Origin of the sequence: Halomonas sp. PR-M31 (genome assembly GCF_001039575.1) — a bacterium.
GTDB lineage: Bacteria > Pseudomonadota > Gammaproteobacteria > Pseudomonadales > Halomonadaceae > Modicisalibacter.
The window spans coordinates 1-102,483 of sequence record NZ_JIBT01000024.1; the positions used below are offsets into that span (position 1 = coordinate 1).

The 102,483-nt window shown below is 58.2% G+C and carries 108 protein-coding genes and 4 pseudogenes; 57 read left to right on the forward strand and 55 right to left on the reverse strand.

The features are described from left to right. Positions 1-217: 217 nt before the first annotated feature. The 3 genes from thiB to CH74_RS07095 are packed head-to-tail and all read left to right on the forward strand — an operon-like array spanning position 218 to position 3,535. Positions 218-1,240 (forward strand): thiamine ABC transporter substrate binding subunit, encoded by a 1,023-nt coding sequence (thiB, locus tag CH74_RS07085; RefSeq protein ID WP_053070662.1) that lies wholly within the window; start codon positions 218-220, stop codon positions 1,238-1,240. Continuing rightward, positions 1,216-2,892, forward strand: coding sequence for a thiamine/thiamine pyrophosphate ABC transporter permease (gene thiP / locus CH74_RS07090; RefSeq protein WP_048306769.1), 1,677 nt, complete (start codon positions 1,216-1,218; stop codon positions 2,890-2,892). The genes thiB and thiP overlap by 25 nt, the downstream gene beginning before the upstream one ends. Beyond that, positions 2,879-3,535: an ATP-binding cassette domain-containing protein gene (locus tag CH74_RS07095; protein ID WP_048306770.1), complete on the forward strand. Its 657-nt coding sequence runs from the start codon at positions 2,879-2,881 to the stop codon at positions 3,533-3,535. The genes thiP and CH74_RS07095 overlap by 14 nt, the downstream gene beginning before the upstream one ends. Here CH74_RS07095 and CH74_RS07100 read toward each other — a convergent pair. Then, the gene (locus CH74_RS07100) at positions 3,516-4,049 is read right to left on the reverse strand and encodes a hypothetical protein (RefSeq protein ID WP_048306771.1); all 534 of its coding nucleotides are present in this window, start codon (positions 4,047-4,049) and stop codon (positions 3,516-3,518) included. The two genes, CH74_RS07095 and CH74_RS07100, sit on opposite strands and share 20 nt — an antisense overlap. A 300-nt stretch (positions 4,050-4,349) precedes the next feature. Here CH74_RS07100 and CH74_RS07105 point away from each other — a divergent pair. After that, positions 4,350-5,869, forward strand: a pseudogene (locus CH74_RS07105) (aldehyde dehydrogenase family protein). An 81-nt stretch (positions 5,870-5,950) separates the two neighbouring features. On the opposite strand, the gene CH74_RS07110 reads toward CH74_RS07105, so the two are convergent. Then, complete coding sequence (locus CH74_RS07110; protein ID WP_048306772.1) at positions 5,951-7,636, reverse strand: methyl-accepting chemotaxis protein; 1,686 nt, start codon at positions 7,634-7,636, stop codon at positions 5,951-5,953. A gap of 202 nt (positions 7,637-7,838) precedes the next feature. Next, entirely contained in the window at positions 7,839-9,104 is a 1,266-nt protein-coding gene (locus tag CH74_RS07115; protein ID WP_048306858.1) for an HD-GYP domain-containing protein, read from the reverse strand. 424 nt (positions 9,105-9,528) lie between these two features. Here CH74_RS07115 and CH74_RS07120 point away from each other — a divergent pair, with 424 nt between their 5' ends. Beyond that, entirely contained in the window at positions 9,529-10,860 is a 1,332-nt protein-coding gene (locus CH74_RS07120) for a D-alanyl-D-alanine carboxypeptidase (protein ID WP_048306774.1), read from the forward strand. A 90-nt stretch (positions 10,861-10,950) separates the two neighbouring features. Beyond that, complete coding sequence (locus CH74_RS07125; protein ID WP_048306775.1) at positions 10,951-11,706, forward strand: phosphatase PAP2 family protein; 756 nt, start codon at positions 10,951-10,953, stop codon at positions 11,704-11,706. 29 nt (positions 11,707-11,735) lie between these two features. Here CH74_RS07125 and CH74_RS07130 read toward each other — a convergent pair. Both CH74_RS07130 and CH74_RS07135 read right to left on the reverse strand, forming a co-directional pair. Beyond that, positions 11,736-12,433, reverse strand: a pseudogene (locus tag CH74_RS07130) (response regulator). Continuing rightward, the gene (locus CH74_RS07135; protein ID WP_082140329.1) at positions 12,430-13,911 is read right to left on the reverse strand and encodes an ATP-binding protein; all 1,482 of its coding nucleotides are present in this window, start codon (positions 13,909-13,911) and stop codon (positions 12,430-12,432) included. Before CH74_RS07135 ends, CH74_RS07130 begins: the two are co-directional and overlap by 4 nt. Positions 13,912-14,225: 314 nt before the next feature. Here CH74_RS07135 and CH74_RS07145 point away from each other — a divergent pair, with 314 nt between their 5' ends. Further along, the gene (locus CH74_RS07145; RefSeq protein ID WP_156181420.1) at positions 14,226-16,187 is read left to right on the forward strand and encodes a methyl-accepting chemotaxis protein; all 1,962 of its coding nucleotides are present in this window, start codon (positions 14,226-14,228) and stop codon (positions 16,185-16,187) included. A gap of 7 nt (positions 16,188-16,194) precedes the next feature. Here CH74_RS07145 and CH74_RS07150 read toward each other — a convergent pair whose 3' ends face one another. Together CH74_RS07150 and CH74_RS07155 are read right to left on the reverse strand one after the other, a co-directional pair. After that, entirely contained in the window at positions 16,195-17,121 is a 927-nt protein-coding gene (locus tag CH74_RS07150; RefSeq protein WP_048306778.1) for a lysine exporter LysO family protein, read from the reverse strand. 101 nt (positions 17,122-17,222) lie between these two features. Next, a complete protein-coding gene (locus CH74_RS07155) occupies positions 17,223-17,918 on the reverse strand; it encodes a hypothetical protein (RefSeq protein ID WP_048306779.1) in 696 nt (231 codons plus the stop codon). 335 nt (positions 17,919-18,253) lie between these two features. Between CH74_RS07155 and CH74_RS07160 the strand changes: the two genes are divergently transcribed. Both CH74_RS07160 and CH74_RS07165 read left to right on the forward strand, forming a co-directional pair. After that, entirely contained in the window at positions 18,254-19,201 is a 948-nt protein-coding gene (locus CH74_RS07160) for an aldo/keto reductase (protein ID WP_048306780.1), read from the forward strand. Between the two features lie 4 nt (positions 19,202-19,205). Beyond that, positions 19,206-20,417 carry an NTP/NDP exchange transporter gene (locus tag CH74_RS07165; RefSeq protein ID WP_253272988.1) on the forward strand — a complete coding sequence of 404 codons (1,212 nt, stop codon included), beginning with the start codon at positions 19,206-19,208 and terminating at the stop codon, positions 20,415-20,417. 175 nt (positions 20,418-20,592) lie between these two features. On the opposite strand, the gene CH74_RS07170 is transcribed toward CH74_RS07165, so the two are convergent. After that, complete coding sequence (locus tag CH74_RS07170; RefSeq protein ID WP_048306781.1) at positions 20,593-21,201, reverse strand: Spy/CpxP family protein refolding chaperone; 609 nt, start codon at positions 21,199-21,201, stop codon at positions 20,593-20,595. A gap of 185 nt (positions 21,202-21,386) precedes the next feature. Between CH74_RS07170 and CH74_RS07175 the strand changes: the two genes are divergently transcribed. Then, entirely contained in the window at positions 21,387-22,073 is a 687-nt protein-coding gene (locus CH74_RS07175; RefSeq protein WP_048306860.1) for a response regulator transcription factor, read from the forward strand. Then, complete coding sequence (locus CH74_RS07180; protein WP_048306782.1) at positions 22,070-23,398, forward strand: HAMP domain-containing sensor histidine kinase; 1,329 nt, start codon at positions 22,070-22,072, stop codon at positions 23,396-23,398. The genes CH74_RS07175 and CH74_RS07180 overlap by 4 nt, the downstream gene beginning before the upstream one ends. Here CH74_RS07180 and CH74_RS07185 read toward each other — a convergent pair. The 5 genes from CH74_RS07185 to CH74_RS07205 form a co-directional block, all read right to left on the reverse strand. Then, positions 23,388-24,149, reverse strand: a complete 762-nt coding sequence (locus tag CH74_RS07185) for an ABC transporter permease (RefSeq protein WP_048306783.1) — start codon at positions 24,147-24,149, stop codon at positions 23,388-23,390. The two genes, CH74_RS07180 and CH74_RS07185, sit on opposite strands and share 11 nt — an antisense overlap. Beyond that, complete coding sequence (locus CH74_RS07190) at positions 24,146-25,072, reverse strand: ABC transporter ATP-binding protein (protein WP_048306784.1); 927 nt, start codon at positions 25,070-25,072, stop codon at positions 24,146-24,148. The genes CH74_RS07185 and CH74_RS07190 overlap by 4 nt, the downstream gene beginning before the upstream one ends. A 53-nt stretch (positions 25,073-25,125) precedes the next feature. After that, positions 25,126-27,063: an ABC transporter ATP-binding protein gene (locus tag CH74_RS07195; protein ID WP_048306785.1), complete on the reverse strand. Its 1,938-nt coding sequence runs from the start codon at positions 27,061-27,063 to the stop codon at positions 25,126-25,128. Positions 27,064-27,142: 79 nt separating this feature from the next. Continuing rightward, positions 27,143-27,349 carry a DUF6494 family protein gene (locus CH74_RS07200; RefSeq protein ID WP_048306786.1) on the reverse strand — a complete coding sequence of 69 codons (207 nt, stop codon included), beginning with the start codon at positions 27,347-27,349 and terminating at the stop codon, positions 27,143-27,145. 76 nt (positions 27,350-27,425) lie between these two features. After that, the gene (locus CH74_RS07205; RefSeq protein WP_048306787.1) at positions 27,426-28,064 is read right to left on the reverse strand and encodes a LysE family translocator; all 639 of its coding nucleotides are present in this window, start codon (positions 28,062-28,064) and stop codon (positions 27,426-27,428) included. A 97-nt stretch (positions 28,065-28,161) separates the two neighbouring features. Between CH74_RS07205 and CH74_RS07210 the strand changes: the two genes are divergently transcribed. Next, complete coding sequence (locus tag CH74_RS07210; RefSeq protein WP_048306788.1) at positions 28,162-28,539, forward strand: cupin domain-containing protein; 378 nt, start codon at positions 28,162-28,164, stop codon at positions 28,537-28,539. Here CH74_RS07210 and CH74_RS07215 read toward each other — a convergent pair. From CH74_RS07215 to CH74_RS07225, 3 genes are all read right to left on the reverse strand, one after another. Continuing rightward, complete coding sequence (locus tag CH74_RS07215; protein WP_048306789.1) at positions 28,496-29,137, reverse strand: RES family NAD+ phosphorylase; 642 nt, start codon at positions 29,135-29,137, stop codon at positions 28,496-28,498. The genes CH74_RS07210 and CH74_RS07215 overlap by 44 nt on opposite strands. Further along, entirely contained in the window at positions 29,138-29,725 is a 588-nt protein-coding gene (locus CH74_RS17720; RefSeq protein WP_053070664.1) for a hypothetical protein, read from the reverse strand. 103 nt (positions 29,726-29,828) lie between these two features. Then, entirely contained in the window at positions 29,829-30,713 is an 885-nt protein-coding gene (locus tag CH74_RS07225; protein WP_048306790.1) for a LysR family transcriptional regulator, read from the reverse strand. Positions 30,714-30,807: 94 nt separating this feature from the next. On the opposite strand from CH74_RS07225, the gene CH74_RS07230 reads away from it, so the two are divergent. Further along, positions 30,808-31,572, forward strand: coding sequence for an NAD(P)H-dependent oxidoreductase (locus CH74_RS07230; RefSeq protein ID WP_048306791.1), 765 nt, complete (start codon positions 30,808-30,810; stop codon positions 31,570-31,572). Positions 31,573-31,944: 372 nt separating this feature from the next. On the opposite strand, the gene CH74_RS07235 is transcribed toward CH74_RS07230, so the two are convergent. The 4 genes from CH74_RS07235 to CH74_RS07250 all read right to left on the reverse strand — a co-directional run bounded on the left by CH74_RS07235 (position 31,945) and on the right by CH74_RS07250 (position 36,012). Then, a complete protein-coding gene (locus CH74_RS07235) occupies positions 31,945-32,151 on the reverse strand; it encodes a hypothetical protein (protein WP_048306792.1) in 207 nt (68 codons plus the stop codon). A 124-nt stretch (positions 32,152-32,275) separates the two neighbouring features. Further along, positions 32,276-33,280, reverse strand: a complete 1,005-nt coding sequence (yejK, locus tag CH74_RS07240) for a nucleoid-associated protein YejK (protein WP_048306793.1) — start codon at positions 33,278-33,280, stop codon at positions 32,276-32,278. A gap of 23 nt (positions 33,281-33,303) precedes the next feature. After that, positions 33,304-34,233, reverse strand: coding sequence for a glyoxylate/hydroxypyruvate reductase A (locus CH74_RS07245; RefSeq protein ID WP_048306794.1), 930 nt, complete (start codon positions 34,231-34,233; stop codon positions 33,304-33,306). A 144-nt stretch (positions 34,234-34,377) separates the two neighbouring features. Then, positions 34,378-36,012, reverse strand: coding sequence for a methyl-accepting chemotaxis protein (locus CH74_RS07250; RefSeq protein ID WP_048306795.1), 1,635 nt, complete (start codon positions 36,010-36,012; stop codon positions 34,378-34,380). A gap of 292 nt (positions 36,013-36,304) precedes the next feature. Here CH74_RS07250 and doeA point away from each other — a divergent pair, with 292 nt between their 5' ends. From doeA to CH74_RS07265, 3 genes are read left to right on the forward strand one after another with little or no spacing between them, the layout of a single operon-like run. Next, positions 36,305-37,504 (forward strand): ectoine hydrolase DoeA, encoded by a 1,200-nt coding sequence (doeA, locus tag CH74_RS07255; RefSeq protein ID WP_048306796.1) that lies wholly within the window; start codon positions 36,305-36,307, stop codon positions 37,502-37,504. A 33-nt stretch (positions 37,505-37,537) separates the two neighbouring features. Further along, positions 37,538-38,551, forward strand: coding sequence for a N(2)-acetyl-L-2,4-diaminobutanoate deacetylase DoeB (gene doeB, locus CH74_RS07260; protein ID WP_048306797.1), 1,014 nt, complete (start codon positions 37,538-37,540; stop codon positions 38,549-38,551). Positions 38,552-38,554: 3 nt separating this feature from the next. Then, positions 38,555-39,025, forward strand: a complete 471-nt coding sequence (locus CH74_RS07265; protein ID WP_048306798.1) for an Lrp/AsnC family transcriptional regulator — start codon at positions 38,555-38,557, stop codon at positions 39,023-39,025. 18 nt (positions 39,026-39,043) lie between these two features. Here CH74_RS07265 and CH74_RS07270 read toward each other — a convergent pair whose 3' ends face one another. Together CH74_RS07270 and CH74_RS07275 are read right to left on the reverse strand one after the other, a co-directional pair. Next, positions 39,044-39,358 carry a chaperone modulator CbpM gene (locus tag CH74_RS07270; protein ID WP_048306862.1) on the reverse strand — a complete coding sequence of 105 codons (315 nt, stop codon included), beginning with the start codon at positions 39,356-39,358 and terminating at the stop codon, positions 39,044-39,046. Positions 39,359-39,360: 2 nt separating this feature from the next. Further along, positions 39,361-40,320 carry a DnaJ C-terminal domain-containing protein gene (locus CH74_RS07275; RefSeq protein WP_253272989.1) on the reverse strand — a complete coding sequence of 320 codons (960 nt, stop codon included), beginning with the start codon at positions 40,318-40,320 and terminating at the stop codon, positions 39,361-39,363. A gap of 216 nt (positions 40,321-40,536) precedes the next feature. Between CH74_RS07275 and CH74_RS07280 the strand changes: the two genes are divergently transcribed. The 19 genes and pseudogenes from CH74_RS07280 to CH74_RS07355 all read left to right on the forward strand — a co-directional run bounded on the left by CH74_RS07280 (position 40,537) and on the right by CH74_RS07355 (position 53,852). Further along, positions 40,537-42,006: an NAD-dependent succinate-semialdehyde dehydrogenase gene (locus CH74_RS07280; RefSeq protein WP_048306800.1), complete on the forward strand. Its 1,470-nt coding sequence runs from the start codon at positions 40,537-40,539 to the stop codon at positions 42,004-42,006. Positions 42,007-42,173: 167 nt separating this feature from the next. Further along, positions 42,174-43,576, forward strand: a pseudogene (locus tag CH74_RS07285) (aspartate aminotransferase family protein). Between the two features lie 125 nt (positions 43,577-43,701). Further along, the gene (locus tag CH74_RS19455; RefSeq protein WP_253272990.1) at positions 43,702-44,241 is read left to right on the forward strand and encodes a pyridoxal-phosphate dependent enzyme; all 540 of its coding nucleotides are present in this window, start codon (positions 43,702-43,704) and stop codon (positions 44,239-44,241) included. 10 nt (positions 44,242-44,251) lie between these two features. Beyond that, positions 44,252-44,704: a pyridoxal-phosphate dependent enzyme gene (locus CH74_RS19460; protein WP_253272991.1), complete on the forward strand. Its 453-nt coding sequence runs from the start codon at positions 44,252-44,254 to the stop codon at positions 44,702-44,704. 169 nt (positions 44,705-44,873) lie between these two features. Next, positions 44,874-46,346 carry a sodium:proton antiporter NhaD gene (nhaD, locus tag CH74_RS07295; RefSeq protein WP_048306801.1) on the forward strand — a complete coding sequence of 491 codons (1,473 nt, stop codon included), beginning with the start codon at positions 44,874-44,876 and terminating at the stop codon, positions 46,344-46,346. Between the two features lie 44 nt (positions 46,347-46,390). Beyond that, positions 46,391-46,825 (forward strand): hypothetical protein, encoded by a 435-nt coding sequence (locus tag CH74_RS19465; RefSeq protein WP_253272992.1) that lies wholly within the window; start codon positions 46,391-46,393, stop codon positions 46,823-46,825. Next, positions 46,822-47,388, forward strand: a complete 567-nt coding sequence (locus CH74_RS19470) for a hypothetical protein (RefSeq protein WP_253272993.1) — start codon at positions 46,822-46,824, stop codon at positions 47,386-47,388. The genes CH74_RS19465 and CH74_RS19470 overlap by 4 nt, the downstream gene beginning before the upstream one ends. A 206-nt stretch (positions 47,389-47,594) precedes the next feature. After that, positions 47,595-47,867, forward strand: coding sequence for a hypothetical protein (locus CH74_RS07305; protein WP_048306802.1), 273 nt, complete (start codon positions 47,595-47,597; stop codon positions 47,865-47,867). 133 nt (positions 47,868-48,000) lie between these two features. After that, positions 48,001-48,684: a hypothetical protein gene (locus tag CH74_RS07310; RefSeq protein ID WP_156181422.1), complete on the forward strand. Its 684-nt coding sequence runs from the start codon at positions 48,001-48,003 to the stop codon at positions 48,682-48,684. Between the two features lie 26 nt (positions 48,685-48,710). Beyond that, positions 48,711-48,932, forward strand: coding sequence for an addiction module protein (locus CH74_RS07315; protein ID WP_048306804.1), 222 nt, complete (start codon positions 48,711-48,713; stop codon positions 48,930-48,932). Beyond that, positions 48,932-49,225, forward strand: a complete 294-nt coding sequence (locus CH74_RS07320; RefSeq protein ID WP_048306805.1) for a type II toxin-antitoxin system RelE/ParE family toxin — start codon at positions 48,932-48,934, stop codon at positions 49,223-49,225. The genes CH74_RS07315 and CH74_RS07320 overlap by 1 nt, the downstream gene beginning before the upstream one ends. 133 nt (positions 49,226-49,358) lie before the next feature. After that, positions 49,359-49,649 carry a BrnT family toxin gene (locus CH74_RS18205; protein WP_082140330.1) on the forward strand — a complete coding sequence of 97 codons (291 nt, stop codon included), beginning with the start codon at positions 49,359-49,361 and terminating at the stop codon, positions 49,647-49,649. Continuing rightward, positions 49,627-49,863, forward strand: coding sequence for a BrnA antitoxin family protein (locus tag CH74_RS07325; protein ID WP_048306806.1), 237 nt, complete (start codon positions 49,627-49,629; stop codon positions 49,861-49,863). The genes CH74_RS18205 and CH74_RS07325 overlap by 23 nt, the downstream gene beginning before the upstream one ends. A 132-nt stretch (positions 49,864-49,995) precedes the next feature. Then, positions 49,996-50,625, forward strand: coding sequence for a LysE family translocator (locus tag CH74_RS07330; protein WP_048306807.1), 630 nt, complete (start codon positions 49,996-49,998; stop codon positions 50,623-50,625). Positions 50,626-50,727: 102 nt separating this feature from the next. Next, complete coding sequence (locus CH74_RS18630) at positions 50,728-51,819, forward strand: hypothetical protein (RefSeq protein ID WP_156181424.1); 1,092 nt, start codon at positions 50,728-50,730, stop codon at positions 51,817-51,819. A 71-nt stretch (positions 51,820-51,890) separates the two neighbouring features. Next, positions 51,891-52,109, forward strand: coding sequence for a hypothetical protein (locus tag CH74_RS07340; protein WP_048306809.1), 219 nt, complete (start codon positions 51,891-51,893; stop codon positions 52,107-52,109). Between the two features lie 115 nt (positions 52,110-52,224). Next, a complete protein-coding gene (locus CH74_RS07345) occupies positions 52,225-52,497 on the forward strand; it encodes a PepSY domain-containing protein (RefSeq protein ID WP_048306810.1) in 273 nt (90 codons plus the stop codon). A 160-nt stretch (positions 52,498-52,657) separates the two neighbouring features. Beyond that, positions 52,658-53,328, forward strand: a pseudogene (locus CH74_RS07350) (haloacid dehalogenase type II). Between the two features lie 50 nt (positions 53,329-53,378). Further along, positions 53,379-53,852 (forward strand): DUF302 domain-containing protein, encoded by a 474-nt coding sequence (locus CH74_RS07355; protein ID WP_048306811.1) that lies wholly within the window; start codon positions 53,379-53,381, stop codon positions 53,850-53,852. Between the two features lie 9 nt (positions 53,853-53,861). Here the strand turns inward: CH74_RS07355 and CH74_RS07360 are convergent, their stop codons facing one another. Further along, the gene (locus tag CH74_RS07360) at positions 53,862-54,200 is read right to left on the reverse strand and encodes a 4a-hydroxytetrahydrobiopterin dehydratase (RefSeq protein ID WP_048306812.1); all 339 of its coding nucleotides are present in this window, start codon (positions 54,198-54,200) and stop codon (positions 53,862-53,864) included. 32 nt (positions 54,201-54,232) lie between these two features. Beyond that, positions 54,233-55,084, reverse strand: coding sequence for a phenylalanine 4-monooxygenase (gene phhA / locus CH74_RS07365; protein ID WP_301280849.1), 852 nt, complete (start codon positions 55,082-55,084; stop codon positions 54,233-54,235). A gap of 238 nt (positions 55,085-55,322) precedes the next feature. On the opposite strand from phhA, the gene CH74_RS07370 reads away from it, so the two are divergent. The 5 genes from CH74_RS07370 to maiA all read left to right on the forward strand — a co-directional run bounded on the left by CH74_RS07370 (position 55,323) and on the right by maiA (position 61,112). Next, positions 55,323-56,879 carry a sigma-54-dependent transcriptional regulator gene (locus CH74_RS07370; protein ID WP_048306814.1) on the forward strand — a complete coding sequence of 519 codons (1,557 nt, stop codon included), beginning with the start codon at positions 55,323-55,325 and terminating at the stop codon, positions 56,877-56,879. 222 nt (positions 56,880-57,101) lie between these two features. After that, positions 57,102-58,211: a 4-hydroxyphenylpyruvate dioxygenase gene (hppD, locus tag CH74_RS07375; protein ID WP_048306815.1), complete on the forward strand. Its 1,110-nt coding sequence runs from the start codon at positions 57,102-57,104 to the stop codon at positions 58,209-58,211. 51 nt (positions 58,212-58,262) lie between these two features. Beyond that, positions 58,263-59,402 carry a homogentisate 1,2-dioxygenase gene (locus CH74_RS07380; protein ID WP_048306816.1) on the forward strand — a complete coding sequence of 380 codons (1,140 nt, stop codon included), beginning with the start codon at positions 58,263-58,265 and terminating at the stop codon, positions 59,400-59,402. Between the two features lie 34 nt (positions 59,403-59,436). Continuing rightward, entirely contained in the window at positions 59,437-60,426 is a 990-nt protein-coding gene (locus CH74_RS07385) for a fumarylacetoacetate hydrolase family protein (protein WP_048306817.1), read from the forward strand. Positions 60,427-60,452: 26 nt separating this feature from the next. Beyond that, positions 60,453-61,112 (forward strand): maleylacetoacetate isomerase, encoded by a 660-nt coding sequence (gene maiA / locus CH74_RS07390; protein WP_048306818.1) that lies wholly within the window; start codon positions 60,453-60,455, stop codon positions 61,110-61,112. Between the two features lie 4 nt (positions 61,113-61,116). Here maiA and CH74_RS07395 read toward each other — a convergent pair whose 3' ends face one another. From CH74_RS07395 to CH74_RS07405, 3 genes are all read right to left on the reverse strand, one after another. Next, positions 61,117-61,347 (reverse strand): zf-HC2 domain-containing protein, encoded by a 231-nt coding sequence (locus CH74_RS07395; RefSeq protein WP_053070665.1) that lies wholly within the window; start codon positions 61,345-61,347, stop codon positions 61,117-61,119. Beyond that, complete coding sequence (locus CH74_RS07400) at positions 61,347-61,937, reverse strand: sigma-70 family RNA polymerase sigma factor (protein WP_048306819.1); 591 nt, start codon at positions 61,935-61,937, stop codon at positions 61,347-61,349. The genes CH74_RS07395 and CH74_RS07400 overlap by 1 nt, the downstream gene beginning before the upstream one ends. 62 nt (positions 61,938-61,999) lie before the next feature. Then, a complete protein-coding gene (locus CH74_RS07405; protein ID WP_367379104.1) occupies positions 62,000-62,539 on the reverse strand; it encodes a TIGR04283 family arsenosugar biosynthesis glycosyltransferase in 540 nt (179 codons plus the stop codon). A gap of 393 nt (positions 62,540-62,932) precedes the next feature. Here CH74_RS07405 and CH74_RS18210 point away from each other — a divergent pair, with 393 nt between their 5' ends. Then, positions 62,933-63,220: a hypothetical protein gene (locus tag CH74_RS18210; RefSeq protein WP_216594727.1), complete on the forward strand. Its 288-nt coding sequence runs from the start codon at positions 62,933-62,935 to the stop codon at positions 63,218-63,220. Between the two features lie 103 nt (positions 63,221-63,323). Here CH74_RS18210 and CH74_RS07415 read toward each other — a convergent pair whose 3' ends face one another. The 5 genes from CH74_RS07415 to CH74_RS07435 all read right to left on the reverse strand — a co-directional run bounded on the left by CH74_RS07415 (position 63,324) and on the right by CH74_RS07435 (position 68,560). Continuing rightward, complete coding sequence (locus CH74_RS07415) at positions 63,324-63,956, reverse strand: ATP-binding cassette domain-containing protein (RefSeq protein ID WP_048306821.1); 633 nt, start codon at positions 63,954-63,956, stop codon at positions 63,324-63,326. A 34-nt stretch (positions 63,957-63,990) separates the two neighbouring features. Then, positions 63,991-65,694, reverse strand: a complete 1,704-nt coding sequence (locus tag CH74_RS07420; protein WP_048306822.1) for an ABC transporter permease — start codon at positions 65,692-65,694, stop codon at positions 63,991-63,993. After that, the gene (locus CH74_RS07425; protein ID WP_053070666.1) at positions 65,694-66,923 is read right to left on the reverse strand and encodes an ABC transporter substrate-binding protein; all 1,230 of its coding nucleotides are present in this window, start codon (positions 66,921-66,923) and stop codon (positions 65,694-65,696) included. Before CH74_RS07425 ends, CH74_RS07420 begins: the two co-directional genes overlap by 1 nt. Positions 66,924-66,967: 44 nt before the next feature. Then, positions 66,968-68,059 carry a phosphotransferase gene (locus CH74_RS07430; RefSeq protein ID WP_048306823.1) on the reverse strand — a complete coding sequence of 364 codons (1,092 nt, stop codon included), beginning with the start codon at positions 68,057-68,059 and terminating at the stop codon, positions 66,968-66,970. A gap of 96 nt (positions 68,060-68,155) precedes the next feature. After that, on the reverse strand, positions 68,156-68,560 hold the full coding sequence (locus CH74_RS07435; RefSeq protein WP_048306824.1) for a VOC family protein: 405 nt from the start codon (positions 68,558-68,560) through the stop codon (positions 68,156-68,158). Between the two features lie 97 nt (positions 68,561-68,657). Here CH74_RS07435 and CH74_RS07440 point away from each other — a divergent pair, with 97 nt between their 5' ends. From CH74_RS07440 to CH74_RS07450, 3 genes are all read left to right on the forward strand, one after another. Beyond that, positions 68,658-68,960, forward strand: coding sequence for a putative quinol monooxygenase (locus CH74_RS07440; RefSeq protein WP_048306825.1), 303 nt, complete (start codon positions 68,658-68,660; stop codon positions 68,958-68,960). 68 nt (positions 68,961-69,028) lie between these two features. After that, positions 69,029-69,388, forward strand: a complete 360-nt coding sequence (locus CH74_RS07445; protein WP_053070667.1) for a hypothetical protein — start codon at positions 69,029-69,031, stop codon at positions 69,386-69,388. 35 nt (positions 69,389-69,423) lie between these two features. After that, positions 69,424-70,122 (forward strand): hypothetical protein, encoded by a 699-nt coding sequence (locus tag CH74_RS07450; protein ID WP_053070668.1) that lies wholly within the window; start codon positions 69,424-69,426, stop codon positions 70,120-70,122. 54 nt (positions 70,123-70,176) lie between these two features. Here CH74_RS07450 and CH74_RS07455 read toward each other — a convergent pair whose 3' ends face one another. Beyond that, a complete protein-coding gene (locus CH74_RS07455; protein WP_048306867.1) occupies positions 70,177-70,836 on the reverse strand; it encodes a TIGR04282 family arsenosugar biosynthesis glycosyltransferase in 660 nt (219 codons plus the stop codon). A 21-nt stretch (positions 70,837-70,857) separates the two neighbouring features. After that, the gene (locus tag CH74_RS07460; protein ID WP_048306826.1) at positions 70,858-71,373 is read right to left on the reverse strand and encodes an AmiS/UreI family transporter; all 516 of its coding nucleotides are present in this window, start codon (positions 71,371-71,373) and stop codon (positions 70,858-70,860) included. A 151-nt stretch (positions 71,374-71,524) separates the two neighbouring features. On the opposite strand from CH74_RS07460, the gene CH74_RS07465 reads away from it, so the two are divergent. From CH74_RS07465 to CH74_RS07495, 7 genes are all read left to right on the forward strand, one after another. Continuing rightward, entirely contained in the window at positions 71,525-73,450 is a 1,926-nt protein-coding gene (locus CH74_RS07465; RefSeq protein ID WP_048306827.1) for a DUF748 domain-containing protein, read from the forward strand. Positions 73,451-73,505: 55 nt separating this feature from the next. Further along, a complete protein-coding gene (locus CH74_RS07470; RefSeq protein WP_048306828.1) occupies positions 73,506-75,041 on the forward strand; it encodes a nodulation protein NfeD in 1,536 nt (511 codons plus the stop codon). A 47-nt stretch (positions 75,042-75,088) separates the two neighbouring features. Then, positions 75,089-75,937 carry a slipin family protein gene (locus tag CH74_RS07475; protein WP_048306829.1) on the forward strand — a complete coding sequence of 283 codons (849 nt, stop codon included), beginning with the start codon at positions 75,089-75,091 and terminating at the stop codon, positions 75,935-75,937. Between the two features lie 70 nt (positions 75,938-76,007). Next, on the forward strand, positions 76,008-76,916 hold the full coding sequence (locus CH74_RS07480; protein WP_156181426.1) for a DMT family transporter: 909 nt from the start codon (positions 76,008-76,010) through the stop codon (positions 76,914-76,916). Positions 76,917-77,063: 147 nt separating this feature from the next. Beyond that, complete coding sequence (locus CH74_RS07485; protein WP_048306831.1) at positions 77,064-78,554, forward strand: SulP family inorganic anion transporter; 1,491 nt, start codon at positions 77,064-77,066, stop codon at positions 78,552-78,554. 76 nt (positions 78,555-78,630) lie between these two features. Beyond that, positions 78,631-79,485, forward strand: a complete 855-nt coding sequence (locus CH74_RS07490) for a universal stress protein (protein WP_048306832.1) — start codon at positions 78,631-78,633, stop codon at positions 79,483-79,485. Positions 79,486-79,541: 56 nt separating this feature from the next. Beyond that, on the forward strand, positions 79,542-79,904 hold the full coding sequence (locus CH74_RS07495) for a RidA family protein (RefSeq protein WP_048306833.1): 363 nt from the start codon (positions 79,542-79,544) through the stop codon (positions 79,902-79,904). Here the strand turns inward: CH74_RS07495 and CH74_RS07500 are convergent. From CH74_RS07500 to CH74_RS07585, 20 genes are all read right to left on the reverse strand, one after another. Then, the gene (locus CH74_RS07500; RefSeq protein ID WP_048306834.1) at positions 79,901-80,506 is read right to left on the reverse strand and encodes a hypothetical protein; all 606 of its coding nucleotides are present in this window, start codon (positions 80,504-80,506) and stop codon (positions 79,901-79,903) included. The genes CH74_RS07495 and CH74_RS07500 overlap by 4 nt on opposite strands. Positions 80,507-80,626: 120 nt before the next feature. Continuing rightward, positions 80,627-81,316, reverse strand: coding sequence for a hypothetical protein (locus CH74_RS07505; protein WP_048306835.1), 690 nt, complete (start codon positions 81,314-81,316; stop codon positions 80,627-80,629). A 136-nt stretch (positions 81,317-81,452) separates the two neighbouring features. Next, positions 81,453-82,175, reverse strand: a complete 723-nt coding sequence (fabG, locus tag CH74_RS07510; protein ID WP_048306836.1) for a 3-oxoacyl-ACP reductase FabG — start codon at positions 82,173-82,175, stop codon at positions 81,453-81,455. Then, positions 82,172-82,669 carry a hypothetical protein gene (locus tag CH74_RS07515; RefSeq protein ID WP_048306837.1) on the reverse strand — a complete coding sequence of 166 codons (498 nt, stop codon included), beginning with the start codon at positions 82,667-82,669 and terminating at the stop codon, positions 82,172-82,174. The genes fabG and CH74_RS07515 overlap by 4 nt, the downstream gene beginning before the upstream one ends. 1 nt (position 82,670) lies before the next feature. Continuing rightward, the gene (locus CH74_RS07520) at positions 82,671-83,855 is read right to left on the reverse strand and encodes a beta-ketoacyl-ACP synthase (RefSeq protein WP_367379105.1); all 1,185 of its coding nucleotides are present in this window, start codon (positions 83,853-83,855) and stop codon (positions 82,671-82,673) included. Then, entirely contained in the window at positions 83,852-84,301 is a 450-nt protein-coding gene (locus CH74_RS18755; protein ID WP_048306839.1) for a DUF3261 domain-containing protein, read from the reverse strand. The genes CH74_RS07520 and CH74_RS18755 overlap by 4 nt, the downstream gene beginning before the upstream one ends. Positions 84,302-84,306: 5 nt before the next feature. Beyond that, complete coding sequence (locus CH74_RS18760; protein WP_048306840.1) at positions 84,307-84,498, reverse strand: hypothetical protein; 192 nt, start codon at positions 84,496-84,498, stop codon at positions 84,307-84,309. Between the two features lie 26 nt (positions 84,499-84,524). Further along, a complete protein-coding gene (locus tag CH74_RS07535) occupies positions 84,525-85,799 on the reverse strand; it encodes an NAD(P)/FAD-dependent oxidoreductase (RefSeq protein WP_048306841.1) in 1,275 nt (424 codons plus the stop codon). A gap of 21 nt (positions 85,800-85,820) precedes the next feature. Then, positions 85,821-88,190 (reverse strand): MMPL family transporter, encoded by a 2,370-nt coding sequence (locus CH74_RS07540; RefSeq protein ID WP_253272994.1) that lies wholly within the window; start codon positions 88,188-88,190, stop codon positions 85,821-85,823. After that, entirely contained in the window at positions 88,174-88,758 is a 585-nt protein-coding gene (locus CH74_RS07545) for an outer membrane lipoprotein carrier protein LolA (protein WP_048306843.1), read from the reverse strand. Before CH74_RS07545 ends, CH74_RS07540 begins: the two co-directional genes overlap by 17 nt. A 10-nt stretch (positions 88,759-88,768) precedes the next feature. Continuing rightward, positions 88,769-90,349: a histidine ammonia-lyase gene (hutH, locus tag CH74_RS07550; protein WP_253272995.1), complete on the reverse strand. Its 1,581-nt coding sequence runs from the start codon at positions 90,347-90,349 to the stop codon at positions 88,769-88,771. Beyond that, positions 90,339-91,292 (reverse strand): glycosyl transferase, encoded by a 954-nt coding sequence (locus tag CH74_RS07555; protein ID WP_048306845.1) that lies wholly within the window; start codon positions 91,290-91,292, stop codon positions 90,339-90,341. The genes hutH and CH74_RS07555 overlap by 11 nt, the downstream gene beginning before the upstream one ends. Then, positions 91,289-91,513, reverse strand: a complete 225-nt coding sequence (locus CH74_RS19475; RefSeq protein WP_253272996.1) for a hypothetical protein — start codon at positions 91,511-91,513, stop codon at positions 91,289-91,291. Before CH74_RS19475 ends, CH74_RS07555 begins: the two co-directional genes overlap by 4 nt. Next, positions 91,456-92,052 carry a glycosyltransferase family 2 protein gene (locus CH74_RS07560; protein WP_253272997.1) on the reverse strand — a complete coding sequence of 199 codons (597 nt, stop codon included), beginning with the start codon at positions 92,050-92,052 and terminating at the stop codon, positions 91,456-91,458. The genes CH74_RS19475 and CH74_RS07560 overlap by 58 nt, the downstream gene beginning before the upstream one ends. Further along, positions 92,042-93,853: an AMP-binding protein gene (locus tag CH74_RS07565; RefSeq protein WP_048306846.1), complete on the reverse strand. Its 1,812-nt coding sequence runs from the start codon at positions 93,851-93,853 to the stop codon at positions 92,042-92,044. The genes CH74_RS07560 and CH74_RS07565 overlap by 11 nt, the downstream gene beginning before the upstream one ends. Further along, positions 93,846-94,421, reverse strand: coding sequence for a hypothetical protein (locus CH74_RS07570; RefSeq protein ID WP_253272998.1), 576 nt, complete (start codon positions 94,419-94,421; stop codon positions 93,846-93,848). Before CH74_RS07570 ends, CH74_RS07565 begins: the two co-directional genes overlap by 8 nt. 20 nt (positions 94,422-94,441) lie before the next feature. Then, positions 94,442-94,705: a phosphopantetheine-binding protein gene (locus CH74_RS07575; RefSeq protein ID WP_048306848.1), complete on the reverse strand. Its 264-nt coding sequence runs from the start codon at positions 94,703-94,705 to the stop codon at positions 94,442-94,444. Positions 94,706-94,919: 214 nt separating this feature from the next. Beyond that, the gene (locus tag CH74_RS18765; protein WP_172656312.1) at positions 94,920-95,183 is read right to left on the reverse strand and encodes a hypothetical protein; all 264 of its coding nucleotides are present in this window, start codon (positions 95,181-95,183) and stop codon (positions 94,920-94,922) included. A gap of 26 nt (positions 95,184-95,209) precedes the next feature. Continuing rightward, positions 95,210-95,503, reverse strand: coding sequence for a beta-ketoacyl synthase chain length factor (locus tag CH74_RS18770; protein ID WP_172656313.1), 294 nt, complete (start codon positions 95,501-95,503; stop codon positions 95,210-95,212). Between the two features lie 240 nt (positions 95,504-95,743). Further along, positions 95,744-96,601: a MurR/RpiR family transcriptional regulator gene (locus tag CH74_RS07585; protein WP_048306849.1), complete on the reverse strand. Its 858-nt coding sequence runs from the start codon at positions 96,599-96,601 to the stop codon at positions 95,744-95,746. 210 nt (positions 96,602-96,811) lie between these two features. Between CH74_RS07585 and zwf the strand changes: the two genes are divergently transcribed. The 6 genes from zwf (at position 96,812) to CH74_RS07615 (ending at position 101,972) form a co-directional block, all read left to right on the forward strand. Further along, positions 96,812-98,302, forward strand: a complete 1,491-nt coding sequence (gene zwf / locus CH74_RS07590; protein WP_048306850.1) for a glucose-6-phosphate dehydrogenase — start codon at positions 96,812-96,814, stop codon at positions 98,300-98,302. Further along, entirely contained in the window at positions 98,302-98,991 is a 690-nt protein-coding gene (gene pgl, locus CH74_RS07595; RefSeq protein ID WP_048306851.1) for a 6-phosphogluconolactonase, read from the forward strand. The genes zwf and pgl overlap by 1 nt, the downstream gene beginning before the upstream one ends. 24 nt (positions 98,992-99,015) lie before the next feature. Next, on the forward strand, positions 99,016-99,678 hold the full coding sequence (locus tag CH74_RS07600) for a bifunctional 4-hydroxy-2-oxoglutarate aldolase/2-dehydro-3-deoxy-phosphogluconate aldolase (RefSeq protein WP_048306852.1): 663 nt from the start codon (positions 99,016-99,018) through the stop codon (positions 99,676-99,678). 27 nt (positions 99,679-99,705) lie between these two features. Continuing rightward, entirely contained in the window at positions 99,706-100,317 is a 612-nt protein-coding gene (locus tag CH74_RS07605) for a DUF938 domain-containing protein (protein WP_048306853.1), read from the forward strand. Positions 100,318-100,423: 106 nt separating this feature from the next. Next, complete coding sequence (locus CH74_RS07610) at positions 100,424-100,693, forward strand: hypothetical protein (protein WP_048306854.1); 270 nt, start codon at positions 100,424-100,426, stop codon at positions 100,691-100,693. A gap of 226 nt (positions 100,694-100,919) precedes the next feature. Then, complete coding sequence (locus CH74_RS07615; protein WP_048306855.1) at positions 100,920-101,972, forward strand: patatin-like phospholipase family protein; 1,053 nt, start codon at positions 100,920-100,922, stop codon at positions 101,970-101,972. Positions 101,973-102,013: 41 nt separating this feature from the next. On the opposite strand, the gene CH74_RS07620 is transcribed toward CH74_RS07615, so the two are convergent. After that, positions 102,014-102,483, reverse strand: a 470-nt coding sequence (locus tag CH74_RS07620; RefSeq protein WP_172656314.1) for a PhoH family protein, incomplete at its 5' end; no start/stop codon positions are given.

The following is a 102,483-nucleotide window of genomic DNA, read 5'->3' on the forward strand; positions in this document are numbered from 1 at the left end:
GCGCTTCGCGCCTTGACTGACACTTTTTGATGCAGCAACGCGGTTCGCGATGAAACGTCGACAGGCCCTAGCCCAGGTTTATCTTCGATGATTGGGCATGACTTACCGGCGCTTGAAGCTGGCTGAGCCATATACGTAATCAAGCAAGATTTAAGTGGTTGGGTGAGTATGGCTAGTTGGGTAAGCTTGAGCCAACCCTTAGCTGCCGAGTTCTGCCATGCATAAGACGCTTCGTTTCACCAATCCTCTCGCCCTGGGCATCGGCCTGGGGCTTTTTGTGGCCAACGGTGTCTGGGCCGAGGATCGCTCCCTGACCGTCTACACCTACGATTCCTTTATCGCGGACTGGGGGCCGGGGCCCAAGGTCAAGGAGGCCTTCGAGAAACAGTGCGGCAACTGCACCGTCAATTTCTTGGCTCTGGACGGCGGCGTGGATATTCTCCAGCGTCTGCGTCTGGAAGGGCAGAGTACCGAGGCGGATATTGTCCTGGGCCTGGACATGAACCTGATGGCCGAGGCGCGGGAGCTCGATCTGCTGGTGCCCCATGGCGTCGATCTTACGCCCCTGGCGCTGCCCATCGACTGGAACGACGAAATCTTTTTGCCCTACGACTGGGGCCAGTTTGCCTTCGTTTACGACAGCGAAGCGCTGCCGAACCCGCCGAAAAGCTTCGCGGAACTGCTCGAGGCGCCGGAAGACCTCAAGGTGATCATCTCCGACCCACGCACCAGCGTGCCAGGACAGGGGCTTCTGCTGTGGATCAAACACCTCTATGGAGATGAAGCAGGGGAAGCCTGGCAGCAGCTCAATAAGCATGTACTGACCGTGGCCAGCGGCTGGAGCCAGGCGTATTTTTCCCTGTTCATGAACGGTGAAGCGCCTATGGTGCTTTCCTACAGCACCTCGCCGGCCTATCACATGGCCATGGAAGACACGGATCGCTATCAGGCGGCGGAGTTCGAGGAAGGCCACTACCTGCAGGTGGAAACTGCCGCTATTACCAAAGCTGCAGAGGATCCACAGCTTGCGCGGGAATTCATGGACTTTATTCTCACCGAGGATTTCCAGCGCCATATTCCCCTGGGCAATGTCATGTATCCTGCCATCGATCTGGGCGACGAGCTGCCGGAGGTCTTTGATCGGTTGATCGAACCGGAAGGCTTTACTTTCAGCCCGGAGCAAGTACGGGAAAATCGTCGCGCCTGGATTCGTGAATGGCTCAACGCCAGCAGTCGTTGAATCGGCATTCCTTAAGCCGGCTGCCGCTCTGGGCAGGCCTGGCCGCCTTTGTTGCGGTCGTTGGCCTGGGCCTCGGCAGCTTTATCGCCCTGCTGTGGCAGGCGCCGGCTCTGCAGGTGGCGATGCTCTGGCAGGAACCCTATCTGTTTGGGGTGCTGCGTTTCACCTTCTGGCAGGCGAGCCTTTCCACGCTGCTGGCCCTGGGACTGGGCATTCCGGTAGCGCTGGCCCTGGCGCGACGGCCACGCTTTCCCGGCCGGGGGCTTTTACTGCGGGCCATGGAGCTTTCCTTGGTGATTCCCAGCCTGATCGCCCTGTTCGGCCTGGTGGCGGTGCACGGGCGCCAGGGCTGGGCGGCGCCGCTGTGGGAATGGCTGACCGGCTCGCCCTCCGGCTATCTCTACGGCCTGTCCGGCATCGTGCTGGCCCATGTGTTCTACAATCTGCCCTTGGCGGCGCGGCTGATGCTGCAGGAACTGGAGCGCTCGCCGGCGGTGCACTGGCGGCTGGTGGCCCAGCTGGGACTTTCGCGACTGGCCATCTGGCGCACCCTGGAATGGCCGGCGATTCGGCGTTTGCTGCCGCGGCTGGCGGCGCTGGTCTTCACGCTATGTTTTACCAGCTTCGCCATCGTCATGACCCTGGGCGGCGGGCCGGGTAGCAGTACCCTGGAAGTGGCGCTCTATCAGGCGCTCAAATTCGACAACGATCTGGCACTCGCCGCGCTGCTGGCGCTGACCCAGCTGGTGATCTGTCTGGGGCTGTGGAGCCTGGCCATCGCTCAGGGCGGCGCGCCCTCATTGATCGCCGGGGATAGTCAGGCGGCGCTTTTCACCAAGTGGCGTCGCCGGGATGCTCAGGGCCTATCCTGGCTGACGGATGGCCTGAGTATCGGTGGGCTGGCGCTGCTGCTCTTGCCGCCTTTGATTGCGGTGGTGCTGGCGGGACTAGGTGGGTTGCCGGATATTCTCACCCAGCAGCGTCTGTGGCCGGCGACCCTGCGAAGCCTGGTGATGGCGCTGGCCGCCGGGATTGGCGCGGTACTTCTGGCGCTGGCGCTACTCGGCGGCAGCGATTGGCTGCGTGCCCGGGGAAGGGGCTTTATCGGCGGGGTGGTCGAGGGCAGCGGTCAGCTGATCCTGGTACTGCCGGCCCTGGTGATGGGCACCGGGCTTTTTCTCTTGTTACGTCCGCGTCTCGGCGGTGGCCTCGAAGGCTACGCTCTGGTGGTACTGGTGAACGCCTTCATGGCGCTTCCCTTCGCCATGCAGGTATTGCGGGGGGCGCTACTGGAATTGCCCATGGCCCAGCGTCGCGTGGCGCAGCAGCTCGATATTCACGGCTGGCCACGTTTTCGCTGGCTGCTGTGGCCGCGTTTGCGCCGGCCGCTAGGCCTGGCCCTGGCCTACGCCATGACCCTGTCGCTTGGGGATTTCAGCGTCATCGCCCTGTTCGGCAGCCCCGCTGCGCCGACCCTACCCATGCTGCTGTATCAGGAGCTCGGCGGCTATCGCTGGCAGAGCGCCGCCGCTACCGCCCTGGTGCTGTTGATCAGCGTGGTGGCGGTATTCGGCCTTGTCTCGATGCTGACCCGCCGTGCGCCGCGCTATCCCTGGAAAAACCGACCGGAATCCGCCCATGCTGTACTGTGATGATTTGAGTTTCCACTACGATCGCAATGATCCGGGGGAGACGCCGGATTTCAGCTTCACCTTCGAGCTGGCCCCCGGGCAGTGTCTTTCCATCCAAGGGCCGTCCGGCTCTGGCAAGAGTACGCTGCTCAATCTGCTGGCAGGCTTTCTCGAGCCCAGCGGCGGCACGCTTGCCTGGAACGAGGAAAGCCTGCTGACCGAGCCGCCCTGGGAGCGGGGCATGACCACGGTGTTTCAGGAGCACAATCTCTTCGAGCACCTGCCGGTCTGGGCGAATATCGGCTTTGGGCTGGCCGCCAATCTGCGCTTGAACGAGGCTCAACGCGAGTGGATTTATCAAGGACTCATCGATGTCGGCCTCGGCGGCCTGCAGGACCGGCTACCCGGAGAGCTTTCCGGCGGGCAGCGCCAGCGGGTGGCGCTGCTCCGGGCGCTGCTACGTCAGCCAAGAATGCTGCTGCTGGACGAACCCTTCAGCGGTCTGGACTATGTCAACCGGGAAGTATTGTGGGGTCTGGTCAAGCGCCAGCAGCAGGAAGGCGTGGCGGTACTGCTGGTCAGCCACGATCCGGAGGACATCCAGGCTCTGGCGGATCGCTGCTATCAGCTCGAGGAAGGACGACTTAGCGTGCCAGCCAGGTAGCCAACAGCCGTGTGATGTGGGGCATGATCACATAAGTCAGCAGTAATAGTTGTACGACGACTTGGGCCAACGCCCACAGCCAGCCAGGAACAATGGGCAATGCCGCATTCAGCAGTGAAAAAAGCGGAGTCAGAACAGACGACAGTGAAAAAACGACGACCGTCAGCACAAATACCATCTTGTGGGCCTTCGGATGGAGCTGATCCCGAAACAGGAACTCGATTCCGGTCAGGCGGTCCACACGCGATTCACCTTTGACGATGCCCTCCAGTTTCCCGAGCCAATGTTTGCGCTCCTCCGATTCTTCCCAGTCTTGTAAATGTTCGACCGTATCGAAGCGAAAAATCACATGACATTCGTTGCCTTCCCCTGGAATCTTGTAGGTAATTCCTCGATGCCCGGGGAACTGTTTGACGACTTGCCCCACATCGTGCACCCAGGTTCGATAGTCTTGTTCGCGGCCCGGAATAACACAGCGCGTAATCACCGCGGTTACGGAGTGGTTTTCGTTCATAGGCTGGGTTGATCTCCAGATTTCGCACCAGGCGTTCTAGCGCTGATCATCAGTGGCAACCTGCACCAGTCGCGCCACTACTCCCACTACTTGATCATGAAGCTCAAGGCACGAATGGAAGGAATTCCCACGCCGGACTACGATCTACAGGAAGTGCATCACTTATCCTGATCGACTCTGCTTCCTTGCAACTCCTACCAAAGGAGGCATGTTCCTGCCAAGGAAGTATGTCGTGTTTCGCTGGCGTGTCCAACACTGTCAGTGGACCAGTACAACCATAACACTCTCAGGAGTCTCGTCATGATCTATGCCAATCCCGGCACCAGCGATTCGCTGGTGAGCTTCGACAAACGCTACGGTAATTACATCGGCGGCGAATTCGTCGATCCGGTCAAGGGCCAGTACTTCGACAACGTTACGCCGGTCACCGGCGAGGTGTTCTGTGAGGTGGCGCGCTCCACCGCAGAAGATATCGACAAGGCGGTGGACGCTGCGCGCAAGGCCGCGCCAGCCTGGGGCAAGACCTCGGCCGCGGAGCGCAGCAACATCCTGCTCAAGATTGCCGATCGCATCGAACAGAACCTGGAGGTGCTGGCGGTTGCCGAGACCTGGGACAACGGCAAGGCGGTGCGGGAGACGCTGAACGCGGACCTGCCCCTGGCGGTGGATCACTTTCGCTACTTCGCCGGCTGTATTCGCGCCCAAGAAGGCACCGCAGCAGATATCGATGAAAACACCGTGGCCTATCACTTCCACGAACCGCTGGGCGTGGTGGGCCAGATCATTCCTTGGAATTTCCCAATCCTGATGGCCACCTGGAAGCTGGCCCCGGCGTTAGCGGCGGGTAACTGCGTAGTGTTGAAGCCTGCAGAGCAGACCCCGGTGTCGATCTTGAAAGTGGTAGAGCTGATCGGCGATCTGCTGCCGCCCGGGGTACTCAACATCGTCAACGGCTACGGCGAGGAGGCCGGTCAGGCGCTTGCCACTCACAAGGGCATCGCCAAGATCGCCTTTACAGGCTCCACGCCAATCGGCTCGCATATCTTGAAGTGCGCCGCGGAGAACATCATTCCCTCCACCGTGGAACTGGGCGGCAAATCGCCCAACGTCTATTTTACCGACATCATGAACGCCGAGCCGGAGTTCATCGACAAGGCGGTGGAGGGGCTGGTGCTGGCTTTCTTGAATCAAGGCGAGGTCTGTACCTGCCCGTCTCGGGCATTGGTGCAAGAGAGCATGTACGACGACTTCATGGCCAAGGTCATGGAGCGCACTCAGGCCATCAAGCGTGGCAATCCCCTGGATACCGAGGTGCAGGTGGGGGCTCAGGTGTCCGAGGAGCAGTTCGACAAGATCATGTCCTACATGGACATTGCTAGGGAGGAGGGAGCTGAGATACTGACCGGCGGCGGCAAGGAGAGTCTCGATTCGGAACTCTCCAGCGGCTATTACATTCAGCCGACCCTGTTCAAGGGCAACAACAAGATGCGCGTGTTCCAGGAGGAGATCTTTGGCCCGGTAGTCTCCGTGACCACCTTCAAGGACGAGGCGGAAGCCTGGCGATCGCCAACGATACCGAGTTCGGCCTTGGCGCCGGCGTCTGGACCCGGGACATGAACGTCGCCTTTCGCATGGGTCGCGGCATTCAGGCCGGGCGCGTCTGGACCAACTGCTATCACCAGTATCCAGCCCATGCGGCCTTTGGCGGCTACAAGAAATCCGGCATCGGCCGCGAGACTCACAAGATGGCCCTCGAACACTACCAGCAAACCAAGAATCTGCTGGTCAGCTATGACATCAATCCGATGGGCTTCTTTTGATGATTGTCTAACGGGTAGAGGGTTGCAAAAGCCAAGGGCGCGACATTGTCGCGCCCTTGATTGATGATTGGCTGGAAAAATTTAAAAGCTTTGCCAATCGTCTTCCTGGGTAACGGGCCTGGCGCGTGGGCTGGCCTTTGCAACCGGCTTGGGACTGATCGGCTTGGCATTCGTCCCAGACGCTACATGTGTATTCAGCTTGCGTGAGACGCCTTCTTCCAGCTTGAAGATCGCCATTGCCTGGATGAGTTGCTGAGCACGACTGCTCAAATGATTGGCGGCGCTGGCGCTGTCTGCTACCAGAGAAGCGTTTTGCTGGGTGGTTTGATCCATCTGCGTGACTGCTTCACTGACCTGTTGTACGCCATCGCTCTGTTCGGCACTGGCACTGCTGATCTCCTCCATGATCTGGGTGACCCGTTTGATGGATGCCACGATCTCATCGGTAGTTCGACCGGCTTCGGCGACCAGCTCCGAGCCTTCCTCGACACGTTTGAGATTGCCGGTGATCAGCGTATTGATCTGTTTGGAGGCATCTGCGCTGCGCTGGGCAAGTAGACGTACCTCGCTCGCCACCACGGCAAAACCGCGCCCATGTTCGCCGGCACGGGCGGCTTCCACCGAGGCGTTGAGCGCCAGAATGTTGGTCTGGAAGGCGATCGAATCGATCATGCCGATGATTTCGACGATTTCCTTTGAACGCTCGTTGAGATCATTCATGGTGTCGACGACCTGACCCACGACTTCACCACCGCGCACAGCGACCTGTGAGGCATTGTTGGCCTGCTCGCTGGCCTGGCGGGCGTTATCGGCATTTTGATGTACGGTACTGCCGAGCTCTTCCATGGAAGATGCTGTCTCTGCCAGTGAGCTGGCCTGCTGTTCGGTACGTGAAGCCAGTTCGTTGTTGCTTTTGGCGATCTGCTCGCTGCTGGCGGCCACTGACTGGGCCGAATCGCGTACGTTCGAGACCGTGGACTGTAGCTGCTTTGCCATCATCAAGAGGCTGGCCATGATGCTGTGATGGTCGCCGTTGCGAAGCTGAACTTTTGTCGCAAGCTCACCCCGTCCAATCGCTTCGGCAAAACCCTTGACCTGTTGCGGTTCGGCACCCAGAGAACGGAGCAGCCAGCGTGTCAGCAGGAACGCGACCGCAAGGCCGATCGCAACAGCCGCGCCGCACAGTGCCAGCATCAGCATCTGGAATCCGCTGGCCATATCCCGAGCAGACGCAGTTTCAACCTGATTCATCGATTCCTGGAGGTCGATGAACACGTTGATGGTTTTCAGCCAGTTGGCGAACAGTGGCCCCACGTCACTCAATAGCAGCTCTCTTGCGCCCTCGATATCACCCCTCAGACGCTGGTCAATGATCTGTTTGACCAGCGGCTGAGCGCGACTTTCGATCTGATTGATGTTATCGAGTGCTTGATGCTCTGCAGGGGTAATGTCGCTGCGCTCAGCGAACATCGCCTGCATGCTTGTAGCTGCTGCTTGGTAATCGCCTTCGAGCTTGGTGATAAGTGCAAGCTGGGCGTCTAGAGAGGCACGATCCTCGACCAGGGTAATATCCCGCAAAGCGATGGCGCGATCATGCACACTGCCGCGAAAATCAATGGCATGACGCTGCTTCACGCTGTTGACATCGTTGATGGTGGTGAGGCCTTGATCGATGGCGCTGACCTGAAAGATGCCGATACCGGTCAGTACTACCGTAAGGGCAATGACGACCGAGAACCCTGCGATCAAGCGGGTCTTGAGTTTCATGCTTCCTGCGATGGAAAAAAATCTGTTCACTGCCGTCTCTCCGCATCCGCTGAGTAAAGAATACCGGCAGGAGGTGCCGGTATCCGCTGTTACTCTTATCGGCGACAGCAGTAATTTGCGTAACGATTATTTATATTTTTTGTATATATATGTAATAGAAAGACTCTATGACACACGCTGAATCGAGAACTTTAGTCCCACACTAAGACGCCGTCTGCAGCAGTCGCTCCATCAATCCTTCCATACGAATATTGTATGAGCCCGGTGGCAGTACTCTCTTGATACGCAGCTGCTTGTTGTCGAGTACCTTGGGATCGGCCAAGTCGAGAGATGTCTCCTGTATAGGCCTTTTTTGCTCATCGAGCATAAGCAGAATTTTCGGCTTCAGACGTTTATCAGGATCGACCGAAAGCACCACCGCAACCATGCCGTTATGCAACTCGACAATGGAGCCTGGCGGGTAGATGCCAATACACTCGATGAAGCGTATGACGAGTTCTTCGTCATAGTGGGTGCCTCGCAATTTATAGAGAATGTCGAGCGCTTCTGCAGTAGGGCGCGCCGGCCCGTAGACCCGGTCGCTGGTGATGGCGTCGTAGGTGTCGACGATGGCGATGATTCTGGCGGCCCAATCGATCTCATCCTTTCCTTTGCCGAAAGGATAGCCGGTTCCATTCAAGCGTTCATGGTGATCACGGCAAGCATCCTTGATAGCGGTCGACAGCTGTTTATCGTCCTTGAGCATATCGTAGCCTTCGAGCACGTGGGTCTTGATATGGGCGAACTCTTCCCGGGTCAACTTGCCGGGCTTATTCAAGATATCCTGATCGAGCTTCATCTTGCCTACGTCGTGCAGCATGCCGGCCAAGCCCAGCTCTTCTATTCGTGCGCGCTCAAAGCCTAGATGGCGACCAAAAATCATGGCGACGACGCCAACGTTGAGACAGTGTTCGGCAGTGTATTCACTCTTGTGCTTGATGCGCGCCAGCCAGCTCAAGGCGCTGGGGTTCGAGAGGATCGAGTCGGTAAAACGACTGACGGTACGTCTGACTTCCGGCAGGTTGCGATGCCAGTTCTGCTCGTCTCGCAGCAGACGATGCACCATCTGTTTGGCGTCTTTATAGTCGCCTCGGGTATGCCTGAACTCCTGTTCCACCGTGCGCTTGATGGGATACACCCGGCGTTGCGGCTTGAGACTTGAGTCAACTTTTGGCGTCGTGGCAACGTTTTTGGCCAGGTGCGAGAGCGCACCAGGGCGCGAACGGGAAGGATCGACATATACCTTCTGGCAAAAATGCCTCAGCGTCTGAATGTCCTTTGACTCCTGAAGCAGTAACCCTTCGAGTAGAAAGGGGGTCTCCAGCCAAGGGCGATCGAGAGCAGCGACATACATGCCGGGCCGAAGTCCTGCAACCGGGACTTCAATCAAATGTTCAAGAGAGCCATTGTGCTCACGGACCTGCTGCATGGTCATTGCCCTATATCGATCGATTGTAAGTATTGAGACAGTCAAAACCGGAATAGGCCCTACTAAGCAGCGCTGTTCGCTTGATCTGAACGGACCCTCGTGTGATGAAATGAGGGCTATCCGCCGCCCCAAGGGTGCTTGCTCAAGTCAGGGTTTGTGTCTCTTTAGCTTCAATAACGACCATTCATTTAAAAAGTTGAATGCTCTCATGCGGAAGTGGCAGTAGACTCTTAAGAGTACTTGAGTAGTTGGCTACATATCAGGACAATGCGTTTCACAAAAGACGTTGAAGCGCTACTAATTCGGGCATTGACAAAATGCCAATAATGTTGTCTTGTGTAACAAAATAGTTACAAATTATAACTTAATGCGATGCCTTCACGGCAGTACTCACTATCACCATAAAGAGCGCAAGGGAAAATTTATGGCATCCAACTCCTTTTCTGTCTTCTCCCGCGGTCTCAGCACCGTCATGACACTTGTTGTTGTCAGTGCGGTACTGTTTTTGCCGTTGCGAGCAGAAGCTGCCAATCCTCGTTATGCATCTATCGTGCTGGATGTAGAGAGCGGTGAGGTATTGTCCGCCTCAAACGCGGACGCCCCGCGCTATCCAGCCTCTCTTACCAAGATGATGACGCTTTATCTCTTGTTCGAAGCGATGGAAGATAACACTCTGACCTTGGAAGACACCTTTACGGTCTCTTCTCATGCTGCGGCACAACCGCCTTCCAAACTGTGGGTGCGCCCAGGCGACAAAGTGAGTATCAAAGATGCCATTCTGGCGCTGGTAGTACGCTCCGCCAATGATGTGGCCGTGGTAGTGGCGGAAGGGCTGGCGGGGAGTGAACGCGCCTTCGCCGGTCAGATGACCGACAAGGCTCATGCACTTGGCATGACCAATACTATTTTTCGTAATGCCTCGGGTTTGCCAGACGATCTGCAGGTCACCACCGCAAAGGATATGGCCAAGCTCTCCTTGAGCCTGATGCAGGATTTTCCGCAGTACTACGACTACTTTTCTCAGACCCGTTTTGTCTACAACGGCAAGACCCATACCGGCCATAACAATTTACTGGATAGCTACGCCGGCGCAGACGGTCTGAAGACTGGCTATATTCGCGCATCGGGATTCAATGTTGCCACTTCGGCGGTACGCGATGATCGACGCATTCTGACGGTGGTGATGGGGGGCTTCACCGCCAAGTCACGGGACATACATACGGCGGATTTGCTCGATCGTGGTTTCGTACGCGCCGGCCTTTTGAATCGTCATGACTGGGTTGCCAGCGCGGACGTTTTCGATAGCGCGAATGCAGTATCACGATTGAACACCCGTACTAGCACTGCCAGAGCGCCGGCGGTAGCAAAAAGCGAGCGCGATATCAGTACCACGGCCAAGACGACCGCTGCCACAAGGATAAACGCGGGGAACACCGAGCAGGCTGTGGACGATCCCATTCAGCGCATGATCGCCAAGACCGACGGCAGCTCTCTACGTCCCATGGATGCCTGGGCAGTACAGGTTGGTGCGTTCCGCGATCCGAATGGAGCCAAGACCCTGGCAAACCAGGCCGTCAGGCAGCTTGATGCCTCCTTGAGCGATTCTCGCGTGGCGGTCACACCCTCGACTCGGGAGCAAGGTGTATTTCGTGCCCAGCTCGTTGACATGGAAGAAGGTCAGGCGCGGCGCTCCTGTGCACAACTCATCCAGCAGGGGATGGAGTGCATGGTCGTGCGGGCGGACGTCGGAGGCTGAAACAGACCTCAAGACAATGTATGAACATGATACGTCCTTGTCGGTAACGACAAGGACGTTTTTCAATGGTCAATCAAAAAGGGACGGTGCATGAACAGCTTGAAGAAGAAAGCCTACCGGGTGAGCTACCGAATCTTTGCCTTGTTCACCTGGCTGGGCCGTCATGAATTTTCGATTCTCTTGAGTGCCGTGGTGCTGTCTGCAGGTGTATGGGGGTTCGTCGAACTGGCGGACACGGTCATGGAAGGAGAAACGCGTACGCTTGATGAACGAATCCTGCTGGCCTTTCGTACTCCGGGTGATCTTTCCGATCCTCTTGGCCCCGGCTGGCTCGAGGAGCTTGGGCGTGACTTCACCGCCCTTGGCGGCGTCGGAGTGCTGGTTTTTATTACACTGATCACTTTCGGCTTCTTGCTGTTGTCGCGCTACTACCGCGCTTCACTGTTTCTGCTGGCATCGATTGGCGGTGGTTTGCTGGCAAGTACGCTGCTCAAGATGCTTTTCGATCGGCCTCGGCCGGACCTGGTTTCTCATGGTTCGATCGTCTATACCGCAAGCTTTCCCAGCGGTCATTCCATGATGGCGGCAGTGACTTATCTGACCCTGACGGCCTTGCTCATTCGTATTCAACCGCGCTTTCGCCTGAAAGCGTATCTGTTGGTAGCCGCACTGCTGGTGACCTTGCTGGTGGGTATCAGTCGTATTTACCTGGGGGTGCACTGGCCCACGGATGTGCTTGCGGGCTGGACCGCCGGAGCTGCATGGGCATCCCTGTGCTGGCTGACCGCGCGCTGGCTGCAGCGCCGAGGCAGCGTCGAATCGAGCGCCCAGGGTGATTTTGAATGATCTTGAAAATGTCTGTGAAGTAGTGCAAGTCACTCCTCTGGTTGATATTTATAGCCGACGCCATAAACCGAGCGAATGATCTCTCGTTCCGGCCAGGCGTCGGCGATCTTGCGGCGCAGCTTCTTGATGTGGCTGTCGACGGTGCGCTCAGAGACGATGCGATGATCTCGATACATATGATCCATCAGCTGTTCCCGGGAAAAAATACGACCCGGTGCGCTCATCATCACCTTGAGTAGCTGAAATTCGACGGCGGTCAGCTCGATGTCCTTTCCATCTGCCAGGGCGCGCCAACCCTCTTCATCCAGTACCAGCTGATTAGGGGCATCATCGCTGGCTGAATCCTTGCTATTAACCCGACGCAGTACCGCCTTGACCCGGGCTACCACTTCCCGAGGCTGAAGGGTTTGCAGATATAGTCGTCAGCGCCCAGTTCCAGACCCAGCAGACGATCGACCTCTTCGACCCGGGCAGTAAGCATGATGACGGGCAGCTGGGGCCATTGATCGTGAATTTGACGGCATAGCGTCAGTCCATCCGTGCCGGGCAGCATGAGATCAAGCAGAACCAGTGAGGGTAGAGCACTGGCTGGACGATCCTGAAGCCAGGGGATGACATCGTCGCCATGCTCTAGATGATAGGTGCTGTAATCACTGGCGGTCAGATAATCGGCGATCAGCTGGGCGATTTTGATTTCGTCCTCGATGATCAGAATGGACTCGTTCATATCTTCTTCCCGTATTTAGTCGACGATAGTGCCATTGGCTTTTGTTTGATCGGCATGGGTCCGACTATCGCGCGCTCGGCCAAGGGTAGCGATAGAGTCCAGCGCACCCCACCCAGAGATGAGTGAGAGGCCTCCCATCGACCATTGTGCGCCTGCACTAGGGCTGACGCGATGGAAAGGCCTAATCCAGTTCCACCCCGGCGCCGGCTTCGTGATACATCCACGCGGTAAAGACGCTCGGTCAAGCGGGGCAATTCTGCACTGTCAACGCCTGGCGCGCTATCTTCCCAGAATACCTTGGCTTGATTGTTCACCAGCGACAGAGTGACCTTCAAGCGCCCTGGCGCATCGGTATAGGCACGGGTATTGGTCAACAAGTTGTTCCATAGCTGACGCAGCCGTTGCGGGTCACCAGATACGAATACCGAGTCGGGTATGTCGATTTCCAGCGCGATGCCGGCGCTTTCGAGCCAGCCCCGCGCCTCTTCCAGTCGCTCCCTGAGAACGCTGGCAAGATCGATGATGGCGAGCTGGACGTCCAATGCACCGGCATCGCTTTGTGCCAGCAACCGAAGATCGCGAATCAACCACTCGAGCTGATTCACCTCTTGAGACAGCGAATGCAAGCTGTCTTCGTTCAGGGGGCGAATGCCATCCTGCAAGGCTTCGATCTCGCCTCTAAGTACCGCTAGAGGCGTGCGTAGTTCATGGGCGATATCCGCCACCCAGCGCTGTCGCGCGGCGCGATTGGCTTCCAATGTCGCCGCCAGGCCGTTGAAGTCCCGAGCCAGACGCGATAGCTCATCATGACCACGCTCGCTCAAACGCATGCTGTAGTCACCGCCGCTCAGACGACGGGTCGCCAGGGTCATGCCACGCATGCGTCGTCCCAGCCACCAGCCAAGACCGCCTGCCAGCAGCAATGAGGCCAGCACGAGAGACGCTATGATGGCGGCCAGATTGCGCTGCTGACGAGACAGGAACAAACGATCCATGTCCGCCATCAACTGATTGGGCGCACGATAGCCTAAGGTGCCGACTCGTTCACCTTCATATTCGACGGGCAGCCAGTTGAGTACGACCGGATCGTCCTTGTCACTTCGGGGGGCTAGGCCGATTACCGGTAGATTGCCCGCGTCGTGCAAGACAAAATCCCGGGCATCGCCCAAGGCGCCTTCAACGCTTTGAGGCGGTTCGCTGTGTCCGGGCCAGAGTAGCTGTTGCACCAGATATTCCCAGGCCTGGGCATCGTCACGCAGCCACTGCCAGCTTCCGTGCCGGGACCATTGCTCGCCAAGGGTATTTGCAAGCATCTTGGCCCGGTTGGTCTGGGTATTTTCCAGGTAGTCGATAAAGCCCTTATCAAGGCTTCGAGAGACCCCTAGGAACGCGAATCCAGAAATCGCCACGTTGACCAGCAGGATGACGGCAAAAAGTTTGACGCCCAAACGAGTAATGACCGGGCGATGAAACCCCATCAGGCTACCTCCGAAATAGAATGGCTCAGCGTATCACTGCCAGCCGCTGGGCAGGGCGGCCAATTGTGCAAGCAAGACGCAAGCCGTTCTTGTCAAGACAAAATGCTGAAAGTGAGATGTCGGCTGGCAGTCCAAAGACCACAAGTTGATTTTGATCAAAATAACCTGATAGCAGGCTCAAGAGCTGGGTTAGAGCGTCGATATAGAAAGGCAGAGCATATTGATTGTGTACATGACACAACAAAAATTGCCTTTCTCGACGATCCCTCCCAACCTTGAGGCTACTAATGAACAATCTGCTGCATCGAATTCCCATGAGCAGGAAATTTCTGCTCGTACTGGCATTGCCGTTATTGGCCATGGCGTATTTTGCTATCACAGGCATCGTCGAACGTCAGCACACGACCAGCGCGATGTCCGAATTGCAATCTCTTACGGCACTTGCTCAGAAGGCCAGTAATCTGGTGCATGAACTCCAGCAAGAGCGCGGCATGACCGCAGGCTTTCTAGGCAGCAAAGGGCAAAACTTCCGCCAGGAACTTGGCCCGAAGCGCCAGGATGCCAACGCTCAAGAACAGGCCTTTCAAGTATTTTTGCAAGGCCTTGATGACGGAATGTTTGATGAGGCCTTGAATGCTAAGATCAAGACAGCCCAGACGCTATTGAAGAAAACCCCCTCAATACGTCAACAGGTCGATTCGTTATCCATTCCTGCAGCCAATGCGATTGGCCACTATACGGCAATTAATAGCGAGCTAATTGGTCTTGTGAGTGGCTTGAGCCATGCGACCCAGCAGGCTTCTGTGGCCCGTCGTCTCATTGCCTACAACAGCTTTCTGGAAGTCAAAGAGCGGGCCGGAATAGAGCGGGCCGTGCTGACCAATGCATTTAGCAGTGATGCATTCAGCCCTGCTCTTTATCAAAAATTCCTTACCATTCTAGGAGAGGAAAGCGCCTTTCTGAAGAGCTTTCACGCGCTGGCTCTCGACAGCATTCAGGCACGCTATAACGAGTTGATGTCTGGCCCCGACATCGAGCGGGTTGCTGATTTGCGTCAACTGGCAGTCGAGCGTGGCGCTGAGGGTGGTTTTGGCGTCGATGCGCAGCAGTGGTTTGCATGGCAAACGGACAAGATCAATCTTCTCAAGAAAGTCGAAGACGTCATGGCCGAAGACGTGCTGACGACGACTGCTACCCTTTACCAGCAGGCGCGCAATGCGCTGGTGCAGTACCTGGTGATTGCAGCGCTGGCCGCAGGCCTGGCGATTTTCCTGGCGTTCACCATTGTGCGCAGCATCGTGACACCTCTTAAGCGGGCACTCGGCAATATTTCTACTCGCGGCGGCGATTTGACCCAGCGTCTCGACGTGCCGGGCAGCGATGAGCTTTCCCAACTTTACCGGGCGTTCAATGAATCCACCGCCTCGACCGAGCAACTGGTCGCCAACGTCAAGCAGGGGGCGACGTCAGTCAAGGTGGCAAGCGGTGAGATCGCCATGGGCAATCAGGATCTGGCTCAACGCACCGAGGAGCAATCCGCCTCTTTGGTAGAAACCGCCGCCAGCATGGAGCAGATTACCGCCACGGTGCATCAGACCGCTGACAATGCTCGTCAGGCTCAGACCATGTCTCATGAAGTGACCGGGCAAGCCCATGAGGCCAGCGAAGTTGCCGGCAAGGCACGCAAGGCAATGACCCAGATTCACGAATCCAATCAGCAGGTCACGTCAATCATCAAAGCGATCGACGCTATCGCATTCCAGACCAATCTGCTGGCCTTGAATGCCTCCGTGGAAGCGGCTCGAGCAGGGGAGCATGGACGCGGCTTTGCGGTGGTGGCCTCCGAGGTGCGTAATCTGGCCAGCCGCAGTGCGGAAGAAGCCAATCAGATTCGTCAGTTGATTGAGAACAACGTCAACAAGATCAATGAAGGCGAGGCGCTGGTCAGCAACAGCAGCGACATTCTCGAGACCATTTCCGAGCAGATGAAAAAGATGGCGTTGTTGGTCAGTGAAATCACCACTGCCAGCACCGAACAATCCTCGGGCATCGAGCAGATCAACCAGGCCATGTCGCAGCTTGAAGAAGTCACTCAGCAAAACGCGGCGCTGGTGGAAGAGATGGCGGCGGCGAGTAAATCCCTGGACGAGCAGTCCGAAGAGATGGCCGGTGTCATCGATCAGTTCAAGGTCAGTTCCGATGCGGCCCAGGCAGTGACGCAGCACGCCCGAGTATTGCCTGCACCGACGGATCGTGAAACCAGCGCAGCGTATTGATCCATAGCTATAGCGAAAGCAAAAACAGGATCAGCGGCGGCGACAACAGCGACAGAATGAAACCGCTGACCACCGCAATGGGCACACAGGCAATCCCGCCATGCTGCTGGATGACCGGAAGGGTGAAGTCCATCGAGGTGGCGCCGCCGTAACCGATCGCAAGCGGCGTGGCGCGGTGAATGACCAGCGGTATCAACAAAAAGGCCAGCAGCTCCCGGGCCAGATCGTTGAAGAATGCGGCTCCTCCGAGCACTGGCCCTAGCTGATCGCCGATCAGAATGCCAGACAGGGAGTACCAACCGAAGCCGGCGGCCATCGCCAGGCCTTCGTTCCAACGCAAATCAAGAAGCGGCGCGGCCAGCAACCCGGCAACCAGGGAGCTGGCCGCCACCGTTATGGCAATCGCCAGGCCGTGACGATTGAGCAGAATCTGCTTCAAGCTCATGCCGGAATTGCGTAGCTGACAGCCGATCAGCGCCAACAATACATAAAGCACCCATTCCGCCAGCTGTTCCGCCAAGGCGGCTACCGTTGCCCAGCCTAGGCTGCCCAACACCACGCCGGCCACTACACCCAACGCCACTACGCCAGCCAATGCAAGCGAACCTGCCATGGCCGCCAGCTTGCTGGTTGGGGCATCCTTGACCACCGGTGAAGTGCCGGCATGCAGGCGGCTACGTCGGGATAGCCACCAAAGCGCGGCCAGGTTGATGGGCGTGATGATGGCAAACAGCAGAAGCGCCTGACCGCCCATGCGGGCCAATTGGCCGCCGAGATTTTCAAGCCCGGTCAGGCTGATGCCCATCAGCGCTAAGATGACGTAAACGGAAAGATTGACGCCGCGATTGATGAGCGCAAGAACGCGCTCGTCTTTCACGGGCACCAGATAACCTAGAATCAGAGGCAGTAAAATCAGCAACAGACCGGCCAGCATCGAAATTTTCCAGCAGCGAACGGGGCGGTCTACTTTAGCGGTTAGTGCAACGACTCGTAAGTGAGTTTCGCTGATATCCCATCAGGGTTGCTGATTGCAGGCTATTGAGAGGCAGAATTTCCGAGCGCGAGACGGCTCAGGGTGAGATGGCTCTTGCGCTCGCCCTCACGCTGATACTCGAAGCTCAACAAAAGCCCAGGCATGTCGGAATGAAAGCCAATAAACATATGGCGATCGCGTTCTTCAGGGTCCCAGACATCGACGACGACGCGAGGAAAAGTACCCGCAGGCACGGTTACTTGATCATGCTTGACGACCCGGTACTTCAGCAGCTTTTCTTCACCTTTATGGTTTAAAAAGCTAAAGCGACAGGGAGCGACCTGACTGTGGGTACAGCGCGCATTCTTGGCGGCACGGGAAAGGATGAACAGCGCCGTCTGCCTGTCCGGTAGATGGCTCAATTCGTTGGCATCGAGCTCATAGCGTTCGCCAAAGCCCAGAAAGCGATAGCCACTGGAATAGAACTGGGCATTTACATCGTTTCCCGCCAAGCGAAAGCGACTGAGCTCATCCCCCTTTGCCGTGGCAATGGAAGCGCTCATCTCGCTCTGCCATAAGGCTCCTTGATGGGATAGCCGGTGATGAATTCGCGCATCCGGCCAGCCCTTGATGACAAGTGAATAGGTAGCCTTGAAGGGTGCCGGCGTCGCCTGAACCTGATTCTGAGCCAACCCTGGCTGAATGGCCGCTACAGATAGAATAAAGAATACGAGTACATTGTATGCTGCCGCTTTCATCAACCTCTCCTTGACTGATTGTTCTTTGCCGTTGCTATCACGCTAGCATTTTTCACGCGAGTCTAACGCTCTCGTGCAGGACTTGCGCTTGCCCACTACGCTGCAGTGACACGCTGTGCTGTTCGTCATCCTGAAAACTGGAGACCTTAATGACTCAGGCAGTTCAATGAGCTGCTGAGCCAGGTATAGGGAAGACGAAGAATAAAGAAGGATGCAAGACAGTATTACTGTCGTCTGTTCGTGGTCGATGCGAGCTTGAGATGGTGGTGCAAACAATAAAATGCAGGAGCTGGAACCAGTACTGTCCTTTCACCGGAGCAGGAAAGTAGAACATCATGCAATCACGTCGCGATTTTCTCACTACTACGCTCTGGTTGGGCGCCGGCCTGACATTCGGCACGTCTTTTACGACGCTCGCTGCCGATGGCCAGAACAATGCTGATGCGTTGCCGCCTTCGGAAACGTTGCGTACCCGCACGATTCCCGGCACCGACGAACAGCTCCCGGTTATCGGCGCAGGCACTTCCGGCAGTTTCGTGACAGACATTGGCTCGGACAAGTATCAACGTCTCAAAGAAGTCATGACCATCTTCTTCGCAAACGGTGCCAGGGTGTTCGATACGTCACCGAACTACGCCGGTGCGGACCGGATACTTGGCGCCTTGCTGGAGGAGGGCGGTTGGCGCGATCAATGCTTCCTGGCGACCAAGATCGCCGCAGACAGCCGCGAGGTGGCACAGCGACAATGGGCAGGCTCCCTGGAAGCCTTGCGCACTGATCACGTTGAACTGTTGCAGGTCCATAACCTGCGGGACTGGCAAACCCAGCTTGCCTACGCACGAGAGCTCAAGGAGCAGGGCAAGACACGCTACGTGGGCATAACCCATTACACGCCCTATGGCTTGGATGAAATGGCGCGCATCCTGCGCCAGGAACCGCTGGACTTCATTCAGATCAACTATTCCATCACTACACCCCAGGCCGCTCAGGAAGTGCTTCCCCTGGCTCGGGGCAAGGGAGTAGCGGTCCTGATTAACCGCGCTTTCGATGACGGTGATCTCTTCTCCAAGGTGGAGGATAAGCCCCTGCCCGGTTGGGCCGGGGAGGTCGGCGCGCAAAGCTGGGCACAGCTGTTTCTCAAATTTGCCATCAGCCATCCGGCGGTGACTGCGGTGATTCCGGCTACCAGCAAGCCCGACCATCAGCGGGACAATCTCCGGGCCGGTTATGGCCTTTTGTTGAGCGAGGCACAGCAACGCGAACTGATCGCCATGGAACTCTAGGTGAATGGGTTTCTTGACGCGCCTGTTCAATCTCCGCCCAGGAGAAGCCCCGCCGGTAGTGGCCGGCCTGATCCTGTTCTTTCTATTGTTCACCGGCTATTTCATGCTGCGGCCGGTACGGGAAACCATGGGCGTGGCCGGTGGCGTGGACAATCTGCAGTGGCTGTTCACCGGCACCTTCGTGTCCACGCTATTGGTACTGCCGCTTTTTGGCTGGCTGGCATCCCGGGTGGCCCAGCGACGTATCCTGCCCTACGCCTACGGCTTCTTTATCCTCAACCTGCTGCTGTTCGCGGCGTTGTTCCTGAATCAGCCGGACAATCCCTGGCTGGCGCGCACCTTCTATATCTGGCTATCCGTGTTCAATCTGGTGGCGATTTCCCTGGCCTGGAGCGTGCTCGCGGATGTCTTTTCCACGGCCCAGGCCAAGCGCCTGTTCGGCATGATGGCAGGGGGCGCAAGTCTGGGCGGTCTGGTAGGGCCCAGCGCGGGGATCTTGCTGGTCGCGCCCCTACGGCACAGTGGTCTGCTGGCGTTGGCGGCCCTGTTGCTGGTGGGCAGTGTCGGCGCCGCCATGTGGCTCTACCGCTGGCGTGACAGACACCCGCTGGCCCAGGACGAACAGCCTGCAGAGGAGAAGCGCCATGTCAGCCTGGGGGGCAACCCCTTCGATGGCGCCGTGGAAGTGGCGCGCACCCCTTTCTTGATGGGTATTGCCCTGTTCGTGGTCCTGTTGGCCAGCGTCAGCACCTTTCTCTATTTCGAGCAGGCCGAACTGGTGGCGCAGCGCTTCCCGGACCCTGTCCAGCAGACCCAGGTATTCGGCCTGATCGATATGACGGTGCAGGCCCTGGCGATCTTCACCCAAGTCTTTCTTACCGGACGTATCGCCCAGCGCCTGGGCATCGGCGTGCTGCTGGTAGCGGTGCCGCTGGTGATTGCCGGCGGTTTCCTATGGCTGGCCCTGGCGCCCACCTTCGCCGTATTCGTGGTGATCATGGTGGCGCGCCGGTTCGGCGAGTACGCCTGGTGCGTCCGGGGCGGGAAATGCTCTACACGGTGGTGTCGCCGCAGCAGAAATTCAAAGCCAAGAACTTCATCGACACCGTCATCTATCGTGGCGGTGACGCCATCAGCGGTTGGCTCAAGCGAGGGCTGGATCTGCTTGCGGAACTGCCGGGGCTTGCCATGTTCATCGGCGCCGGCATCGCCCTGACCTGGGCCGGTACCGGCTTTGTGCTGGGTCGCGCCCAGCGGCGACGGGAAGCGCAGAGCATCGCGGTGTACTAGACGAATATCCGCTTGAGACGTTTCATGACCCTCTGTCTCGTTGCGATGAGTCGAGAGGTTGGCCGGGGACCAACACGAATTCGCCCCCGGCCGGTTCAGGATCAGTTACGGCGATCCCCATCCCCGCGCTGCTCCATGCGCTCGGCCTTCATCTCCCGGCGCTCGGCCTTCATCTCCCGGCGCTCGGCTTTCATTTCCTGACGCTCGGATTGCATCTTGGCCCAGATGTCACGCTGTTCTTCATCTAGCACCTCATAGAGGGCGCTGTATGTATCCGCACGGGACTGAACCCGCTGGCGGGCCATTTCGGCAGCCTTGTCCGCCGCCTCTTCAACCCTGGCCTGGTAGTCACTGCTGGTCGGGTCGCCGCTGAACAGCTGTGGACGATCCTGGTCTTGTTTCTGCTGGCGCTGGTCACGGCGCTCCTCGCGCTTTTCGTCAAAGATATCGCGCATTGCATCGCGCTGGTCTTCGCTTAGGCCAAGGCGCATGGCCATGTGCTCGAAGCGGTGCTGGCTCATCTTGCCCTGGGAGCCATGCATCATGCCGGACTGCTTGCCGCGCTGGCAGTCGCGCTGGGAGTGCTTGCTGTAACCGTCGCCACCGCCGTTGTAGCCGCCACCGGACCAGGCCAGGGCTAGCGGGCTGACGCTCAATGTGGCGGCAATGGCCAGGGGCAGGATCAGCTTGCGTGAAGTTGGAAATTTCATGATGTTCTCCTCGTGGTTCGCTGTGGGCCAGGGCGATCGCTCTGGATTGATGACAGCGTACCGCTTGGGGTGTCAGGTGCCGTCAGGGCGATGTAAAGATTGAGTAAAGGCGGAGAATGGCACTGATGCAGCAGGATACAATCCAGGCAGAACAATCGAGACGAGCCTCAAGCGGAGAACAACGAGTGCAGAGCCGCATCTTACTCATCGAGGATGACGACGAACTACGTAGTCTGCTGGCGCGCTATCTGAGCGGCCAAGGACTGGACGTGCGAGAGGCAGCCAATGGTCTCGACGGACTGGCGCTTGCCCAGGATGAGCTTGTCGATCTGGTGGTACTGGACATCATGCTGCCGGATATCAACGGTCTGGAAGTATTGCGCCGCCTGCGTGGCAGAACGCGCCTGCCGGTGATCCTGCTCACGGCGCGTGGCGAGGAAACCGATCGCATCGTCGGTTTCGAGGTCGGTGCCGACGACTATATTCCCAAGCCCTGCAATCCGCGAGAGCTGGTCGCGCGCATTCAGGCCATCTTGCGACGCGTTGCCTGGGATCGGGAAACCGATATCGATGACGCCCAGACCATAGGCGATCTGCGTGTCGAACCGGATCAGCGCCGGGTCTTCCAGAACGGGCAGCCGCTGGACCTGACCGCCACGGAATACGAGATCCTTCAGGTGCTGCTGAGCCGGGTGGGGTCGGTGGTGCGCAAGACCGATCTGATGCAGTGGGCCCTGGGCCGGCGATTGACGCCGCATGATCGCACCCTGGACATGCACGTCAGCAATCTGCGGCGCAAGCTGGACGGTGGGGAAGAATCCCGTATCGAGACGGTACGGGGCCTGGGCTACAGCTATCGGAGCCCGGCATGAGACGCCGTCTGGGTTGGCCGCTGTTCTGGCGTATCTTCCTGCTGATCTGGATCGCCATGATCGCCGCCGTGTTTGCCAGCAACATGGCGCTGCACGAGTTGGCTCGAAGGGAACGTGTCCAGCTCGAACAGCGCGAGGATCTCATGAGTCTCGCTCGGCAAGCAGTCGAATTGGAAACCTCGAACCAGCGCCGTGCGGCCCGGCGGTTTCTCCACCGGGCAGGTCAGCGCTTGCAACTGCAGCTGATTCTGCTGGAAGGAGACGAAACTGAAGGCATCGGTCCGAGGAGTCATCCGCGCAGTCGTCGAGAGGGCTATCCTCAGCGCCCGGCGGTGATCGCTGCGCCGCAAGGGTATCAGTTACTGGCCTGGCCGCGCGGTGGGCGTGGCCAGGGCTGGCTCGATCCTCGCTGGTTTCGATCGGTTGAACTTGGCCTGACGTTTGGCTTGATTACCTTTGCCTGCTGGTGGATTGCTCGTCACATCAGCCGGCCGCTGCGCCAGGTGGAAACCACTGCGCGCGCCATTGCCGAGGGCGATACCTCGCTGCGGGTGAGCGCAACCGTCGTCGATCGGCGTGACGAGATCGGCGCCCTGGCAAGCGCTTTCAACGCCATGACGGCGCGCCTGGACACGTTGCTGACCCGCCAGCATCAGCTTTTGCGTGATGTTTCCCACGATTTGCGCACGCCCCTGGCGCGCCAGCGCGTGGCCATCGAGCTGGCCGCGGACGGCGGACAGGAACCGGAGCTGATGACGACGATCTTGCGCCAGAACGAACGATTGGAGGCGATGACGGCACAGCTTCTCACGCTGTACCGGGTGAGCGAGAAGGGTGAGACGATCGCGCGGCAATCGCTGCGTTTTGTCGAGGTATTGAAAGAGGTATTGGACGGAGTGGCGGATTATGCAGCCCAGCGTGGCGTAGATTGCCAGTTGAACGTAAAGGAGCATGCAGACGAGGCGACAATTCTCGGTGACGCTGATCTGATCCATCGCGCCTTGGATAACGTGTTGCAAAACGCGCTGGATCACTCACCCTCAGGCTCCGAGATCGATATCAAGGTGACACTGGAAGAACAACGGCTGGTCTGCGAGATTCGCGACGAAGGCCCCGGTGTCCCGGATGAGGACCTGAACAAGCTGTTCGAGCCCTTCTTCCGCTCGGATCAGGCCCGGGGGGGCAAAGGCTGGGGGCTAGGGCTCGCCATCGCCAAGGATATCCTCGCGGCCCATGGCGGGAGCGTCGAGGCAGCCAATAGCGCCTCGGGTGGGCTAGTGATCAGGCTGATCATGCCATTATCTATTCCAGTTTCTAAGGCTTGATTCGATAGCCGGTCTTGAATATCCAGGCCACCACGCCGAGGCACAGCCCCAGAAACAGCAGGATCATGGCCAGGCTTGCGGTCACGCTGACGTCGCTGATGCCGTAGAAACTCCAGCGAAAGCCGCTGACCAGATAGACCACCGGGTTGAACAGGGTGATGGTCTGCCAGATTGGTGGCAGCATGTTGATCGAGTAGAAGCTGCCGCCGAGAAAGGTCAGCGGTGTGATTACCAGCAGCGGCACCAGCTGCAGCTTCTCGAAGGTATCCGCCCAGATGCCGATGATGAACCCCAGCAGGCTGAAGGTTAGCGCCGTGAGCACGAGAAACAGCAGCATCCAGAAGGGGTGCTCGATGCGCAGTGGCACGAACAGATTCGCCGTGACCAGAATGATCAACCCGAGCACGATGGTCTTGGTGGCGGCGGCTCCCACGTAGCCCAGCACGATCTCGAAGTAGGAGACCGGGGCGGACAGCAGCTCGTAGATCGTGCCGGAGAATCGAGGAAAGAAGATCGAAAACGAGGCGTTGGATACGCTCTGGGTCAGCAGCATCAGCATGATCAGTCCGGGCACGATGAAAGCGCCATAGCTCACCCCTTCGACCTCGGTAATGCGTGAACCGATGGCGGCGCCAAATACCACGAAGTAAAGCGATGTGGAAATGACCGGCGATACCACGCTCTGCAGCAGGGTGCGCTTGGCTCGGGCCATCTCAAAACGATAGATGGCGGCAACGGCTTGAAGGTTCATGGGCGCTCCCTTACCAGGCTGACGAAAATTTCTTCCAGGGTGCTCTGATGGGTACGTAGATCCTTGAAATTGATACCCGCTGCGTTGAGTTCGCCGAGCAGACCCGGAATGCCGGTACGATCCTGTTGAGAATCGTAGGTGTAGACCAGTTCATGGCCGTCTGAGGCGAGTTCCAGATCGTGGCCGTTCAGATTGCCCGGAATGGTCTCCAAGGGTTCCTGTAATTGCAGCGTCAGCTGCTTGCGTCCCAGCTGCTGCATCAGGGTGGCCTTCTCTTCTACCAGGATGATCTCGCCGTTGCTGATCACGCCGATGCGGTCCGCCATTTCCTCGGCTTCCTCGATGTAGTGAGTGGTGAGGATGATGGTCACGCCGCTTTCGCGCAGCTTGCGCACCACCTCCCACATGTCCCGGCGCAGCTCCACGTCCACGCCGGCGGTGGGTTCGTCGAGAAAGAGGATCTGCGGTTCATGAGAGAGCGCCTTGGCGATCAATACCCGGCGCTTCATGCCACCGGAAAGGGTGATCAGCTTGTTGTTGCGCTTGCCCCACAGGGCCAGGTCCTTGAGCACTTTTTCGATATGCTCCGGACTCGCCGCCTTGCCGAACAGGCCACGGCTGAAGCTCACCGTGTTCCAGACGGTTTCAAAGGCATCCGTGGTCAGTTCCTGGGGCACCAGGCCGATCTGGGAGCGGGCCTTGCGATACTCCTTGACGATATCAAAACCATTCGCCAGCACCGTGCCTTCGCTCGGGTTGACCAGGCCGCAAATGATGCTGATCAGGGTCGTCTTGCCGGCGCCGTTGGGGCCGAGCAGGGCGAAAATCTCGCCGCGCTGGATATCGAGATCAATCTGCTTGAGGGCATTGAAGCCCGAGGCATACGTCTTGGACAGGTGCGAGACGCTAATGACCGATGACATGCAGTGTCCTTGTCGAAAAGAGATAGGAGCGTCCGGGGTATGATCGCACAGGTTCAACTGGATGAACGAAGGGAGGCTTCTTTCGTCGCAACCGGCTCTGGTGCGTCGTTCAGGAAACCACCGGATTGACGGCGCCATAGCCGCGCATAGAGACCATTCTGGCGCAACAGCTCATCATGGGTGCCGGCCTCGACGACACGGCCGTGTTCCATCACCACCAGACGATCGAGCATGGCAATGGTGGACAGCCGGTGGGCGATGGCGATGACGGTCTTGCCCTGCATCAGGGTGTAGAGCTGTTCCTGAATCGCCGCCTCGACCTCGGAATCCAATGCCGAGGTGGCCTCATCGAGAATCAAAATCGGCGCGTCCTTTAGCAGCGTACGGGCAATGGCGATGCGCTGGCGCTGACCGCCAGAGAGCTTGACGCCGCGCTCGCCCACATGGGCATCATAGCCGGTGCGTCCTTGAGGGTCGGAGAGCGCACCTATGAATTCGTGAGCGTGGGCACGACGCGCGGCATCGATGATCTCGGCTTCCGAGGCCTCCGGGCGACCATAGCTGATATTGTCTCGCACCGAGCGGTGCAGCAACGAGGTGTCCTGGGTCACCATGCCGATATGACGACGCAGCGATTCCTGAGTTACCTGGCTGATGTTCTGGCCATCGATCAGAATACGCCCGCTTTCAAGCTCGTAAAAACGCAGCAGCAGATTGACCAGGGTCGATTTGCCCGCTCCGGAATGCCCAATGAGCCCGATCTTTTCCCCGGGTTTGATGGTCAGCGAGAGGTTCTCGATGACCCGCTGGGACTGTCGATCCGTCAGCGCCTCGCCATAATGAAAATCAATCTGCTCAAAGCGTATCTCGCTCTGGATAGTCGCAAGCGGTGCGGCATCCGGAGCATCCGCAATGGCGACGGGTTGGGAAAGGGTGTTGATGCCATCCTGTACGGTGCCGATGTTTTCGAACAAATTGGCAATTTCCCACAGAATCCAGTCCGACATGCCGCGCAGGCGCATCACGAGGCCAATGGCCAGGGCAATCGCACCCAGGGAAATCAGCTCCTGATGCCAAGTGATGATCGCAATCGCGCCGACGGCGACCAGCAGCAACGAGTTGAGGGTCTGCAGCACCACGGTGAGCTGGGTGACCAGGCGCATCTGCCGGTGCACCGTGCCCATGAACCCTTGCATGGCGCCCTGGGCATAAGCCTGCTCCCGGCGGGTATGGGCGAACAGCTTGATGGTCTGGATATTGGTATAGCTGTCCACGACGCGACCCGTCATCTCCGCCCGGGCGTCCGCCTGGGCCATTGACACCTTGCGCAGGCGCGGCACGAAATAGACCATGATGGCGATGTAGCCTGCCAACCAAAGCACCAAAGGGAGGGTCAGCCAGAGATCGCTGCTGCCCATCAGCCATAGGGCGCCGAGAAAATAGACGATGATGTAGACGAATACATCCATCAGCTTCATCACCGTCTCGCGTACCGCCAGCGCCGTCTGCATGATCTTCTGCGACACCCGGCCGGCAAATTCATCCTGAAAGAAAGGCAGGCTTTGATCCAGCACGTAGCGATGGGCAAGCCAGCGCACCAGCATGGGGTAGTTGCCGAAGATCCCTTGATGGGACACCAGCGAGCTTGCGAGCACCAGCAGCGGAAAGACCAACAGAATCAGCGCCGCCATGCCGGCGAGCTGCCAGCCGTAGTCCGCATAGAAGTTTTCTCGGGAGGCGTTGCTCAGCCAATCCACTAGATCGCCCATGTAGGCAAAGAACATCACCTCCACGCTCGAGACCGCTGCCGTCAGCAGCGACATCAGGATCAACAGCGGCAGTACCGGCCGGGAATAGTGATAAAGAAACGCAAGCAATCCCTTGGGCGGTGTCCGAGGCTGAGCTTGAGGGTAGGGATCGACCAGCTTTTCAAAAAAGCGAAACATGGCAACCTGTAGCGGCGTGATGAAGCGAAAAGAGCGCCATGGCATAAGTTGCCATGGCGTGGGGATGATACTACGTAAGCACTGAATGGTTTTTTGCGCGACTCAATGACTGACCGCGAATGGGCTACTCGAGTTCGACGCTTCCATCGAAATCGATCTTGAGATTGAGATCACCGATCTCCAGCGTCATGTGAGCAGGCAGGGTTTCATCGCCTTTCAAGCGACCTTCCTCGATAGCCTTGTTGACCGCCTGCTCGATCTCCCACTGAGAGCCGACGCCGACTTTCTTCAGAAACTTGCGAATACTCAGGTTGAAGGTTTCCTCATTCATGATGACATCCTTGACGATATTGGCGTGAGTGATCGTAATAGCCTAACGCTGGACGCAGCACTTGTCTCGCAAACACTCAAAGTGCGCGTTCCGATGTTGCCAGTCGCACCCCCAACGCCACCAGCACGGTCCCCAGCACTCGATCAAGCCACTTGCCCAGTCGCGGGCTAGTACGAAAGAAGTGAGTCGTGCGTGCCGCCAGCAATACGATCGAACACTCGATGATCACGGCGACAATATTGACCGCAAGCCCCAACAGAATGAGTTGAAGCGCCACGGGCCCTGCATCGACACGGACGAACTGCGGCAGAAACGCCATGAAGAAGATGGCGACCTTGGGATTGAGTACATCGATCATGACGCCTTGCTTGTAGGCGCCCCAGGCGCTGACGTGCTTTTTGTCCGCCGCTGCGGCATCGAAGCCTGCTCCGCTAGAACGCAGTGCCTGAATGCCGAGATAGATCAAGTAGGCGGCGCCGATATATTTCACGATCGTAAAGGCCACGGCAGAGGTCATCAGGATTGCCGAGATACCTGCGGCGGCGGCCACCACATGCACGAAGGCCCCAGAGCATACGCCCAAGGATGAAGCAATGCCGATCCGGCGGCCATTGGCGATGGTGCGCGACAGGATGTAGATCAGATCCGGCCCTGGCGAGATGTTGAGCACGATCGCCGCGCCAAGAAATAAAGACCAGTAGGTCAAGTCGATCATGGCAATACCTTCATGCGCTTGTTTGTTTCATCATGGCGAATAAAGTCCACTAAAGAACTCTACTCTCGACCGTCAACAATAACGAGGCGTGCAGGCTATGGCACAAACAAAGAACGTCAACTTTATCGATGAAAGCGAGGCGGCTGCATTGCTTCCCAGCCTGCCCGATCCCTTTGCGGTTCTATTCGAGCGGGGCGACGTTTCCGTCGAGCTGTTTTCTCCGCGAGGCGTTGATACGCAAACACCTCACGCTCAGGACGAGATCTATATCATTTCCTCGGGTCGTGGCACTTTTCGTCTTGAAAATGAGCTGTTCGATTTCGAGCAAGGCGACTTCTTCTTCGTGCCCGCGGGAGCAGAGCACCGCTTCACCGAGTTTTCAGACGATTTCAGAACCTGGGTGATTTTCTTTGGGGCCCACGTGACTGATTTTACACCACCAGATAACCGATCTTCTGCGCGGTTCGCTCGATGACGCTGGTGAGTGCTACGTCCTGCAGTTGACGATGGAAAAGGGGACGTGTGGCGATGGCTGATGTTCCCCGTTCGAACAGGGCGATGGCGGGTCGACCAGGATACATCGAGGAGGTATAGAGAATTCCGTCCGTGTCAGGGTAGGCGTCGTAGAGCCGTTGTGCCCAGCGTCGAGCCAAGGCGCGATCGCAACCTCCGATGGTAGAGGCACGAAGCTTGGTGGCGAAAGCGCCGGTCAGGTCTAGAAGGGTCACGTCGGCTTCCAGGGCGAAACAGCACAGCACCGGAGTTCGGGATCGAGTATTGATGACTCGCGCTGTCTGAAAGACTTCCGCAAGACAGGTAGGAATGGCCTCTGCTCCGGTCGCCAGGTACATGATGCCCCGGGACTGTTCATAGGCCCCACCGTCGCCATCGGGTAAGTGGTGATCGAAGCGCGAGGCGGTAGGACCAAAATAGCGAAAGCTGTCCCAGTTGGTGGGATATTCGCCCCCGGCGAAGAAGAGTCGATATACCTGCTCGCCCTTTTCCAGAGTGACGTTTACCGGAAGTAGGGTGCGCAATGCTTCCAACGACAACGGTTCGTCGGTCTTGATCATCTACAGCTCGCGGGCCATTCGTATCACCGGATCCGGGGAATGCCCGGCCAGCAACCAGTCGCGTGGGCTGAGTATGGCGTCCAGCAGATCCGATTCGAGATCCGCGTGTGGCGTGAGAAAGAAGCGCTCCACGGCGAGAGGATGAGCGCTGACACTGAGGGCGTTCAATACCGGCTCAAGATTGGGCAGGGTGGCCGATTCGCCGAACTGCCAGCGAGGATAAACGCGCCGATTGGCGGAGGTCAGCGCATAGAGCGAGCCTTCGTCGGTACGTTGCCGAATGCGACTGGTCGTGACCTCCAGTAATGTAGCGACCTCGCTCTGGCGATAAGCACGCTTGACCAGTTGGGCATACTGCGCGACCGCCGAGCGCAGATTGTACTGCGATGCCATGCGGTTCGGCTCACCAACTCCCTCGGCGCCTCCTGCCATGAGAAGGCGCTCCTCATCTACAGACAAGGCATTGGTCGGGTTGGCCTGTTCGTATATCGGATGCTCACGAAGGAACTCGACCGCACTCGCCGCAAGGCTCTCGATATCGGGAATACCTGCCTTTTCCAGCACGTGCATATCGTCCCGGGAGATCATGGCATTCACCTCACAACTTACTTTGGCTTAAAAAGATAGAAACCGTTAATGATGTCACTATAACGCTGTTCGTGGCATCTCACCATTCAGTTTTTTTGAGTCGCTATGGCGAAGAGCTATCTCCCAAGAGTCGCGCGCTCCTGGCGCTGACGGACTGCGCCACGAACTCCATCAGTGCGCGTATTCGTGCGACCCGGCGCAGGTCCGAGTGAGTCAGCAACCATAGGTCGGTGGCCAGCTCCGGAATCGGCTCGCCGACTCGGACCAGTCGTTCATCGTCATCGCAGAGATAACAGGGCAGCACCGCTCGACCGATACCGTCGCGAACGGCCGCCAGCATTCCTAGTAACGTATCAACGCGATAGTGACAATGTTTATCGTGCCCTTGCTGAGTCATCCAGATTTCCAGTGCCCGATACGCCATGCGCTCATCCGGACCGACCCAATTCACGGCGTCTGAGTCTTGAATGCTTGCCCTGTAGACTGCTTGGGCAATGGTTCCGATCCTACGTCCAACCAGGCTCTCAGGGGGAGCAAGTGAGGGTCGGATAGCGATATCTGCCTCACGCTTTGTCAAGCTGAAAAGCTGATTGGAAACCGCGACTTCCAACTCTATCTCGGGATGAGACCGTCGAAACTCCGCGAATATCGGCGATAGCAGTCCTAGCAGAAGTGTATCCGTTGTCGTGACACGCACATTCCCCGAGGGACGCAGGTCTTGGCCTGCAATTCGGCGTTCGACGGCCAGTACCTCGGCCTCGACGCGCTGTGCCGCCGCCGCGATGTCGTCGCCAGCGGGTGTCGGGATGTACCCGCTGCGCGCCCGTTCGAATAGCTGGGCGCCCAGTCGGCGTTCGATATCCGCAAGGCGGCGGAAGACCGTGGCATGACTCACCGCCAGGCGGCGTGCCGCACCCGAGAGAGTGCCTTCCTGGGCGATCGCCAGAACGATCCTTAGATCGTCCCATAGAAGGTTGTTTTCATTCATGCAAAGTCGGTTTTCATAAATAGGGAATGTTCGTTCTTTTTTGCAAGCTCCATAGTGTCGTGACTCTTAATCGAACTCACAAGAGGAACCGGTCATGCACGCACTGATCGTTCACTGTCATCCCGAACCCCAATCCTTTAACGCCGCGCTCAAGAATGTGGCAACAGAAACCTTGCAGCGGCTTGGGTATACCGTAGAAGTATCCGATCTTTACGCCGAGGGCTTCGATCCCGCGGAGGGCCCGACCCATTATCGGGAGCCTGCGAATACGGAGATTTTTACGGCTCTGACCGAGCAGCGCCATGCCAGCGAATTTAGGAGCTTGCCTACCGATGTGTGCCGCGAAATCGAACGGCTGGAGCGAGCGGATCTGGTCGTCTTCCAATTCCCGCTGTGGTGGCACGCCCAACCGGCCATGCTCAAGGGGTGGATGGATCGCGTATTCGTTTACGGCGGGTTATATACCGGAACGTACCGCTATGATCGCGGGCATTTTCGTGGCCGGCGCGCGATCTGTTGCGTGACCACTGGAGGGCCAGCGGCGACGTTTGCCCATAATGGGCGCGGTGGCGATATCAACCTGCTCCTGTGGCCCATGCACTATTCGCTCTATTACATGGGCTATGACGTACTGCCGCCGTTCCTGGCCCATGGCATCCAGGGCGGTGGCCCGGTCTACCAGGCCCGGGACACCTTCAAAGCGCAGCTCGAGACTTACAAAGCGGGTTGGGCCCGGCGATTGGAAACACTCGCAGAGAACACCCCGATCCCATTCACCGGTTGGAACGACTGGGATGAGCGCGGTGTCCTCAAGCCAGGCGTAGAGGGATATGACTATTTCATTCGCGCGCATCCCTGACGCCACTGATCACTCACTGCGCCGCTTGATCTGATCCTGTAGCGAGGTCGGGACTATCTATTGCCACTCAAAAGAGCAATGACACTGGAAACGACTTCACCGAGGTTTTGCTCTGTTAGCTGTCCGGCGATTGCTTTGAATAGCGATTCATTGGCAGTAAACAACTTGCCTGGCCGTGCGTAACTTACTCTCTGCAATGATCCTGAATAGAAATCCGGTTCATTGATCTCAATGGATAGTGGGTCCGAGTACGGATTGCTTGTGATCTGTATACAGACCCAATCGCCACGACCCGCAGCAGCGACAACCAAGGGGAGCGCAGTTTTGAGTCAGAAAGGTCGGAAAAGGGAAAAGGTACGAGAACGATGCTGCCTACTGCAGGTGTGACCATGCCTCGTCTTCCTCAGTTCTAGACCAATCCATCAAGCTCTGTTCTGAGAGCAGCGGCGTCTCCAGGACGTCTACTGGCGGTTCATCCAGGATCATGACGAGTGCGCGATGAGCGCCTTTCAACTCGACCTGCTCGGTGAGTCGAATGTCACCGGTTTCGTCCACTATGGCTTCAACGGTACGTATCATCGAAAACCTCTGGCATGCATTGATCATGTGAGTATGCACATGTTTGATGATTATGTCGGTTCAAATCATGAATGTCTTTACTCGGCATGTGTCAGGAAGACAGCCGCGACGATGGGCTACTCAGTCATTCCCGGCGCCGCTTGATCTGATCACGCAGCGAGGTCGGCACCTGGTGGATGATCAATTGATCCCGGGCCTCGTCGTATTCCACCTGAGAGCCGAGGAGATGGCTTTCGAAGCTCACCGAGAGGCCGTTGGCGCGGCCGGTCAGGCGGCGAAACTGGTGCAGGGTGCGCTTGTCCGGCGGAATCTCGGCGGCGAGACCGTAGTCCTGGTTGCGGATGTAGTCGTAGAAGGCCTTGGGCTTCTGGTCGTCGACCAGCTCGGAAAGCTCATCAAGGGTGATCGGTTGACCCGTGCGTGCCTGATTGTTGGCATAGTCGATCAGGGTGTCGGTCTTCTCCCGGGCCTGTTCCTCGGCGAAGTCCTCGCTTTCGACATAATCGCTGAAGGCCTTGAGCAGGGTACGGGTCTCGCTGGGGGCATCCACGCCTTCCTCGCAGCCGATGAAGTCGCGGAAGTAGTCGGCGATGCGCTTGCCGCCCCTGCCCTTGATAAAAGAGATGTACTGACGCGACGTTTCGGTGCCGCGCCAGTCGGTCAGGTCGATGCGAGCCGCCAGGTGCAACTGGCCGAGATCGAGCTGGCGAACGGATGTTAGCTCCAGCGAGTCAGTCACGCTCACACCCTCGCTGTGATGCAGCAGGGCGATGGCTAGATAGTCGCTGTCACCATGAGAATAGTGCGCGAATAGCACGTGCCCGCCCACCGAGAGATTGTTGCCCTCCATCAGCGTCTTCAGATGCTCCGCGGCCTGGCGGGTGAAGGCGACAAAATCTTCCTCGCCTTCCAGGTACTGGCCCAACCAGTTGCTGAACGGATAGGTGACGCGATCCGCATTGAAGAAGCCCCAGGCCTTTTGTTTGGCGTTGTAGCTGTCGTTCAACTCGTCCAGCAGGGTTTCCATGGCCGAAGAGTTGGGAAAGGCGCTGTCCCTGGCGTGCAGAGTGGCGGGCTGGCCATCGGGCTGTTTGTCGATGAGATGAACGATGCTTTTCTGAATGGGCATAAATAGTCGCTAAAAATGATGAGTCAGTAACCGGCCTGAGGGTCGACGGTATCAAGAGGATCGCCATTCTCCATGGCCTTGATCAATTCGGCTACCTGATCCGCAGCATCTCGTACCGGCGTGGGCCCGGCCATATGCGGGGTAATGCGTACCCTTGGGTGGGACCAGAGTGGGTTGTCGGCGGGAAGCGGCTCTGCATCGAAGGCATCGAGCAGAGCGCCGCGTAAACGACCGGGCTGTGATCCCCCACCCAAGGCGTCAAGCAGTGCGGATTCGTCGATCAGCGCACCACGACCGGGATTGATCAGGCTGGCGCCCTCGGGCAACTGTGAAAGCGTGTCCGCACTTATGATGCCGCGAGTGCTTGGGGTATTGGGCAACAGGGTAACCAGGGTGTGCACCTTGCCCAGCAGCTGCGAAAGGCCGTCATCTCCATGATGACAGGTCACGCCTTCAAGTGATTTGGGCGAACGGCTCCAGCCGTGAACCGGAAAGCCGTCCGCGGCCAGGGCCTGGGCCACATGAGCGCCAATTGCACCGAGCCCCAGCACGCCCACCGGCCAGTCCGCCTTGTCGATCAGTGGGTATTCCTGCCAGTGAGCGTCGATCTGCTGGGCGAAATAGCGATCAAAATCTCGCTGAAAATAGAGCACGCCAAAGCGCACATAATCCGCAATCAACGGCCCCATGCCTGCGTCGCGCAGTTTGACGATGGGCACATCTTTCGGCAGGGCGGGGCTGTTCAGTAGCGCATCGACACCGGCACCCAGATTGATAATGCCCTTCAACTGCGTTTGTTTTTCGAGTAGTTCAGCGGGGGGCTTCCACGCAGCCAGATAGTCCGCCGGTGTATCACGGTCGGAATCACTGGTGACGATTTCGGCGTTCGGCAAGCGCTTGGACAGCGCCTCGCGCCAGATATCAGCGTCATCAATATGCACCAGTACGCGCATGTGTTTTCCCCGTTCCATGAAATTGGTTTGAGGATACGCTAGGCGGGAAGCGTCACTGGATGCAAGGACGAAGAGATGTTAAGTCTGGCCCAACGAAAATGGCTGCCAATCCGGCAGCCATTTTGGACCTTCAAGAAGCGGCAATCATGCTGCCACAGGCGCGCTCATCTCGCTCATCTCGTCGGTTGTTGCTGATTCTTCTTGCGCCGGCTCATGGTCATTGCTTGTTTCATCGATCTGGAAGGTGGCGACCAGTTTCTTGAGATGCCCAGCCTGGTCTTCCAGGGACGCAGCGGCGGCGCTGGACTCCTGCACCAGGGTGGCATTCTGCTGAGTCACGGAGTCCATTTGAGACACCGCCGTATTGATCTGCTCGATGCCACCGATTTGTTCATTGGTGGCGACGGCGACGTCGTTCATCAGTCTGGCCAGCTGTTGAATGGAGGTCTCGGTATCGCCGATGGTACGACCACTGCGCTCGGCCTGTTCGGCGGAGGCGGTGATCTTGTCGCGCATCTCGTCGAGCAGGGCGCGAATCTCGCTGGCGGACGAGGCGCTGCGCCCGGCAAGATTGCGCACTTCAGAGGCGACCACGGCAAAACCCCGCCCCTGTTCCCCAGCCCGAGCTGCTTCCACGGAGGCGTTGAGGGCCAGGATGTTGGTCTGAAAAGCGATGGAGTCGATCGTTTCGATGATCGTGTTCATCTTGCTGGAACCGGCAGCGACTTCCTGCATCAAGGCAATGCTGCGCTGAACGTCGGCGTTGCCGCTTTGGGCGCTCTGAGAGGCGGCGGAGGCAAGCTTGTCGGCTTCCTTGGTGGCATCGGTATTCTGACGGACCGTGGCGGTCATTTCTTCCATGCTGGAAGCGGTTTGCTGTAGTGCAGCCGCCTGTTGCTCGGTACGGGCGGATAACTCCTGGCTGCCCAGAGATATCTCATTGGCGCCCAGATAGACGCTTTCGCTGGAACCGCGCAGGGACGCGACCAAAGTGGCCAGCGAATGGCTCATTTCTTTCATGGCGACGAGCAGCTTGGCGGCTTCGTCCTTGCCGGTAACGGTGATCTCCTGGCGCAAGTCGCCTTTTGCAACTTGCTGCGCAACGTCAAGGGCGCGACGAAGCGGCACGGTGATGCTGCGGGTGATGGTGAATGCCAGGGTTACGGCGAGAGCCAGAGCAATGGCGGCAAACACGACCAGAATGATGATGTCGGTACGATAGTGATCATTCATGGTGTGTGCTGCTTCAATCGTGCGCGCTTCGGCGACACTGCTGATGGAATCGGCCAATTCCGCCAGGCGATAGACTTCCTGCTTGTACTGACCGAACGCTTGATTGGCCTGGATCGTTTCGGTGATTTCGCCGCTGCGTATTCGCTCGTAAATAGCGATAAAGCCTGTCGCATAATCATCCAGCGCGCCACCTGTCTGGGCATACAGGCCGCGCAGTTCCGCACTCGAGGTCAGCGCTTCCCCGGCGCTGAATGTCTCGACTAGCTGGGTGCGTGTTTCATCCCATTTCTCTCGATAAGAGAGCACCTTGTCGGCATTGTCGATATTGATGAAAGCGTCTTTTTCGTAGCGACGAGCCTGAAGAGCCAGACGCTGTATCATCGAAGCGTTCAAGGCAATGGCTGCATCCCGGCTCAGCGCCTCGTCAGCGGAGTCTTTCATGTCCTTGAGGCCATATAGCCCCATACCAAGAACGGCCAGAAGTAGAAGAGACAGGGCAGCGAAAGCCACTCCCAGACGGGTACCGATTCGATAGTTATTTAGCATTGATTTATCTTCGTGGCTAATTTGGGGTTGTTGTTTACTAATTTTACATCGGCGGGGTGGCTGAACCCTTGAGCATTAATTTTCGGCTTCAAGAATCGCTTTTGACGACATGCGCTTGGCGAATGCTAGTATCGATCCATGAACACTGATAAATAGTGGAACCTATTCAGACGATGGGTGCGCGTGACGACAGTTACGCTAGACGATATAGCAAATGATCCTGATGACGCCCGGGCATTATCTGTCGGTAAACGGATAACCGGTTTTGTGATTTTCTGATGGAACGAGATCGATGAGTCAGGTTGTCCTGCCATTTACACGTGAAGAATATGCTCAGCGCTTATTGAAGGTGCGTACAGCGATGGCCACTCGTGGCATCGACGTGCTGATCGTCAGCGATCCTTCCAACATGGCATGGCTGACCGGCTACGATGGCTGGTCTTTCTATGTGCACCAATGCGTGCTGTTGGGCCTGTCAGGAGAGCCGGTCTGGTACGGCCGCCGTCAGGACAGCAACGGCGCTCTGCGCACCTGCTGGATCGATCCCGAAAACATTACCTACTATCCGGATTACTACGTGCAGAATCCGGACATGCATCCCATGGAGTACCTGGCCCAGTCGATCATGCCGGATCGTGGCTGGCATCTTGGCGTGGTCGGGGTTGAGATGGACAACTACTACTTCTCCGCCAAGGCCTATCAGAGCCTGGTGCGGGAGCTGCCCCATGCCCGGTTTCAGGATGCCAATGCCTTGGTCAACTGGTGTCGCGCCATCAAGTCGCCTCAGGAAATCGAGTACATGCGGGTGGCGGCCAGGATCGTGGAAGGCATGCACTCGCGCATCCTGGAAATGATCGAGCCCGGTCTTGCCAAGAGCAAACTGGTCTCAGAAATTTATCGGGTGGGCATCGAAGGCTGGACGGCGTCGGACGGCGTGGTACACGGTGGCGATTACCCAGCTATCGTGCCGCTACTTCCCACCGGTGCCGATGCTGCCGCGCCCCATCTGACCTGGGACGATACGCCGTTCCGCGAAGGCGAGGGCACCTTCTTCGAGATCGCCGGCTGTTACAAGCGCTATCATGCGCCCTTGTCACGGACCATCTTTCTCGGCAAACCGCCCCTGGAGTTCGTGCGGGGTGAATCGGCGCTGCTGGAAGGGATCGAGAACGGCCTGGCGGTGGCCAAGCCCGGCAATCGCTGTGCGGATATCGCCATGGCGCTGGGCATGGCCATGGACAAGTACGGCTTCGACCGTGGCGGGGCGCGCTGCGGTTATCCCATCGGCATCAGCTACCCGCCGGACTGGGGCGAGCGCACCATGAGCCTGCGTCCCTCTGATGAGACGATACTCGAACCCGGTATGACCTTTCACTTCATGCCCGGGATGTGGATGGACGACTGGGGGCTCGAGATTACCGAGAGCATTCTGATCACCGAGCGAGGCGCCGAGCCCCTGGCAAACTTTCCCCGCCAGCTGTTCGTCAAGTAACGTAAGCAAAGAACAATGAAACAAGGAGATGTCATGAGCAAGCGGCCCAGCCCGATTTCCGCCACCGTCGATTTCGATGCGGATGGCGTTCAGCACGGCTTTTTCAAGCTGCCGATCTCCAACGATGAATCTGCCTGGGGAGCAGTGATGATCCCCGTCACCGTGGTCAAGAACGGCGAAGGTCCCAGCGCCTTGCTCACCGGCGGCAATCACGGCGACGAGTACGAAGGCATCACGGCGCTGCTGAAGCTGGCCAACACCCTAAAGGCGGAGGACGTAAAGGGTCGGGTGATCATCGTGCCGATGATGAACATGCCGGCGGCGCAGGTGGGGCGGCGCACCTCGCCCATGGATGGCGGCAATCTCAACCGCAGCTTTCCCGGCGATCCGGATGGCAACGTCACCGAGAAGATTGCCGACTACTTCACTCGTACCCTGGTACCGCTGGTGGATGTGGTGCTGGATCTGCATTCCGGCGGTCGCACTCTGGATATCATACCGTTTGCCGCCTCGCACCTGCTTGACGACAAGGAGAAGCAGCGCCTTGCGGTGGAAGGCGCCAAGGCCTTCGGTGCGCCCACGGCCATGCTGATGTTCGAACTCGATGCGGCAAAGCTGTTCGACACCGCCGTGGAAAGCCAGGGCAAGATCTTCGTTGCCACGGAGCTTGGCGGCGGCGGCACGAGCACTCCCGAAAGCCTGGCGATCACCGAGCGAGGTGTGCGCAACTTCTTGATTCACTACGGCTTGACCAAAGGAGAACTAACGCCTCCGGAAACCTCTCAGATCTACATGGATATGCCGGATGCCGCCTGCTATGTGCAAAGCGAACATACCGGGCTGCTGGAATTGACCCTGGCCCTTGGCGACGCGGTGAAGGAAGGCGAGGTGATCGCCCGAGTTTATGACATGACTCGCACCGGCGCGGACCCGGTGGAGTATCGCGCCGCTCGGGATGGCGTGTTGATCGCGCGGCGCTTCCCATCCCTGGTCAACATGGGGGATACCATTGCGGTGATTGGCGTGGTGGTCGATTCGCTGGATTGATCGATGAAACTCGACCGCTATGACATCAAGATTCTCGAGATTCTGGCCAAGGACGGCCGGATCACCAAGTCGCGCCTGGCAGAGGCGATCAATCTCTCGGTCAGCCCCTGCTGGGAGCGGGTCAAACGGTTGGAAAAGGCTGGCATCATCGAAGGCTATAGTGCCCGCATCAATGCTCGAGTGCTGCACAAGCGTGCGCCGGTCTGGATGCAGATCGAACTCAAGCAGCACAATGCGGAAAGCTTTCTACGCTTCGAGAACGCCATTCATGCAACGCCGGAAGTCACCGAGTGTGTGGCGGTCGGGGGCGGCGTGGACTATCTGGTCAAGGTCGAGGCATCCTCCATCGACGCCTATCAGCGCTTGATCGACGACTGGCTGATGTCCGACCTAGGCATCGAGCGCTACTTTACCTACATCGTCACCAAGACGGTCAAGGCGACGACGCCGTCAATCCAAATCGAACAGGAATGATTACTCCATTCATGAACACTACTGATCGAGTCGCTGCACCCGAGCCCGCAGCTGTTCCAGCTCCTCGAGCAGATCAAGGGCCAGCGCGGCGCCCGCCATATTGACCCCAAGGTCTTGTCTGAGCCGCTGCACACAGCGAATTCGGCGCACGCTGATGCCATAAAAACGCCAGCCGGACGGATCGCGGCCCACGGGTTCGATGACGCCTTCATCAACCAGATCGACGACTTGATCCGCGGGCAGTTGACAGGTGCGGCATAGCTGGGCCAGGGTCAATTCGATGTCCTCTTCCAGCACCTCGGAGGTCAATGTCGGTAGGTCTCGTTTCGTCATGATCACACCCCCATATTCGTGCGTGGGTTGAATGTGAAGGCCTTCTCGAATTCTCGGTAGGCTTGCCTGGCGGCGTCATCGTCCGCTGGCGGCAAGGCGATCTTCACTATCACGTAAAGATCCCCCGGCGATTTGGCGGGCAGGCCGCGGCCCTTCAAACGCAGCTTGCGTCCTGCGGTGGAGCCGGCGGGGATCTTCAAATCCACGGACCCGGTGGGCAAGGGCGCCTTGACCGTTGCCCCAAGCGCTGCCTCCCAAGGCGCCACGGGTAAATCCAGAAACACATCCTTGCCTTCCACATGATAGAAAGGGTGCGGGCGAAATTCGACCTCGAGATACAGATCGCCCGCTTCGCCCTGGCCCAGGCCCGCCTCGCCTTGGCCGGCAAGACGAATATGCTGTCCTGGATGCACGCCCTTGGGAATCTTGACGTTGAGGGTGCGCTCCCGCGGATGTAGCCGACCGTCGCTACCAGGCTGTGACTGGGTCAGAGTCAAAGCGCGAGTTGCGCCGGTGTAGGCATCTTGCAAATCGATGACCACCCTGGCATGGCTATCCTGACCGCGCATATGGAACTCACGTTGCGAGTGAGGCCGATAGCCACCCCCGACATTGCCTCGACCGAACAGGCTCTCAAAAAAGTCGCTGAACTGATCCGTGTTCGTATCGGTGAAGCCGCCGCCATGAAAAGCGAAATCCTCGTTCCAGTCCGGCGGTGGCCGGAAATCCTGACCGCCTTGCCAATCCGCTCCGAGCTGATCATAGGCGGCGCGTTTCTCCGGGTCCTTGAGGACTTCGTAGGCCTCACCCATCTCCTTGAACTTCTCTTCGGCGTCCGGCTCCTTGTTGATGTCCGGGTGATACTTACGTGCCAGTTTGCGATAGGCGCGCTTGATCTCGTCCTGAGACGCGTCCCGCTCGACGCCCATGAGCTGGTAGTAATCCTTGAACTCCATTTCCATTCGATCCTTTCATGCTGCCCTGAAGGCATCCAAGCGTGTTTTGTGACGACTGTCCAGTGCCAACTGCTACAGAAAATTCTGCAACTCCCATGCTTAACTGCAAAAGAACTTCGTGCCCGCAGGCCTTGGGACAAAAATTATCCAGTCGAGACACGTAGTAACCTGAGGCTGTATTCAGGCAGAGCGCTGCCTGCTTTTTGTTTCAAGGAGGCACCCATGAAGCTCAACGATCCACGTCTATTGCGCCAGTATGCCTATGTCGATGGCAAATGGACCCACGGCGATGGTGGCCGTGAGATGGCAGTGATCGATCCGGCCACCGGGGAGACACTAGGGCACATACCCCTGCTCGAGCCGGAGCAGATTCGCGGCACCGTGGAAGCTGCCGACGCGGCATTCGTTCAGTGGCGGGCACTGCGCGCCGACGAGCGCTGCGAGCGTCTGCTGGCCTGGTACGACCTGCTGCAGGCCAATCGCGAGGATCTGGCCATCATCATGACCCATGAGCAGGGCAAGCCCTTGCCGGATGCCCGAGGCGAGGTGGAATACGGTGCCAGCTTCATTCGCTGGTTCGCGGAAGAGGGCAAGCGCACCTTTGGCCAGACCATTCCCAGTCATATTCCCAACGCCGCCCTTGGCACCCTCAAGGAGCCGGTGGGCGTGGCGGCGCTGATCACGCCTTGGAACTTCCCGTTGGCGATGATCACCCGCAAGGCCGCCGCCGCCATGGCGGCAGGCTGTCCGGTCATCGTCAAGCCGGCCGGCGAGACGCCGTTCAGTGCCCTGGCGCTTGCGGAACTGGCGGAACGCGCCGGCATTCCAGCGGGTGTATTCAACGTGGTGCTCGGTGAAGCGGCTGAGGTGTCCGAGGTACTGTGCAAGGAACCTCGGGTCAAGGCTCTCTCGTTCACCGGGTCCACGCCGGTCGGACGATTGTTGCTGGAGCAGTGCGCCAGCACCGTCAAGCGGGTGTCGCTTGAGCTGGGGGGCAACGCGCCGTTTATTGTTGGCCCGGACGTCGACCCCAAGGAGGCCGCCCTTGCCGCGGTGGCGGCCAAGTTCCAGACCGCGGGGCAAGACTGCCTGGCGGCCAATCGCATCCTGGTGCATGAAGACGTGCACGACGCATTCGTCGAGTACTTCGCCGAGCGCATGAAGGCTCTCAAGGTCGGCAATGGCCTGATCAGCGAAATCGATCTCGGGCCGCTGATTCATCAACGGGCCGTGGAGAAGGCGTCCAGCATCGTCGACGATGCCCTGTCCAAGGGAGCGACCCTGATTCATGGCGATCAGTCCATGGCGCCGGGGGAGAACTTCTTCATGCCGACGCTGCTGACCGATGTGACCGCGGACATGCAGATCTGGCGGGAGGAGAACTTCGCCCCGGTGGCCGGCGTTACAAAATTCTCGAGCGACGATGACGCCATCGCCATGGCCAACGACACCGAGTACGGACTGGCGGCTTATGTCTATACCCACGACATTCGCCGTATCTGGAAGATGCTGCGCGCCCTGGGCAACGGCATGGTCTCGGTCAATAGCGTGAAGATGACCGGCCCCCCGATTCCCTTTGGCGGGGTGAAACAGTCTGGGCTGGGTCGTGAGGGGGGTACTGCCGGGATCGAGGAGTATCTTGACACGAAATATTATTGCCTCGGCGGCCTCGGCTCTTTATCGGGGAGCTAGCTGCGCTCGGCTATACGGCGTTAAAAATCGGCTTAAAATGCTCATTTACAACAGTAAACTCCGCTTTTTCGCCGATTTTTGCCTTGTCTAGCCATCGCTCGCAGAGCTCTCTAGGTTGGTAGATATCACGTTTAAACTTATGTAATAAAAGCTTTCAGGAGAAGTTGATGAGTACCCATCAGGAGCTGATTGATCGTGACCGCAAGGTGACGTTTCATGCGTCCACCCATCTGCGCGACTTTGCCCAGGGCGATGCGCCGGGCCGGGTAATTACCGGCGGCAAGGGCATCAATATCGTCGACAAGGATGGCCGCGAGATGATCGACGGCTTCGCCGGCCTGTACTGCGTGAACATCGGCTACGGGCGTACCGAAGTGGCCGAGGCGATCTACAAGCAGGCGCTTGAACTGTCCTACTACCACACCTATGTGGGCCACTCGAACGAGCCGCTAATCGAGCTCTCCGAGAAGATCATCAAGCTCGCCGGCATGAACATGTCCAAGGTCTATTACGGCATGTCAGGCTCAGATGCCAACGAGACCCAGCTCAAGATCGTGCGTTATTACAACAACGTATTGGGCCGCTCCCAGAAGAAGAAGATCATCTCGCGCAGCCGCGGCTATCATGGCTCCGGTATCGCTTCCGGATCGCTGACCGGCCTGCCGACCTTCCACAACCATTTCGATCTGCCCATCGACAGCATTCGTCATACCGAGGCGCCGTACTATTACCGGCGCAGCGATGCCCAGGCCAACATGAGTGAGCGTGAGTTCGCCAAGGACTGCGCCGCCAAGCTCGAGGAGATGATCCTCGCCGAAGGCCCGGATACCGTGGCCGCCTTCATCGGCGAGCCGGTGCTGGGCACCGGCGGTATCGTGCCGCCGCCGGAGGGTTACTGGAACGAGATTCAGCAGGTGCTCGATAAGTACGACGTGCTGCTGATCGCAGACGAGGTGGTGACCGGGTTCGGGCGTATCGGTACCGACTTCGGCTCGCATTTCTACGGCATGAAGCCGGATCTCATTACTGTAGCCAAAGGCCTGACCAGCGCCTATCAGCCACTGTCCGGCGTGATCGTTGGTGACAAGGTGTGGCAGGTGCTGGAGCAGGGCACCGGCGAGTACGGACCGATCGGTCATGGCTGGACCTATTCCGGTCACCCGTTGGGCGTCGCTGCCGGCTTGGCCAATCTGGCCATCATCGAGCGGGAAGGTCTGGCCCAGAATGCCGCCGAGACCGGCGCCTATCTACAGCAGCAGATGCAGAAAACCTTTGCCGATCACCCCTTGGTGGGCAACGTGCGCGGCGTCGGATTACTCGCGGCGCTGGAGTTTTCGCCGAACCCGGTCCATCGTGAGCATTTCGCGCCGGCCCTCAAGGTCGCCCGCGCATCAGTGCTGCTGCCATGGAGGAAAATCTGATTGCCCGGGCCATGCCCCATGGAGACATACTGGGTTTCGCACCGCCGCTGGTGGTCAACCGTGATGAAGTCGATGAAATCATCGCCCGTGCCAAGTGTGCGGTAGACAAGGTAGCTGATGAGCTGACCCGTTCCGGCGATCTGAAATAAGCGACGTTTTCAGCGATTAAAGACCAGGTTGTCGAAAGCCAAGCTCTCAAGAGGGCTTGGCTTTTTTACCGTTTCCGACGCTACTATGGCAATAATATAGCGTCTAATAAGAAAAGGAGTTGCTCATGCCAGATCCCGGTCACCATTCAGTCACCCTAGAGTCGATTTACCAGGCCCGCGCACGGATTGCGGGTCAGGTGGTCCGCACGCCGCTGATTCGCTCCATGGAACTGTCTCGTCGCTTTGATGCGGAGATCTTTCTCAAGCTGGAAAACTGCCAACCCACCGGTGCTTTTAAGCTGCGCGGGGCGACCAATATGATCGCTACCCTGATCGAAAAACACGGTAGGGATTCACTTGACCAAGGTGTGACCACGGCCTCTACCGGTAATCACGGCCGGGCGGTGGCATTTGCCGCGGCCCGTTTTGGCGTGCCGTCGGTGATCTGTCTTTCGGAGCGAGTGCCGGACAACAAGGTGCGTGCCATTGAATCATTGGGGGCCGAGGTGAAGCGTGTGGGCCAGAGCCAGGACGAGGCTTTCGAAGCGGTCACGCGACTGGTCGAGGAGCAGGGCATGACATTGATTCCGCCCTTCGATGATCCGTTGATTGCCAGCGGTCAAGGCACCATTGGTCTGGAACTGCTGGAAGATCAGCTATCTTGATCGGGTAATCGTGGGACTTTCCGGAGGTGGTTTACTGGGAGGTATCGGCGCCGCCATCAAAGCAATTCGCCCGGATACCTGGGTGACCGGAGTGAGCTTGTCAAAGGGTGCGGCGATGTGGGAAAGCCTGGAGGCAGGGCACCCGGTCGACGTCGAGGAAAGCGACAGTCTGGCGGATTCTCTTAATGGCGGAATCGGTGTAAGCAATCGCTATACTTTCGATTTAGTGTCCGAGGTGATGGACAATCACTATCAGGTCTCCGAGCCCGCCATCGCTCGAGCCATGATTGACATGCTGGAGCACGAGAAAATGTTAGTGGAAGGCGCCGCCGCCATCGGTTTGGCCGCCATCGAGGAGCACGGAGTGAACGTGCAGGGCCAGAAGGTGGCGCTGATCGTATCAGGCAATGGCGTCTCTCTGGCAACCTTCGATCGTGCTCGCACTTTGGCGGGAACCGTCTGATTCAAGTTCCTGCGGCAACAGCAGGTACTGCTACAAGATGTTAAATTTTTTGCACAATGATGAATGAATGTAGGAAAAGAATGATCATCATCAACCTTCATGGTATTTCAGCTTGCTAGTATCTTGGGCAAGATAGCGTCTTCCTTCTCCTTGGCGTAAGAATGTATCCATGACTCGTTGTGTGTTTTTGCCTGTCTACCCTCGTGCTTTTCTCTGGTTGTTGTCCTTACTCACCCTGTGGCTCGTCTCTCCCGCTGCGCTGGCCATCAGCGGGGAGCTGGATATGACCAGCTCAACGGTCGGCGCTATAGCCCTGGTTGTCTTCGTCATTGCTTACGCCTTGGTGATGCTTGAAGAGAAGCTTCATATGCGCAAGTCAAAGCCGGTGCTGGTGGCGGCAGGGATCATCTGGGCACTGATCGGCTGGGTTTACGTTCAAGCAGGCATGCCCCATGCCGCCGAAGAGGCGTTCGGTGAGACCTTTCTGGAATTCGCCGAGCTGATGCTATTCCTGCTGGTGGCGATGACCTACATCAATGCCATGGACGAGCGGCGGACATTCGATGCCTTGCGCGCCTGGATGGTAGACCGGGGGTTCAGCTATCGTAGCCTGTTCTGGTTGACCGGTGGTCTGGCTTTTGTCATCTCACCGGTAGCCGATAACCTGACCACGGCGCTTTTGATGTGCACCGTTGTGATCAAGGTCGCCGAGGGAGATCGGGCTTTCATCAATCTGTGCTGTGTCAACATCGTGGTTGCCGCCAATGCGGGAGGCGCGTTCAGCCCCTTCGGTGATATCACTACCCTGATGGTCTGGCAGGACGGCATGGTCAAGTTTTACGAGTTTTTCGAGCTGCTGATACCTTCGCTGGTCAACTTCCTGGTGCCGGCCATCATCATGAGCTTCTTCGTCAAAAAACGCCGCCCACAGGCGCAGGATGACGTCGTTGATCTCAAGCGTGGCTGGAAGCGCATCATTGCCTTGTTCCTGCTGACCATCGCCTCCGCCGTAGCCTGCCATACATTTCTGGGACTGCCGCCGGTATTGGGCATGATGACCGGACTCGGCTATCTACAGTTCTTCGGTTACTACCTGCGCCAGAGTCTGCCGCGCTCCCTGGAGCGTAAGCGGAAGCGCTATTCGCGGCGAGGCGATCAGCGCAAACTCGAGCGTCTAGGTAGCGTCGTGCCCTTTGACGTCTTCAATCGTATCGCCCATGCGGAGTGGGATACGCTGCTTTTCTTCTATGGGGTGGTCATGTGCGTGGGGGGGCTGGGCTTTCTCGGCTATCTATCGATGCTCTCGGAGCTGCTCTACGTTCAATGGGATGCCACTTGGGCCAATGTCATCCTTGGCGTGGTCTCGGCGGTAGTCGATAACATTCCTGTGATGTTTGCCGTACTCACCATGCAGCCGGACATGTCTCATGGCCACTGGCTGCTGATCACCCTGACCGCCGGGGTCGGCGGCAGTCTGCTTTCCATCGGGTCCGCCGCGGGCGTGGCGTTGATGGGGCATGCGCGTGGCTCCTACACCTTCATGGGGCATTTGAAATGGGCGCCAGCCATCTTCCTGGGCTATGTCGCAAGCATCTTGACGCATCTATGGATCAATGCGGGAAGTTTTGCGATCAGCGGTTGATTGGTGACAATAAGAAGACATCGATATGACCGGGAGTCTTCTTCATGCAGCTTTTCAATCGGGACGTTATCAGTGACGCGGTCCACCTGGACCGCGCTGCGCTCGAGGCAATAGAGGAGGGGTTCAAGGCGCTAGGCCGCGGCGACGTGGTCCAGCCGCCCATCCTCTCGATGGCCATCGAGGAGTCCAATGGCGAGGTGGATGTGAAGACCGCCCATATTCGCGGCTTCGAACGCTTTGCCATCAAGGTCAGCCCCGGCTTCTTCGACAATCCCAAGCTCGGCTTGCCGAGTCTGAATGGCCTGATGATGGTGTTCTCTGCCAAGACCGGGCTGGTGGATGCGGTGCTCTTCGACGAAGGCTATCTCACTGCGATACGCACCGCCCTGGCCGGCGCCATTGCCGCCAAGCACCTCTCGCGAGAAAACAGTCGCCGCGTGGCCGTGCTTGCGCTGGCGAACAGGCTGAATTGCAGGTGAGGGCGCTGCAACTGGTGCGCGATATCGACAGCGTCGATGTCTGGGCGCGCAAGCGCGACTCCGCCGAGGCCTACGCCGAGCGTATGCGCACGCTAGGGCTCACGGTCAACGTACATGACAGCGTCAAGGCAGCCTGCGCCCAGGCGGATATCATCGTTACCACAACTCCCGCACGAACTCCCATTCTTACCGCTCAAGACGTACCGGAAGGGGCGCATGTCACCGCCATGGGCTCGGATAGCCCCGAGAAGCGCGAGCTTGATGAATCGCTGATGACCCGCGCCGACGCCTTCGTCTGCGATACCCGCGCCCAAAGCGAAACGAACGGCGAACTCAAGGCCTTTACCCGGCAAGCTCGTTCAAGATCAAACGACTCAAGTAGATCAAACAGTTTCGACGCTGATGGCAAGCCGCCATTCAAGGTCTATGAATTGGGAAGGGTTATCGCTGAAGGGCAGCGCCTGCGCCTCTCGGATGCCAGCATCACGGTCTGTGACCTGACCGGCACCGGCGTGCAGGACACGGCGATCGCCAACTTCGCGCTGGGGCGTTTGATGGGGTGAATAGAGCGCGGATTTGCAAGAAGGATGGTAGTGGCTTGCTGAAGCCTGCCGAGCTGTTCTTGGTGTTTTTTGATATCAATGAATTATATGAAAATGACGCACTCGATAATATTGAATGAACGCGTCAGCATTTTTATTTAATATTAGAGCGTTCCGTCTAATACTTGTTAGGTGGTTGGTCAGTTTGTGATTCAGGAGGTTATCTTATGGCAGAAGGGGAGAATTTGAGTGCCGATGCACAGGATGCGTATGTCAATCTTGGGACTCGCAACCACAAAACCATTAAAAAGATCAAAACCCGTCGGCTGATCAACGCAATCAGAGAATCCCAGTTTGTCGGCTACGACAAAACCCCACCATACAACTGGCTGATGTTTGAGTATGATAGAAGAAAGACGCAACGGAACTGGATATTGGGAGTTGTCGCAGCAATTCTTGCAGGCGCTGGCGTTCTGATAACAGCTTTCGCCTCCACGTAAAAAATCGCTTATGTTCGTTTCCGGCCCGGCGTCCGTCCACTGGACGCCCCTGACGGGCCACCGCATAGCTTTGCGTTAGGGGTTAAATCGATGCAGTTTGATGTTCGTGATGTTCGGCAGGATAGGGAAGTCCATGGCTAAACAAAAGAATTTATCTCACATCTCCTACGGTTTGGAAACACCGAGGGATTTGCTAGGGAAGTTACTGCATGATGCCGAGAAGATCAATTGCTCTTCTCACCGTTACGACTTGTTTAATTTCTTTGTGACGGCCGCTGTTCTTTACGAATGGTGTCAGCAATGCTTTCGGCAGTATCCAATATCTAAGCAGTTAACTAAAGCTGTCGGGCAATCGCTTTATGAGTCATTGCCACATAAAGCGTCTGAATGGATCAAGGACTATTCATGCCTGCCAAACAGCGGGCAAGATGCGAGAAGACACATAGTACATGCTCTTCGCATCTGTATTGAAACGGCTAATGCGAGCAAGCATTATCATTGGTTGCGTTCCAGCCAAGTTTCATCAATCGAAGATCAGCCCGTGGTCAAAGATTGGTATCAGTACTTCTTCACGGCAGTAGATGAAGGAATCTATATTGAGTACGCCAACCAGTACTACACGGTCGAGCAAGTTCGGGACATAGTGGTGCAATTCTTCGAGGGGTTGCTGGAATACGTCTCTTGCCCCCTAACAATCACAGTCAAGGCGACGGCTGCTCCATTGCGGCTTCGCTTCCATTTCGCAGCCGCGCGTGCTGTTGGCAGTATAACGGCTCTTTCAGACCAACGTCGCGAACGTGCTAAACTTATCCAATAAGCTGAACTGAAGACGAGGCTCCAAAGATGAAGCTTAAGCAAGTTATTGAAGAGGCAAAGTTTCTCTCGGCTAACGATCGGGCTCTGCTTGCTCACTGCCTGATATCCAGTCTTGAAACTCAGCACGAAGAGGATGTTGATGCCGCATGGTCATCTCTTGCGGAGCAGCGAATTGATGAGCTTGAGGCTGGCGAGGTCCAAGCGGTGTCGTGGGATGAAATAAAGAGCCAGCTCAAGCGACCCTCTTAATGGCTGAATTGAATTTTCATCCTTCGATTTATCAAGAAATTCAAGAAGCCTACTCATGGTATGAGCAGCAGGCTGCAGGTCTTGGAGGAGATTTCATCCGAGAGTTGGAGGCTGCCTATGAATCGATACGGTCGCTGCCAGAAACCTGGCCCAAATTCGGTAAGCGAACTCGCAGATTTCTACTGACCAAGTTTCCCTATGCTGTTGTTTACAAGCCTTCCACTTCAGCTTGCCTCGTCGTTGCTGTCATGCATCAGAGCCGCCGGCCAGGTTATTGGCTGCACCGGTCATAAAAAAGGCTATCAGATTCGTTCCGGTCCTTCTTGGCCTTCACCGAACGCGCTTGCGCGCACCGCTTAGCTAAATCGTCGAGCGTCAGAAGTTCGACGTATGGTGAAATAGCCATATCTGGCGTATTCTCATTACATGAGCGAATCGAACTTCGAGTGGGATGAGGCGAAGAACACTTCCAATCAGCGTAAACACGGGGTTTCGTTCTACGAAGCCCAGTACGCCTTTCTCGATCCAAAGCGTGTGATTGCCGAAGATTTGAGCCACAGTCAAAAAGAGAAACGGTACTACTGCTTTGGTAGCAATTGGGAAGCCACCGGCATTATCACGGTTCGATTCACATATCGATCTGGCTGCATCCGAATAATTGGTGCGGGTTACTGGCGCAAAGGTAAAAAGGTCTATGAAAAATCGAATTCGGTATAGCGAAGAACCGATTGGTGAGATCAAGCTAGTACCAGATTTTCTTCCATCCCCTGAAGAGCTGGCACTGAAAAACGAGCAAACAAAGGTCACTATTTCGTTGAGTTCCGAAAGCGTTGCTTTTTTCAAGGAAGAAGCAAAAAACCATCATATGCAATATCAAAAAATGATTAGGCAGCTGCTCGATGAATACGTTGCACAGCAGAAGAAGCGTTAAAAAGACGCTATAACGGATCGCTCGCAGCCTCCGCTGGATACAGTTTTAAAGCGATAAAATGGGCTGTGGCATCCGGTATCCCTCCAACTAATATGTCGCAAATACAGACGTTAACTTTCAGAAGGGAGGCTCATGGCAATTGAATCCTGGTTCGCGTTTGTTATTGCATCGGCGGTTCTGCTTGTTATTCCCGGCCCTACGATTCTGGCGGTAATAAGCTATTCAATCGCCCACGGCCGTCAGGCCAATATACCGCTAGTGGTTGCGGTTGCGCTGGGTGATTCAACTGCGCTGTTCGCATCTATTTTAGGGCTGGGTGCCTTGCTGGCGATATCGGCTTTTTGGTTCACGGTTGTCAAAGTAGCAGGCGGTCTATATTTACTGTACCTCGGCATCAAGCTGTTTCGCGCTGGTTTATTATCCGCCGAAACTGCTGCACCAGATTTTTCTTCCTCGCGCCTGAAGTTGTTTGCCAATACTTACCTCGTTACCGCCTTGAATCCAAAGGGTATTATTTTTTTCGTGGCATTCTTACCCCAATTTATTACACCAGGGGCAAACAGCTCATCTCAACTGTGGCTGCTTGCTGTAACCTTCGTTTTTTTGGCGACTATCAACGCTACGTTGTACACCGTTTTCGCATCATCCGCTCGTCGGTTGCTAGCATCAGCCAAAGCGCAGCGTAGATTCAATTTTATTGGTGGTGCGTTACTTTCAGCAGCAGGCATGTGGGCATTGTTTGCTAAACGTCCGACGATATAGGAGCGAACAAGTGCAGATACGGCGAGCCTATTACATTACGCCTTCGGCTGCATTTCATAGGCAAGAATTATCCAATATTTTAATTTTTAAAGGGCTTTATGAATGATCGATGTTATTGAACGTCCGGAAAGCCAGAGGTATTGGGTTGTAAGAGCTCAAGATGGAAATTACATCGACCATTTTCAGCAGGCAGGCACGGTAGCGATTGGCCATCTAGACGACTTAGACCTTCCGCATTCTAATCATCAACCGTTCTTTCCTGAAGTGAGTTCACTGCTATCACAAATTAGCAGCTTGGAAAGAAGAAAAAGAGAAGAAGGTTATATAGCTAGATCGCAAAGACGATGCGCGCAAGTCAAAACTTTCGTCGATGATTTATCTGTGGGTGACCTCGTAGTAAGCATTGATTCGGAATCTTTAATGGTTGGACGAATCGTTGGACATCCTCGGATAAACAATATCCCGGTTAGGGTGATTCTAGATAAAAAAACTGGCGTTTACACTGAAATGCCATTCTCGCTACGGAGATCCGTAAGATGGGGGCCAAAAATTAGAAAAAAACATGTGCCGACAGCAATGAAAAGGAGTATCTCCGCTAGACAGACAGTGTTTAATATTGATTCGTATTGGACCACGATTTACTATATGTTGTACCCAATATTCGTTTCAGAAGGAAAGCTTTTCTTTTCTACAAGTATAAATCAAAGCGATGCTATAAATAACTATAGCGTTTCCCAGCTATTTTCAATTCTTACTGATCTTGAAGTTTTAACAAGATCAATAGATGTTACGGAAAATCCTAGAGAAATTAGTTTTCAAAGATTGTTCGACCAGTTTCTCAAAGAGGATAGTTTTAAACTGGCAACTACCGCTGAATTTATGTCGCCGGGTTCGGTATGGAGTTATCTTGGCGTTGATGATAATACCGGACAAAAGATAATTTTAGGGTCTTTACTGTTTGGTGCTCTTTTCGGCGTAAAAATTGGTCCTTTAGAAGTTGATGGAATAGTTCATAAGGAGCTTAGGGAGAAAATAGTAGAAGAATTTACAGAAAGGCTTGAACATCACAATGCTAAGTCTATGAAAAAGAAGCTTGAGCTTTCATTTCCAGAATTCGACACTGAACCTCTTGAGAACAATGAATATGATGAAGCGGAGGATTTCCGGCAGCTGACACTATTTCAAGAAACCTAACTAAGCCCTGCTCGGTCACCGCGGCCAGACCCGGTTCGATGGGATGAGAATTTCACGAGGAGAATGTAGTCATGATGAAGCGATTCAAGACGAAGTATGTGCACGAGGGCAAGTATGTTGCCGAGGTTGATGTATCGCTGATTGAGGACAGCACGCAGTGGTCTCCCTACCTAAGCGTCGACGATGCTTACAAGCTGGACGACGTGCGTGATGCCCTTCAACAAGGTGATCTCGATGCGGCTGCACGGTACGGCCGAATCTACGAGATGCGGCCAGTAGCACACCAGTAACTGCATGCCATAACGAACGAACATGTTGACTTCCCTCACCTGACCATCCGCTGAATTGACACCTCCCTAGCACTATCCAATACTGAAATTTCAATCCACGGAAGGGTGAAAGAAAATGCGTAAACTACAGATTGCAGTTGGAATTGCGGCGCTGGGTCTGGTCTCGATCAGCGGATTGTCCTTTGCCGATCAGCCCGGTGAGGACTGGATTTCCATGGATAAGGTCAAATCCATCCTTGAAGACGACGGTTACTCTCAGGTTTCCGAAATCCAGGCAGACGACGGCCACTGGGAAGGAGAGGGCATGAAGAACGGCGAAAAGTACGAGTTTCATGTAGATCCCAAGAGCGGTGAGATTACCAAGAACGAACGCGATTCGGACGACTGAGCGAAGCGCGCTGAAAAGCGTTCTGACGGGCCCGATAATTCGGGCCCGTTTTATTTGTCCGGTGCCTTGCGTGCCAACAGAAACAGCCATTCGCATATCCTATCCGACTCTGAACCACTATCCTCGTGGTAGACGATTTCCCGTTTCAAAGGAGTGAGCGATGTCCACGGTTCTGGCGTTCGATGTCTATGGCACCCTGATCGATACCCAGGGGATCAACGAGCAGCTGCAAGAGCTGGTCGGCGATCAAACCTCAAATTTTTCCCAGCGCTGCGCGACAAGCAGCTCGAGTATGCCTTTCGCCGCGGTTTGATGGGCGCCTATGCGGATTTTTCGCAATGCACCCGGGATGCGTTGGAGTTCGTCGATCGCGCCTTGAGAACGCAGCTTTCCGACAATGACAAGGACGCGCTGATGGCAACCTACGGGCGCCTGCCGGCGTTTCCCGATGCAGCGGATGCCTTGGCGCGACTGGCGGATTCATCGAAGCTTCGCTGCGTGGCGTTTTCCAACGGCAGCCGCGAGGCGGTGAGCGGGTTGCTCGAACAGGCGGGCATTCTCGAACACTTCGAGGACATCGTCAGTGTGGAGGAGGTCAAGCGTTTCAAGCCCGATCCGGCGGTGTATGCGCATCTTCATACACGCCTGGAAGTGGCCGCCCAGGATGTCTGGCTGATCTCATCCAATCCCTTCGATCTGATCGGCGCCAAGCATGCCGGTCTTCACGCGGCCTGGATACGCCGCAGCGCCGAGGCGCCTTTCGATACTTGGGGCGGTGATCCGGATATGACCGTTTCGGATCTCAACGAACTGGTGGATCGCATCGGCTAACGGCCGCCTGGCGGCAGCGCGTGCATATTACAAAACAGGAGTTTGACAATATGAAAGCAAAGTTCTTGATGACATTGGCCTCGTTTGCGCTTGCGGCTCAGGTCGGTGTTGCTGGGGCGGCATCGGAAAATGCATTCCCGGGTATCGAACATGTAACGACCCAACTCCCTGTAGCCGAGGTGGAATCGCGGCTGAAAGATGCATTGGAATCCAAGGGGCTGACGCTGTTCACCGTGATCGATCATACCCAGAATGCCGAGAAAGTGGATTTACAGCTACCGCCCACCCGCACGGTGATCTTCGGCAATCCCAAGGCGGGTACGCCGCTAATGCAGTGCCAGGGCAGCACCGCGCTGGATCTGCCCCAGAAGATGGTGCTGCGCGAAACCGAAGAGGGCACCCGCATCGAGTGGAACGATCCCGCCTATCTGGCGGAGCGCCATGGGTTGCAGGAGTGCGATCTGCCGCTAGACAAGATCACTCAGATTCTTCAAGACGTGGCCGAGACCGCGGCGGGTTCCTGAAGCGTTTTCTTATGACGCCAGCTCATCGGTCCGAGCCGCCAGGATAAAGTCGTTCTTGTGCAGGCCCTTGATGGCATGGGACCACCAGGTCACCGTGACCTTGCCCCACTCGGTCAGCAGCGCCGGGTGGTGGCCGGCTTCTTCGGCAATCTCGCCTACCTGATTGGTGAACTCTAGCGCCTGCTTGAAGTTGCGAAACGTGAACACGCGTTCCAGCTGTGCAATGCCGTCCCGCTCGACGGTGTCCCAGTCGGGTATGGCAGTCTTGAATTCATCAATCTGCTCCTGGGTGACGTGGGGGGCATCGATGCTGCAGGCTTCGCAGGACTGCTGAGAAAGTTGACTCATGTAAAGGCTCCTGTCAGGGCGTTTATAGGTAGTCAGGCGCTGGCCGTCTGCTTGGGTTCGAAGGTCGGTGCGAACAGTCCATGCTGCATGGCCTCGTGCATCATGGCCATGATGTCCTGTTCTGCGAGTTCTTGCAGCGCGCTCAGCTCGTCGATCACATAGTAAAGCGGCTGCAGAATGTCGATGCGATAGGGGGTGCGCAAGGCATCAATCGGATCGAATGGATGATGCGCTGGCACGTTTGATAACGCATGTAGCGTCTCCTTGGGCGAGGAGATGATGCCACCTCCATAGATACGACGGCCTTGGGCAGTATCCACCAGCCCAAACTCGACGGTCATCCAGTAAAGGCGTGCCAGATAGACGCGCTCCTCCTTGCTCGCCGCCAGCCCCAGCTTGCCATAGGTGGCGGTGAATTCGGCAAACGCCGGGTTGGTCAGCATCGGGCAGTGGCCGAAGATCTCGTGAAAGATATCCGGCTCCTGCAGGTAATCCATTTCTTCAGGCGTGCGGATGAAGGTCGCCACTGGGAAGCGGCGCTCGGCCAGCAGCTCGAAGAAGGTGTTGAAAGGAATGAGTGCCGGCACCTGGGCGGTCCGCCAGCCGGTGGCCTGGCTCAACACGCGGTCGATATCGCCAAGCTGGGGAATACGATCCTCGGGCAGCGCCAGGCGTTCGAGACCCTTGAGGTACTCCTGACAGACGCGACCTTCGATGAGGTTCTTCTGGCGACGCATCAGCGCCTGCCAGGTCGCGTTTTCAGTGTCACTATAGTGAATGATGCCGTTCGCGTCCGGCTGGTGAGCCTGATACTGGGTCGGCTTTTTCGTCTGTGGCTTATTCATCTTGTGCTCCCGCCCATTGTGTTTGTAGCCGGGTTCAATTCTCAGAATAGCGTTTTTTCACTGACACGAAGCGCCGTGCTACTGAGCGCTCTGTCCGAAACACGAAATCTTGCGTCAATCTTTCATGACGCGAGCAAAGTCGTCGATTCAGTCGGCGTGGAAGACGCTGGCTGTCACGCCTAGGCAGCAGGCGGGTGTAACACAATGTTGACAGCAAGTCAGGATAGCGTGACGCTGAATCGTCATCAGCGTTTTCGCCCATCGGATCGAGTCGACCATGCGCCTCAAGTTTCATTGTCAGAATCGCGTCGGCATCCTGCGGGATATCGTGGCCCACTTCGCCGATTATGGTCTCAATGTGGCGCGCGGGGAGGTTGGCGGCGATCAGGGCAATAGCGTCTATCTGCACGTACCGCATCTGCTCAATGCCCAGTTGGCTACGCTCCGGCCCAGGCTCGAAGCGGTGGAGGGCGTCTTTGGCGTCAAGCGTGTCGAGCTGATGCCCAGCGAGCGGCGTCATCTGGAGCTCGATGCCTTGTTGTCATCGCTTCCTTATCCCGTCATGTCCATCGACATGCAGGGTCGTATCGTGGCCGCCAACCGGGCCGCCGGTCAGATGCTCGGCGTGCGGGTGGACGAAGTGCCCGGCATGTCGCTGGATCGGTATCTCCAGGATATCGATCTGCCCGAGCTGGTGCGGCGTAACAACGCTCGCGTCAACGGACTGCGGCTGACGCTCAAGGAAACCAGCTATCTGGCCGACATTGCGCCGTTGCATACCGGCGAGGACGATGTCGCTTCTCTGGCCGGGGCGGTAGTGACGCTGCACCGCGCCGATCGGGTCGGCGAGCGTATTTATCAGGTCCAGCGTCAGGAGATGCACGGCTTCGAGGCGATCTTCCAGGCCAGCCCGGGACTTGCGGAGGTGGTGCAACAAGCGCGACGCATGGCGCCGCTGGACGCGCCCTTGTTGATCGAGGGGGAAACCGGTACCGGCAAGGAACTGCTGGCACGCGCCTGTCATCTGGCGAGCCCCTGCGGCCAGGCGCCGTTCATGGTTCTCAGCTGTGCGGGTCTACCGGAATCGATGGCCGAGACTGAGCTGTTCGGCTATGCACCGGGTGCTTTTGAGCGCGCGCGGCCCGAAGGCAAGCTGGGGCTTCTGGAGCTGACCGCTGGCGGTACCATCTTTCTCGACGAAGTGGGCGAGATGAGTCCGCGCCTTCAGGTCAAGCTGCTGCGGTTTCTTCAGGACGGCGGTTTTCGGCGGGTGGGCAGCGACGAGGAAACCTATCTGAACGTGCGGGTAATGTGTGCCACTCAACAGGACCTGCCACGGCTGTGTGCCGAGGGCCTTTTCCGCCAGGATCTCTATCATCGTCTCAACGTCCTCTCGATACATATTCCACCATTGCGCGACTGCCTGGACGGCATCGAGGAGCTTGCCCGACGCTTCATCGATCGTGCCGCCCGCCACATCGGCTGTCGACCCCCAGGGCTTTCCGGGGCGGTGGTCAAGAAGTTGTCGACGTATCACTGGCCGGGCAATGTGCGTCAACTCGAGAACGTACTGTTCCAGGCAGTATCGCTATGCGAAGGCGACGAGCTTCAGGCGCGCGATCTGCGCCTGCCCGCCATCGCTCAAGCGCCGGGGTTTTCCGGTGTCGATCTCGACGGTTCGCTCAGCGATATTCTCGGCAAGGTGGAAAAGCGCGTGCTTGCCTCTCTCTATCCCGAATACGCTTCGAGTCGCCTGCTGGCGCGACGACTGGGCGTGTCACATACCACCATCGCCAACAAGCTCAAGCGCTACGGCATCGGCCATGATGATTGACGAAAGAAGATCGCTGTAAATCCAGTTTTACAGATCGTCAGCCTTTTGCGCCGCGAGAGGCCGCTATCAGGCGCTGTGTGCGGGCTTGTCAGTATTTCTTGACAAAGGGGATGCCGAAAATGCGCCGGTTAGGTGAACCGGAGGAATGAAAACGCGTCATGACGCGTCGCCGGGGCTTAGGCTGAATTCAGCGACCCAATAACAATCCCCTGGAGAAAGACCATGAACGTTTCCGCTTCCCCGACGCCACAGGTTTCCCAGCACAATCCCATCGGCACCGATGGCTTCGAGTTCGTCGAATACACGGCGCCTACCGCCGAGGGACTGCAGGCGCTGCGCGAGCTTTTCCTGCGGATGGGGTTCACCGAGACGCGCAAGCACCGCTCCAAGGCGGTCAGCCTGTTTCAGCAGGAAGGCATCAACTTCGTGCTCAACGCCGAGCCGAAGAGCCAAGCCGCCGAATTTGCCCAGATGCATGGGCCCAGCGCCTGCGCCATGGCCTGGAAAGTGGCCGACGCTCGGCAGGCCTTCGACTACGCCGTGGCTCAGGGCGCGGAACCCGCAGAAACGTCGGTAGGGCCAGGGGAGGTAGGTATCCCGGCGGTCAAAGGCATCGGCGGCTCGCTGCTCTATTTCGTCGATCAAAAGGTCGATAGCAAGGGGCGCACTATCTACGACATCGACTTCGAACCCTTGGCTGGATCGAGTGCCGGCATCGACAAGAACGCCAATAGCGTAGGGCTAAAGGTGCTCGATCATCTGACTCACAACGTCGATCGCGGCCAGATGGACGTCTGGGCGAATTTTTATACCGATATCGCCAATTTCCGCGAGATTCGCTACTTCGACATCGCCGGCAAGAAGACCGGGCTATTCTCTCGGGCCATGACCGCCCCCTGCGGCAAGATGCACATCCCCATCAACGAATCCGCCGACGACAACTCCCAGATCGCCGAATTCCTGCGGGAATACAACGGCGAGGGCATCCAGCACCTGGCCATGGCCACGGACGACATCTACGCCACGGTGCGCGGCTTGAAGAACAACGGCATCACCTTCCTGACCACCCCGGACACCTACTACGAGAAGCTCGACAAGCGAGTGCCCAACCATGAAGAGAAGATTGAGGACCTGCGCGAATTGAACCTGCTGGTGGACGGCGCCCCGCGTGAGGGGATCCTGCTGCAGATATTCACCGAAACGGTCATCGGCCCGATCTTCTTCGAGATCATCCAGCGCAAGGGCAATGAGGGGTTCGGCGAAGGCAATTTCAAGGCCCTGTTCGAGTCCATCGAGGAAGATCAGATTCGCCGGGGCGTGCTCAAGGAGTAATGAGCGACAGCGTTTTGATATCACCCTGTCAGCCATCGCGAGGAGTCCATCATGAGCCACCGCTGGATCAACTTTCCCATCCGGGAGGGCACGCATTCCCGCCAGGCCCACTGCGATCTGCCCGACGGCACCTTCGAGCGTGAACTGGGGCGCGAGGGCTTTTTCGGCCCGGTCAGCCACATGCATCATAAACATCCCCCCACCGGCTGGGTCGATTGGGAAGGGCCGCTGCGTCCGCATGCCTTCGATCTCAATGCCATCGAGGCGGCGCCGACCTGCCCCTGGCAGGCGCCGGTGGTACTCGACAACGCGGATATCGAGCTGCGCTTCTGGCGCCTGAATGAACCGATGCGCCATCTGGTGCGCAACAGCGACGGCGACCAGTTGCTGTTCATCCACCACGGCGAGGGGTCGCTCTATTGTGATTACGGCCACCTCGAATTCTGCGACGGCGATTATCTGGTGATCCCCCGGGGCACCGCTTGGCGGCTTGCGTCTCAAGCAAAATGCGAAATCCTGATGATCGAGAATGTCGATGGCGCCTACCAGTTGCCGGACAAGGGCATGCTCGGTCCCAACGCCATCTTCGATCCGGCGGTGCTCGAGCACCCGCACCTCGATCAGGCGTTCCGCGATCAGCAGGACGAGAGCACCTGGCAGGTTCGGGTCAAACGCCTGGGGGAAATTTCCACCGTGACTTTTCCCTTCAACCCGTTGGATGCGGTGGGCTGGCACGGTGACAACACCGTGGTGAGCCTCAACTGGCGCGACATCCGCCCGGTGATGAGCCATCGCTATCATCTGCCGCCGTCAGCCCATACCACCTTCGTGGCGCGTGGTTTCGTCGTCTGCACCTTCTGCCCTCGGCCCATCGAATCCGACCCGGGAGCGCTCAAGGTGCCGTTCTATCACAACAACGACGATTACGACGAAGTGCTGTTCTATCACCGCGGCAACTTCTTTTCCCGGGACAACATCGAGCAGGGCATGATCACCTTTCATCCCTGCGGCTTCGCCCACGGCCCTCACCCCAAGGCCCTCAAGAAGAGCCAGGACGATCCCGCGACCTTCACGGATGAAGTCGCGGTGATGATCGATACTCGACGCAGCCTGCGTATTACCGAGACGGCACAAGACGTCGAGAACCCGGCCTATGTGAATTCCTGGCGGGCCCCGGGCAAGGCCGAATGATGGTTTCAATTTCTGTGTTGGCAAGGAGTTTTCAATGAAACTGGCATCCCTGAACCGGGGGCGTGACGGCGAGCTGGTGCTGGTCTCCCGCAATCTCGAGCGCGCCGTGGCGGCAAACGATATCGCCCCAACCCTGCAGGCGGCTCTTGATGACTGGGCGCAGGTGGCCCCGCGCTTGCAAGAACGCTATCAAGCCCTGAATGACGGCCAGTGCAGTGAGGCCTTCGATTTTCAACCGGAAGACTGCGCCAGCCCGCTGCCCCGGGCCTATCACTGGGCAGATGGCAGCGCCTACGTCAACCACGTCGAGCTGGTGCGCAAGGCCCGCGGCGCCGAAATGCCCGAGAGCTTCTGGCACGATCCGCTGATGTACCAGGGCGGCTCCGATACCTTCCTGGCGCCGACTGCGCCGATTCGCCTGGCGGACGAGGCCTGGGGCATCGATCTCGAAGCCGAACTGGCGATCATCACCGACGATGTGGCGATGGGCATTGCTGTCGAAGCGGCGGAGGCGCACATCCAGCTGCTGATGCTGGTCAACGACGTGTCCCTGCGCAACCTGATTCCCGGCGAGCTGGCCAAGGGCTTCGGCTTCTACCAGGCCAAGCCGTCCTCATCCTTCTCGCCGGTGGCGATCACCCCGGATGAGCTGGGTGACGATTGGCAGGGCGGCAAGGTGCATCTCGACATGGTCAGTCATATTAACGGGGAGCTGTTTGGTCGTCCCAATGCCGGCATCGACATGACCTTCGATTTTCCTACCCTGGTAGCCCATGCAGCCAAGACGCGGGCGCTAGGGGCCGGCACCATCATCGGCTCCGGCACGGTCTCCAACTACGATCGCAGCAGGGGCTCCGCCTGTTTGGCGGAAAAGCGTATGCTCGAGGTGCTCGAGCACGGCGAGGCCCGCACGCCGTTTCTCAAGTTCGGCGATCGAGTGCGCATCGAAATGTTCGATCGTGACGGTGGATCGCTGTTCGGCGCCATCGATCAGATCGTGGAGTGCTACGCACCAAGCGAATGACACAGTCAATCAACCCGGGAGAGAGTATGCGCAACCAGCAACCTATTCTGTATGGCTACTGGCGCTCCAGTGCTGCCTATCGAGCGCGCATCGCCGTGAATCTCAAGGGGGTCGAGGTCGAGCATCGCAGCGTCCATCTGGTGCATGACGGCGGGGATCAGCACCGCGCCGAGTACCGGCAGATGAACCCCCAGGGCCTGGTGCCGCTGTTCGTCGATGACGATGGAACGCAAGTGTCCCAGTCCCTGGCGATCGTCGAGTATCTCGACGAAACCCGTCCCGAACCCGCCTTGCTGCCCCGGGAGCCGGCGGACCGCGCCCAGGCAAGGAGCTTTGCCCAGCACATCGCCAGCGAGATTCATCCGCTCAACAACCTGCGGGTACTGCAGTATCTGGGCGGCGAACTCGGGCTCGACGACGCGACCAAACGGGCCTGGTATCAACACTGGGTGACGTTGGGCCTGGCAGCGCTGGAACCTCAGGCGGCCGCCTTGCAAGGCGCTTTCTCCCTGGGCGAGCGGCCCGGACTCCTGGAGCTGTGTCTGGTGCCGCAGCTTTATAACGCCCGGCGCTACGAGTGCGATCTCTCGGCGTATCCCTTTCTGGTCGCACTTGACGCCCGCGCTCGGGAACACGAGGCATTTCGACGGGCGGCACCGGAGGTTCAACCCGATACGACGCCGTGATTCCTTAGCGATTTGATCGAGTGGGATCTTCGTCAGTGGCGTCTTGCTCGCCAGCGAGCGGCTTATAGGCATTACCAGCCTGATGCAATAGCTCGAACTGCTTGTTGCATTCGTGGCAGGCGCCGCACATGCCAACGTGCATGCGCAACAATAGGCGATTCTTGAAACCGAGAGGGGCGTCCAGGCGCCGGGACATCAGCTTGGTGATTTCTCGACACACCATCAGTTTGAACATTACGCTTTCTCCGCAAGCCAGCCGTTTTCGATACAAGCGCGCAGGCGCAATCGGGCGCGGTGCAGGATGACCCAGCAGTTGTTTTCCTTGATGCCGGTTTCCTTGCAGATGTCTTCGGTGGAAAGACCCATCAGCTCCCGCAAGGAAAAAATACGCGCAATATTGTCCGGCGGGGCAATCATGCAGGCATCGAAGACTTGCCAGAAACGCTCGCTGACGAAAGCGGCTTCCGGATCGCCCCAGTTCGAAGGACGCGCGGCTTCTTCCCAGCGCCCGTTACGTTTGAACTGACGCTCGATGGCACCGTCATTCAGCTCATCCTCCCAAGGACGCCAGTTGCCTTGTCGACGCTGGCTGCGCAAACCGTCGAGAATCTTGAACTTGAGAATGCCGAACACCCAGGTCTCGTAGCCCGAATGCCCCAGAAAGCTTGCATCTTTTTCCATGGCGGCAACCAGGGCTTCCTGTACTACATCTTCGGCCTGAGCGAGATCGCGAAGCTGCAGACGAGCAAAGGAGACCAATCGCGGTCGAATGGCTGCCAGGCGCTGCATTCTTTCGTTCTTGTTGTCGTTCGCAGATGTCGTCATGATCACATCTCGTTCGCAGAGTGCTTGCCATCATGTACGCCTGAATGGGCAGGTCAAGGCGTTCAACGCACTTGGCGATAGTGGTTGGTCAACGCACGGCTGTCGACGCCTCGCCAATAGCGATAACGCAATCGCCACATCAACAGGATAGTGCGCCAGAGGCCGTCATGCTCCCAGCGGCGCCCGGAACTCATTACGCGCTGACCCAGGCAGGCAGGTGATGAAAGCCTCTTGAGACGCGCCGACATCTCGATATCTTCCATCAAGGGCTGTTCAGGAAAACCGCCAACCGCATTGAACGCCTGGCGGGTCATGAATATCGCCTGATCGCCGGTGGCAATGCCGGTGAGTCGCGAACGCAGATTCATGGCGCCGGCCACCATCTTGAGCAGCGGATGGCGACCGCTAAGCGCTATGTCGAAACGCCCCCAGACGCGCTGGGTGAGCGCTTGGATGATCAACTGATCCGCACGCCTGGGCAAGCGCGTATCCGCATGCAGAAAGAGCAGAGTGTCACCCCGGCTGGCCCTGGCGCCTGCATTCATCTGTCGAGCACGTCCGGGTTCGCACACCAGCACCCGTGATACCAGCGGTGAAGCCAAGGCAACGGTCTGATCCTGCTACCGCCATCGGCGACGATGATTTCACAACCGCAGACCCATAGTCCCAGTAGCGAAACGAGCTGATCCTCGATCCCATGAGCTTCGTTCAAAGTAGGAATGATGATGCTGAGTCGGGGTCGTTGCATCGCGCGGCCCTCATGTACACGGGAAAGTGTTTTTATCGTTCGCCTTGGAGCGAGAACGCCCAGTCGTCAGTCCAGGGAATATTGGCCTGGTCCAGTATGCAGTGGTGCGTCTTGCCATGCATGAACACACCGAAAACAAAAATGACCTTGAATCTGTAAGTGATTCCTTCCTCGACCTACCAAATATCAGACGCCAGCGAAACACGGTGTCTTTCAGGTGGCGAACAACAACCGATGGAGTGATCCCATGATACTCAAGAAGCGTTTTTCCCTTTCTCCTGCAGGCAGGATTGCCTCTCGGATAGCCGGTACCGTACTGGCCGTATCGCTGAGCGGCGCAGCCATGCAGGCCATGGCGGCTTGTGGTGCCGCCAATCCCTGTGCCAGCAAGAACCCCTGTGCGGCAAAGCAGACCTGTGGAGCCAACCCTTGCGCGACGAAAAACCCTTGCGCCATGAAAAACCCCTGTGCAGCCAATCCCTGCGCCGCCAATCCCTGCGCGGCCAAGAAGAATCCTTGCGCGGCAGAGTCCTGACGGGTTGAAGCAGACTCAATCACTGAAGGCTGAAACAGGGAATTGCCATGACATCGGGCGGGAGGGCAGGCATCGCGCCCGGGTCATCGGAACAAAGCAAGTCTCAACCGTTAAGCTCAATCACACGTCCACCCGCCGCTTCGGCGTCCGCCACGTCATGGGTAACCATCAACGTCGGCAGGCCTTCCTGACGCACCCGTTCAAACACCAGCTGGCGCATTTCGTCTCGCAGGGTAGCGTCGAGCTTTGAGAAGGGTTCATCGAGCAGCATGGCCTTTGGCTTGGATAGCAGTACGCGCATGAGCGCTACCCGGGAGCGCTGGCCGCCGGAGAGGGTGGCGGGGTCGCGGTGGGCAAATCCTTCTAGGCCTATTTCCTCGAGTGCCGTCTCGACACGCTGCTGACGCTCGCGGCGTGAGCCGTCGGCGATCATGCCAAAGGCCAGATTACCGCCCACGCCAAGATGAGGAAACAGCAGCGGGTCCTGAAACAGCAATCCCACCCGGCGTGCCTCCGCGGGTAGCCGAGTGAGGTCGCGCTCCCCTAGCCGAACCCTGCCGCTGGCGGAGAAGGCAGGTGATAGAAAGCCAGCGATATAGGCCAGCAGCGTCGATTTGCCCACTCCGGAAGGGCCCATTACCGTCAATACTTCCCCGGGTGCAATGGCGGTATCGATGCCAAGCAGGGAACTGCCTTCGAGGGCGATATGTACATTTTCCAAGATCAACGAATGCATGGAGCTCCTGAAAATGAAAGATGGCGCGACGGCGTCATACTGATGTCAAAAGCCCGCTGCGTCGACGAAACAGCAGCCGTGGAAGCCCAAGGGCAAGAGCGAAACCCAGCGCAGGCATGGCCAATTGCAGCAGGGCGTAGACCGCGGTCAGACGACGATCACCACCGCTGGCAAGGCTTACTGCCTCGGTTGTGATGGTACTGACGCGGCCGGCGCCCAGTAGCAAGGTAGGAAGGTACTGGCCGATGCTCACCGCAAAACCCACTGCGGCGGCGGTCATCAGCGGCACGCTGAGCATCGGCAGGCGTACCCGCCAGAATACCCGAGCAGGGCTGGCGCCGAGACTGCGGGCAAGATGCGCCCAACGCGGGTCCAGCCGACGATAACTCTCCGCCAGGGATAGGAACACGTAGGGCAGCACGAATATCGCGTGGCCGAAAATGACGGCGGTGATTCCCGGCGGCACCCCTGCCTGAATCTGCATCAATACCAGCCCGAATAGAAAGGCCACGGATGGCACCAGTAGCGGCAGGTAGAGAATCAGCTGTGCCCAGGGTCGGGTCGGGCGTTGGTGCAGTGTTTCCGCTTCCAGGGCGCCGACTACCAGCGCAAGCGACAAAAGCGTGGCGACGATGCCGATCACCGCCGCCTGGGTCAATGGATCACCCATACTGGCGGCCGCCCTCGTCCAGTTGCGCAGCGTCAGGGGCTGGGGTAGCGCTTCGGGGAAAGGCCAGTAGGCGGCCAATGACCACAGCATCAGGCCTACCAGACTGCCCAGAATAAGCAGCAGCGAGAGCGAAACCGCACCAAATGCGATGCCGCCAAGCACGGCATCGCCATTGTGGCGACGTCCATTCGAAAGCCAGCGGCGGGTAAGCCGACGCACCAGGACTTCGATCAGCCACCAAGTGGCCAATGCGGCCAGGGTAACCCCCAACTGCAACAAGGCCCCGGCGGAGGCCATGAAACGCATCGACAGGTCCGGGTCGTTGAGCCAGCGTAATACCGCGACTGCCAGGGGTGGAGGCGTCGTGGGCCCCAGGATCAAGGCCACTTCGACGGTGGACGAGGCAAAGGCAATCACTGCATAGACCGGCAGTCGCAGCAATGGATAGAGCCCCGGCACCACCACCTTGAGAAAGGCCGAGAGCGGTCCGTAGCCTAGGGCGCGGGCCATGCGCAGGCGCTCACTGGCGCGACATTGGGGCAGTGCCGCCAGACTCATCAGCAGCAGAAAGGGCACTTCCTTGAGCACGAGACCGGCAATCATCGCAAGGCCGAAAGGATCACCCGGGAACAGGATATCCGGTGGGTGCTGCCAGCCGGTCAGCCCGGGTGACAGGGCGCGGCTCAGCAGCCCCGAAGGGGCTAGCAGGAATGCTAGGCCTATGGCCGCTGCGGCGTGCGGCACCGCCAGAAGCGGCGACAATAGTCGACGCACCGACGTGAACACTCGCGTGTGCATGAAGGCACCGAGAAACAGCATCACGATGGCAAGCGATACGCCGGCACTGACCAATCCCGTGACGTAGCTCAACTGCACCATGCGGCCCAAGCCCGGCCTGTCCAGCAACGCCTGCCAATGAGTCAGCGTCAGACTGTCGCCACCCAAGGCGGGTAGAAAGCCGAAGGCCGGCGCGATGACACCGGCTAGACCGCTTGCCACGGGAAGGCTCAACAGCGTAATCGTAAGCCAGGGCGCAAGACGTACACCCAGGGCATAACCTGAGGGCATCAACGGGTTCCGTAACGGGTAAGCCACTCTTGTTCCAGGCGCTCCATCCAGCTTGGATGCGGCTCTGCCAAGGTGCGCTGGAGGGCCTCTATGGGCAGTGTCGCAGGGTTGTCCGGCAGTGTCGCAAAGGCCTGGCGCTGTTTTTCGCTCAGCGTATCCAGAGCCAACACGGTGGCGTCGCCCCATACTTCAATATCCTGCTTGTGCGCCTGGGCCTCGGGAGAGAGCAGGAAATTGGCCAGCATCAATGCGCCGGTCTTGTGGCTGGCATTGAAGGGAATGGCAACGAAATGCACGTTGCCCAGAGTGCCATCATCGAGCACATAGCTGCGTGTGCTTGGCGGCAACTGATAATCCGCCATGGCGGCAGCGGGCTCCAAGGGGTTGAAGGTGAAGGCTAGGCTGAGCTCGCCATCCCCCATCAGCTGGCGCAGGGCGCTTCCGCTATTGGGAAAGCTCTGGCCGCTGCGCCACAGGTTGGGGTGCAGCGCATCGAGATAGTCCCATAGCGGGGCTGTGACGTTCTCGAAATTCGCCTCATTGACCGGCGCATACAGCGGCGCAGGATCGTCGATCAGCCCCAGCAGGGCCTGCTTGAGAAAGGTACTGCCGAGAAAATCCGGCACCAGCGGATAGGTGAAACGACCGGGATTGTTTCTGGCCCACTCGAGCAGTTCCCGCATGGTCTTGGGGGGCGATTCGACCCGGTCGCTATCGTAGTAGAAGGTAATCTGCGCCTTGCCCCAGGGAGCTTCCAGGCCTTCCACCGGCAGGGTGAAATCGCTTCGCATCTCCGGGTTGTCATCCGGTGCGGTCAGGGCGAAGTTGGGCAACTGCTCTGCCCAGGGGCCGTACAGCAAGCCGTTCTTCTTCATGGCCGCGAAGTTCTCGCCGTTGATCCAGATCAGATCGATGGCGCCGTCTTCATCGTTACCGGCGGCTTTTTCTGCGAGCACCCGAGATACCGCCTCGGCGGTGTCGCCTAGCTTCACGTGCACCACGTCGATATCAAAGCGAGACTGCATCTGCTGGCTTACCCAGTCGATGTAGTCATTGGTATTGGCATCCCCGCCCCAGGCGTTCCAGTAGACCGTCTGGCCCTTTGCCCTGGTTTCGATGCTCGCCCAGTCATTGAGATCCTGGGTCTCAAGTGACTGGGCCTGCAAAGAGCTGACCGAGAGCAAGGCAAACAGCGGTGCAAGAAGCCGGGAAACGAGTGATCGAGGCATGCAGGCAATTCCTTTTTGGTCTGTTGTGTAGTCAGTCGTGATGATCAGCCGAACAGGTTGAGTCGCTCAAGGAACGCAAGTTCCGTGCAGACTCTTGTCACGATCGGTAAAGACAGATAGTGATCGACCCGGTCGCGCACATGGGCAATCAGCGCTGGATCGCTCAGCGTATTCGACCAATCCTCGCCTGCATCCGTTGCGTCCCTAGCGCGTTGGTGTTCTACCCGCCACTTGGCGCACCAGGTGAGCGACCATAGCCACATGGCACGACGACACTGCAGCACTGCCTCCTGATCGCAGTATCTGTCGTCGTGATTCATGGCGCTTGCCCAGTGACGATAGAACCCGTGGACGTCGTCCAGGCCGAGTTCCGCGTAGCTGGCAACGTCCCAGGTGGTGGAGGTGTATAGCGTGGCATGGGCCAGATCGAGGCCGGGTAGGCCGTAGCGGCATTTTTCCAGATCCACCAGCATGGCGCGACCGTCATCACGAATTAGAAAGTTGCCCGGGTGGGCATCGAAGCTGATCAGCGCAACCGCCTCCGAATGATCCTGAGTCAACCAGGTTTGCAGGATCTGCAGCTCTTCGCCCAGCTGTTGGCAGGTAGCCGCACTCACTTGAGCGGCTTCAAGATAGCGCGCCTGTTCGAGAATCTCTTCGAGCATTGCTTGCCAAGGCGAAGCGGGGGCCAGCAAGGGCGGTCGCGCATTAAAAGAGGGAAGGGGTAATCGATGCAGGCTGGCCAGGGTCTCGGCGATGGCCGGTAGATCCTGAGGCAATCGGGCCACGCGACCCTTGATGGCAGAAACGATCAAGCTTCCCCGGGGCAAGGCATTGCTCGGAGGTAGCACCGCCTGCAGAGCCGGGGTGTGCCCACCCTGGCTGGCTCGTGCAAAGCAAGCAGCCTGATAGTCGAGATTGGCCCTGGGGGTGAGCTTCATCTGGCTCTGCTTGGGCAGACGCGCGACCCAATCCTCCCCATTCTGACGACACAGCCACACATGCTCATGCGCCAGGCCGGTATCCGCCATGGGGTGCAGTTCGCTGACATCGAGCCCCGCTTCCTGCAGGGACTGACGTAGGTTTAAGAGTCGTAAGTCAGTATTACCGACGATAGGCGAGTCTGATCGGGTCATAGCGGTCATCAACACGAGAGATGTCGGGTATTTGTCGCGTTCAAAACCATGACCTTACAGGCGAACCGGCAATTTCGCAGCGACTGTTTTCGGCTCTTAACTCAGTCGCTGCCCGGATACGCTTGGATGATAAAGCGGCTGCACGCTGTTGCCGTCCGGATCGAGGCAATAAAAACTGCGGCCGCCGTCGCCGTGATCATGAGGCGCGGATGTCACTTCCACACCCTGGGCCTTGAGATAGTCATGCCAGGCGTCCACGTCATCGCGTTCATCCACCACGAAGCCGAAATGATCCAGTCGCTGAGGATCACCGCCGGTCGGTTCCTTGGCCCGGCTCAAGGAAAAATTGTCGTTGCCAAGAGTGAGATAGACGAGATCCTTGTGAGCGCGACGCAGCAGCTGCATGCCCAGCAGTTCGGTGTAGAAGCGTTCGCAGGCGTCGAGATCCTGTACTTGCAGGGCGATATGGCGCATGCCATTGAGGGGGGCAGGACGGTTCATGTTGCTGACTCTCCGTGGTTTGGGTAGGCTGAAATTGGAAATTATTTCCACAAGATTAGAGTCGATGTTTCATCGGCGCAACCCGACAGGAGATCCCATGTACTGCATCATCGTCAGAACCCAGCTCAAGTCCGGCACCCGGGAGCGCTTTCTAGAGGCCATGCTGCCAAACGCCGAGGCGTCGGTACGCGAGGAACCGGGCTGTCATGTCTTCGATGTGATCGAGGATCGGGACACCCCGGAGCTGTTTCATCTCTACGAGGTCTATCGCGACGAACAGGCCCTGGCAGATCACAAGCAAACCGGGCACTACAAGGCCAGTCGCGAAGTGGTGAACGAATTGATCGCCGAGCAAAGCGTGACCCGCGCAGATGTGCTTGCACTCACTCCCACTCGATAAACCACCACTCAACCTCCTGCACTCCCGTATGGCTGCAGAGCCAGCCGCATTCGTGGATCACGAAAGAAATGGCGACGAGATGTAATGCCCCGGCACATTGCCCGACCAATCCATATGCGCAAGGCGAATCGAGAATCGCCGCCACTTTCAACGATACGCAGCTAAGCAGCAACGGTCTTGCCTGCGCCAGCTGCCACAGCGGCGATCAGCGCTATCAAACCACTTTAGAGCAGACCTATCCGCATCAGGTGGCCATGGGCATGAATCTCTATGGTATGAATGAAGTGCACGCAGACGAGATGGTCCAGATCTGCATGGTCAATCCTATGGCCGGCGATACGCTGGATTGGGCGTCGATGGATCTGGCGGCGTTGGCGGCCTATGTAGTAGACGTTCAGCAGGACTACGGCGGGCCGCAACAAAAGTAACGCCATTGTGGACAAGCACAAAGCGGAGGTTCTTCATGAATATGGCGCTATCGTCTTACTACATTGCCGAAGCCATTTGCGAGCCCGATCTCGCAGATTATAAAAGGGATGACGTGCAGCTCATGCATGCGGCTGCCATGGACGCCCTGGATTGCCAGCGGGTATTGAAGAAAGTCGGGCTCAATCTGGTAGGGGAACTGCTCAAGGGCCAGGGCGAATTCCTTGAGTTCAATCATTTCCCCGAGGGCGATGTTTACGACAAGGACACCGGCAGCCAGTATTACTACCATGCCCATCGTGGTAACGAAGAACACGGTCATTTCCATGTCTTCCAGCGTCCACCGGAGGACAATCGCCCCCGCCACCTGGCCGAGCCGACACACTTGATCGCCATCTCCATAGATGCCTGGGGCGAGCCCATTGGGCTCTTCACCACCAATCGCTGGGTGACCGGCGAAACCTGGCGCAATGCCACCGAGACCCTGGCGCTGGCCAGAACTTTCGAGCTCGACCATGCCTGGCCTTCCTGGCCCGTCAATCGTTGGGTGAGTGCCATGATCATCGCCTTCTATCCCTATCTGGAAGCGCTGATAAGACATCGCGATCGGGAAATAGATAGCCTTGAAACGTCCGGCCTGAGCGACATCTTCGAGAATCGCGATATCGAGATCATCGGGCAGCTGCCGATTTCCCTGCAGGAGTGGGCGACGTGTCTAGCGTCCAAGTTGGACTAAAACGATAAGCAAAGTGGAGTAGGCAAGCACAAACACAAACACGTTTGTGCTTGCCTACTGTGTATCGATCCTGCCAACGATGACATTATGCCGATGATCGTCATTGGGCAGGCCTAGCAGGCGCTCGAGATCGGCGGGTCTGTCGATATCCCATACGGTGGCAGGGCAGGCGTGACGCCAGCCTAACGCATCTAGTCGTTCCAATGTCTGCGTGAAGACGCGCTCGGTTCCCCAGTCAATGTCCTGAAATAGCCGAGGGTCAATCAGGCGTGCGCCGACGAGCGCATAACCGCCATCCTCTGCGGGCAGCAGCACGCACTCCGATGATGCCAAGGCAGTCTGGCATTGGCGTAACAAGGCTGCATCGAGCATTGGACAGTCGCAGCCGATTACCAGACCCGGCCCAGGCATGGCAGCTAGCGCGGCATACATGCGCAGACCAAGATCGCTCTCCGGCTGAGGCTGCAGCTGAATACCGAAATGCGCGCTGCAGATATCAAAAAAAGCGTGCTCAGGCTCACCTGGAAAAGCAAGACTCGTCCATAGCGTGATCGACTCTGCCGCCGTAGCGGCGACGGCGGTTTCCAGTGTCCGCCAGACTAGATGGCGGTGCAGTCTGGCAGCACCCTCGGCGCCAAGTCGTGGAATCAGCCGCGTCTTGACCTGGCCCGGCAAAGGGGCCTTGGCCAGGATGGCCAGTGGAAACTTCCTCATGGCGGCCACTGCATCACCTCTTTATTTCAGCACCTCATTGAGCAACAAAAATCCCGGCAGCCAGCCGGTCAGCACACCTTGAACCATGGACATGTAGCCCGTGGCCCGAGCAATGGGCTTTTGCATCGCCAGCAGCAAGAAGAACATGAACCACAACACCGCCCAGGCCGCCCAGCATAGGCTAAACCACACACTCCATACCGAATTTCCTGCCAGAAAGGTTTGCACGGCTACCGGCACCGCCGTGATGGCGACGAACAGACTGAACCAGCCCAGGCCACGGCCATCGGCGCCGTTGTAGCGATTGAGTGCCACCCATAGATAGGTGAAGCTGAACAACAGCGTCAGCGCGGCGGATTTGATGGTGGCCGCACTCGTGTCGGGGCCGAAGGCGGTGTACAGCGCAATTATCAAAGACAGCCCGCCGACGAACATATTGATGACGCTGATTTCCTTGTCGCCAATATGACCCAGCATCCACAGTCCATTAAGCACCAGTACGGCACCGACATAAAACAAGGAGAGTCCAAGTAGCATAACGAGTGATCTCTAATCACGAATAAGGGCGACGAGATAGTACTTCCATCGAATGTGCCTGGCGAGAAGCATTGTCGAAGTTGGGCAAGAGGGGATTCTCCTGCCATTCTTAAAGCCTATTCGTGATCTGCTGCTTTTTTAAGGAAGTTCAATGACATCGACACGGCAGGGTTCGTCCAAGCGCTGGTGGCTCATTCCATTGATTTTAATCGTCGTGGTGGGGCTGCTGCTGATCGCCTGGCTATGGGCGCTGCCGTATTACATCGAGCAGCGCCTGGAGACGACGTTCTCATCCATCACTGGGCGCGAGACTACCATCGAGAGCGTTGCGATCGATAATCCATTCACCTTGGAGTTGACGCTTGAGAATGTACGAGTTGCCGGTCAAGAACAGACGCCGGTGCTGTCCAGCGAACGTATTACCGCAGACGTGGCATGGCGCTCGCTTTGGTCGCCGGGCTGGCGCCTCGAAAAGCTGGGCATCCAGTCGCCTCGTTTACAGCTCATCTGGCAGGAAGACGGCAATTGGAACCTGGTCGAAATGTTTGCCGGCGGCGGTTCGAACAAGGACAACAATCAAGAGCCCACCCCGATTCTAATCGAGCACATCACCGCCATTGACGGGCGGCTAGACTGGATCAATCGACGCATCGATGAGCCGATCACGCTCTCCTTCAAGCAAGTGAGTCTGGATGCCAAGGGGTACGACAACACCTCCGACGCACCCTTTTCCCTACAGAGTGAGTCCCGACTCAATGGTGCTGATCTGAGCGCCAAGGGAAAGATGGGATTCTCACCCTGGCGGGTGGACGTGGACATGACCGCTGAAAAGCTGCCACTGACCACGCTTTCCGGCTATCTAGATAAGCTGGTGAGTGCCCAAACCCAAGGCGGGACATTAGCCACCCAGGCACGAATGCAGGCAGGGGAGGCAACGGATGCCGGAGTGCGCATCAGCGGCGATACGGATCTGCGAGATGTGGTAATGCTCGAACCCAACGGTGAACAGCAGATCGCCCGGGTAACCCATGTCGATATCGATGGCTTCCTGTTCGAGCTCGATCGGCCTCGCCTCGAAGCCGATCGCATCACCCTCAAAGAGCCCTGGTCCAAGGTGGTCATCAACGAGCAGATGGGAACCAATCTTTCCGCCTGGACGCCTCCCGGTGCTCCAAATCAGAAGAAGCCCGAGCAGAAAGACAACGGGCAGAAGAACAAAGAACAAAAAGACGCAAAGCCAAAGTCCTCTTCGTCCAGGCGCTATGCACTGGACGAGCTTGTCATCGAAAAAGGAGCCATGGCCTTCGCCGATCGACACCTGTCACAGCCCTTCGAGATCGATTTTTCAGCGCTGGAAGGCAAGTGGAAAGGGCTCTCCTCGTCGCAGCAGGATGGAGGTAAGCTCGCGTTGAAGGGCCAGGTTTCAGATGGTTCTCCACTGAATATTCAAGGTGCTTATGACCCTTTGAGCGATCCCTGGCAAGGTCGCTTCAACATGCATTTCGAACGTATGGCATTGGCCACCTTCGCGCCTTATCTGCGCCGGTTTGCAGGCTATGAAATCGAACAGGGCGAGGTAACGCTGGATCTCGACTACCGGCTGGAAGACGGCCGACTCGATACCGACAACCAGCTCATGCTGCGCCGGATCAGGCTGGGCGAGCAGGTCGATGATTCCGCCACGGACTTGCCGGTGAAAACCCTGATCGGCGTATTGCGTAATGATGACGGCACCATCGAACTCGAGATACCCATCACCATACCGCTGGATAAATCCGGCTCCATCGAATTTGGCGACATCGCCGGTCAGGCCATTCGCAAGGCGTTGCAGAATCTGATTTCCTCACCGATCGAAACCCTAGGGGAAGTAATAGAGGGTGGTAGTGGCGATGGTAGCAACGGTGAAAGCGACGCTAGCGAAAGCGATAACAGCCGCAATGAAAACTCGCATAACGGCAATGAAAGCAACGAGGGCCAAGAAAGAGAAGACGGCAGCAATACTGGAAACCGCAGCGCAGAGGATGAAACCCAACGAGATTCCCAGGGTCTGTATAGAAAGCTCCAGACGCCAAGTTGACCTTGCAACAATGATCGGCCCTTAAAAGGGCGGATAGATTTCAAGCGGGGATGCAATGCCAGGCACTCGTCACATCCTGTCCAATCGCTTTCGTATCTTATGGCTGCTGTGTTTGCTAAGTGGCCTGCTGCTGGCTTTCTTGGCCGCCGCCCAGGAAGAGCAAACCGGGCAAAAAAGCGCCTTGGTGATGACTATCGAGGGCAGCATCAATCCTGCGACCAGCGACTATTTTCAGCGCGGCCTGGAAATGGCGGAAGAGCAGAATGCGGCCCTCGCGATCCTGCAGCTCGACACCCCGGGCGGCCTGGCTTCCTCGATGCGAAGCATGATCAGCACCATGCTGGCATCAAAAGTGCCGGTGGCGGTGTATGTCGCGCCCTCCGGGGCCCGGGCCGCCAGTGCCGGGACCTATCTGTTGCTTGCCAGTCACGTTGCTGCCATGGCGCCTTCCACGCACCTGGGATCGGCCACGCCGGTACAGCTCGGCGGCGGTGGCATGCCCGGCTCGGAAGAGGACGAATCTGATTCGTCAGAGCAGTCTGATCAAAGCGATCAGACTGAAAATCAAGCTTCCGACGATGGGCAGCAGGCTGAAGAACAGAGCCAGGCTCAAGATCAAAACCAAGACCAAGACCAAGACCAAGACCAAGACCAGGAAGCCGGCGACGATAAACGCCGTGGTGAGACCGCCATGGAGCGCAAGGTGCTCGAGGACGCGGTGGCCTATATCCGCACGTTGGCAGAGCGCCATGGACGTAACGCGGACTGGGCCGAACAGGCGGTGCGGGAGGCGGTGAATCTTACCGCCCGGGAGGCGCTAGAGCAGAACGTCACGGATGTGGTGGCGATGGACGTGCAGGACCTGCTTACCCAGATCGATGGCCGCGAGGTCGTCATGAGTGATGGCACCGCGACCCTTGAAACCGCGGATCTGAGCATCGAGCGCTTCGATCCGGATTGGCGCACCGAGCTCTTGTCGATCATCGCCGACCCCAATATCGCCTATTTCCTGATGCTCATTGGTATCTATGGCCTGATTTTCGAATTGATCAATCCCGGTGCCCTGGTGCCGGGTACCATCGGTGCCATCTGTCTGCTGCTGGCGCTGTTCGCCTTTCAGGTGCTGCCGATCAACTATGCCGGACTTGCCTTGATTCTACTGGGGCTGGGGCTGATCGTTGGCGAGGCGCTGATGCCGAGCTTCGGTATTCTTGGCATCGGCGGCATCATAGCCTTTGTCACAGGCTCGATAATCTTGATGGATGACGAAAACATGGCCGTATCGATTCCTCTGATAGCGGGAGTGGCCCTGGTGGCTGCCGGTTTGTTGCTGTGGGTCGCGATGCGCTTTGTCGGGCTGCGCAAGAAACCCCCGCTCAGTGGCGAAGAAGAGATGATCGGCATGACCGCGATTGCGCTGGAGGATTTCGACCATAAAGGGCATGTGCGGCTGCGCGGCGAGCGTTGGAATGCCCGTAGCGGCGAGGCGGTGCGCAAGGATCAGCGCGTCCAGGTCATGTCCTTGGACGGCTTGACCGTGGAAGTGGCGCCTTACCGTGCCGATTCAAGTTCCGATGTATCAAAACCGTGAATGCGTTCATTCAGCCTCTGCTAGAGGCGATCCGAGGAGATGTTTCCATGTGGGTATCCTATCTCGTTCCCGTAGTGCTGGTGTTGCTGCTGTTGGCGGCATCGGTGCGCATTCTGCCGGAATACAAGCGCGGTGTGGTGTTCTTCCTGGGCCGCTTTCAGGGGGTCAAGGGGCCAGGTCTGTTTATCATCGTTCCCATCATTCAGAAAATGGAAGTGGTCGATCTTCGAGTGGTCACCATGGACGTGCCGGAGCAGGACGTGATCTCCCGGGACAACGTCACCGTGCGGGTCAATGCGGTGCTGTATTTTCGCGTGGTGGACCCGGAAAAGGCGATCATTCAGGTAGAGAACTTCACCGTCGCGACCAGTCAGCTGGCTCAGACCACACTGCGTTCGGTGCTGGGCAAGCACGATCTGGATGAAATGCTCTCCGAGCGGGACAAGCTCAACAACGACATCCAGGAGATCATCGACACTCAGACCGAGGAGTGGGGCATCAAGGTGGCCAACGTGGAGATCAAGCACGTGGATCTCGATGAAAGCATGATTCGCGCCATCGCTCGGCAGGCGGAAGCGGAGCGGGAACGCCGAGCCAAAGTCATTCACGCGGAAGGGGAGCTGCAGGCCTCGAAAAAACTGGTCGAGGCCGCCAACGTCATGTCCGGCAATACCGCGTCCCTGCAGCTGCGCTATCTGCAGACTATGAGCGACATGAGCAACAAGAACGCCTCCACCATCTTCTTCCCACTGCCCTTGGATATCATGGATGTGTTCAAGTCGATGGTTAAGGGCGGTGGTAGCCCGCAGCCAGCGTCTAGCTCTGCGCCTGAGCCAACCGACGGTGAGCCAAAGCCAACCCAGAACGATATCGGCTCATCTCCTCGAGATATCTGATTCAATGGCTTGTCTTCGTCGCGCAATTTGAGCAGGCTTGAACGCTGTCTGAATTGCCCTCGAGGACGCCTTGTTTTCCACTCTTTCCTTCCGACAAAAGGGGCTGCTGCTGACGGCGGCAGGCCCTTTGATCATTTCCCCGGATGCCTTGCTGATCAAGCTGATCGATCTGCCGGATAGCCAGATGCTGTTCTGGCGAGGGCTGCTGACAGCACTGGGTTTCTTAATCATCGTGATGCTGCGCAGTAGACGTTATACCGTTATCTCATTTTTGCGCTGCGGCTGGGTGGGTATTGGCGTGGCAGCGCTTTTCACGTGTTCAAATTACGGCTTCGTGTTGGGCAACCAGTACACCAAGGGTGGCAACGTGCTGATGATCCTGGCTGGCGCACCCTTGATCGCAGCGCTACTGTCGCGATTTTTCCTGCAGGAACACCTGCCCCTTCGAACCTGGATTGCCATTGCCCTGTGCCTGCTGGGCACGTCATTGATCGTGTTCGACGATGCCGGCGCCGGTTCCTGGATCGGCAACGGCTTCGCCTTACTGGCGGCGTTTTCCCTGGCGGCCAACTTCACCCTGTGTCGCACCCGCCCGGGTGTGGATATGAGCCCGATGCTGACCCTGGCGGGGTTGATGGTGGCGGCAACGGCGCCCTTGCTTGCCAGCGGAGGAGTGGCGCTGCCCAATGCGGATCAAGCCAGCTTGCTGGTACTGCTGTGCCTGATCTTGATCCCCATGGGTTTTACTCTGATTCAGCGAGGCCCGCTTTATCTTCCCTCAGCGGAGGTCAGCCTGCTGTTTCTGCTGGAAACCGTCGCCGGCACCCTGTGGGTGTGGTGGATTCTGCATGAACAGCCTTCCCGTTTGGCCTTTGTTGGCGGCAGCTTGATCATCGGTACCTTGTTGATCAAGGGCATGATTGATCGGCGTCTTGAAAAGCGCAGGCGCGAGACCTTAGGGATTCACTCTTCAAGATGAAGTGATAGGGGCTAGCTGATAGAATGCGCGCTCCCATTTCCTGATGTGTATTCACCGCCTTGTTCGTTGCGGCGCGGCGCTTATTGCGTTTGCTGCAGGCTGCGTTCGATGCTGGCTGCGCGCTAGAACAACCCAACGGAACCGAGAATGATCCGATCCATCCGCCACGCCTGGTTTTCCAATATCAAGAACGATCTGCTGGCCGGCATCGTCGTCGCCCTGGCATTGATTCCCGAAGCTATCGCCTTTTCCATCATCGCCGGCGTTGATCCCAAGGTCGGGCTGTACGCTTCGTTTTGTATCGCGGTGATCATCGCTTTTGTCGGCGGTCGGCCCGGCATGATCTCCGCCGCCACCGGGGCCATGGCGCTACTGATGGTGACCCTGGTCAGGGAGCACGGTCTTGAGTACCTGCTGGCGGCCACGCTGCTCACCGGCGTGCTGCAGATCGTCGCCGGCTATCTGCGCCTGGCGGATTTGATGCGCTTCGTGTCGCGCTCCGTGGTCACGGGGTTCGTCAATGCCCTGGCGATCCTGATCTTCATGGCGCAACTGCCGGAGCTTACGGATGTCACCTGGCATGTCTATGCCATGACCGCTGCCGGCCTTGGCATCATCTATCTGTTCCCGCTGCTGCCGAAGATCGGTCGCATGGTGCCATCGCCGCTGGTATGCATCCTGGTGCTCACCGCTGTCTACATGGCAAGCGGCATGGACATTCGCACCGTGGGGGACATGGGGGAGCTGCCGGATACTCTGCCGGTCTTTTTGTGGCCGGACGTGCCGCTGACCTTCGAGACGTTGAAGATCATTTTCCCTTACTCGGTCATGCTGACCGTGGTCGGTCTGCTGGAATCCATGATGACCGCCACCATCGTCGATGAACTCACGGATACGCCGAGCGACAAGAACCGGGAGTGCAAGGGCCAGGGCATCGCCAACATCGGCGCCGGCCTGCTTGGCGGCATGGCGGGTTGCGCCATGATCGGTCAGTCGGTGATCAACGTGAAGTCCGGCGGCCGTACTCGGCTGTCTACCCTGGTAGCCGGCGTCGTGCTGCTGCTGATGGTGGTATTTCTGAGTGACTGGGTGTCCCAGATTCCCATGGCAGCGCTGGTGGCGGTGATGATCATGGTGTCCATCGGTACCTTTAGCTGGGAATCGTTGCGGGATCTCAAAAAGCATCCCATGAGCACCAATATCGTCATGGTGGCCACCGTGGTGGTGGTAGTCGCGACTCATAACTTGGCCATCGGTGTGTTCGTTGGTGTGCTACTGGCCTCGCTGTTCTTTGCCAACAAGGTGGGCCAGGTGCTCTATATTGGTAGTGAAATGAGCGCCGATGGGCGTACCCGGGAATACACCGTGATCGGTCAGGTATTCTTCACCTCGTCGGTTCGCTTCATCGAGGCCTTTGATTTCAAAGAAAGCGTCGAGCGGGTGAAGATCGATCTTTCCCGGGCGCATTTTTGGGATATCACCGCCGTCGGTGCGCTGGACAAGGCGGTGATCAAGTTTCGCCGGGAAGGCACCGAGGTCGAGGTGGTGGGACTCAACGAGGCGAGCGCAACCATCGTCGATCGCTTTGCGGTGCACGACAAGCCTGCCTCCGTGGAAGGGCTGATGAGCGAGCATTAGGCCTGTTCATTGACGGCAAGATACGATAGAAACGCTACAGGAACGCTGCTGAAAACGACAAAGGAAGGAGCCCCGCATGAGCGAACACGTAATGGCCTGTATCGATGGCTCCGGCTACTCCACGGCAGTGAGCGACTACGCCGTCTGGGCCAGTCAACGTCTTGCGGCGCCACTGACGTTCCTGCATGTGCTGGATAATCATCTGCCCCCGGAAGAGGGCAATTTCTCCGGTAATATTGGCTTGGGAAGCCGGGAACATCTGCTCGAAGAGCTTGCCTCCCTGGATGAGCGACGCGCACGCATTGCCCGAGAGCAGGGGCGTTCGATGCTGGATGCGGCCCTAGAGCGGGCAAGGGATCAGGGCGTGGAGGAACCATTGGCCCGCCAGCGCAACGGTGAACTTGTCGAGACCTTGAGCGAGCTTGAAAGCGAGACGCGCTTGCTGGTACTGGGCAAGCGAGGCGAGTCCGCCCACTTGGCCAGTGAGCACGTAGGCTCCAACCTGGAGCGGGTGGTGCGCGCGATGCATCGGCCGATTCTGATGGTGCCGGAAACCTACCGTGACCCCCAGCGCGTCATGATCGCCTTCGATGGCGGCAAGAGCACTCGCAAGGGTATCGAGATGATCGCCGCCAGTCCGCTGTTCAAGGGAATAAGTTTTCATATCGTGATGGTCGGCGCCGGGGTGGCGGATTATCGTGCCCAGCTGGACTGGGCCCTGGATACGTTAAGGCGCGCCGGCCTTGGCGTGCAGGGCGCCATTCGCGCCGGGGAAGTCGAGGCCACGCTGCGCGCCTATCAGCAGGAAAACGATATCGACATGCTGGTGATGGGTGCCTATGGGCATTCGCGCATTCGCCATCTGCTGGTAGGCAGCACGACCACCGCCATGCTGCGCAAGGCGGATATCCCTTTGTTGCTGTTACGCTAGTCCTGTTTTCAACCGTCCGTTGATAAAAGACATACACCGTCAAAAAAGGAACCCGCATGACCCTTCAGCGTCACGATACCCAGACTCGCATGAGCCGCGCCGTCATCTACAACGGCGTGGCTTATCTATGTGGCCAGGTGGCCGGCCCGGAGGTGCGCCAGGGCAGTATCAATGAGCAGACCAACAGCATGCTGTCGCGTCTGGATGCACTGCTCGAAGAAATCGGCTCCGACCGCGAGCATTTGCTTTCCGCCACGATTTATCTGAAAAATGGCAGCGATATTGCCGCCATGAATGAAATCTGGGATGCCTGGGTGCCGGAAGGCCATGCACCGGCGCGCACCTGCGTAGTGGCGCAGATGCCCGCGGAAGAGCTGAAGGTGGAGATTACCGTGACCGCTGCGATCAAGAATTCCTAAGCTGTTTCTTCGTCACTTTCCTTGACCTGGGGCTGGTAGCGTAAGAATGCTTCCAGCCGTTTTTCGTCGGACTCGTTGATACGGCAAAGCTGATCGGCGATTTCCGCGTAGTGGCGCAGCACGGGTTCGAATAGACGCCGGCCGGATTCATCATCCTGGGCGGCATCGGCTTCCTCTGCCAGCCATTCGAACAGTCTGCCGAGGCGTTGATAATTGGGATCACTGCGGCCACTGTTGCCGCGTAGCGCGTCTACCGCCAGGCAGCGTTGTACGCTGCGCTTGTTGGGGTCCAGGCTTTCCTTTTCAAGCAGGGTTTCTGCCTGCTGCACGAAACGCTCCGTGAGCTGAGCGATGATCAGGCTACGCTGCTGATCCATTTGCGCACCAAGACTCTGCTGCAGCGCACGCTGCTGGGAGCTAAGCGTGAGCACGAGTACGGTCAGAAGCATCAGCAATCCCATACCCACGACCAGAACCAGCCCATATAGGCTGACCGTGATCAATGCTGTCTCGGACAAGGGCCAATGCAGATCGCTGGCCTTGATACCCACCGCTCCTAAAGCCAGGGCAGCCAGCAGAATGAGGATAATCGCTATTCGCACGCCGTTCTCCTGATTCGAGCTCATGGTTCAAGAGGACCCGTCATCGATATCAGGCAATATCAGGCAATCAATATCAAATAAGAGGCCGCTTATTGTCCTATCGGCCTTTTGGGTTACAACTTAATTCTCTTCTCCATTACCTTCTTTATTTTCCGCGTCGTTCTCGCTATTTTGCTGCGCTGCCGCCTTTTCTTGCAGGGCTTCAAAGAGAAGCTGCGCCCCCTCGGCATCCACCAAGCGGTGATGATCGGAGAGTTCCAGCGTCAGCTTGTTATCCTCCGAAGAGGTTGCGCTCAGCTCGTTGATGAAGCGCCCTCCCTCGAGGGTAAGCTTCTTGGGGGCGGTCTCGCTTCTATTTCGAGGCAGTAGAATAAGCTCCCAAGAGTCGCGGTCACCTTTCAGCAACAGATGATAGTTTTTCTCCAGGGCGACAAGATCGCCGCTCAAGGCATGCATCAATAGCGTCGCGATCTGCTGTTCACCGGGAAGGTTGTCGTCGCTCTTTTCCAGAGGAGGGGCGGCGGTAGCGCCATCTTCCGTTGGACTTAGATCGAGCAGCTGTCCTGCCTTGTCGAGTTCGATCAGACGTGGCACCGGAGAGAGCCACTGCCATACCAGCGCCTCGTAGGGTGTGAACAGCATTTGACCGCTCGCATGAACTCGAATTTGTGCTTCTTCAAGCCAGCGGCTTTGCTCGATCTGACTTTGAAACGCCGGGGTGGCGGCCTGCCATTCCTGCCACTCATCAAGTTCGAAGGCCTGGGCGTGAAGCGAACACAACAACACTAGTCCCGCAGCGAAATATTTCATGAACGAATTCCTGCACGGAGGTATATGAAAGGCGATAGGGTAGTCGGTGTGATTAAAATCAATGCTGCGAAAAGCTCTTATATTAACGTGGATCAAGATCGCTTAGCTGCCAAATCACTCAGACGTTGCTCATGGACTAGCACATCCCGCCGTTGACGGCGATCACCTGCCGTGTGACATAGGAGGCATCAGCAGAGCAGAGAAAGCTCACCGCGCCAGCCACTTCGGCGCCGGTTCCCACGCGCTGCATGGGAATGATCTTGAGGGCTTCTTCACTTATTTCACTCGTCATGTCCGTATCGATCAGCCCTGGCGCAACGCAGTTGACCGTGATGCGACGCTTGGCAAGCTCCGTCGCGAGGGCCTTGACCGCACCGATCAACCCCGCCTTGGCGGCGCTGTAATTGACCTGGCCTCGATTGCCCATGATGCCGGACACCGAGGACATCACCACGATGCGCCCCGGCGCCCGACGCCTGATCATCGGCATGATCAGCGGCTTGACGACATTGTAGAAACCGTCAAGGTTGGTATGAATGACGCTATCCCAGGCCTCATCGGTCAGGGCGGGAAAGGCGCCATCCGCGGCAATGCCCGCGTTGCAGATGACCCCATGATAGGCGCCGTGGGCGTCCATATCCGCCTCGAGTACTAAACGTGCCGTCTCCCGATCTACAACGTCAAAGCACAGTACCCGCGCCTTGCGACCCAGGGCACGAATCTCTGTGACCACCGCCTCGGCGGCTTCACGCTCACGGCGACAATGCACCACGATGTCGAAGCCGTCCTGGGCCAGGCGCAGGGCAATGGCACGGCCAATGCCGCGACTCGAACCGGTCACTAGAATCGTATCGTTCATGGAGACGTCTCCTGTTGGGCGGCTTGTTCAGGCCGTTCCTCTGCGGGCGGCTGAAAGACGGTAAGCGTGCCATGTGCGAGACGAACACCCTCATCATCCAGGATCTCGCCGTCGAAATGCCCCAGACCGTTCTCTGCCTGGAAATCGAGACGGACGCTCACCTGATAGCTGCGGCCGAGTGCCAGATGTTCTCGGTGTGATTCGAAACGCTTGCTGCCAATTAGAAAGCCGATGGCGGGAGGCTTGCGATGGATGCGAGCATGCCAGCCGGCCCAGGCAGCCACGGCCTGGGCCATCCACTCGAGACCCACCCAGCCGGGAATACCCGCATCGGTGGCAAAGACGTCGTCGGCGCTTGGTATCACATCGGCTACCAGGCTGTCACTGTCTACGGCAACGATACGATCGAGCAGGCACATGCCTTGGCTCTGGGGAACGAAGGGCGCGATAGAGCAGGGCAGCTGAAGCTCTGCGGGATGAACTGATGAACTCATATCAATCCGCTCTGCTCAGCAACAAAGAGGCATTGCTTCCGCCAAAGGCGAAGGAGTTGCTCATCACCTGCCGGGGCACCCTGGCATCGGCATCATCGACCAGCGGTAAGTAGGGAAGTGTCGGATCGTAATGCCTGTCGTAGACATGCAGCGGCAGTTTCCCATGGTGCAGAGAAAGCCAGCAGAAGGCGGCCTCCAGGGCGCCGGCGGCCCCCAGTGTGTGGCCGGTAAGCGCCTTGGTGGAGCTGCATGGCGGCGGCGTGGCAAATAGCTCGGCCACTGCCTGGGACTCCATGAGGTCATTCTGGGAGGTACCGGTGCCATGCAAATTGAGATAGTCGATCTCATCGATGTCGCGACGGGCCTGGGTCAGTGAAGCTTTCATGGCGGCCAGCGCACCACTGCCGTCCGGGCGAGGGGCCGAAATGTGGTAGGCGTCGGCGCTTTCCCCGACGCCTTCGAGCTGGATGCCGCCGGGCTCACGAGTAACGATGAACAGCGCCGCCGCTTCACCAAGATTGATGCCGCTGCGATTGGCTGAGAAGGGCAGGCAAGGGGCATCGCTGATCGCTTCCAGGCTGGCGAAACCGTTGACCGTCAGACGGCACAGGGTATCAGCCCCCCCGGCGATCACCGCATCGCATTCACCGGCGCGCAGAAGACGCCGGGCGCTGGCCAGGGCTCGGGCGCTGGAACTGCAGGCGGTGGACAGCACATAGGCGGGGCCTTCGAGCCCCAGCTGTTGGGCTACGAACTGTGCCGGTGCACCGAGTTCCTGCTGTGCATAGCGAAAGCTGTCGGGAAGCGGTCCTTGGCGCCCGGAGATTGCCAGAGCCTGTTCGGTTTCACCGATGCCGGAGGTGCTGGTGCCGATGACGACACCGATGCGCGAAGGCGAATAGCTGGCGAGCAGCGACGAGATATCGAGACGCTGCAGGGCGGTGGCTAACAGGCGATTGTTGGCGCTGCGATGCTCTGCCGGCCAGGCGGTATCATCCACAAGCGCGCTGGTGACTTCTCCCAAGGGCAACATACGCCCAGGGGTATAGGTATCGCTTTGCACCAGACCGCGACGACCGTTGAACAGGGCGGAGGCGATAACGTCCAGGCTATCTCCCAGGCTGCACACGATGCCTGGGGTCGAGAGCCGACAGGGCATACTCATCTGATCCTTCTGTCCACTCACGGCGATGGCTCTTCAGCTGCTTCGTCGTCGGAGGGCTTCTGGTTTGACTCAGTGGCAGACTCCTCGAGCGGCTCGATCCGTAGACGAAACTGCCCCTGACGATCCTCCAGTATCACCGTTTCCTCCCGGGAGGCATCCGTCATCGCCGGGGTGATGCGAGCGATTAGGGTGTCATAGCGACGGATCTCTCGGGCATCGCCTGCAATGCTCATCGACCAGGGGCTATCGATGAAGGCCTCTTCAAGGGCCACCGCCGGCCAGAGGCTCCATTCAAGTCGCGACGCCAGCCACTCGGGGGAGGCAGGGAAGGCCTCCTTCACCATTTTCTCGGGCACGTCGCCTTCCTCGAAACGGCTGCCTTCCTCGTCGTGGACCAGGGTCGTCAAGCGCTGGCCGTAAGGCGTCAGGAATACGACCCGCAGCTTTCCCTCCTCAAGGCGAATCAACCCGATCAGGTTCGCGCCTGCTCGGGTTCTTCCTCCGGCGTAAAGGTCAGGCGGCGCTTGAGGGTATCGGACAAGGGCAGGTTGGCGAAGCGCGGCGAGGGCGCCGTCGAAGGCAGCAGGGAGCAGCCGCTCAGCAGCGTCAATAGCGCCGTCAGCAGCACCAGTGAGCGCAGCGGAGTAACAAGGTGATTCGTCATGCACGCCTCTCTTGATACAGATCTCTTTATGCAGGGCTGGATTGGGTTTGGCGCGGAAGATAACCGCAGAGCTGTGCCAGGGTCGACAGACGTCTGTTCGCATTACTGACGAAGGGATTGTCCTGGTCCCAGGCATAGCCTGCCAGAACCGCGCTGATCATGCGCTTGAGTCCGTCGGGCTGGGATTCGCTGAAGACGATGCTCTGTAGCCGACCGTCGTACCAGGCATCGACGAAGGCGCGGAAGGTAGCAATCCCATGGCGCAGTGGCGCTTCGAACTCTGTCTGCCAATCCACGCTCTCGCCGTGTAAATGTCGATTGACCAGCGGAGCGGCCATGATGGCGGAGTGCAGCGCGATGGTCACTCCGGAGGAAAAGACCGGATCGAGGAACTCCCCTGCGTTACCGAGCAGGGCATAGCCCGGCCCGTGCAGATTCGAAACATCCGCGGAGTAGCCCTTGAGTTCGCCGAAGGGGCGAAGCGGTCGGGCGTTGCGCAACAGCTGGCGATAGCGGGGTTCCGCGTCGATCAAGGCATGCCAACGCGCTTCGGCGCTGTCGCCATACTGCTCCAGGGTTTCGATGGCGCCGACCACGCCTACTGAGGCGTGGCCGTTGGCAAAGGGAATCAGCCAGTACCAGATACTGGCATCCTCGGGATGCACCCCGATCAGGATCTTCTCACGATCATAATCCGGATCGTCAATGTGATCCTCCACATGAGTAAATACCGCCATACGCGGCTCGAGCCGCGGGTCCCGCTCGAGATCGAGCTTGCGTGCCAGTACTCGGCCATAGCCGCTGGCATCCAGCAAAAAGCGCGCGGTCAGGGTCGTCGTCTTGCCATCTTCATCAACGTAGCTCACCCGAGGGCGTGTAGCGTCGGGGCAAACATCCGTCACGGTGACACCGAAGTCCACCTTGGCGCCACGATCGGCGGCGGCTTGGATCAAACGGTGATCGAAGTCTGCCCGCTCGATCTGGTAGGTGGTGCCCCAGCCCGGGGTAAACTTTTCGCGAAAGTCGATGGCAGTCGTTTTGGTACCGCAAGTGAAGGCAGCGCCATTCTTGAACTGATAATTGGCGGCCTGCACGGTCTCGAGCAGGCCGGCGGTCTCGAGATAACTCATGCACTGAGGCAGCAGACTTTCACCGATTGAGAAGCGGGGAAAGTGGCTGCGCTCCAGTACCCGCACATCATGACCCAGGCCCGTCAGCTGCGAGGCGGCGGCAGCGCCGGCAGGGCCCGCGCCGATGATGACGACATCGGTATCGACATCAGAAGAGTGTTCATGGGTCATGGGATTCTCCACCGAATATTGTCAGGCGTGCTCTCGGCTGGGCCGCACCCAGGGTACCAGACACCATACCATTGCCAGCCCAATCAGACAGGATAGCCCCAGGTAGTGCAACGCCGGGGTCGCGCTGAAAGTGAGCAGGCCAAAGGCCAGCAGGCTGGTCAGGGTCGAGAGGCTGATGGCCAGCCAGGTCGAGGCGCGGCTACCGTGCTCGACGCTGAAGATGCCCGCATCCAGGCCGATGCCCAGTACCAGCAGCAGCCCCAGCTGGCTGAAGACGTTCAAGGGAATGCCGATCAAGGCAAACAGCGTCAAGGTGCCTAGCAGGGCGCCCAGGGGCGGCGTCAATACCCGCCAGGTATTCTGGCCATAGCGCCAGATCAGCAATAGACTCAGCGCCATCACCGCCGCGGCCACCCACCAGACAATGTTTTTTCGCAGCTGACCGAGCAGTTCGCCGATGCGCGCCACACGATTGACATAGATGACGTCGTCATCGTTACCGGCCAGCGCCGTCAGCCGTTGTTCCAGCGCTGACGCCTGGCCATCTTCGCCGGTGAACTGAACCAGCAAAGCGGCGGCGATACGAACGCTTTCCTGGGTTTCCGGCTCGCTTTCAGGCTCGCCCAGCCACAGCCGCCGTTGAGAATTTCCCAAGGGCGAATCCAGCCAGGTGGCGACATCAAGCACGGGAGCGTCCTCGAGGCGCGTCCGGGCACGCTCGACGACCTTGTCATCAAGACCCGCCTGCTGCACCAAGGCTTTAAGGGGCTGGCCGTACAAGCGCTTCACGCGAGCCAGACTCTCTTGCTGCACGCCTAGCGGCGGCACGCTGTCGGCCAGATTGGTGATTCTCAAAGGCAGGCCTTCGTCGATCCAGTCACCCAGGGTGTCGCCCAGTGTCGCAAGACGGCTGAGCAGTGCTGCCTCATCGGTGGCGGTGACCAGCAGATAGCGGTTGCCGGTATCGCTGCCAAGCGCCTGCTGTACCTGACGCTCCTGATCGAGCAGCGTTTCCGGGGAGGGATTAAGCAAGCGCAGGCTGTCATCGCTGGTCAACTGCCAGCCGATCAGGGCACTACAAATCAGCAGCCCGACCAGCGCAATGCTGGGGGTAAGGCCGCGGCGGGGCGTCGTCCAGCGCCACAATCCTTCCGCAAGTCGCCGGGTCGCCGCCGGACTGGGCAGGCGCATGCGCGGCAGCCAAAGCACCACGCTGAGCCAGGCGCCGAGCAGCCCAAGAGCGGCGAAGGTGGCCATCTGACGCAGCCCTGGCATGGGGGTGAGGGTCTGGGCGAGATAGGCCAGCAGGCTCGAGACCAGTCCCAGGGTCAAGCCCGGCAACAGTCGGCCCAGTCGAAAATCGCGCCCGTGTACGGCGCGGTCGCACTGCAGATGCAGGGCGTAGTCGATGGCAATGCCGATCAGGCTGGCGCCGAAGGCCAGGGTCATCAGATGCAGCCGGCCAAACAGCATAAGCGTCACTGGCAGGGCGAGCAGCAGGCCGCAGGCCAGGGGCAGCATCATCTGAGCCAGCACCCAAGGCGAGCGGAACACCAGCAGTAGAATCGCGACCAAGCCGATAAAGGCGCCGAGCCCGATGGTAGTGATTTCCCGTTGGGCCTGGCGCGCACCGGCGGCAGCATGAAAGATCAATCCGGAGCGCAGCAGAGTGGCCTGAGGATGATCTTGCTCAAAGTCTTTGAGGGTTCGCGTCATGGCCTGCTGCGCGCCGATATCATAGGGGCTGCCAGCCAGATCGCCGATCAGCATCGCATGAGGGTTGCCCTGCAAAGTGACGGTGAGCAGGCCGTTTCGGGCCTGAACCGGGCTCTCGTCCCGAGCGTCGAGCCAGCGTTCCAAAAGACCGAAAGGGTCGGCAACCGGGTCGGGCTGCCCTGTGGGTGAGAATAGATTGCGCAGGGCCGGCTCGATTAGCGACTCACCGCCATCCTGATCGATGATGTGCTGCAGTTCCGGCGTCAGGAGACGATAGCGGTAGCGACCCAATGCCTGGCGCGGGTCGCTGTCAATCAGATCGGTATCTCGCCAGTCGATCTTGGCAAGCAGCGGTGTATCCTGGCCTTCGTGCTTGCCGGCATCACCCAGCGCTCTGGCCAGCGCCTGGGTGTCGGCTTTCAGGTTCGGGGACGACAGCAGCAATACGAAGCGATCCTCGAAGCCGCGCCCCAGTTGAACGTTGGCCTGCTCGATCAAGGGAGATTGATGATCCTCCGGCAGCATGGCGGTCAGGCGCGTATCCACCGGCAGCCCGTCCCGCACAAGCCAGGCCAAGCCGAGAACGCAGCCAAGCAGCACCAGGGCCCACAGCCAGGCGAACAGGCGCAAAAGCGTCGCCATCCTCTTCGACTGCGGTTCAGCGCTCAGGGTCATTGCCTGCCTCGGCGGCCGATGGATCAAAAGGCCGCTGATCGAAGAAGCGCACCCTGAGCACGTCCTCGTTGGCCGCGTAGAGCGCAATATTGTCGAGATAATCGGCGCCCTTGAGCTCAATGCGAGTGAAGCGCTGGCGCAGGGCTTTGGCCTTGGGTTCGAGAGTGACCTGCCAGGCCTCGTTCGTACCGGACACGTCGAGGGTGAAGCGCTCCTGCAGGGCATGCCAGTCCCCTTGCAGCAGCTGCAGAAGCAGCGTGCCGACCTGCTGGCGCTGGCGGTCGCTGCCGGCGCCAGCCTTCTCATCCAAGCTGTCCGCTGCGTTCTCGGCGGTGAACACGAGGCGATCCTCGATCGGGGTTTCCAGCACCCAGACCATCCGGGCGTCCCGCTCATAGAGAAAGTGACCAGTACTTTTCAGTCGGGTATCGAGATCCGCGAGATAGCGCTGCTGCTCGAAGCGACCCTCGAGAGTCTCGGTCTGATTCAATCGATCCTGCAGGTCGTCAAGCTCGAAGGCCAGCGTCGGACCGGACAAGAGCAGCAGCACGACAAGTGCATGACGCAACGATTTTCCTTTAATCCGCATACATTCCCTCCGCCAGATCGGCCAGGTGGACGCATAAATAGCGCAGATCGTTTTCCAGGGCTCGGTCTTCTTCAACGAAGGCAATACGTTCCCGGCACAGACGATGAAAGTCCCCAAGCGTCGGTGGAAGAAGAACGTCCTGGACGTGAGAGCCAGTCGCCTGGCGCAGATCCACCGCCTGGCAGGCACCGTGCAACAAGGCGGCAACCACCTGCTCGCTCAGAGTGAGTACCCGCAGCGCATCCCGGGCGGCAATGGTGCCCATGCTTACCTTGTCTTGATTGTGACACTCCGTGGAGCGAGAGAAGACACTCGCCGGCATGGTCAGCTTGAGGGCTTCGGCGGTCCAGGCGGAAACACCGATCTGCACCGCCTTATAGCCATGATTGAGCGGCGCTCGCTCCAGCGTGGCGCCGCTCAGATTGGCGGGCAGGCCGTGGTTGTAGCGGGTGTCGACCAGCAGGGCGAACTGCCGATCGAGCAGGTCGGCAATATTGGCCACCAGGGTCTTGAGGGAATCCATGGCGAAGGCGATATGACCGCCATAAAAATGTCCGCCATGCATCACCTTGCCGGCGACCGGATCGATCAGCGGGTTGTCGTTGGCGCTATTGAGCTCGTTTTCGATGAAGCTGCGAAGCCAAGGCAGGCTGTCTTCCAGCACGCCAATGACATGAGGCGCGCAGCGGGTTGAGTAGCGATCCTGCAGCCGCGAGGAGTTGCGCGGTGTCTCATCGTCATTGACTCGTCCAGGATCGTGGGCGAGGTCTCGATGTAAACGCGCAGCCACTCGCTGCTGCCCGATATGGGGCTTGGCGGCAAATAGATCCGCATCGAAATGATAGGGGTTGCCCTCCAGCGCCCAGCTGGTCATGGCGGTGATGCGGGTAGCCAGGCGCGACAGCCGTTCGGCGCGACCAAACGCCAGACAGGCCAGAGCCGTCATCACGGCGGTGCCGTTCATCAGCGCCAGGCCTTCCTTGGGACGCAGGCGGTAGGGGGTCAGACCGCGCTCCGCGAACACCTCCGCGGTGGAACGCCGCTGGCCGCCATCGAACACCTCACGCTCGCCGCATAGCACCGCAGCCAGATAGGAAAGCGGCGTCAGATCGCCGCTGGCGCCTACGGAGCCTTCGCTGGGAATCACCGGAATCACGTCTTCTTCGAGCAGCCACACCAAGCGCTCTAGAAGCTCGACGCTGACCCCGGAAACACCCCGGCAAAGCGATACCAGGCGCACCAGTACCACCGCCCGAGCGGACTCGATATCAAGAATCTCGCCTAGACCGCAGCCATGAAAGGTATAAAGGTGGCGCGGCAATTCCGCGTGCTGTGCCATGGGCACCGCTCGGGTACAGGCATCGCCGTAGCCGGTAGTGACCCCATAGACCACGCCGTCCTCCTCGAGCAGACGATCGAGAAAGGCCGGCCCGGCGGCGATACGTTCGCGAAACTCTGAAGAATCCGAAAGCTGGACGCGAGTAAGGCCAGCGGCCACGTCCAGCACGGTTTCGAGTGCGACGGCGCTGCCATCGAGTATCAGCGGGGTCGGGTGTCGGTCAGCGAGCATGTCGATCATCTATTTGCCAAAAGGGAAAGAAGTTGAACCACTGCAACGGGTAGCGGCGACATTGGTCCGTGAGCCAGGTGACGTAGCGCTGCATAGCGTCCTCGCGCCAGGCCTCGCGGTCGGCCCGGCGCAGGCGAGTGGTGTCGTCGAAGGGTTGGAACTCGATACGATGCGCCCGGCCCTCTCGTAGACAGCTCATCGTATAGATGGGGCAGCGCAACAGGGCCGCCAGCCAGAAGGGGCCCTCCGGAAATGGCGCCGGGGCACCAAGAAAATCGATATGGCGTACCCGGCCGCCGTCGTTGATCGGCACTCGATCCGCGGCGATCACCACGAATCCGCCGGCGTTGATGCGCGCTGCCAGGGCCATGGCAGTCGCCGGGGTAATCTCGGTTACCTCAATGATCTCAGGGCCGCGCCTTGCAGTGGAGCGGTCGAGCAGCTGGTTGAACTTGCGAGAATTGCGGGTGTGCATGAGCTGGGTGACATGGAAATCATCCCGGGTATCGCTCATGGCGCTACAGATTTCCAGATTGCCGATATGAGAGACCAGCATTAGGCCGCCTCGGCCGCTGCGAATGGCTTGGTCCAGACAGCGGCGATCCTCTTGGGTGACACGCACCTCGAGGGGCATGCCGCTCCAGGCATCCACCTTGTCCATCAGGGACTGGCCAAAGGCCATGAAGTGCTTTAACCCAAGCCAAAGTCTCCAGCGCGGCGGCGATCCGGCATGTAACGGCCAAATGCGTTCGAGATAGCGGCGCGACGCGCGCCGAGGCAATGCCCGGCCAAGATAGTAATAAAGAATGACTGGCGCGAGCATTACCCGGAAGGGCAGACGCCCGAGATGGCGACGAATCCAGACCATGATGCGCATGCCGGCCACGGAGCCGGATTCCTGGATGCGTGCCCAATGCTGGGGGGCGCCGGAAGAGTGACTCATGAGGCGTGATTCAATGTTCCCGGTCGCTTGAAAAGCAGTCGTGGCAGGCGTCGCAGCATGCCACAGAATAGTCGCCCATGCATGACGACCAGCAGGGCATTGTCCCGCCACATATCAAAATGCGACACGCCGTCCAACGGATAGTGAACCCGCACCGGTAGATTCACGACCGGCAGGCCGGCCCATAGCCAGCGCACCGGCAGCTCCGTATCGAACTGCATGCGATCGCCGCAGCCATGGCGGGCCACCAGCGATTGACCGCGGCAACCGGATACAGCTTGACGCCGCACATGGTATCGCGAAGCGTGAAGGAAAGCGTGTTGAGCCATACCAGGGCATGGGTGGCGTAGCGGGCGTAGAAGCGATGCCGGGGCACGCTCCGATCGTAGTGAGGATAGGCAATCCGCAGCTCCTGGCGATCGGCGGTCAACCCCTCCAGAAAAGTCGGGAAATCCCTGGCATCATGCTGGCTGTCCGCATCGATCTGAAGAGCATGGGTGAAACCCTGGCGCTGCGCCTCGCGCAGGCCTGCCTTGATTGCTGCCCCCTTGCCACTGTTCTTCGCTAGACGTACCAACGTTACATCTTCTGCCTGGGCGAGGGTGTCGAGTACGCCGGCGCACTCCAGGTCGCTGCCATCATCCACCAGCAATAGCGGCACACCCAGACGGCGCGCCCCGGCACAGGTCGCGGCAATCGCCCCGGCATGGTTGTAAACGGGAACCAGCACGCAGGCGCGAGCCGATTGCTTACTCGACATCACTTGTCTCCCTATCTGAAAAAATGGCCTTGCCGCTGGCATGGGTGGCTTGCCGGCCCTTCAGGGTGAAGGTCAGCTTGGGGTTCTGTTCGCCCTGGGGCGGGACGGAAGATAGAAGGAGAGAAAGCTCGGCGCGATCTCCAGGACGCAGCAGTTGGGGAAATTTGACTCGCTCAAAGCGCTTGAACGTGCTTTGAAGACCTAGATGCTCCCGGGCAAGTTCGATGATCCACTGCAGAATGACGACGCCAGGCAACACCGGCTGTGCATCGAAATGCCCCTGCAGATAGATCAGTCGTTCCGGGACTTCCAGGGTAACGCGGCAGCGCTCATCGTCCTCAAATGTCACCCCCAGCCAGCGAGGCAGGCGACGGTTGTGCAGGTCTTTAATTTGCAGGTCTCTAAAAAGACGCGCCATGACGGTGCCGGAAAATTTGCCTTGGGCATTGGCCGGCCAGGTATCCACGAAACGCCAATAGCGCGGTATTACCGTAGACTCAAAGGTTTCGAGCAGGTGCCGTCGCAGCCCTTCGGTCAGCGCGCGCCGCGCTGCGTGATCGTAAGGGATCAGCTGCGGCTCCAGTTGAACGATGGCGCCCAGTCGAGTGTTGCGTTCTGGCAGATTGATGGTGCGTGCCTGAAGCACGCCGGGGTAGGTGGCGAGGGTGCGATCCATGCTCGTCAAGGACAAACGCTTGCCCCCCACCTTGAGAATACGATCGACCCGGCCCAGCAGGCGAAAGCCTGACTCTTCAATAGCAATACGATCCGCCTGACGCTGCCAGCCGGTGGTGTCCAGAAAGGGGGAGCGCAACCATAGGGTGCCCTGGGTGTCGTCACGGATATCGATTCCGGGAAGCGGCGTCCAGCATTCGCTGCGCTGCTGAATGCGCCAGGCGATGCCGCCGGTCTCGGAGCTGCCATAGATCTCGCTGACCGGTACTCCCAGAATCCTCAGGGCGCGTTCACTAGCGGCCTGGGACAGCGGCGCGCCGGAGGAGTGTATGCGCGACAGCACCTGGGGCGCGGTTTGCCAGTCAAGCTCCTCGGGCAAGCGTTCAAGAGGCGGCGGCGCGGTGATGAGTACCGCATCGCAAGGCGCGGTTACTGCATCAGGCACCATGTCGGCAGAGCTTGAAGGATGCGTCTTGGCCAGACGGGCCAGCCAGGCGCTCAGGGTTTCCGGGTAGCGGCACAGGCTCGTGGCCATGGTCGCCCCTTCGCAAAGCGGACGCAGAATGGCAAACAGCAGGCCGTAGATATGCTGATGGCTTACCTGGCTGATCACCAGTCGCCCCTCTAGAGGCCATAGACGCGCATGCATGCAAAGCTCCGCGTCCAGTTGGGCAAAGCATTTGTCGAGACGCTGCGGATCGCCGCTGGAACCGGACGTGTACAAGGAGAGTGCGAGAGCACCGGCATCAAGGGTTCCCCAGCGCGGTATCCCGGCATCAGGACCGGCACGATGCCCGCTCATCACATCGCCGAGGCGCCCCGCGGTCAAGCGATCTACTCCCGCCAGGGTTTCCGGCCGATCGTCTGCGGGCAATACGACGCTATCGCCGCGCTCCCAGCAGGCGATCAGGGCGGCGGCAAACTCAAGCGGCTCACGCAGATGCAAAAGCCAACGCCGGCCTGAAGGCGCCAGGGAATCCAGCAGGTCCTGCCAGGCACCGATACGGCCATGGAGCATCGACCAGGGTACAGCAGCCTCGGCGATCGGCTCGGCGCAGCGCCAGCCAATCGGCTGATTCAGCGAAGCATGACGCCAAGGGGCGCTAAGAAGCGAAGTGTCAGTCATGGCTCGCCTTGCGCCGCACCCGTTGGCGAACGCACCACTCTCCGGCAAACAGGGCGCCGCTCAACCCATAGGCGATGCCACCGTTGTACAACGTCCAAAGCCCTAGATCCGCGTAAAGCGCGGTCCACAGAGCAATACTGCCATTGATCAAAAAGAAGCCGCACCACAGCTGGGTGACGCGCCGGGTATAGCGCACACCGCTGGGGGGAAGATCGGGTTCCTGCCGCCGGGCCAAACGCTCGATCAGGCTTGGCGGATGGCGCAGGCTCCAGGCGAATAAAATGAAAAGCGCAGCATTGATCAGTACCGGCCAGGCGCGTACCCCGATATCCACATGGCCCGCCAACGCCAAAACCACTACGCCGAGCGCCAGTAAAAGACCCCAGCGTTTATATCCTTGTGGAAGCCGCCAGCTGATCAGCGCCACTCCCAGTGCCAGCAATAGCACACCACCATCTCTGGGCAGCAGAAAGAACACCAGCAGCGGCCAGGCCAGTACCATCAACCCGAGCAACAGTGAGACGGGGGCTGGGTGAGCGCGATGGCGAGCGTTCATGGGGACGATCATGGGCTACGTCTTCTTTTGCATTAGTGAATGCGTCTTTCTTCCACTAACGCGGCGAGGCTTTTCAGACTGGCAAAGTGCCGGCGGGACTCCTCGCTATCCGCTTCGAGCTTGATGCCGTAGGTCTTTTGCAGCGCTAGACCCAGTTCCAGGGCGTCGATGGAATCAAGTCCCAGCCCTTCGACGAACAAGGGTTCGTCACGGTCGATGTCTTCCGGAGTGACGTCCTCGAGTTCCAGGGTGTCGATGATCAAGTGTTTGAGTTCAAGTTCCAGCGCGTTCGCCATGGGCGGTGTCCTTGTCCATCAAAATTGAAATAGAGGCCGAATGACCGTTCATTTTCCGAGCCTTCGTAGGCATGTGCAATTATCCGGGCATGCTCCTGGAAAGCTTCGAAGGAAGCCCTGAACAAGCACCTGAATAAAGCCCTGAACAAGGCTTTGAACAAAGTCAGGGTCAAGCATGTTCCGATGAGGCAAAGCATGGCAAAGCAGTCATATATTATGATGACATTGTCCATGCTCGGCGGCGAATGGGGCAGACTAACGGTGTTTCACCGAGTAGCCAAGCGATCACGTCATCGGGCTGGGGTGGACGGTACTCATGGGACGTCGATTCGCTGACGCTATGGGCAGTAATAGTCTGCTTTCCGCATGCCGTAGCGTTCATTGTCAGGCGCATGGCTACCGCCATCATGGTCGAAGGCCCCGGCGTGTGATCGGCAAACCGTGGCGGAATGGGGGCGTCGCTGAATGCCACGATCACTTGTTTCTCTCCTTCCAGGAGATAGCCTAGGCGTCGCTGAACAGCGCAGAGACTTCGGCACCGGAAGCGGCAATGGCCTGCAGGGAGCGACGATTGCCACTGGCAATGGAGTGAACGCCGATCGTTGCATTGTGTACCGACATGCCAAACCGCGCCGGCGAGAGAGATTCTCCTTCGTTGAGCGCGTACAGCATTTCCAGGGTGCGCTCCGAGTCGCCGTGCCGAGACGCATGCAGAAGCACGCATTCGGCGTCCGGATCGAGCTCTGCCAGCATGTCGCAGAGGGCGCGCCCCAGGCTATTGAGACGGCGACGCAACATGGGCGCACCCGGGTGGCGGCGGGGCGTTCTTCAACGGATAGACGTGGATCATGAGCGGGTTTGCGCCCAGGGTGCCAGGCGCGCCAATCTTCGAGGATAAGCGATGCGTCATTCATCGAGCATTGAGTTCCAGGCTTCAAGCGTAGTCAGCGCAACGCGCATACCCTACGCCACTCTATAGCGATAGGCTACCGGGAGTCGTGTTGAGCAAGAAGCAGGACCAATCCGGCTAATCGCCGTTCATTTTTCATGGGGGTAGCGGGTCGCCTGGAGGCTGTCCTTGATCTTCTTGAGATGGGGCAAGAAGCCTTCTCCCCGGCGTAAGGTGACACCGGTTGCCAGCACATCGATCAGAGCCAGATGAATCATGCGGGAGGTCATGGGCATGTAGACATCGGTATCTTCCGGAGTGACGACTTCCAGGGTTTCGGTGCATTGAGCGGCCAGAGGCGATGACGGCGCGGTGATGCCAAGTACTACCGCGCCGCTGCTGCGTCCTAGCTCGGCGATATCCACCAGTTCCCGGGTGCGCCCGGTATAGGAAATAATCACAATGACATCGCCGGTATGACTGGCGGCGGCCACCATGCGCTGCATCAGCACGTCTTCGTAGACCATTACCGGCAGATTGAAGCGAAAGAACTTGTGCTGGGCATCCTGGGCCACCGGGCCGGAGGCGCCGAGCCCGAAAAAGCTGATCTGCTTGGCCTGAATGAGATAGTCCACGGCCCGCTCGATGCTGCGAGAATCCAGTGCGCGGCGAGCGTCGTCCAGGGCCGCGACGCTGGCGCCGAATATCTTGTCCGCATAGCTGGCCGCGTCGTCTTCGGGTTCCACGTTGCGACTGATATAGGGGGTGCCCCCGGCCAGGCTCTGGGCCAGCTTGATCTTGAAATCAGGGTAACCCTTGGTTTCAAAGCTGCGGCAAAAACGATTCACCGTGGGTTCACTGACCGACGCGCGTTGAGCCAGGGTGGCGATGCTAAGCCCGGTGGCGGTCAGCGGATCCGCAAGAATGACCTCCGCCACCTTGCGTTCGGAACGATTGAGCGACTCCAGACGCTGACGAATGCGCTCAAAAAGATCGTGGCTGGCCATCAGACGGCGTTCTTTACCATGGGATGATTCCTACCATACTGTGATGTAGCGGTCTAACGGGAAAGACGTCATTTTGGATCGACCCCCTCCCGGCAAAAAGATCAAAACGTTCAATACAATATATTTGTCAAAGTTACCAAACTATTTGCGGGGCGTAGCATTAATAACGTACTTTATTAGTAATTTAACCAGAATTTTAAGGGGTGGTTCATGGTTCAAAGCACCACATCCGACGTCGATCTCGCCCTGTTCGGTGGCTTGGGTGATCTGTCGCTACGCAAGCTGTATCCGGCGCTTTATCACCTGGATCGAGACAACCTGCTGGCCAAGGGCACGCGAATTCTGGGTTTAGCACGCCAGGACACGGATACACAGGCCTTTCGCAAACGGGTACACAAGACCCTGAATACCTACGTCAAACCAGATGCTTTGGAGCAGGAGTGTCTGCAGCGTTTTCTTGAACGTCTTGATTATCTACGGCTCGACTTCAACGATGCGGAAGGCTTCCAAGCCATTCGACAATGGCGAGAAAGCGCGCCAAAAGAGAAAGACAGCCGTCCCATGACGGTTTATATGGCAGTGCCGGCGAGTATCTTCGGCGACATCTGTCATAACCTGCATAACAGCGGCAGCCTTGACGACGAGACTCGAGTGGTGGTGGAAAAACCCATCGGCTACGATCTCGAGTCCTCCCAGGAAATCAATGATGCCATCGGCGCGGTATTTCCCGAATCGCGGATCTATCGCATCGATCACTACCTGGGCAAGGAAACCGTCCAGAATCTGATCGCGATGCGTTTTGCCAATCCGCTGTTCGGCACTCAGTGGAACCAGAATCATATCTCTCACGTCGAGATCACCGTCGCCGAACAGGTTGGCATCGAAGGGCGCTGGGGCTATTTCGACAAGGCTGGCCAGTTACGGGACATGGTGCAGAATCATTTGCTGCAGCTTTTATGCCTGATTGCCATGGACCCGCCTTCCAATCTCGATGCGGATGCCATTCGCGACGAAAAGGTCAAGGTGCTCAAGGCGCTCAAGCCTTTCAGCCGGGAGTCGATTCAACGAGACGTGGTGCGAGGCCAGTATATTGCGGGCTCGATCGAAGGCGATAGCGTTCCGGGGTATCTTGACGAGGACGGCGCCAATGCGGATAGCCATACCGAAACCTTCGTCGCCATGCGCACCGAAGTGGCCAACTGGCGCTGGGCCGGCGTGCCGTTCTATCTGCGTACCGGCAAGCGCATGCCGGAGAAGCTGTCCCAGATCGTCATTCATTTTCGTCAGCAGGCGCACTACATCTTCGACCCGGATCAGCGCAGCCTGGCCTCCAACAAGCTGATCATCCGTCTGCAGCCGGAAGAGGGCATCGCGCTGCAGGTGCTGACCAAGGATGGCGGGCTCGACAAGGGCATGCGCCTGCGTCCCGGGCCCTTGCATCTGGACTTCAACAGCGCCTTTCCCAAGACGCGTATTCCCGATGCCTACGAGCGTCTCTTGCTGGAAGTCATGAAAGGTCAGCAGTATCTGTTCGTGCGCCGGGACGAGGTCGAATACGCCTGGCGCTGGGCAGATCGTCTGGTCGCTGCCTGGGATGAAATCGAGATGCCGCCGCGCCGATATCCCGCGGGTTCCTGGGGGCCGGTGGCCTCAATCGCCATGATCACCCAGGATGGACGTTCCTGGTACGAGGATTACTGATGAGTGCATCTGCGTCTGAAAAAGTCTCGCCGTCGCGCAAACATCTGGCGAACCAACTGGCGGAATCCGTTGCCGGCGCGCTGGCAGTGGATCTAAGCAATCAGGAGCGGGTGTTGCTGCTGGTTTCCGGCGGTTCGACGCCGGTGCCGTTCTTCAGGCGGCTTGCATCGGTGGATCTATCCTGGGAGCGGGTCGACGTGGCCCTTGTCGATGAACGCTGGGTAGACGACGCGCATCAGGACAGCAATGCCCGACTGGTGAAAGAGCATCTGCTTCAAGGGCCTGCGGCCAAGGCACGCTTTCATTCGCTGACCACGGCCCACGGTACCCCGGAGGAAGGCGCGATAGAGGTTGCCGAGCGTCTTGCCGAGCTTTCCTGGCCCGCGAGTGCCGTGGTGTTGGGCATGGGCGGCGACGGCCACACGGCCTCACTGTTTCCTGACAGCGGCGAACTGGGCCTGGCGTTGAGTACCGATGACGCGACGGTAGCGGTGCGTTCCCCCAGTGTGCCGCAGCCCCGTATTACCTTGAGCGCGAGCTGGTTGCATCAGGCAAGGCGCCATATGCTGCACATCGTCGGCGACGACAAGCGAGCGGTATTGGCCCGGGCCATGGGAGGCGATGACGTGCGGGAACTGCCCATTCGTGTGTTCTTGAGCTGTCCCCTTGCCATTTATTGGGCGCCCTAAGCTGAAATTTTGATGGAGTACAACATGAGTATCGAAAAGCAACTGCCTTCGACCCGTACCACGGAGCTCGATAGTATCTGTCAAAGAGCCGAGGTCATCCCGGTACTGACGATCGAGCGACTGGAGGATGCCATCCCCCTTGGGCGTGCCCTGGTGGAAGGTGGGCTGCCGGTAATCGAGATTACCCTGCGCACCGACTGTGCCCTGGAAGCTCTCAAGCGCATGAACGAGGAATTGCCTCGGGCCAGTGTCGGTGCCGGCACCGTGCTGACCCCGGCGCAATATCGCCAGGCCGAACAGGCCGGGGCGGATTTCGTGGTCACGCCGGGGGCGACGGATACCCTCTATCGGTATGGTGTGAGCAGCCCCGTGCCGATGCTGCCGGGAGTCGCCACCGTTTCCGAGCTGATGGCGGGCTGGCAGTATGGCTATCGGCGCTTCAAGTTCTTCCCGGCCCAGGCCAGCGGTGGAGTTGCAGCGCTCAAATCCTTTGCCGCACCGATTCCCGGCGCGCTTTTTTGTCCTACCGGTGGCATCACTCTGGAGAACGCCGAGAGCTATCTCGAGTTGCCCAACGTCATGTGTGTGGGAGGCTCCTGGATCACCCCCAAGAAACTGATCGATGCAGAAGACTGGGACGGCATTCGGAAGTTGGCAAGAGAAGCGGCAGATCGTTTTCACCACTGAGAACGCATTGTAGAAGGTGCTGTATTCGTGTCTCAAAATTTGTTTGATCAACGTCTTTCCAGCCCCGCCGTGGCGCGCAATCGCGATGCGATTCTGGCAGTACTGCGAGACGTGCTGCCACAGCAGGGCAAGGTGCTGGAGGTCGCCAGCGGTAGCGGCGAACATGCGCTGTACCTTGCCCGCCACCTGCCTGCCATTCTCTGGCAGCCAAGCGATCCGAATCCTCAGGCGCTGGCGTCCATTGCCGCCTGGCGCAAGACAGAACCTCTCGACAACCTGCTCGAGCCGGTACAGCTGGACGCTACTCTTCGCCCCTGGCCAGTTGGGGATTTTGACGCCCGGGTGTGCATCAACATGATTCACATCGCCCCCTGGGAGGCGGCGCAGGCGCTGTTTGTCGAGGTCGGCAAGGTTTTAGAAGAGGGCGGCGTGCTGTATCTGTATGGGCCGTTCAAGCGCGACGGACAGCATACCGCGGCGAGCAACGCGGCCTTCGATGAGGATCTGCGCCGTCGCGACCCGCGCTGGGGTGTTCGGGATCTGAGCGACATAGCGGCGCTGGCTCAAGAGAATACTCTACGTATCGAACGCATCGTCGAGATGCCCGCCAACAATCTCAGCCTGGTGTTGCGAAAATAGTATTGTAGAAAAAGGATGTAAGCGGTATTTGCTTGATTAATTTGGCGTTGCCCCAAACACTAGTAGTCAATAACTGATTTCGACGGGTCAAGAAAGGAGGCTATCCATGTCCGCATCCGATTTCGCAGAAGAATTTCGTATGGACAAACCCTGTCCCAGCTGCGACAGCCATCTCATGCGTGTCTCTCAAGAGAAGAACCCGGATGACAAGGTGTTCTGCGCCTCCTGCAATACCTACGTATGTCTTTTTCGGGAAGCCGAGGAGCGTCTGGAAAATGATTCCAAGAGCGAGAAGGAGGAGCTGATCGAGAAGGTAACCAACAAGGATTTCGACAAGGGGCTCGATGAGGATTTAAACAAGGGCACTGAAAATTGATTTCTCGCCGTTAAAACACTTTTGCGCCACGGCCTCTACTCATCGCCGTGGCGAACTCGTCATGTCATCGCGTATTCTTTGCTTCCCTTCCGTCGTGCTGTCTCTTTCTTTTCATAATTCGACTTTGGTCGCATGCGCTTGAGACCTGTATTGTGCATTGCAGCAGGTTTCCGGGGTGTAACACGCACGCTGGGCCTATACGTTGCAATCGACGCGGAGTCTCGCAATGTGGCAGAAACTCGCAGGTTTGATGGGCGGTTCGTCCGTTCCCGAGGTCAGTCTTGCCTTGCAGGGTGGTGGCGCCCATGGCGCTTATACCTGGGGAGTGCTGGATCGCTTGCTCGAAGAAGGTTGGCGCATCGAGGGCGTCAGTGGTACCAGCGCAGGGGCAATGAATGCGGTCGCTTTGGCTCAAGGGTGGATGAACGACGGTGCGGCAGGTGCCCGGCAATCCTTGTCGGACTTCTGGCAAGCGGTTGCGAATCGCGCCCCGTTTCACATGAATTTTCTGCAGCAAATCGATCCCAATGGCGACGCGGCCATGCCCGCCTCGATGCACATGATGCAGGCACTCACCAAGATGCTCTCGCCCTATCAATTCAATCCGCTGGATATCAATCCTCTGCGGGATATCCTGCAGGAACAGTTCGATTTCGAGCGCCTGCAACAAGACTGTCCGCTCAAACTCTTCATCGCTGCCACTCATGTCGGCACTGGTAAAGTGAAGCTGTTCGAAAACCAGGAAATCAGCGAGAAGGCACTGCTGGCCTCTGCCTGCCTTCCGAGTGTGCATCAGGCGGTAGAGATCGAGGGTGAGTACTATTGGGACGGGGGTTATAGCGCCAATCCTGCGATATATCCGCTGGTTTATGATTGCAAGACCCAGGATATTCTATTGATCCTGCTTGACTCTTTCGAGTCTGGGCCGCTTCCCCGCAGCGCCAAGGGAATTGCCAGTCGCAGTATGGATCTAGGATTTTCTTCCGGTTTTCTGCGGGAGATGCGCGCCATTTGTCAGGCGCGTAACTACATCGCTACCTCGTCATCCCGTGTCTGGCCTCGAGGGCGTCTGGAACGCCTGCTGGGGCGGCTGCGGTTTCATCTCGTCGAAGCAGACGATCTTGCAGATATGAACGGCATCAGCAAGCTCAATGCATCCTCTGACTTTATCAATCGCTTACGCGATCTTGGACGGAATAGAGCCCAGCGCTGGCTGGCAAACAACCAGCGTTCACTGGGGCATAAAGCGTCGGTACAAATAGAGCGGCTCTTTACGTGAATTGCTCCACCTGAGCCGCTCCTGGCGTTTTTATCTTCCCGTTACAACAGTTCTTCCGCCGCCAGGGCCAGGCGGGAGCGCTCCACGCTCTTCAAGGTGACGTGGCCGGCATTGGGCCAGTCGCGAAAACGCTCGACCACCGCCGCCATGCCACAGGTATTGGTAGTGAGATAGGGCGTGTCGATCTGACCGACATTGCCCAGGCAGACGATTTTGGTATTGCGCCCGGCCCGAGTGATCAAGGATTTGAGCTGTTTCGGAGTAAAGTTCTGCGCCTCGTCGATGATCAGGAAGGTATCGTTCAGCGTGCGCCCCCGCATGAAAGTGGGGGAGCGTATCTGCACTCGAGCGCCGATCAATTGGCGGGTGGCGCCCTCGCTCCAGCTGGAGGTGCCGTCCCTCTCGTCCCTCAGCAGATTGTCCATGTTGTCGTGGAACGCCCCCATCCAGGGCGACATCTTCTCCTCTTCGGTGCCCGGCAAAAAGCCGATGTCCTCCCCCATGGGGATCG

What these genes read in the sequence shown, in the direction of transcription:
- CH74_RS07470 (WP_048306828.1), top strand. Translation starts at nt 73,506, where the DNA reads ATGCCAGGCACTCGTCACATCCTGTCCAATCGCTTTCGTATCTTATGG.
- CH74_RS07125 (WP_048306775.1), top strand. Translation starts at nt 10,951, where the DNA reads ATGAACAGCTTGAAGAAGAAAGCCTACCGGGTGAGCTACCGAATCTTT.
- CH74_RS07100 (WP_048306771.1), bottom strand. Translation starts at nt 4,049, where the DNA reads ATGAACGAAAACCACTCCGTAACCGCGGTGATTACGCGCTGTGTTATT.
- CH74_RS07415 (WP_048306821.1), bottom strand. Translation starts at nt 63,956, where the DNA reads ATGCATTCGTTGATCTTGGAAAATGTACATATCGCCCTCGAAGGCAGT.
- CH74_RS07330 (WP_048306807.1), top strand. Translation starts at nt 49,996, where the DNA reads ATGGCAATTGAATCCTGGTTCGCGTTTGTTATTGCATCGGCGGTTCTG.
- CH74_RS07155 (WP_048306779.1), bottom strand. Translation starts at nt 17,918, where the DNA reads ATGAAAGCGGCAGCATACAATGTACTCGTATTCTTTATTCTATCTGTA.
- CH74_RS07165 (WP_253272988.1), top strand. Translation starts at nt 19,206, where the DNA reads ATGGGTTTCTTGACGCGCCTGTTCAATCTCCGCCCAGGAGAAGCCCCG.
- CH74_RS07245 (WP_048306794.1), bottom strand. Translation starts at nt 34,233, where the DNA reads ATGCGCGTACTGGTGCATATTGATGACGCTGATATCTGGCGCGAGGCG.
- CH74_RS07280 (WP_048306800.1), top strand. Translation starts at nt 40,537, where the DNA reads ATGAAGCTCAACGATCCACGTCTATTGCGCCAGTATGCCTATGTCGAT.
- CH74_RS07145 (WP_156181420.1), top strand. Translation starts at nt 14,226, where the DNA reads ATGAGCAGGAAATTTCTGCTCGTACTGGCATTGCCGTTATTGGCCATG.
- CH74_RS07110 (WP_048306772.1), bottom strand. Translation starts at nt 7,636, where the DNA reads ATGAAACTCAAGACCCGCTTGATCGCAGGGTTCTCGGTCGTCATTGCC.
- CH74_RS07420 (WP_048306822.1), bottom strand. Translation starts at nt 65,694, where the DNA reads ATGCCCTCAGGTTATGCCCTGGGTGTACGTCTTGCGCCCTGGCTTACG.
- CH74_RS07440 (WP_048306825.1), top strand. Translation starts at nt 68,658, where the DNA reads ATGTACTGCATCATCGTCAGAACCCAGCTCAAGTCCGGCACCCGGGAG.
- CH74_RS07570 (WP_253272998.1), bottom strand. Translation starts at nt 94,421, where the DNA reads ATGATCGTCCCCATGAACGCTCGCCATCGCGCTCACCCAGCCCCCGTC.
- doeB (WP_048306797.1), top strand. Translation starts at nt 37,538, where the DNA reads ATGAGCAAGCGGCCCAGCCCGATTTCCGCCACCGTCGATTTCGATGCG.
- CH74_RS07315 (WP_048306804.1), top strand. Translation starts at nt 48,711, where the DNA reads ATGAAGCTTAAGCAAGTTATTGAAGAGGCAAAGTTTCTCTCGGCTAAC.
- CH74_RS07370 (WP_048306814.1), top strand. Translation starts at nt 55,323, where the DNA reads ATGCGCCTCAAGTTTCATTGTCAGAATCGCGTCGGCATCCTGCGGGAT.
- CH74_RS07445 (WP_053070667.1), top strand. Translation starts at nt 69,029, where the DNA reads ATGGCGACGAGATGTAATGCCCCGGCACATTGCCCGACCAATCCATAT.
- CH74_RS19455 (WP_253272990.1), top strand. Translation starts at nt 43,702, where the DNA reads ATGCCAGATCCCGGTCACCATTCAGTCACCCTAGAGTCGATTTACCAG.
- CH74_RS07190 (WP_048306784.1), bottom strand. Translation starts at nt 25,072, where the DNA reads ATGTCATCGGTCATTAGCGTCTCGCACCTGTCCAAGACGTATGCCTCG.
- CH74_RS07560 (WP_253272997.1), bottom strand. Translation starts at nt 92,052, where the DNA reads ATGTCGAGTAAGCAATCGGCTCGCGCCTGCGTGCTGGTTCCCGTTTAC.
- CH74_RS07215 (WP_048306789.1), bottom strand. Translation starts at nt 29,137, where the DNA reads ATGATCAAGACCGACGAACCGTTGTCGTTGGAAGCATTGCGCACCCTA.
- CH74_RS07610 (WP_048306854.1), top strand. Translation starts at nt 100,424, where the DNA reads ATGTCCGCATCCGATTTCGCAGAAGAATTTCGTATGGACAAACCCTGT.
- CH74_RS07575 (WP_048306848.1), bottom strand. Translation starts at nt 94,705, where the DNA reads ATGGCGAACGCGCTGGAACTTGAACTCAAACACTTGATCATCGACACC.
- CH74_RS19475 (WP_253272996.1), bottom strand. Translation starts at nt 91,513, where the DNA reads ATGCAGTTCGATACGGAGCTGCCGGTGCGCTGGCTATGGGCCGGCCTG.
- CH74_RS07170 (WP_048306781.1), bottom strand. Translation starts at nt 21,201, where the DNA reads ATGAAATTTCCAACTTCACGCAAGCTGATCCTGCCCCTGGCCATTGCC.
- CH74_RS07535 (WP_048306841.1), bottom strand. Translation starts at nt 85,799, where the DNA reads ATGACCCATGAACACTCTTCTGATGTCGATACCGATGTCGTCATCATC.
- CH74_RS18760 (WP_048306840.1), bottom strand. Translation starts at nt 84,498, where the DNA reads ATGACGAATCACCTTGTTACTCCGCTGCGCTCACTGGTGCTGCTGACG.
- CH74_RS07265 (WP_048306798.1), top strand. Translation starts at nt 38,555, where the DNA reads ATGAAACTCGACCGCTATGACATCAAGATTCTCGAGATTCTGGCCAAG.
- CH74_RS07505 (WP_048306835.1), bottom strand. Translation starts at nt 81,316, where the DNA reads ATGAAATATTTCGCTGCGGGACTAGTGTTGTTGTGTTCGCTTCACGCC.
- CH74_RS07585 (WP_048306849.1), bottom strand. Translation starts at nt 96,601, where the DNA reads ATGGCCAGCCACGATCTTTTTGAGCGCATTCGTCAGCGTCTGGAGTCG.
- CH74_RS07395 (WP_053070665.1), bottom strand. Translation starts at nt 61,347, where the DNA reads ATGTTCAAACTGATGGTGTGTCGAGAAATCACCAAGCTGATGTCCCGG.
- CH74_RS07310 (WP_156181422.1), top strand. Translation starts at nt 48,001, where the DNA reads ATGGCTAAACAAAAGAATTTATCTCACATCTCCTACGGTTTGGAAACA.
- CH74_RS07600 (WP_048306852.1), top strand. Translation starts at nt 99,016, where the DNA reads ATGAGTATCGAAAAGCAACTGCCTTCGACCCGTACCACGGAGCTCGAT.
- CH74_RS07340 (WP_048306809.1), top strand. Translation starts at nt 51,891, where the DNA reads ATGATGAAGCGATTCAAGACGAAGTATGTGCACGAGGGCAAGTATGTT.
- CH74_RS07200 (WP_048306786.1), bottom strand. Translation starts at nt 27,349, where the DNA reads ATGAATGAGGAAACCTTCAACCTGAGTATTCGCAAGTTTCTGAAGAAA.
- CH74_RS07205 (WP_048306787.1), bottom strand. Translation starts at nt 28,064, where the DNA reads ATGATCGACTTGACCTACTGGTCTTTATTTCTTGGCGCGGCGATCGTG.
- CH74_RS07160 (WP_048306780.1), top strand. Translation starts at nt 18,254, where the DNA reads ATGCAATCACGTCGCGATTTTCTCACTACTACGCTCTGGTTGGGCGCC.
- CH74_RS07345 (WP_048306810.1), top strand. Translation starts at nt 52,225, where the DNA reads ATGCGTAAACTACAGATTGCAGTTGGAATTGCGGCGCTGGGTCTGGTC.
- CH74_RS07270 (WP_048306862.1), bottom strand. Translation starts at nt 39,358, where the DNA reads ATGACGAAACGAGACCTACCGACATTGACCTCCGAGGTGCTGGAAGAG.
- CH74_RS07185 (WP_048306783.1), bottom strand. Translation starts at nt 24,149, where the DNA reads ATGAACCTTCAAGCCGTTGCCGCCATCTATCGTTTTGAGATGGCCCGA.
- CH74_RS18210 (WP_216594727.1), top strand. Translation starts at nt 62,933, where the DNA reads ATGATACTCAAGAAGCGTTTTTCCCTTTCTCCTGCAGGCAGGATTGCC.
- CH74_RS07490 (WP_048306832.1), top strand. Translation starts at nt 78,631, where the DNA reads ATGAGCGAACACGTAATGGCCTGTATCGATGGCTCCGGCTACTCCACG.
- CH74_RS07115 (WP_048306858.1), bottom strand. Translation starts at nt 9,104, where the DNA reads ATGCAGCAGGTCCGTGAGCACAATGGCTCTCTTGAACATTTGATTGAA.
- hutH (WP_253272995.1), bottom strand. Translation starts at nt 90,349, where the DNA reads ATGCTCGCTGACCGACACCCGACCCCGCTGATACTCGATGGCAGCGCC.
- CH74_RS07540 (WP_253272994.1), bottom strand. Translation starts at nt 88,190, where the DNA reads ATGACCCTGAGCGCTGAACCGCAGTCGAAGAGGATGGCGACGCTTTTG.
- CH74_RS19465 (WP_253272992.1), top strand. Translation starts at nt 46,391, where the DNA reads ATGCAGCTTTTCAATCGGGACGTTATCAGTGACGCGGTCCACCTGGAC.
- CH74_RS07425 (WP_053070666.1), bottom strand. Translation starts at nt 66,923, where the DNA reads ATGCCTCGATCACTCGTTTCCCGGCTTCTTGCACCGCTGTTTGCCTTG.
- pgl (WP_048306851.1), top strand. Translation starts at nt 98,302, where the DNA reads ATGAGTGCATCTGCGTCTGAAAAAGTCTCGCCGTCGCGCAAACATCTG.
- thiP (WP_048306769.1), top strand. Translation starts at nt 1,216, where the DNA reads ATGGCTCAACGCCAGCAGTCGTTGAATCGGCATTCCTTAAGCCGGCTG.
- CH74_RS18630 (WP_156181424.1), top strand. Translation starts at nt 50,728, where the DNA reads ATGATCGATGTTATTGAACGTCCGGAAAGCCAGAGGTATTGGGTTGTA.
- CH74_RS07455 (WP_048306867.1), bottom strand. Translation starts at nt 70,836, where the DNA reads ATGAGGAAGTTTCCACTGGCCATCCTGGCCAAGGCCCCTTTGCCGGGC.
- CH74_RS18205 (WP_082140330.1), top strand. Translation starts at nt 49,359, where the DNA reads ATGAGCGAATCGAACTTCGAGTGGGATGAGGCGAAGAACACTTCCAAT.
- CH74_RS07565 (WP_048306846.1), bottom strand. Translation starts at nt 93,853, where the DNA reads ATGACTGACACTTCGCTTCTTAGCGCCCCTTGGCGTCATGCTTCGCTG.
- CH74_RS07225 (WP_048306790.1), bottom strand. Translation starts at nt 30,713, where the DNA reads ATGAATGAAAACAACCTTCTATGGGACGATCTAAGGATCGTTCTGGCG.
- CH74_RS17720 (WP_053070664.1), bottom strand. Translation starts at nt 29,725, where the DNA reads ATGATCTCCCGGGACGATATGCACGTGCTGGAAAAGGCAGGTATTCCC.
- CH74_RS07275 (WP_253272989.1), bottom strand. Translation starts at nt 40,320, where the DNA reads ATGGAAATGGAGTTCAAGGATTACTACCAGCTCATGGGCGTCGAGCGG.
- CH74_RS07400 (WP_048306819.1), bottom strand. Translation starts at nt 61,937, where the DNA reads ATGACGACATCTGCGAACGACAACAAGAACGAAAGAATGCAGCGCCTG.
- yejK (WP_048306793.1), bottom strand. Translation starts at nt 33,280, where the DNA reads ATGCCCATTCAGAAAAGCATCGTTCATCTCATCGACAAACAGCCCGAT.
- CH74_RS07325 (WP_048306806.1), top strand. Translation starts at nt 49,627, where the DNA reads ATGAAAAATCGAATTCGGTATAGCGAAGAACCGATTGGTGAGATCAAG.
- CH74_RS07385 (WP_048306817.1), top strand. Translation starts at nt 59,437, where the DNA reads ATGAAACTGGCATCCCTGAACCGGGGGCGTGACGGCGAGCTGGTGCTG.
- CH74_RS07555 (WP_048306845.1), bottom strand. Translation starts at nt 91,292, where the DNA reads ATGAGTCACTCTTCCGGCGCCCCCCAGCATTGGGCACGCATCCAGGAA.
- CH74_RS07095 (WP_048306770.1), top strand. Translation starts at nt 2,879, where the DNA reads ATGCTGTACTGTGATGATTTGAGTTTCCACTACGATCGCAATGATCCG.
- CH74_RS07180 (WP_048306782.1), top strand. Translation starts at nt 22,070, where the DNA reads ATGAGACGCCGTCTGGGTTGGCCGCTGTTCTGGCGTATCTTCCTGCTG.
- CH74_RS07230 (WP_048306791.1), top strand. Translation starts at nt 30,808, where the DNA reads ATGCACGCACTGATCGTTCACTGTCATCCCGAACCCCAATCCTTTAAC.
- CH74_RS07450 (WP_053070668.1), top strand. Translation starts at nt 69,424, where the DNA reads ATGAATATGGCGCTATCGTCTTACTACATTGCCGAAGCCATTTGCGAG.
- maiA (WP_048306818.1), top strand. Translation starts at nt 60,453, where the DNA reads ATGCGCAACCAGCAACCTATTCTGTATGGCTACTGGCGCTCCAGTGCT.
- CH74_RS07320 (WP_048306805.1), top strand. Translation starts at nt 48,932, where the DNA reads ATGGCTGAATTGAATTTTCATCCTTCGATTTATCAAGAAATTCAAGAA.
- zwf (WP_048306850.1), top strand. Translation starts at nt 96,812, where the DNA reads ATGGTTCAAAGCACCACATCCGACGTCGATCTCGCCCTGTTCGGTGGC.
- nhaD (WP_048306801.1), top strand. Translation starts at nt 44,874, where the DNA reads ATGACTCGTTGTGTGTTTTTGCCTGTCTACCCTCGTGCTTTTCTCTGG.
- CH74_RS07435 (WP_048306824.1), bottom strand. Translation starts at nt 68,560, where the DNA reads ATGAACCGTCCTGCCCCCCTCAATGGCATGCGCCATATCGCCCTGCAA.
- CH74_RS07150 (WP_048306778.1), bottom strand. Translation starts at nt 17,121, where the DNA reads ATGCTGGCCGGTCTGTTGCTGATTTTACTGCCTCTGATTCTAGGTTAT.
- doeA (WP_048306796.1), top strand. Translation starts at nt 36,305, where the DNA reads ATGAGTCAGGTTGTCCTGCCATTTACACGTGAAGAATATGCTCAGCGC.
- thiB (WP_053070662.1), top strand. Translation starts at nt 218, where the DNA reads ATGCATAAGACGCTTCGTTTCACCAATCCTCTCGCCCTGGGCATCGGC.
- CH74_RS07460 (WP_048306826.1), bottom strand. Translation starts at nt 71,373, where the DNA reads ATGCTACTTGGACTCTCCTTGTTTTATGTCGGTGCCGTACTGGTGCTT.
- fabG (WP_048306836.1), bottom strand. Translation starts at nt 82,175, where the DNA reads ATGAACGATACGATTCTAGTGACCGGTTCGAGTCGCGGCATTGGCCGT.
- CH74_RS07235 (WP_048306792.1), bottom strand. Translation starts at nt 32,151, where the DNA reads ATGATACGTACCGTTGAAGCCATAGTGGACGAAACCGGTGACATTCGA.
- CH74_RS18770 (WP_172656313.1), bottom strand. Translation starts at nt 95,503, where the DNA reads ATGTTGCGTCGCCGTCTCAATAGCCTGGGGCGCGCCCTCTGCGACATG.
- CH74_RS07515 (WP_048306837.1), bottom strand. Translation starts at nt 82,669, where the DNA reads ATGAGTTCATCAGTTCATCCCGCAGAGCTTCAGCTGCCCTGCTCTATC.
- CH74_RS07305 (WP_048306802.1), top strand. Translation starts at nt 47,595, where the DNA reads ATGGCAGAAGGGGAGAATTTGAGTGCCGATGCACAGGATGCGTATGTC.
- CH74_RS07250 (WP_048306795.1), bottom strand. Translation starts at nt 36,012, where the DNA reads ATGCTAAATAACTATCGAATCGGTACCCGTCTGGGAGTGGCTTTCGCT.
- CH74_RS07210 (WP_048306788.1), top strand. Translation starts at nt 28,162, where the DNA reads ATGGCACAAACAAAGAACGTCAACTTTATCGATGAAAGCGAGGCGGCT.
- CH74_RS07120 (WP_048306774.1), top strand. Translation starts at nt 9,529, where the DNA reads ATGGCATCCAACTCCTTTTCTGTCTTCTCCCGCGGTCTCAGCACCGTC.
- CH74_RS07360 (WP_048306812.1), bottom strand. Translation starts at nt 54,200, where the DNA reads ATGAGTCAACTTTCTCAGCAGTCCTGCGAAGCCTGCAGCATCGATGCC.
- CH74_RS07135 (WP_082140329.1), bottom strand. Translation starts at nt 13,911, where the DNA reads ATGGGGTTTCATCGCCCGGTCATTACTCGTTTGGGCGTCAAACTTTTT.
- CH74_RS07475 (WP_048306829.1), top strand. Translation starts at nt 75,089, where the DNA reads ATGTGGGTATCCTATCTCGTTCCCGTAGTGCTGGTGTTGCTGCTGTTG.
- CH74_RS07195 (WP_048306785.1), bottom strand. Translation starts at nt 27,063, where the DNA reads ATGCCATGGCGCTCTTTTCGCTTCATCACGCCGCTACAGGTTGCCATG.
- CH74_RS07485 (WP_048306831.1), top strand. Translation starts at nt 77,064, where the DNA reads ATGATCCGATCCATCCGCCACGCCTGGTTTTCCAATATCAAGAACGAT.
- CH74_RS07615 (WP_048306855.1), top strand. Translation starts at nt 100,920, where the DNA reads ATGTGGCAGAAACTCGCAGGTTTGATGGGCGGTTCGTCCGTTCCCGAG.
- CH74_RS07495 (WP_048306833.1), top strand. Translation starts at nt 79,542, where the DNA reads ATGACCCTTCAGCGTCACGATACCCAGACTCGCATGAGCCGCGCCGTC.
- CH74_RS07355 (WP_048306811.1), top strand. Translation starts at nt 53,379, where the DNA reads ATGAAAGCAAAGTTCTTGATGACATTGGCCTCGTTTGCGCTTGCGGCT.
- CH74_RS07430 (WP_048306823.1), bottom strand. Translation starts at nt 68,059, where the DNA reads ATGACCCGATCAGACTCGCCTATCGTCGGTAATACTGACTTACGACTC.
- CH74_RS07380 (WP_048306816.1), top strand. Translation starts at nt 58,263, where the DNA reads ATGAGCCACCGCTGGATCAACTTTCCCATCCGGGAGGGCACGCATTCC.
- hppD (WP_048306815.1), top strand. Translation starts at nt 57,102, where the DNA reads ATGAACGTTTCCGCTTCCCCGACGCCACAGGTTTCCCAGCACAATCCC.
- CH74_RS07465 (WP_048306827.1), top strand. Translation starts at nt 71,525, where the DNA reads ATGACATCGACACGGCAGGGTTCGTCCAAGCGCTGGTGGCTCATTCCA.